The sequence below is a fragment of the Rufibacter roseus genome (genome assembly GCF_001647285.1).
Classification (GTDB): Bacteria; Bacteroidota; Bacteroidia; order Cytophagales; family Hymenobacteraceae; genus Nibribacter; species Nibribacter roseus.
Genome location: NZ_LRML01000001.1, coordinates 1 through 115,343, shown reverse-complemented (window position 1 = coordinate 115,343; position 115,343 = coordinate 1). Strand labels below are relative to the sequence as shown.

Below are 115,343 nucleotides of genomic sequence, written 5' to 3'. Positions count from 1 at the left end.
AAATCAAGAAAAATTTGCTTGCACTGGCTTACAATTTCTTCTATAGCAGGCGGTGACCCCAACTTATAAAACAAAATGGCATCTCCTTGTATTTCGCAGAGCTCCATGTTGAGGATGTTGGCTTCAATGATGATCTCCAACAAATCAGCGATCAGGTTACGACTGTACTGCACCCCGTTTTCATGCATGAAACGGGTAAAGCCGCTAATATCCGGAATAAACAGCAAGGCAGGCTGCGAATCATCAGCATTATGGGGCAGTAAAGAAGGATTAGTCACTGTTGACTCCATGAAACAAGATTATGCTATTTAAAGCTTACGGGCTAGTCACTACGTCAGTGATAAGCAACGCAGAGTTCACATGGGGTTTTATACGTGAACAATGGCCATTCCTTTGCTCACTTTGGGCAGATGTATAAAATAAATTTGAACTTCCTGCTTTTGCACCTCACATTGCTCCAGAAAGAGAAGCTGTTTCCATCTATTTGTGCTACAATAGCGGCTGAAGCCTGCTTCCTCCATGTAATTATCAACGCTTCAGTTGAATTTCAATTAATGATTAAGACGCACCACAAAAAAAGAGGGAGTGGCTTTTTTATAAAGCCACTCCCTCAAACCATTTATCAAATGCTATAATTATGAATTAGCTTCGGCATTTTTAGGCTTACGACCTCTTTTAGCACCTTTAGGCTTACCCATTGAATCTGGTATTTGATTTAAGGCCTCATTCATTTGGCTAAAAATGCCTAGCATTAATTGTACATCTTCAACGTTTTGGCAGTCACGGATTACTTCCATCTGCATTTTGTCAAGCTTACTTTTAAGTTGCTCTCTCATAGTATTGGGTTAGTTTAATTAATTCATTTATTAAAATGCTTATGCAAATATATAGACAATACGTTGTTTACCTAACATGAGACAAAATTTATCATTTTTTTATTTGGTTATAAATCGAATAAAAGCCATAAAACAGAAACAATTTATTATCTGCTTTATTTATAAAATAACATGAGTCTCTTTTAAATTATGCTTAAGCAGATTAGATCATTTATTAAACTGGGTATTAATAAAATCTTTACGCTACAACTTGCAACCACTAAAATTTAGTTAAGCAAATTTTAAATTCTATTTCGCTTTAGGCAACTCTCTCTATAGTAAAGTTCAGCTCTCGTTTATCTCATTAAAGTGGCAACAAAGATTAAAAACGCTATCCCGCAAATTATTCCATTAACCTTTTATCATCATAAATTTCTTTTAAGTTTAAAATTATTAACTAAACACTTATATAAATCGTAGCAGATAATACAGTAATACAACTACTTACTTAAAATAATACAACCTTTTACCATTTTGATTTTTGTACTTTTGAAGATTGACTTTTACTAAAGAATCAAAGTTTTGAGGAAAGATATAAATGCAGCAGTTTGGGGTAAGCTTGCGTATCATTCCTGTGATCTGCTCTGTACTTTTGACAAGGAAGGAAATTTCCAGCACGTTAATGATGCCAGCGAATCCGTTCTGGGGTATTCCAGCGGAGAGTTAATTGGGCACCACTACACCAAATTCCTTTATACAGACGACCTTAGCCTCACCCAAAAAGCCATCAGTGACATGGAGGCCGGCAAGAGACTAAGTAATTTTGAGAACCGCTTTTTCCGAAAAGACAACCAGATTGTCCATGTACAATGGTCTGCCTCACTATCAGCAGAAGACAGTTTAATTTACGCCATTGGCCGAGATGTTACTGGACTTAGACTTGGTTGGAGCAAATTGGAGGAAAGCGAGCAAAAATATAAGGCGCTGTTTGAACACAGCAAAGACGTGTTCTTTATGGAGAGCTCCGAAGGATTGATTACTGATGTTAACCAGAGCTTCTGTGATGCCTTCTTAGTTACAAGAGAAGAGGCGGTAAACTCCCGCGCCTCCTCTTTCTTTCCATCTTATTTGGCAAAAACCGCAGATATCACTCTGCGAAGTGTTTTGGAAGGCAGCATCATGAGAGGTGATGTGGAGATAGAAACCGAAACAGGGAAAATAAAGATATATGACACTATAAAATACCCAATCCACTCTAACGGCAAAATTATAGGCGTACAAACTGTGGCAAGGGACATCACTCCTATGGTGTGTGCCTACGAGGCTGCCCAGAAACAGGCTGAAAAACTCAACAACATACTTAATAGTATTACCGACGGGTTTGTAACCGTAGACAGAGATTGGCGAATTACTTACCTTAACAAAGAAGCGGAAAGGCTGCTGCCTCTAGACATAAAAAGACATATCGGGCTGAACATTTGGGACATTTTTCCTGAGGAGGTAGGCGGTGAATTTTATGCCTACTACCATCAAGCCTTTGAAACAAATAGTACCGTCAACTTTACAGCTTACCTAAAAAAACATAGCAAATGGCTAAAGGTCAAAGCATACTCATCTAAAGAAGGACTCTCAATTTATTTTGATGACGTTACGGCGCAGGTAGAGGCGCAGCGGGAAATAGAAAAGCTGTCATTAGTAGCAAGCAAAACTGCGCATGGCGTGGTCATTACCGATGCCGACGGAAGAACTGAATGGATAAACGAAAGCTTTACCCAACTAACTGGTTACACCCTTGCCGACTTGAAAGGAAGGAAGCCTGGATCGCTGCTACAGGGAGAGGAGACTGACTCAGGCACGTTAGAGTATATAAGGGAAATGCTGAATAAGCGAGTGCCTTTTAGCACTGAAATTATTAACTACCGGAAATCTGGGGAGAAGCTGTGGTTTGCCATGGACATCACCCCTGTATTTGATGAAAATGGTGAACTTAACAAGTTTATTGCCATTCAAAAAGACATAACTGAGAGTGTAAGAACACAGAGGGAAATAGAGAGACTGTCACTGGTAGCCAAAAACACCACTAATGGTGTAATCATTGCTGGCCAAGAGGGAAAGATTGAGTATGTTAATGAAGGTTTTACCGCGCTAACAGGCTACAGCTTTGACGAGGCTTTAGGCAAAACTCCTTACGAGTTACTTAGCAGTAAGCACACAGACCCTGAGATTAATAGACATATTCATGAACAGCTATTCCTCGGGAAACCTTCCACTTTTGAAATTCTCAACACCAGAAAAGATGGAAGTGACGTATGGTTCTCCGTACAATTGAACCCAATTTTTGGTGAGGGCGGCAAAGTAGAAAGATACATTGCCATACAGTCTGACATAACCGAGATGATTAGGGTACGGCAGGAGCTGGAGAAACTGTCTCTAGTTGCCAGTAAAACCAACAACGGAGTAATCATTGCCGACAGTAACTGGAAAATGGAATGGGTAAACGAAGGCTTTACTCGCCTCTTTGGTTATGAAATGGCAGAAGCAGTAGGCAAGGAACCATCAGAGCTACTTCACGGCCCTAAAACCGACAAGAGTAAGTTCCTGGCTCTGGAGGCTAAGCTTCTAAGTGGTGAGCCTATTTCATTTGACATTCAAAATTTAAAGAAAAACGGAGAAGAGATTTGGCTAAACGTAGAAATTTCCCCTGCATTTGACCAAGAAGGTACTCTAGTACGGTATATAGAGATTCAGACTGAGATAACCTCCCTGAAAACCTCAGAACTGGAACTGTCCAGGCTGGCCGATGACCTTTACCGCAAAAACAACGACCTGCAGCAATTTACTTATATTGTTTCTCATGTTCTGCGCCAGCACGGAGCCAATATCATGGGGCTGGTAGACATGATTATAGGTGCAGATAAAAATTCAGACGTCTATAACCGTTCACTCACTTACCTAAAGCAAAGCGCTTACAAACTAGATGAGGTGCTCCGAGACATGAACAACATTCTGAATATTAGAGAAAATAGAGGGAATGTAGAGGTAGAAAGAGTAGAGGTGGAACAAGTTTTAGATCAGGCGTTGTCTCCCTTTACTGAATGGCTTCAAAATCATGACACTATTGTCAGCATTGATCTTCCTAAGGGGCTAGCCGTGAAAGCAAACAGAGCTTATCTCTACAGCATTTTTCACCAGTTACTCTCTAATTCTTTCAAGTTCCGCTCATCTTCCCGCAGCTTGGAAATAAATGTGGCGTTTACGGGCAATACAGAGGCAGAATCTATTCTCACCTTCAGCGATAACGGAATTGGTTTCGACTCAGCCAAAGAAAGCAATAACCTTTTTAAGCTTTATAAACGTTTTCATACCCAGCAAGAGGGCCGCGGCATTGGCCTTTATCTTGCCAAGCAACAGGTAGAGGCAATGGGCGGCAGGCTTCAGATTACCAGCGAGGCCGACAAAGGCACAACAGTTCAAATTTATTTACCACAACAATGAAGGTATTTTTGGTTGATGATGACCATGTAAGCAATTTTTTACTGGGGAGTTTACTAAACAAGCTCGACAACAATCTCGACATCAGTACTTTTCTCTCTGCCCATGAAGTGTTAGAAAAAATAAACTCTCTCAGCGAAGCCGAATACCCTGATGTTTTGTTTGTAGACCTTTCTATGCCTATCATGGACGGTTGGGAGCTGTTAGATGAACTGGCTCAGCACCAGCCTGACTTTAGAAATAAATGCAGGGTATACATTCTTTCTTCTTCCATTCGCAAGGCAGATAAAGACAGAAGCAAAGCTTACCCACTGGTGGTTGACTTTTTACAGAAGCCAGCTAATCCCGACGAAATATTGAATGCCTTGCAAGGTGATTCATAAAGCACTTCCCATTCGCGCTGCGCATACCTGAGTAATAACTCTACTTTGTGTGTTGCTCCCTTTTAACATATATTTGCCCACTCAAATAGTGCAGCACCACATTGGGCATTTTGTAGAAACACCCAGGGCCTTGTAGTTCAACGGATAGAATAGAAGTTTCCTAAACTTTAGATGTGGGTTCGATTCCCGCCGAGGCCACTAAGCATTATCACCTTCCATCATCATTCTTTTACTCTTACCGGAGGCCTGCTGACTGAGCAATCAGTATTCAAATTCTCTAGGCAAAAGCACTAGCCTGTTTTTCATCTGTTTTTCTGAAAACAGATGAAAAACAGGAACAAGATGCCGTTTAACAAAAAAAGGCAAAACCTAAATAGGTTTTGCCTTTCTATAACTTCAACAGGTGAGTTTTCAGCGTAAAATCACCTTTCTTACCTCACTGTATGTTTGCGTTTCAAGCTTCACGTAGTACAAACCTTTGGTAAGCTTGTTCAGGTCTAAGGTTTTAGAGACGCGCCCGGCAGGATCCTGCAGAACTTCGCGGTACACCACATTGCCAATCACGTTCATGATACGCAGGTCTGTACGTTTGCCTTCAAAGCCTTCTAACGAAATGGTAATCACTCCGCTGGAGGGGTTGGGATATACCGTTACCGACCGGTCTTCCGTATCTTGTTTAGCCTCATTTCTTGGCTCTGCCGGCATTGGCGGAGTAGACCTGATCTGTGCAGACAAATCAAGTAAGGTGAGGCTAAGAAAAAATAATAGTATAGTTTTCTTCATATATTAATGGTTATAGAAAGAGGAACAATAAATTAGGTGCTACTGCACTTCATACCTTAGAATAACGCAGTACAATAAAAATTGGTTTTGTATTTTTTAATATAAAACAAAGGTTTTACCTTAAAAGTAAATAAATTTATTGCACAAAACAAATAAACCTATTGCAACATATAAAAAACCGCAAGGCTGTGATCATTGGTGGTGGTTTAGCAGGCCTGGTTACAGCTTTGCAATTATCAAGCCAAGACGTTGAGGTAACACTAGTGGAAAGGAAAAGTTATCCCTTCCACAAAGTGTGTGGTGAATATATTTCTAATGAGGTATTGCCTTTCTTAAAAAGTTTAGGCGTTGACATAGCCGCACTTGCTCCTGCCCAAATTGATCATTTCATGTTGTCATCCCCCAGCGGGCGAACTCTGATGGCACCGCTGGATCTGGGGGGCTTTGGCGTGAGCAGGTACCAACTTGACTATTATTTATACAAATTAGCCCTCACACGAAGAGTTATATTCAGGCAACAGGTTTCTGTCTCTAATGTAGAATTTGACAACGGCAGCTTTCAAGTCAACCTGTCAGATGGCCAGTGTATAGAAGCCCCTATAGTGGTTGGTGCGTATGGCAAACGAAGTACTTTAGACCGCCGGCTCAACCGTACTTTCTTTGAAGAGCGCTCTCCTTATCTGGGTGTGAAATATCACCTGCGCACCAAATTCCCCAAAAACGTCATTGCCCTCCATAATTTTGCTGACGGGTATGCGGGCATCTCGGCCATTGAGGAAGATAAATACTGCTTTTGCTATCTGACCACTCGCCAAAACCTGAAAAAGAGCGGAACCATTGCGGCAATGGAAGAAAAAATATTAAGCAAAAACCCCTTTCTAAAGGAAATATTGACTACTAGTGAACACTTGTATACACAGCCTGAGGTTATCAATGAAATTTCTTTTGCGTCCAAAACTTGTGTAGAAAACCATATTCTTATGTGCGGTGATGCGGCAGGCCTTATCACTCCCCTCTGCGGCAACGGCATGGCCATGGCCATTCACTCGGCCAAACTGCTGTCTGAACAAGTACTGCTGTTTTTGAACGGAGAGCAAACACGAAAAGAGCTAGAGGCTAATTACACCCACGCATGGAAATACCAGTTTGGAGCCAGGTTACGTACAGGCAGAGCGGTGCAGAAACTGTTCGGACACCCCGTTTTATCAGAACTGGCAGTGGCAGGTTTAGGTCAATTACCAGCGGCAGTACGTGCTATCATGCGGCGCACCCACGGGCAACCATTTTAGGCACTTCTATCATAGCAGTTACTTTTATTGTTTTGGCCTTAGCCTCAAACAGAAAGTGAATCGTTTTAGGGCTATTTTCTGGAAAACAGCCCTAAAGCGTCAGTATTAATGCCTGAACTGCTTTTCCACAGTCTTTCGGTAAACAGGTGCTATACTAAACCCGAGGCCGCTCAATGGAGTATGTACTCATCAGCACCTATCTTTTGCAGCAATCAAAACATCTTGCTACTATTTTGCTTATATTAAAATATGAAGAGTTACCTCTGCGCCATAGGCACGGCCAATCCACCGCATGCAATTCCGCAGCAAGAAATTGCCGACTTTATGGCGGGTGCTCTTCAACTTGACGCAGCTGAGGCGCGGAAATTAAAGGCATTGTACCGCGTGTCGGGCATTGAGCAGCGGCACACCGTTTTGCCAGATTATGGCCGTGAAAACGGAGAATTTGAGTTTTACCCGAATACCCCAGACCTGAGCCCCTTCCCTACTGTAGGAGACCGAATGGAGGCCTATCAAAAAATGGCGCTTCCGCTCTCAGAAGCAGCTGTTCAAGACTGCCTCAGCCAATTGCCTGACTTAAATCCAGCACATATCACGCACCTCATTACGGTTAGCTGCACCGGCATGTATGCCCCTGGGTTAGACATTGAACTGGTGAATGCACTACAGTTGTCTCCGCAAGTGCAGCGCACCTGCATCAATTTCATGGGCTGTTATGCTGCTTTCAATGCCTTGAAAGTGGCTGATCATATTTGCCGCTCAACGCCTAATGCGCGGGTGCTAATTGTCTGTACCGAACTGTGCACTTTACACTTTCAAAATAGGCCTGAGCATGACCACCTGGTCTCAAATGCTTTGTTCGCCGATGGTGCAGCCTCCGTAGTGGTGAGTTCTGAACCGCTGTCCGCTCTCTCCCTGCAGCTAGATGCATTTCATTGCGATTTAGCTCCCTCAGGTGAAAAAGAAATGGCCTGGCACATCAATGATTTCGGATTTGAGATGACCCTGTCTTCTTACGTGCCCTCGCTCATTAAGCAGGGTATTGGTCAGCTCACTACCACGCTTTTGCAGAAACTCAACCTGCAGTTATCTGAACTGAATCTTTTTGCCATACACCCCGGCGGACGCAAAATACTGGAGGTAATTGAACAGGCCTTAGGTATCTCTAAAGACAAGAACAGACATGCGTATGAAGTGCTCCGGCAATACGGGAACATGTCATCGGCTACGGTGCTGTTTGTGCTGAAGTCGCTTTGGAAAGAGGCAAAGGCCGAAAAGCACGGCGCGCCAGTACTGAGCTTTGCCTTTGGCCCCGGGCTCACCTTAGAATCTATGCTTTTATCAGTACACCATGTTTAATCAGCGGTCTACAGATCTTGAGTTAATGGATGATCTTTCGCTCACGGGTGAGGATCTTCGGCAAAACCTGAAGGAGCTGGAATTCATTAACCGGTGGCTGGGTGGGCATGAGGTAGTGAGGCAGGGGCTGAACCAGATCTTGGCTCACCCGTTTTCGGCCTCTTTTCAGAAAAACAGCCTAAAAATAGCTGACTTGGGCAGCGGCGGCGGCGATACTCTCAAAATGGTGGCGCAATGGGCCCGAAGCAAAAACATCAAAGTAGAGTTAACAGGTGTAGATGCCAATGCCTTCATGGTAACCTACGGCACCAAGTACTGTCAGGAATATCCGGAGATCTCTTTTCAGCAAGCAGATGTTTTCTCGCCTGAGTTTGCCGCCCAAAAGTATGACATTATTATCTGCAGCCTTTTTCTGCACCACTTTACCTCTGAAGCAATGGTGCGATTACTAAGCCAACTACGGCAGCAGGCACGAATAGCAGTTCTTGTAAACGATTTGCACCGGCACCCACTGGCGTATTATTCTATCAAAAGCCTGACTCGGGCTTTTTCAAAATCATACCTGGTTAAAAATGATGCACCGCTGTCGGTGTTGCGGGCATTCAGCAAAAAAGATTGGCAGGAAATTTTAAAACAGGCATCAGTTCAGCAGTACCGTTTGCACTGGAAATGGGCGTTTAGGTGGCTGCTCGTTTTTGGCCCGTTTTTAGAAAAGTAGCTCAAAAACACTTTTTCCTCTTAAAAATTTTCGTAACTTAAAGTATGCTTTTCTGCAATGAGACCAGAACCTTATTAGTTCTGAGAAAGAAAAGCAGCTTGTCCGCAAGAATATCTATTTAGCGGCAACGGACTTATTGTATTACCAATGTTACCCCCATGGGCCGAAGTTCCAGTAAAAGTACCGTTCAATTTTGGCTTCTTTTTGTAGCCTCCGTTTTATTATCTGCCATAGTCATCAGTCTTTTTCTGAAGGTGGTAAAAGTGATGATTTACCTCTTGCTGGTACTGCTGCTGGTTCCTATCATCTACCTATCTCTTAAGCGTGCTGTCCATTACTTCCGGACTCCCGGCACCAAACTCAAATCCCGCGACTGAAGTTTTACTTAACAGTCGGTGCAACACCTTAATTAAGCCTAAAAGAACAACTGCTGCACCAACCTGAAGGTGTTAGCATGCGCCTCTACAATATCTGCAATGCGTACTGAATAGCCGCCGCCCATGCTGGCGCACACAGGTACTCCGTTTCTACGGCACATATCCAGCACCACGTAATCCCTTTCGCGGCAACCGGCATGCGTGAGCGACAGTTTGCCTAACTTATCAGTGGCCAACACGTCTACCCCGCTCTGAAAAAACACAAAATCAGGCTGCACTTGATCCATAAGGCGGGGCAAATGCTGCTGCAACAACTTCAGATAACCGGCATCATCTATTCCATCTGGCAAGGGCACATCCAGGTCTGAGGTTTCTTTGTGTAAGGGATAGTTGTTGCCGCCGTGCATGCTGAAGGTAAACACCCGCGGCTCATGCTCAAAAATTTGGGCGGTACCGTTGCCCTGGTGTACGTCTAAATCTACCACCAGTACCTGCTTCACCTTTTGCAGGTCTAAAAGATGCTGGGCCCCCAGTGCAATATCATTGAGCAGGCAGAAACCCTCTCCCCTGTTGGTAAATGCATGATGGGTGCCGCCGGCAATATTCATGGCTGCCCCAAACTCCAGTGCAAACTCGGCTGCCTGCACGGTACCACCCATAATCATCACCTCCCGGTCTACCAGCTCCGCCGAGAGAGGGAAACCAGTTTTTCTTATTTCAGACGGCGTCAGCTCCAATGCCCGCAGCCGTCGCCAATATACCTGGTCATGCACCCGCACAATCTGGGCTGAAGTGAGTGGCTCGGGTTGAAAGAAATTCTCAGAAGTTACCGTGCCTTCATACAGCAGCTGCTCGGGCAGCAACTCGTATTTAAGCATAGGAAAACGGTGCCCTTCAGGTAAGGAATGAGCATATTCTTTAGACCAGGCTATTTTCAGCATGTCGTTCAAATCAGCAGAAAAAAAAGAGAAGTATACCAGCGCCATTTAAAACAGGCACTGCCCTACACTATACTTTGGCAAAGATACGCCCATCTGCCATTGCCATGCCCAAACCGCTGCAACATTCTGTACTACAGAAAGTATAATCACTTAGCCTCTGGCAATGAACCGCAGGCTTACTTTTTGATTACCTAATTTATTCCAGCTATGAAAAAATTGTGTTTACTAATTATATCTACGCTCATGTTCGGGGCCGCAACGGCTCAGGAACGCGTTTTTAACCGAGGAGTCATTAACCATAGTGAGAGCGGCGAAGATGGCCCCGTTGCCACCCGTGACAATAATGGGTTTGGTATTAAAGCAGGGGTTTTGTACAACAACTTACGTGGCGATGGCACCAATGCTTTCTCTGGTTTGAAATCAGCCACCAGTTGGCACGTGGGAGCCTATTCTCAGTTCAGCCTCGGTAACTTCTTTTCAGTACAGCCAGAAATTCTGTACTCCAGAAGACAGTCAAAAGCTGACCAAGGAGATATGAGATTCGATTATTTGGAGGTACCGGTATTGGCGGTCATGAACTTCACCGACAACGTAAGCTTTCATGTAGGGCCGCAGGTAGGCGTGATGATGTCTGCGAAGCAGGAAGGCAGGGAGATTGCCACTTCAGACTTCAACAGCTTTGACTACGGTGGGGCTGCGGGTCTGGAAGCCCGGCTAAGCATCTTCCGCTTAGGTGCTCGCTATTATTTGAGCTTAGCAGATCTTGGCAAGTTTGAATCTTCCGCCGATGCCACTAACCGCGCCTTTAATGATATCAAAACAGGAAACTTTCAGCTTTACATTGGCGTAGGGTTCTAAAGAAGAGTTTAATAAAGGGTTTAGGTTTTTGGGTGCTTCCGTTCAGGGGCACCCATTTTCTTTTACCACACTAACCTACCTTCCGACTTCGTTTGTTTTCAGGCTGTTTTTCAAAAAACAGCCTGAAAACAAACCGCCACTATGGATGCCACAAAAAAAGGCGGAGAATTATTCTCCGCCTTATCTAATTTGTCTTCTAAAGTCCAATTTTAATCCCGGTCATGCTTTCCTTCGGCAAACTCTTCAATCATTTTCTTATTGAAGGCCGGAATATCATCAGGGTTTCGGCTCGTGACAATGCCTTGGTCTGTTACTACCTCCTGGTCTACCCAATCGGCACCGGCGTTAGCCAAATCGGTTTTCAGCGACGGCCAGCTGGTCATCTTTCTGCCTTTCACGGCACCTGCTTCAATCAGGGTCCAAGGGCCGTGGCAAATGGCGGCAATTGGCTTTCCGCTTTCCACAAAGGAGCGCACAAAGGCAACAGCTTTCTCGTTTGCACGCAAATAGTCAGGGTTCATAACACCGCCTGGCAAGAGAAGCCCGTGGTAATCTGAGGCATTGGCCTGGTCTAGCTCTTTGTCAACAGTGAACTCTTTGCCCCAATCTTTCATGTCCCAAGCTTTCACAGAGCCTGACTGGGGCGAGATGATATGTGTTTCGGCTCCGGCTTCTTCCAGCGCCTGCTTTGGCTTCTCTAGTTCTACTTGCTCAAATCCTTTCTCAACTAAAATGGCAATCTTTTTGCCGCTCAATTTCTGTGACATCTTCTTGTTAATTAATGTTAAATATGTACTTAGTTGTACTTCGCCATCTAAAAAAACGTTACATTAGTGATGGTTAACGAACATCTGATTTCTGTGTGGCTGAAAGAGTAAAAACAGGTGCTGCGGTTGACTTCAGAACTTACTTCTTCCTTCCGCCCGTATGGAAATCCGCAGAAAAGTAGCTTCTATTTTATTGTTCTTCTGCTCTTTAGCAGCTGGCACCGCCTTGGCTCAAAACCAACAAGTTCCTGCCGTCAAGCTGGCCCACCTGCAGAAATACTTAAACTCCACCTCAGATACCACTTACATCATAAACTTTTGGGCCACCTGGTGCAAACCCTGCGTAGAGGAGCTACCCCATTTTGAGGCGCTTAATCAGCAATACGCCCAACAGCCCGTTAAAGTGGTTTTGGTAAGCATAGATTTTGTGAAAGATCTACAAAAGAAAGTAGAGCCTTTTGTGGCACGCAGAAAGCTGAAGAGCACTGTTTTTCTTTTAGATGAACCTGACCAAAACTACCTTGTCAACGCGGTGGACCCAGAGTGGAGCGGCGCAATACCTGCCACCATTTTTGTGAACGGCGCCCAGAAGCAGCGCTTTCTTGTAGAAAAACCCATGACCCCAGAAATGCTGCAAGAATATTTAGACCAGAAATTCAAATTAAATCAATAATTCTATGAGAAGACCGTTTTACCTTTTGTTTTTCTTGGGTGTTATTGCCCTGCTCAGCTCTGCTTTTGTCGCTAACGACAAAGGGTATGAAGTTGGTGACACCGCCGCTGATTTTAAGCTAAAGAACGTCAATGGCCAAATGGTGAGTTTAGGCAGTCTTAAAGCCGCTAAGGGTTTTATTGTCACTTTCACCTGCAACACGTGTCCGTATGCCAAACTGTACGAAGACCGCCTAGTACAACTGCATCAGAAATATGCCGCCAAAGGATATCCGGTGGTAGCCATTAACCCTAATGATGTAGACCTTTCACCAGGTGATTCTTTTCAGGAAATGCAGAAACGTGCCAAGCAGAAGAAGTTTCCGTTTGCCTACCTGCATGATGAAACGCAAGAGATAGCTAAACTTTACGGCGCCACTCGCACTCCGCACGTCTACCTATTGACCCGCACCCCGGGCAACGAACTGAAAGTGGCTTATATTGGCGCCATAGATGATAATTCAGGCGATCCGGAAAAAGTACAGAAGAAGTATGTAGAGGCTGCGCTTGATAATCTTATAGCTGGTCAGCCAGTGTCACAAAACTCTACTAAAGCCATTGGCTGTACTATCAAGTGGCGGGGGAATAGCTGATATTCTATGTTCTTACTTTAAAAGTCCGTTTTGAGCTGATTTCTGAAAAACAGCTCCAAAACGGACTTTAATTTTATGCAAGAGTGGGGTTAGCTATTTCAGGGAAGACATAGTTCCTCAAAACTTGTTGGCACTCACTTGATTCAAAAGATTATAGCATTCACTTCGCATTGCAGATAATCCCCCTTTGAAGGGGGCGAAGGGGGATGTTTACACCTGCCGGTCCACGCATTCCTGTTCTTTTTCTTTTGCGGTCATCCTGAGCGCTAGCCGAAGGATCTAAAGAAAACTATTACTCCTGCCAGAGATATTGCCTCCTCCATCGCTTTACCCTCTGCCGTTGTTGCGTGTTCTCACCAACAACTTAATGAGCATTTGCTCCCATTGCCTCTCTTGCTAAACCTCTAGCTTTCTTCTCTCCCTGCTTAGGTTTGTCACTTTTCTCCTTGATGAGAAAAGTAACCAAAAGAAACAAGAAGCCCCTGACTCGCTGCCGCTCAGACAGGAGGGGCTTCAGTAAATTTACCACCTGGCAGAGGTGCGAAGTTCCATAGTAACGGTGGCTACTGCTAACTAGAACCTGTGCCTCGTGCTCCCGCTAAGCGCCTGCGTGCCCTTGGCACTGCGTTGCCCGCTCCCGCAAGAAGCGCTAAGGAGGAATTGTGAGGAGAAAGTGAGAAAGTGGGTTTATATAGGTTACATTCCCCGTCATCCAATCTTTAGGAACGTAGAGACGCAACACTTTGCATCTCCAACGCATTGCACAAACTCCTTATGGCGTCATTTCAGAAAAGCAGGTCAAAAACAAGGACAATAGAGAAAAGAGGAAGCAATTGCTAAACCTCTTTCTGCTGATGAGGCTTAGCTTACTCATGAAAACTCTCTTTGGTTCCCGCCTGCCGGGCTTCCACTTCAAACTTGTTGTTGTAATAGCCTACTTTTATAGATTCAATTAAATACAGCCAAAGAAACTTAAGATAGCCATGTTCTTGAAACTGACGCACGTGACAGAGTTCATGCGCAACCCAAGGTTTATTTTTAAGGAAATTTTCTTTGGATACTCCGCTTAGGTGTATACTTTTGCCCAGCACCATGGCTACGTTTGTGCTCTTAAGTACCCAACGGGCTATGCGAGCAAAGGGAGAACGCTCAACTATTTTCAAGTTTTTCTCTAAGGGCTCCATCATTTTCTCTTTAGCTTTTATACGGCGCATGAGCCTGTATTGCTACTTCCTCATCTGATTTTTTATCCGTTCAAAGCCTAGCGCAAGAAAATGCGCCTTATACGAGTTTGTTTTTCAAAGGTTTACTATTTACCTTTGAAATAGCATTCATAGTTTACAAAAACTGTGGGATGCTGTAAAAAGGCTTTCTTCCTGTTTTATTGTTGCCCTTGGGCACTACAGTTGGAAGAGCCGCGGGCCGTCTGCTGCAGCCGGTACAGCCCGATGTTTCACCATTAAAACAGATGATGAAAGCTTACATCTTGTCTGCATTAGCCCTTGGGGCAGCATTTTTATCTTTCTTCTACGAAGCCCCGGCAGCATCCAACGCGCCTGAAGAGGCTACTCTGACCCAGGAAGAATTAATTCAAGAGTGGGCTCTTGAAAACAATGGGCTCAGCAACGGCCCCAACAACTCTACCTCTGTTGCAGCCAAAAAAGAACTTAGAGAAAACTCTGTCTCCTACAAAGACTCTCTTTTCTACAAATACTACTCCCAGACCCTTGGCCTTAAATTAGAATACCACGAAGACAAAGACCTTCTGGAAACCGTGGCCGATTGGATTGGTACTCCTTACCGTGCTGGCGGCAGTACTCAAAAAGGTACAGACTGTTCCGGCTTTGTGACTCGGGTGTATAAAGAGGTGTATGGTATTACTCTAAGCCGCAGTTCCCGCTCAATGTTTCATGATGTAAGCCGCGTGGCTAGAAACAAAATGGAAACCGGAGATTTGGTCTTCTTCCGCCGTGGCCCTGGTAAACCAATCTATCACGTGGGTATCTATTTGAAAGATGGCAAATTCATTCACTCAGCTACAAATGGTGGAGTCATGATCAACTCTCTGCACTCTCCTTATTATAAAAGAAATTTTTACGCAGCTGGTAGGGTTAACTAGTTCTGCACTGACCTATCAAAAAGCAAAAGCCTGCTCTTTTTTAAGAGCAGGCTTTTGCTTTTTTAGGCATCGCACCTTTTAGAGCCGTTTTTGATAAAACATATCAAAAACGCTATCTTTACAGCGCCTCTGTCAAACTATTTCAGGCAAAATAAGTATAGAAAGTATGCCAGCCTGGCTACTGCCACTCCTTTCAAAGAACAGACTTCTCAGCACAATAGATAGTCATTTGTTTGGCTGTCGCGGCACATAATTAGTACTACAACCTGCCCAACATTTAAAATTCGTCATGGAAAACCAGGAACAAAATAAGAAGCATGTATCTGAATCTTCTTTCTTTAAACGTTTTGTAAAGAGCGCCGAAGAGTATATAAAGCAACCCCTCCGCGTAAAACAACTACTAAACGATGCCTACAAGAAAGCCAGTGAACGGAAAGATTTCGGCACCATTGCCGGCGAGGCCCTTCATAGCCTGTCTATTTTATCTAGGCTTATAAAAGCAGCCATCTCTAAAGAATACACCGGCATACCTACCAGCACCCTGGTGATGGGCATAGCCGTGATTATCTATTTCCTATCGCCTATTGACTTAGTACCTGATTGGTTACCGGTCATTGGCCTTTTAGATGACGCGGCGTTGCTGGCTTGGTTTATGACCAGCATTAAGGAAGAGATGGACAAGTTTCAGGAATGGGAAGCAACGGCTCCTGCTGCTCGGCAAACTGCCGAGAGCGCTGAGCCAGCCAATACTGCGGCAGCGGTTGATATTTCTGGCCAAACACCGAAGTATGGAAACGAAGCAACCGGACAATACGGCACCGGCCATGAAACTGCTCCTTCAACCGGAGCAGTGGGCTCATCTGGTCCAGCCGGTTATGCCTCACCCGAGGCCGGTAATATGCAGATAGGTAATAACTCTTCCGGTGCCCAAGGATCAACCGGTGGTGTCATTCCTCCGCAGAATAGCAGTCAGGATGTGGCGCATTTTAATGGTGAAGTACCCCTGCAGGAGCAAGATCCTACTGCCACCCCAGACGCGCTTCCTAATCAAGACGGCATTGGCAGCGGTTATGGTGAGCCTAGCGTTCGTGCCTCTACCACTGACAGTACCCGCGTACCCAGCTCCAATAGCTTTGATACCAACCACGGCGGCAACGTACGGTAGCGTCAGACTGTAGACACATGTTGTAAAACACAGAATCACTTGCTATTAATCTTCTTCAAAAAAGGCACGTCTTAGGAGGTGCCTTTTTTTGTATCTCGTGCCACCTTATACCATACTTGAAAAGTGCGCCGAACGCGGTATCTTTACAGAACCAAGTAAAAAGTAGCTGGTACAGGATTATTCACCAATTAACCTCTTGTGCCATGCATCTTGCGTCTGATAAAATATGGAGCGGAAGAAAAGTGCCCGGCCAAACGGGATTTTAGAGAAGGAGATACAAGGCGTTGGAAAAGTTCGTTTTGTGCCTAGCGCCACAGCCAAATATGTAAGGATAAGCATAAGGCCGGAACAAGGCGTTAGAGTTACATTACCCAAACGAGCTACGCTAGAGCAGGCAGTTGCTTTTGTGCAAGAAAAAGCTTCCTGGATTCAGAAACACTTGACATCACAACAACAGGAACAGCATAAAAAAACATTATTTTCTCCAGAGCAGGAGTTCAGCACCCGCTATCACCAGTTACTGTTACAGCCTCACTCCCTCCGCTCCCTTAAAAGCAACTTAAAAGAAGGGAAGTTGACGGTATGGTATCCTGAAGATTTGGGCCATGCGCACCCAGAGGTACAGGCTTACGTCAGAGATGCCGTTGAACATACGCTCAGATTAGAGGCAAAGCGATATTTGCCGCAGCAGGTGTCCTTCTATGCTCAGAAGTTTGGTTTCAGGTTCAATAAAGTAGTCATCAAAAACGCCAAAACCCGCTGGGGAAGCTGTTCTGCTATTAATAACATCAATCTGAATCTGCACCTCATGCGACTTCCTGAGCATCTGTGCGATTATGTTATTTTACATGAGCTGGCGCATACCGTAGAGAAAAACCATGGACCTCGTTTCTGGGCCTTACTAGACAAAATAAGTGGCGATGCCCGTGGCTTGGATCGGCAGTTAAAGGCGTACCGCTTACAGGTATATTGACCAGAGGCGTTTTAAGCTCGTTTTCTTTAAAACAGACCAAAAACAGCTATGTTAATTTAAAGCTTTTAATCAGGAGCAAGCGCTTTACGGTAATGTGTTTTTTTTTGCTAGAGGGCGTGACACATATACGGTTATTTACCCTCAAGCTTAGCCAACAGATCTAGAAATTTTTCAGAAAGCTCATCAATTTTACTTAAGCCTTCATGCGCCTGTTCAATTTTGCCGCTTTGGTATCGGCTAATTAATAGGTTGGTGGTGGAATTCAACTCTTGATGTACCTGCAGAAGGCTCTGCATTTCAGGCAGGTCACGGTACTTTGATAAGCCAACAGAATTAAACCAAACATTGACTGGGCCATGGTTTGAGAAGAAATTAGCGTCATAGGTTCCCCCGTAAAGCACAGAACGCACTTTAGACTTAAACAGAATGTGTTTAATCCTTAACTGCTGAAAATCTATCTGCGCCTGGTTCATTCGTAATGAGCTACTGTTGTTCTTATCTTTATTAAAAGCCCCTACACTTTAGTTCCTTTTAGCTGTTCTAATTCCTGTCTTAGCTTCACCTTGTCGGTTACTTCGTACCCAAAGGCAATTATTCCAGTTACCTGTTTATTTTCAACAAGAGGCTGGTAAGTAGTAGTAAAGAAAGCTTCTGTCACTTGTCCGTTATTTTGCCAATCTAGCTTAATACCTATTTCATTTGCCACAAAAGGAACGCGTGTATTAAAAACATTGTCCAGAATCTGGATAAAACCTTGCTCAACTACTTCCGGCACCGCCTCCGCCACTGTTTTGCCTAGTAATTTTCTATTTGGGAAGAGCCGCTGGTAGTGTGGGTTCACCAGGTCAAATGTATGCTCTGGGCCTTTCAGAATGGCAAAGATTGCCGGTGCCTGCATGATAAGCCGCTCCAGTGTCAAGCGCTGTTCTTCTGCTCTCTGATAAGCCTGTTGCACCTGATCAGACAAAGCTGACATTTGCTCGTTAGACTCCAGCAGTTCCTGCACCATTTGCTTGGTACCGTGTATGTCATAAGCGCTACCTACCCGCATAACCACTTGCCCATTTTCATCTTTCATGGGCATGCTCCTAACTAAGTGCCAGCGGTAGTTTCCGTCTTTGTTTTTGAACCTAAGTTCCGCCTGAAACTCCTCATGTTCATAAATAGCCTCTTTCTGCCGCTCCACCACAGAGTGTATGTCATCTGGGTGCACTACCTTATGCCAGCCATTATCCAGGAATTCATTTAAAGTAAGTCCGGTGTAATCTAACCAACGCCGGTTTACATAGGTGCAGGCGCCGTTTGCCTCAGCGGTGTGAATAAGCTGAGGAACGGCATCGGTCAGAAATTTAAATTTCTCTTCACTGGCTCTTCTCGCTTTTCTGGCTAGCTCCCGCTCGGTCACGTCTTGAGTATTCTGTATGACATACTTTACGTTACCGGCATCATCCAACACCGGCGTGTGCGATGCTTCCCAGTAACGGGTATCATAGCCTCCTCCTTCTGCCGCTGGTTTTTCCAGATCATACCGCAGTACATCCAAATAATCTACCTGCTTTGATTCAATGGCTTTTTTTATGGACAGAATTACCGGATTTTCCTCAAAAGAGAATTGCGGATCTTGGTAGACTTCTTTTAAGAAGATTTTTCCAATTATTTCCTCCCGAGTTCGCATGGTGGTGGCAAGATACCTCTTGGTTGCTGCCAAAATTTTAAACTCCGGCGAAACGATAACAATGTTCTCCGGAACATTGTCAAAATAATCGAAGAATTCCATAGCTTTTGGTTAGGGTGCTTCTGAAGGAAATCTAAACTGGGCTAAACTATTATTTTATTGCCAATCTAGCAACCTCAGCTCACTGTATAACTTTACCCACTCAGGTGAAAGAGAAACAGGATAAGGAATAAAATGTTCTGGTTGGGTAGTTATTTAAAATCTACACTTATCTGCACCCTCTCCTCATCAGGGGCTGTTAGAGGAGTTACAGTTACCTTGTCACTTTCATTATAATACTTGGCAATACCCCTGATAATGCCCACAGCCACCGAAGCCATTTTGCGTTTAGAGTAATAATCTACTATGAGCTGCTTAGATCCTTTTCTGGTCACCAATAACACAGGCGGGTCAGAGCGGTTGTCTTCACGGCGCACAGCGCCATGCATGGCCGCCTCTGTATTTTCCAGCATTTCATAGGTACGCCAGGTGGGGTCTATGTATTTGCTGTAAATCATTAACAAGTCCGGCACCAGAAACTCCCCGTACTTTTCCATTAACTCATAGGCAGACACACCTGTTGCTTCGGAGGCCACATTAACAATAGCATAAATTTCTCTGGTGGGGTAGAAATCTCGCATCTGGTAAGCGTCATGCTCAATGCCAGCTGCTTCCAGTAACTTTACCCAAGTGCTATGGTCATAGTTATGCTCTACAAATCGTTTAAGTAAAACGAAAATAGAGCCATGCATTTTATCTTCTGTATCCGTCATCACACTATTATTTCACCTGTTAAAAGGAGTTAGCCCCTCTTTGCACCAAGAACTGGTAAAGACAGGGTACAGGCATTTACAAAGAGCATTTACTGTAAACCTGCGGGTAAGGTTTGTGAATTGGGTACTTTCTGCTAAACATTTCAATGGTTTCGCTCTTTTAGGCTTCTTTTTCAAAAAAAGAGGCTAAAACAGCTAAACAGCCCGCGCCAAATAAAAAGGCCAACAACCCACTGGCCAAAAACGAAAGAAAGGCAAGGGAAAAATTCCCTTGCCTTTCGAGGTCAAAAAAATGAGCAATTAAAAATGGTTTAGCTTGCCTGACGCATGGTGTGGGTAGACACATAGGTCACAAAATCACCCACGGTATTCAAAGGCACTTCATCTGGAATTACAATCTTGAAGCTTTTCTCTACTTCAAGAATGATATCCACTACATCCACTGTATCAAACCCAAACTCTTTGCTTAGGTTAGAAGAAACCCGGAGACGAGACGGCTTGATCTCCTTGGTCTTACTAATAATTTTTACAACCTCTTTGGTGATAGAGGGTACATGTGCGGTCATCATATACGTAATACTAAATAATTCTACTTCTCTCTCAGCCTACTAAAACAGGCTCTTTCTTTCTCTTTTTAGCAAATACCCGGCGTTTGATATTCTCATTGACCAGGTACATCATTGGTACTACTAACAGTGTCAGGAACGTGGCGAAGGCTAATCCGAAGATAATGGTCCAAGCCAGCGGCCCCCAGAAGGTCACGTTCTCACCGCCCAAAAAGAAGTGCGGGTCAAACTCGGTAAACAAGGTAAAGAAGTTAAAGTTCAAGCCAATGGCCAACGGAATCAAGCCCAGAATGGTGGCGGTGGCCGTGAGCATTACCGGACTTAAACGTGTCTTTCCGGCCAGCACAATTGCCTCTTTCAGCTCCATTCCCTGCTTCTCGTACAGCACATCGGTGAATTCAACTAACAAAATACCGTTCTTCACCACTATACCTGCCAGTGCAATGATCCCGATTCCGGTCATCACTATGGAGATATCCATATTAAAGACAGAGAAACCGAGCAATACCCCTATGACTGAGAAAATAACTTCTGATAAAATTATCAAAGTCTTAGAAACAGAGTTGAATTGTATTACTAAAATCAAGAAAATCAAACACATAGAAGCCAACCCTGCCAGCGATAAAAATTCCATACTTTCTTTCTGGTCTTCCTGCTCACCACCCATTCTGATCTCGTAGCCTTCTGCCGTAGGGAACCGATCAAGGGCCGTCTGGATGTTGCCCACCACTTCGTTGGCATTGAAACCTCCCAACACGTTAGACGAAAGCGTGATTACCCGCTTCAGGTTCTTGCGCCGGATACCGCCGTAGGTAGTGGAATACCTTACGTTAGCCACCGCCGACACCGGTACCTGCCGCACTTGGCCAGATGCATCTCTGAAGGTGAGCATCATGCCCATGAGCTGGTCAATGTTCTTACGGTACTGCTCGGCCAGCCTGATTTGGATAGGGTACTCTTCTTCGTCTACTTTGTACTTTGAAGCTTCTTTCCCGAAGATGGCCGTGCGTAGCTCCATTCCTATTTGAGCCGTACTTAATCCCTCACGGTTGGCCCGTACCCGGTCAATTTCAATAGTGATTTCAGGGTTTTTATCTTCTAAATCAGTGCGCAGGTCTTCTACCCCGGCAATCTGCAATGAGTCAAGATAATTCTCAACCTGCTTAGATAGTGTTATAAGGCCATTCCAGTCTTCACCGGCAATCTCTACCAGAATGGGCTTACCTACCGGCGGACCATTCTGCTCCTGCTCCACGGTGATCTCGGCCCCGGGTATGTTTTTCACCGCTTCCCTGACCTCGTCTAAGTACTTAGCAGTGCTAATGCCATCTTGCCGGTACTGGTACTCCACAAAAGCAACCGTTACCCGGCCTTTGTTCGACTCAGCCTGCCGGCTACCTGACCTTGGGTCACCTGCGCCTACAGCCACGTTGGCAATGACTGACTCTACGTTAGGGTTATCCTGACCGAGAACATTAAACACCCGTCGCTCCACAATCTTAGTCACGGAGTCGGTTACGGTTTGGTCGGTACCCACCGGCATGGTGATGTAAGTGTAGATGAAGTTAGGATCACCGTTCGGGAAGAACACTACTTTAGGCTGCCGTATACCCGTAACCGCCACCGATACAATCAACAGGAACACGATAAAGCCAATTACTCCAAACGGACGGTAACCAGCTAGCATCCAGCGGAGCAGGCGCTCATAGCGGTTCATGAAAGCCGGTAACACTCTATTCTGAAATGCATTGATCCAGCCGGTAAAAACGAACTTGTTCAGGGCCACAAACACCATGAGCACCAACACCAGGCTGCCTATACCAGTCCAGCCGATGGCAAAGCTTAACAAGGCCAGGCCGCCCATGATGACCATGGAAAGCCTGAAGTTCTTGCGCTCACCCTCTGGATTAGCCTCGCGGCGCATGAAGCTGGCAGCAAAAACCGGGTTAATGATAAAGGCCACCAGCAATGAGGCCATTAAGGTTAAGATGAGCGTGATAGGCAAGAAGAACATGAACTCACCTACAATGCCCGGCCAAAAAGCCAAAGGTAAGAACGGCGCCACCGTGGTAAGCGTACCTGCCAACACAGGTAAGAATACCTCCCCAGCCGCCACTTTCGCAGATTTAGTAATGCTCCAGTTGGTCTCATGAAAGATACGGTGCGTGTTTTCAATCACCACAATGGCGTCATCTACCACTATACCCAAAGCCAGCAGGAACGAGAACAACACAATCATGTTCAGCGAGAAGCCCATGATAGGCATAATCAAAAACGCGATGAACATAGATATAGGCACCGACAGCCCCACAAACAAGGCATTGGTGGTTCCCATAAAAAACATGAGGATCAGGGTTACCAGAATAAAACCAATGATAATGGTGTTGATCAGGTCATTAAGCGTGTGGCGGGTGCTGGTAGACTGGTCACCGGTAACGGTAATTTTAAGGCTTTCAGGCAGACTGGTGCCGTGAGCCTCCTCAATGAGTGCGTTAATTTTGTCTGAGGCATCAATCAGGTTTTCGCCACTTCGTTTTACCACGTTCAGAGTTATTACCGGCTGGTTGTCCAGGCGGGCAAAGCTCTCTCGCTCCTCAAAAGTGTCTATTACCTGAGCTACGTCGCGCAGGTAAATGTTGCCGCCGTTCAGTGACTTTACTACTATGTCTCCAATTTCAGCGGGGTTGTTGAATTCACCTACAATGCGCAGGGCGCGTTTCATGTTACCTACCGGCACAGTACCACCCGAAATGTTTACGTTCTCAGAGGCAATGGCCCGCTCTACATCGGCAAAGGTGACTCTGGCCACCTGCATTTTGTACATGTCCAGGTTTACCTGCACTTCCTGCTCCAGCGCACCTACAATATCAACGCGGGTAATCTCAGGCAGGGCCTCCATGCGGTCCTGTAAGTCTTCGGCAAATTGTTTCAGTTTCTCGGCACTGAAATTCCCCGACAGGTTCACGTACATGATAGGCATTTCAGAAAAGGCAATCTCCTGCACGTTAGGCGCCTGGTCCAGGTCAGTGGGTAGTTCAGGCTCGGCCTTGTCAACGGCGTCTTTCACCCGTTGCTTGGCCACTTCCACCTCCACATCGGTGTTGAACTCCACGGTTATAAGAGAGAAGTCCTGCATAGAGGTAGACTTTACCCGCTTCACCCCATTCAAAGATTTTATCTCTTTCTCAATTGGCCTGGTGACCAGATTCTCCATGTCTGAAGGAGAGGTACCCGGATGAATGGTGGTTACTACCATGGTAGGAATAACAATGTCCGGGAAGTTCTCTTTCTGTAGTTTATTATAAGCCAGTATACCCGCAATAGAAATAATGAGGGTGATGATGTAGATACTGGTTTTGTTATCAATCGACCAACTGGTCGGCTTGAATCCTTTGATTTTAAAGTTCTGTTCCATTACATGGCATTTTTAGAGTGGTCTGCCCTCTTGAAAAAGGAAGGCAGACCACTCAATAGAAATAGTATCATCTAGAAACTCACCGCCTGTCCAGGGTTCAGGTTTTGGGCACCAGCACTGATCACCTGGTCATTTGCATTCAAGCCGCTAAGTACTTCCACTTTGCCTCCGTAAGAAGTGCCAGTGGTAATGTTGCGTTTGGCGGCCACCCGTTGTCCGTCTTTCTGCTCTACCACGTACACAAAGCTGCCTTGCTCATCTTTCTGCACCAGATCTAGCGGCAGGGTAATGGCGTTTTCTTTCACGTAGTCTTGTATGCGCACCACGGCTACCATGTTAGGGCGTAAATTTATTTTCTGTTGCTCAGCTGCGCTTAAGCCAAACTCCACCATAAATGAGCGGTTAGATGGGTTAATCTGGCTGCTCACCACTTGCACCGTTGAGTTTACCTCTTGATTCAGATCTGGGAAGAAGATTTTAGCCTGGTCGCCCTTCTTGATCTGATTGGCATATGCCTCTGACACTTCGGCTACTACTTTGCCGCTGTTGGCATTCACAATTCTGATAATGCCTATGCCCGGAGAAACTGCCTCTCCTGCTTTAGGCACCACCTCGTCTACCTGACCGGTAATTGGAGCGGTAACGGTATATTGGGCGCGGTTTTCCTGCATGGTAGCTATCTGGCGTTCCAGGCTTTCCACGTTATTCTTGGCTTGCAGGTACTGTATTTCGGTGCCTATTTTCTGATCCCAGAGGTTCTTCTGCTTTTGGTAAACGGTGCGGGCCAAATCCAGATTAGGCCGAAGGGCTGCTATCTGCTGGTCCAGCACGCTGGCGTCAATAGTGGCCAGCACCTGGCCTTTGCGTACCTGGTCACCACGGTCTACGCGCACACTGGTCAGTACACCCGGCACCTTGGCACTCACATTTACGTTCTGATTGAAATCTGCGCGGCCTTGCACTTCCAGGTAATGGCGGAATGTTTCAGGCTGAACCGTTACTACTGATACAGGCACGGTGTTTACTTTAGGACCCTTGCCTTCTTTTTCCAGCTCAGCTTCCAGTTTGGCAATTTTGCCGGACAGCTCGGCTTGCTCTTTTTTCAGTTCGGCCAGTTGGGCTTGTTTATCTTTTTCGCCGCAGGCGGACAGTACAGCCATGATAACAAAGGCTGCAATTATTTGCTTTTTCATGTATTCAAAAATGATTTCTATTAGTATCTGTGAATTGATTTATTGGGTGACTAAAGTACCCTTGGCTAAGCGTAAGTCTACCTGTGAAATAATCAGGTCATAGAGCGCATTGGAGTAGTTGGTTTCAGCTTCTTTCAGCGCAGTTTCAGCATTCAACACTTCAATACTGGAGCCCACTCCTTCACGGTACTTAATTTTTGCCACCCGCAGCACTTCCAGGGCTAAAGCTCTGTTCCGCTGCTGGGCATCTAGTTGAATTCTGGCATTCTTCAGGTTGGTAACCGCCTGTGCCACCTGTAGATCAATAGCCTGCTCCAACTCCTTAAACCCAATGTCTACCTTCTGCAGGGCTAATTTGCTTTGCTGTATCTGGTATTTTTTGGCTAGCCCGTCAAACACAGGAATCTGCAGCCCAAGGCCAAATGAAGCGAACTGGTAGTAATCACTTCCTTTGAACAGGTCTCCGAACTCATTGCTGGCGGTGTTACCGCCGTAGCGGCCTGTTAATACCAACCTTGGCAGGTAGCCAGCACGTTTATTGCGCAGATCAAGGGTTGCCAGTTCTTTATTGGTTTGAAGAATAGAGTATTCTACCCGGTTGGCGTAGTTCATCTCTTCCAGTTCATCTTCCGTAGCGATAATGGCTTCTTGTATGGTGCTGGTGAGTACCAGAGGCTGCGCCTGTGGCATGCCCATTTGAAACTTGAGCAGGTTGTAACCTAGCTCCTGCAAGCTCTTTAGCTTGTCACGCTCAGACTGCAGGTTGTTTCTGGTTACCACCAACCGGTCTACATCTATTTTCTCTACAAAGCCATTCTCGTTCATGATGCGGGTTTCACGCAGCATAGAATCCAGCCTAACTAAGTTCTGGTCAACCAGCGCCGCACGCGCATCGGTGATTAAGATGGTATAATAGGCGCGGGTTACGGCATCAGCTACCTGTACTTTGGTTTGCTTTAGGCTTTTTTCAGATAGTTGGGTATACACCTGAGCAGCTTTTAAGCCCAGAAGATATGAACCGTCAAACAGCAGTTGGCTACCAGTCAAAGACAAAGTGTTAGTGTGCTTTGTACCGAATGGAGCCGCTATGACTGCACCAGGTGTTTGGTCACCTATAAACACGGCTGGTAAGAACACCCGCTGAATAGCCAGGTTATTGCTATAATCTACAGCGGCGTTCACCTGAGGGAGCCCAATGGAACGCACCTCCCCCACTCGGGCTTTGGCAGACTCCACATCTATTTTGGCATTTTGCACAGCCGCCTGGTTTTCCAGGGCATATTGTATGGCCTGCTCCAGCGACAATGCCTGCGCTTGCTGCGCCTGTACAGTTTGGGAATGCAAACTTACTCCCAGAAGCCAGCCGACCAGAAGCCAGCCCGCCTTCATGTTCTTTTTCATAATAATTGTTATTCTTCTTCTGTAATCTGTTTGTATTGATTTATTAGTTTATGGCCCTTGATGGTGGCAATGCCGAACAGAAAATGTTCCAGCAGGGCTATCTGCACCTGTTGCAAGTCAAATTGGGCAACCGGATACACTTCTGAATTAAAGCCTAACTCTACCTCAGCCAACCTTAAGCGGCTTACAATTTCCACGTCCACGTCTTGCCGAAACAGTTTCTCTTCTATGCCCCGCTGTATGTTCTCTTTGGTCTGTTGTAGGAAGAAACCATTTTTATGGTCTAGCCACAGCTGCCAGGCTTTAGCATGATATTTCTGTAGGTCATAGAAAATGCTGGGGTGCACCTCACGCATAAGCCCTCTCACCATTTCTAAAATCTGAAACAAGGCTTCCAGTGCATTATTAGCTCCTTCAATAGTACCGCAGCACGTCTGCTCCATGGCCTGCACATATTCTTGTATGCTCTCAAACACCAGCTCGTCTTTGTTCACAAACCACTTATAGATGGTTTTTTTAGACACGCCTAGGTGCGCCGCCACATCATCCATGGAAACCGCTTTCACCCCTCTTTTAAAGAAAAGTGTTAGGGCTTCTTTCATGATCCTCTCTTTTGTCTCCATGTTCATTAGCTAAATCGGGCGCAAACGCATGGAAACTTTTCATGTTTCCAAAGTTTCCGAGTAAATTTAACTCATTGATAATCTGTATACCGTAAAAGGATATATAGTAGCAAAGCTATATTTATGAAAGGAAAACTACCTGACTTAAGACAATACCAAATGTTAAATCTGACCAAACCGCTAAAAAGCCTTCTGAACTGGTAATTTCAGTGCCTGAATATTTTGTTTTGAGGCTGTTTTGGGAAAAACAGCCTCAAAACATTTAGCCATAGCTGCTGCACGAGTAGGTAGGTGTGCCGTATTTCGTTAATTGCTATCTTTGCCCTATGCTATTCGAGAATATTAAACGCCTGACCCAAGAGGTAGAGGCCTATACTATAGAGAACAAGGAGCAACTGGAGGCCTTCAAGAACACCTATGTAAGCCGGAAAGGCCAGATTGCCGCTTTGTTTGACGAGATGAAAACCGTGGCACCGGAGCAGCGCAAGCAGGTGGGCCAGGAACTAAACCAACTGAAGCAACTGGCACAGCAGAAGTTTGACGCTGCGCAGGAAGCCTTGGAGCAGAACGCCACGCCCGATGCTCTGTCTGGTTTAGATTTCACCTTGCCGCCCGTGCCTAACACCTTGGGCACCCGCCACCCGCTGGCCCGCGTGCGGGAGCAGATCATCCGTATTTTTGAGCGTATTGGTTTCAATGTGTCTGAGGGGCCGGAGATGGAAGACGACTGGCATAACTTCTCTGCGCTGAATTTCCCCGAGAACCACCCCGCCCGCGACATGCAGGACACCTTTTTCCTGAGCAAAAACCCAGACATGTTGCTACGCACCCACACCAGCAGCGTACAGGTGCGCGTGATGGAGCACCAGAAACCGCCTATTCGTACCTTGTCGCCGGGACGCGTATTCCGGAATGAGGCTATCTCGGCGCGTGCGCATTGCGTGTTCCATCAGGTAGAGGGTCTGTTTGTGGACCGGGGCGTAAGCTTCAAAGACTTGAAAGACACCTTATATTACTTCGTGAAGGAGCTGTTTGGCCCTGACACGCAGATCCGGTTCCGGCCGTCGTTCTTCCCCTTCACTGAGCCCAGCGCCGAGATTGACATCACCTGCCACATCTGCAAAGGCACGGGCTGCAACATCTGCAAGGGCAGCGGCTGGGTAGAGATTGGCGGTAGCGGTATGGTTGACCCACAGGTGCTGGAAAACTGCGGTATCGACTCTAAAGAGTTCTCCGGTTTCGCCTTCGGCATGGGCATTGAGCGCATTACCATGCTCAAATACCAGATCAAAGACCTTCGCCTATTCACCGAGAACGACGCCCGCTTTTTGCGTCAGTTTGAGGCGGTTTGACAATGTGCTAATTTCTTAATGTGCTAGTTTGTCTTTAATTCAGAAATTGGTACAATTTAGACGCTCTACACAAATTTGCTGTTTTCGGCCTGTTTTTCAAAAAGCAGGCCGAAAACGTTTATAGTCACATTACCGTTCTCGAGTTTAGGTAGTACCACAAGAAAACTAGGCCACAATATTGCCATTCTCAAATTTCCACATCTTCAAATTCCCAAATCAACTAGCACATCAGCACATTAATAAATGACTCTTCAAGACATTGAAACAATAGCAGTAATTGGAGCTGGCACCATGGGTCAGGGCATTGCCCAATTATGTGCCCAATCTGGTTTCACCACCATCTTGTATGACATCAATGCCACCGTGTTGGAGAAGGCGGAAACCACTACCATGGCTTCTTTGGCGAAGCTGGCGGACAAAGGAAAAATCTCTTCACAGGAGCAAGAGGAGATACTTGACAGAATTACTTTCACTAAAGATGTGCTGCAGCTACGGGCTGAGGTGGTGATTGAGGCCGTAGTGGAGCGGCTGGATGTGAAGCATAGCATCTTAAATGAGGTAGCGCAACAGAACAAGCCAAGCACAATTTTAGCCTCCAACACCTCCTCGCTGCCTATTACCCGCATTGCGGCCAAGGTGCAGGGCCCCGAGCGTGTGGTAGGACTTCACTTTTTCAACCCGGCTACCATCATGAAACTGGTGGAAGTAATTTCAGGAGCCGCCACCGCCCCAGAAGTAACGCAGCTCATGAAAGAACTGGCGCTGAGATTGGGCAAAACGCCGGTTATTGCCCAAGACGCCCCTGGCTTTATTGTGAACCGGGTGGCTCGTCATTTTTACGTAGAGAGCCTGAAACTGCTGGAAGAAAACGTAGCTAGCCATGAAAGCATTGACCGCCTGCTACAGGCCAGCGGATTTAAAATGGGTCCTTTCCAGCTCATGGATTTGATTGGCGTAGATACCAATTTCTCGGTGACCAGCGCCATGTTTGAGGCCTTTCACCAAGACCCTAAGTTCAGACCCAGCCGCTGGCAACAGCAAAAAGTGGATGCCGGGCACCACGGCCGCAAAACCGGACGCGGGTTTTATGAGTATCCTACTCAAAAGTAAAAAGCTGTTTTAGAGCTATTTTTTCGAAAAGAGGGCAAAAACGAAAAAATTTCTCCTTTCATTTTCAGCGTTTTACTAAAAAGACTAAAATTTTTCTTGAGGAACACTTGCGTAATCACAGGCAGCCCATTACTTTTGCATCACTATTCAACGCTACGGCAACGAATAACACTCCTCCTTAGCTCAGTCGGTTAGAGCACATGACTGTTAATCATGGGGTCCTTGGTTCGAGCCCAAGAGGGGGAGCAACAAGAAAAGCCACTTACGAGATAAAACTTGTAAGTGGCTTTTTGCTTGCATAAGCTTTGAGTCTTCGCCTTATAGGTGGCCTCCGGAATACAATCTTGATACCCTTATTTCGCAATGAATTGGGGTTCATAAGAGAAAACCAGCTTATTCTCTTATGCATTGTTCCTTCATTTAAGACTTATAGAGGTTATTTTAAAAATATAGTTTTATTCAATGCTGCAGATTGTTTGGCCGCCGTTAGTATTTCAACAACTGTAACATTAATAGGCAAGTTATATAAGTCGTTTTTACCTAGAGTTAATTTCCCACTTACCACAGAGGCAAATAAAGCAAAAGGATCAGTATAGGGATCAGGGCGAGGTGCTATCTTCATGGCTTCTTCAGGAGAATTTTCTGCCAGCCGTTGGTGTACGGTGGTTGCGTCAACCGCAATGGCGTAAGCTTTTGTTCCATATACTTCCATATCCTTCCTGGAGAATGGCCAGTTCCAAGAACCTTGGATAATACATTGGGCTTTGGGGTACTGCAATATGATAGATGCTTCATCGTCTACCTTTTTATAAATGCCTGGCTTATTCTGATGGATTACCGCGGTTACGGAAATAGGTCTTTCTCCCTTCATCAGCCACGTCATTAAATTAGCGCCGTAACAGCCGAAATCCATCAAGGCCCCGGCTCCGTTTTTCTCTGGATCTGTCAGTATCTCAAAAAACTCATCACTCACGTTGATTTCTTTAGGTCCTTGGTGCCCACTATTGACTACTACTTTGCGAATTTCCCCTAGCTTGCCCTCTTCCACCAGATTATTAACATACTGGTTACTAGCATACCAAGATGTCTCAAAGTTTGTCAACACATGAATGCCATTTGCCTGAGCCAGAGACTGTATTTCTTTTGCGTCTGCCAAGGTAGTAGCAAGCGGCTTTTCTACCATTACATGTATTTTTCTTGGAGCACACGCCCGTACAACAGCAATGTGCTCATTAGTAGCTCCAAAGGCAGAGACTGCATCTGGTTTTACTTTATCAAGCATTGTAGCAAGATCGGTAAAAAAAAGGCGTGGGTTAATTTTATATTTCTTAGCGTATTTCTCCGCTAATTCCTTATTTGGCTCATAGATCCCTACCAAAGTAATATCAGTTTTATCTGATCTGTTGAAGAACCAGTCTACGTGCCCGTGGCTAAGTCCTGCTATAGCAATTCTAACTTTCTGTTGAGCAAATGCCTGTGTGAAAAAGATAGCACAGAAGGCGGTGATTAGAATAGATTTCATAGCTAGAAAAAAAGTTTAATGTCGCTTTGCAGTTTAAGCAGTGGATGCTGGTTTTCCCGAGGTTATGAAGCCCAGAAAACTCCTCAACCATAAAAACCCTTTGTAATTTATACTAGTGCTAAGTTCTGCACCACAGGTGTAAGAGATCTGCACAAACCCTGACGGAGCCTTAGCTACCCGAAGCAGGTTTAAAAGCTCTTTTTCAGCACGTAGCTCATGGATATGGCAATGCCCCAGAGCATAAAAAGAGAGGTAACGAAAACGAATTCAACCACCTATACAATCCCTGTGAATGAGATCTTACTTTTCAGTAGCGGTTGCGGTAAGGCTGTTCGAGAGGTCTCTGTTATTTGCTTCATGGGGCATTGCCTTGATGAATCAAAATGGCAATAAGCCAGTCTATAAAGAAAGCTTATTGAACCGAGGATGCTTTACCTCCCGAAATCGTCTTGTACCCGTACAATATCATCTTCATCTGAGGGCATGTGAATGTCTGTGTGCTGCCATATCTCGGCCAGAACGCCCCAACCGCTTAAACCTACCAGCCGGTGGCGTTCACCTTGCTGTAACGTGATAAGGCTGCCCGGTTCCAGTTCTTTTACCTCACCTTCCTCGTCGGTGTCACTCACTACAACGCCAACCTTGCCGTCTACTACTTTCCAGATTTCTGCCCGGCGGTGGTGGTACTGCCAAGATAGTCTTTTCTCAGGGGCAACAACCAATATTTTAGGGCTAAGTTTGCCTGATATTTTTAAATCTTCAATGGCCATTCCATCGAAAAAGATATCGGCGAATTGCTGAGCCTGGTCTTCCTTTATCACAAAGAAACCGCCCCAGGGCCGGGTCATGTCTTTGTTAGAGATCTCAAAGCCCTGCTGCTGTAATTTCTTTTCAATGTCCTTAAAAAGTGTTTCTTTTTCAGTAGTAGTCATTTTGGTAATCTTGTTTTTGGTTAAAGCTTTATTGGGTTGTCTTAATTTTTGATGTCAGCCCTTGCCCCGTCAGGTTTGTTTTTGACCCCATTTTCTAAAAACAGGTCAAAAACAGAAACGCGAGTTAGCTGGCTAAGAGTGGTGATATAGCATTAAGGTTTTTAACCGATGCCGTCACAGAAGCTACTGGCACTTCAGTTTATAATTCCCTGATCCAGATATTGCGGTAACTTATTAAGTCACCATGGTCCTGTAAGCTAATGGGGGCCTTTCCATGAGCTTTGTACTGCGGCAGCCCAATGTATTCGGTGGGGCCTTTTATTTCAACATTGTTTTGTACTACCACTCCGTTGTGCAACACCGTAACACGGGCCGGTGAAAAAAGAGAGCCGTCTTCTTTGAAGCGGGGTGCCGTATAAATGATGTCATACACGTTCCACTCAGTAGGTTTGCGCATGGCGTTCACCAGCGGGGGATGCTGTTTGTAAACACTGGCGGCTTGGCCATTGGCGTAGGTGCGGTTTTGGTACGAATCTAGTATTTGCACCTCGTACCTATCCTGAAGGAAAATACCGCTGTTGCCGCGCCCCTGGCTGCTGCCTTTTACCTCGTCTGGAGCGCTCCATTCTATGTGCAACTGAAAATCACCGAATTCTTTTTTGGTGGTGATATCTCCTTTGCCCACGGTAAAGGCTCCATTTTTAAGTGTCCATTTAGCCTCTCCGCCGTCTGATTTGGCTTTCCATTCTGATAAATCTTTGCCGTTGAATAGCACAATTGCGTCTGAAGGGGCGGCATTGTTTACCCCGGGGGTTACTACGCGTGGCTCCGGTTCCCAAAATTCGGTCATCTCTGGGGTCATTTTAGCTGGCTTTGGCACCTCTTGGGCAAAGGCAGCTTCCTGGGTCAGAAACCCGGCAGCTACAAATGCCAAGGTCCAGGTAAAAGTTAGTTTTCTATTCATAAAGATTTTCTCGCTTTTAAGTGCGGCTGCATTCAGCAATGAATTATTTTAAGAGTCTGTATGAAGAGTTAGATATCTGGCCTACAAGAGGCAAATACACGGTAGTGCTTTCTGTTTTGGGGCTGTTTACAAAAAAACAGCCCAAAACAGAAAGCTTTTACCATGCGTTCAGCAAGTTGAAACGCCAACCAGAAGCCATTCAAAAAAATTTTCAGGCTTCTTACCTCAAGGTGTTAATCCAGGCGGCAATTTTAAGGGCTTCGCTTTGGGGAACCTGCGGCATAGGAGGCATAGGGGTATAACCTGGCCAGTTTTCTGGTTTAGGATTATGAATTAGTTCTACTATCTGCTGATTCGTGTACTTGCGTTTGGCAATGTCTTTAAAAGAAGGACCTACCATTTTCTTTTCAGTGTTGTGGCAAGCCAAACATGTGTTTCTGGTTAACAGGGGCTTTACATCATTGAAGGTAAACACAACATTGTCAGGCTTGGCTTTTGGTGCAGGAGCCTTAGCAGGAACATTGCTGTTAGCCTTAGCCTTCGCAGCTGGTGTTTTCGCTTTTGCCGCATTTGGCTTAGGTGCCGCCGCAGAATTTCTGGTGCTGGTCTCTTTCAAAGAAAGCTTGGCGCCGGCCGGAATATGGTTAAGCGTGTAGTAGGCATCTGGGTGCACCAGGGTATAAGCGTTTTCTTTAGCCCGCACTCCTTCCAGTTGAATATGGTGAATGTAGCCTTCGCGCAGTTCCTCTACCACTAACCGTAGGTTCATGCCATTTTCTGATACCTTCACGCCTTTTATCGGCAATTTCTTTCTGTTGACAATTGGGCTTCCGTACACCGGATGGTATTTGTAGCTGAAACTCTCTACCGCATAAGAGGCCAGATCTTCCGCTGATTTTTTGTCAATGGGGGTGGTAAAGGCTACCTCAAACCCGTCGGGCATGGCTTTTACGGTAGTCATCTCAAACGGAATCCTGTTATTCCAGACCAGGCGCTGCAATCCTTCGCTAGCCTCGCCGGCGGCTCCCCACCCGCGGGCGGTTTCACCTACAAACAGTGATTTATCTTGCGCCCAGGCCATGCGCAAAACTCCTGACTGAAAACCGCTCCGGAAGTCAAAGGCTACGCCCTGGTATTCTCCATTTACCTTCTCCAGTACTACACGCATGATCTTGCTTTGCCCCTGGTCTCCTACCAGATACTGCCCCTCAAACGGCCCGAAATGGTCTTTCGGTATTTCCAGAATCTCAGTGTTAGAAACCCCTAAAATTCCGTGCGGAAGCCACACGGCCGGCAATTGAATACCCGGAAGTTTCTTTTTCACGTCAGATAAGGTGACTACCGGTTCATTAGGGATATTCTCTGGTTTAACGTATTCTCCTTTCTCGTTCTTCTGGTCACGCGGATCAACAATGGAGTATACTTGTGATTGGGTGATTTTTACCGGTGAATTTGGCTGATCTGCCCACTTCAGGCCGGCGGGGTGCCCGGCAAAGGCTCCTTTTTTCAGGTGCCACAAACCACCAGAGCCTACCCAGTCTCCCTGGTTTTCAGTGTAGAAAAATTCACCGTCTATCATGCCCAAGCCGGCGGGAGAGCGCATGCCGGCTGCCCAAGGCTCCATTTTGCCGTCTTCAGTGATATGCAAAGTCCAGCCGCGCCAGGGCACTATGCTTCTGCCTTCCCACCAAGGAGTGGTGAAACCAATGTTGGTTGTCACAAAGAAAGAACCGTCCGGAGCTATTTTAGGGCCGAAGCTGTACTCATGGTAATTACCCGATAAAGGCCAGGCATATACGGTTTCATACATATCCGCTTTGCCGTCATTATTGGTATCGGTAAGTTTAGTGAGTTCGCCGCGTTGCGCGCAGTACAGAGATCCATTTTTATAAGCCAAGCCCAGAATCTCATGCAGCCCAGAGGCAAATTTTCTAAAGTGCGGTTTAGAACTGGTAGGGTTCTCCACAATGAAAACATCTCCGCGCCGAGTAGATATTCCTAAGTTTCCATTAGGCAATACCACCAAACCTCCTACTTCCAGCAGGGTGCCTTCTGGTGACGGAACACGCATGATCTTGAAAAAGTCTTCTTCTTTAGGCGACTCCTGCGCTTTTGCCTCTGTGCCCAATCCTGCAAACAAGGCTCCGGCTAAAAGCACCTGCTGCCATATTCTCTTTCCTATTTTTTGCATCGGTTGTTAGCTTTAGAAATCAATAAAGAATAGTATATGTCAATTTAGAACGCACCGGTACGATGAGCTCCTGACGGCCACTTACTGTTCTGATAATAGGTTTGGCTCCGGCCAGGTCATCCAGGCGCAGGTAATAGGCTTTATCATTTATCAGATACATGCCTTTGCCTGCGTCCTCAATTTTTTCTGCTTCTACTACACGTGCGTATAACCCAGAGGCCGGGTTTTGGATATTCAGTTCGCGCTGCAGGCCTTTTCCGTTTTCAATGACCCGGATGGCGTCTTGCACAGTAGCTCCGTAAATCTGGTACCTGAAGGTGGGTTCAGAATTCTGGTCTAGGCTATATCCCTTCGGAATAAAAGTGGTACCGGTAGTGTCGGTGGCCCAGGCTGCCTGATCACTGGCTAGAGTGGCCAAGGTAATGGTAGGCTTTCCAAAGCGTTGTACTGAGCCTAAAGGGCGGGAAGAACCGTCGCCGCGCTCGTGCCACATGGGCGTGGCGTCCAGGAAGTCGCCGCGCCAGAGCTGTATCAAGGTGCCGTGGTCTAAGTCATAGGTGTAATGCAATTGATTTGGACTACCCACCGATGCGGCGTGCGTGACCCTGTACTGGCCGGGCAGGTCCATAAAACTCCGCAACACCGGCCGCTCCTGGGCAGACACTATAATAGGATCGGCTTCCACATCGGGAGACAAGTCTCTTTCGCTGATCAGAAACTCCCGTACCCCCGGCCCGCTTACCCGCAGCGCCAAAACCGGACGTTCCCAATCCATGTATTTTGAATACAATAACTCAAACGGTACTTCACCGGCAGGTAAGGTAACAGTGCCTTTCCCCTCCCACGATCTGTAAGGCACTACGTCCTGACTATTTACTTTAATTGAACCAGAACCGCCGCGGGCAAGAATGTTGAACGTATACTCTCCTGGTTCTTTTACTACCAAGGTGCCGTTGTACCTGATCAGGTATTGCTTTGTACCTGCCTCTAAGTTGGAGGTCAGAATATTGGAGGTTCCTTGGGGACCTTCTGCCTCGGGCGGGATGCTATCATATTGCGGCTGCTTCTCATACCTTCCCTGATAGATTTTATAAGTCAGATTTTTAAGTTCCGGACGCGGCTTGCTGTACTGGTTTACTTTTATATTCCGAAAAGCCACTGCCCCGTGATCTCCCTGAAACCGAAGAGGTCCGGTAGCTTTCTCTTCATTGCTGATGCTTCCCCGGGTAGGCCCGAACAACTCTACATCTTCCTGAATGATTACTCCATTCAGTTCAATTCTCATTATTCTGGCATTCTCTGTCTTTTTGCCGCTGGCGTCAAACCGTGGAGCCTGAAAAGAAATTTTAAGATGCTGCCAGAGGCCTGGTGCGCGCCCTACGTTTTGCCGGGGAGCATAGCCTTGATATCCTTTCTGCCCTTCCGGCCGGCTTTCGTCCCAACGCTCGTAAATGCCCCCGAGACTAGCAGCCGAGCGGTGGGTAGAACCCCAGGCATCCAGCAATTGCACCTCGTACCGGCCTTGCAGGTAAATGCCGGAGTTAGAGCCCTTGGCCATCATAAAGTCAAGTTCAAGGTCTACATCGCCATGTTCGAAGGTTGTAAGCAAATCCTGCCCCTTGTTTCTTCTGCTTGGCATGTTCACCAGCACCCCGGTTCCCTTGCCCACATTAAACTCGTTCTCATCAGAAAGATCAGCAGAGACATTTCCTGCAATCTGCCATGATTTACCGGGGTTCTGGAACGAAGTCAGATCTTGAAGGGGAAGAACGGCAGTTTGACCATGAGCCATGGCAGACATAGCCATACAGGCGATTACCGCTACGGTTCGCTCCTTACATGTAAAGAGTATTCTTGCTATTTTTAACATTAGCCAGTAATAAGTTTAAGGTAGTGATGTTTAAAAGTCTTTTTAGATCAACTTGGGTTTATATAAAATTAGCAAAAGTTCTATTTGGCCTTAGCTTTAGGTAAAGGCTTCTCGTCTAGCTTATCTTTCAGCAGTTTCATAAAGTAGCCACCCACCACTGACCGTGCCTGGAAACCAGTCTTTTTGCCATCGGTAGTTTCGTGCCAGTCACTGAGAGGAACTCTGGAAGATGTTTCGTTCGCGTATTTCCAGACCGGCGAAACAATAGCTTTAAAGTCATTAGAGTTATCTGCCAGAGTGGCGGTCCAGATGATCCAGTCAGATTTTGTGTAGGTCTTGCGGCTATCTAGCGGAAGGCCATAAGATCCTTGCTTGGTAAGATAATACTTCATTTCTGTTTCCCGCACGGAGGCAGGGAAGAGATTCAGATCTAAAATAGTATCCCAGGCGAGGTTGTATTTCTGGCTCCAGGTTCCCTCCTTTTCAAAGGCAAGGGTATAGTGGTCTTTGTCTTTGGCTAGCTTCATCCATTGCTGCACCATCTCTTTGGCCACGGCCGTGTACTGTTTGGCAATGTCTGGTTTATCCAACATGTCCGCCAGCATGCCATAGGCACCTAAAGCTTCAATGGCCTTGATAGACAAATTAGCGTTTCTGGCCAAGTGGCCGGCAAAGTCATCGGTGGAAAGTTGGTTTTCAGGGTCAAACCCACTCTTCTTCAGGAATTCGGCCCAAGTGGTCAAGGTTTCCCAATGCTTTTTGGCGTACTCTGCGTTGCCTTCTACTTTAGCAATGGCTGCGGTAAGAATCAGCATATTGCCAGCTTCCTCTACTGGCATGTCCTCGCCGTAGGTTTGTCCGTTGGCAAAAGGATAGTTGCCTAAATCATGCGCAGGGTACGGTTTCTTCCACTTCCCGCTTTCACTGTAGTAGAAAATACCGTTTAGCATGCCTTTCACCAGCTCAGGGTTGTAAAGCAAAAATAGAGGCGCTGATGGATAGGTCACATCTACCGTTCCTATGAACCCACCGCTGAAGTTCTCTTTTGAGAGAAATAAGGTTTCACCGCTTGGGCTTTTCACCAGCGTATGGGCAGCTATGGCCTGGCGGTAGGCCAATTCACACAAATCTGCGTATTCCTTACCTCCGGCTTGCAGAGCGTCTTGGTACATTTTCTTGTCAAAGGCCTGGCACTGCTGAATGATTTTAGGATAATCTGCCGCTGCCTGTCCTAGTTGTTTTTCTATGGTGGCACCTGCACCGTTCTTCCACCAGGGCTTTAGGTTCTGGTTAAAATACTGCACCGAGTACAGTTCATCATACCCTAAAAGAAATACCTGCTCCTTAGCGCTCGCCCCAACTTTACCCAAGGGCACAATGGTGCTCAATACTAGGTTTTTCCCCTGCTTGGTGTTTTCAGGATTGCCCGCAGTGGTAGAGAGAAACGGGGCCAGTTCTTTGCCTGCTTCTGAAACGTACTGAGTGGCTTTGGCGGCAGCGGGCACGGCTACATAGAAATAGCCCCAGTCTATGCGCTCTTTCTCGCCCTTCTCCAGGAACATGGGCTGCGCCACAGTACCCATCTTCAGAATAGACAGCTTTTCTGCGGTGTATTCCTGGCTAGCCACTTCCTGTTCAGGTTTGTTTACGGCTAGTGTAGAAGAAGCGCCCAAGTATAGCTGCACGTCATGGGTAGCCTTATCATTTGATTTGGCTGCAACAGTCACATAGCTCACCGGGCGGGCCAATACATCAAGATTGTTCAATAGCAAGGGTGAGGTGAAGGTGGCGGTAACATCAACTTGTCCGCAAGTGAACTGGTAAATGGTTTGGGTGGCGTTCAACTGCACACTTTTCTGCACTGCTGGAGTTATCTTCTCGTAAGCCGTAGAGGTTACTTCGCGCGCCAGTCCGGCATCTAACGACTGGCCACCAGCAGTATTGGCTACATGTATGGCCAATACATTGCCTTCTTTTTTCAGTTTCTTGGCGATGGCAGCTGGGATGGGATGGTATTGAAAGGGATGGCTCCAGCCAGTATACCGATAGATTTCTTCTCCGTTCAGATATACTTCCACGTCGTCATCGTGGCTTAGCTTTAGATAAAGTTTTTCAGTATTGGCTTCATTAAACGAAAATGTTCTTCTTACCCACAGGTCTTTGCTGTTCCAGGCTGTTTTGGCGCGGGCTTTGTCATCTCCGAACGGAGCGGCCCCGGTTTTCCAGGATGCAGCATTGAACTGCGGGTTCATCCAACCGGTTGCTGGGGCTGTTTCAGTGTAGGCAACCGAGTAGGGTTGTTCATCAGAGGCTGCCAGAACTGTACGGAAGGTTTTTGCTTCTTTACCGAGGAAGCGATATACTTTCCCGTTTACCTTCACCAAACCAATTAAGGAAGCGTCTTGCCCTGACCAGTGAGTGGTGGGTACTTCAGCTAGTTTATCGCCGAAAGACCAGACATTGAAATAGGTGTTATGGGTGATTAATGGATAAGCGGGGGCTCTGAGTTCTTGCGCTTTGAGCACCAATTGAGGCAACCAAACTAAGAACAAAAACAAACTGATTCTTTTCATAATAGCAGAGAAGATGTAAGTTGAGTTTTATGGAGATGCATTTGAGCCAAGTGGTAAGGAGACCTGCCTCATTCATTTTAAAAAGCCGGCAGGAAGTCAGGTATTTCTGTTTTTGACCAGTTTTTCAGAAAATAAGCTTAAAACAGAAATATTTTCTTTCACTTCTTGCTGATACAACACCTACTTAAGGACCCGATCTTATACTTCTTCCTGTTCCTGGAGCAGGCTTTCTCGCCAAGAGCTTGCCGCGCCTATGAGGGCAGACTTCTCGCCCAACTCAGCTACACGAATAGCAATTGCCAAACCTGCTTTTTGCAACTGGTGCTCCAACTCCTTAGAAAAAAGTGGATAGGCTTTAGAGATATTGCCGCCAATCACTACAAAGTCGGCAGGCTTATGTGTTACTGCCTGTTCTATGAACTGCCCCAGGTTTTTCCCGAATTCTTGAAATACCTGTTGCGCCACTTCCTTCTGGGCGGCTAATTCCGCTATTTCCTTCGCGCCTTTGAGTTGCTCACCGGTAAGCTCATGAAAGCGGTTCACGAACCAGCGGGTAGCCAAATACTCCTCCGCAATACTCTCTTTAAAAGGTGAGTACCAGAGATCAGCATCTGTTACTTCTCCGTGGTGGTACCAGGCAGAGCCTAAACCAGTACCTAACGTTAACCCCAGCACTTGCCTTTGGCCTTGCGCAGCACCGCAGAATACCTCACCCATAAGGTAACATTTCGCGTCGTTCAGGAACCGGATATTCTCTACCGGCAATTGCAGCTTTTCTGCCAGTAACTCCTTTACATTTGAGTTATACAGGATGTCATATTTATTCTGGCCTTTCATGAGAGAAATACCCTTTTCGTAATCAAACGGACCGGGCATGGCAATGCCAATTTTACTTGAAGAGCTGCCATCATACCCTTGGGTTTGCTGAATGGCCTCGCACCAGTCATTAATAATTTGGGTAACGGTACTCTGGGCGTCTATATCTTTGCGCACGTAGCTTTCTGCCACTAAAGAGCTTGTTTCTATATTGACCAGGGCGGCAGAAATATGGGTTCCTCCTACATCAACGCCTACTACTGTTGATTGACTCATAAAGTATAAATTTCAAACTTGTTAAAGCAACGGGCAGGGCTTTACACCCACCCCCTTCTTTTATTTTTTACTGATGCGCGCAACCCACCCGCCGCCTTTGGCCAAATTGGCAGTGACAGATGAGCTTTTAGAGACTGTTACCTTTTCCATTTTAAAGTCCTCGGCATTGCGGTCGGCGTTTATTCCGTCTTTCCAGACCTGCATGGTATAGTTTCCCTCTCCTAAAAAAGATAAATCAAAGCTCAAATCACGTGGAGACCAATCGGTCATGCCACCTACATACCAATCTCCGCTTTTGGCTTTTCTGGCCATAAGCACATAGTCACCCACCCTGGCCTGCAACGGTATAGTTTGCTCCCATTCTGTTGGAACCTGGCTTAGGAACTCCATGGCTTCGGGCTCCCTGTAGTAATGCGTAGGGTTGTCTGACAGCATTTGCAGCGGGCTCTCATACACCACATACATAGCTAATTGATGCACCCTTGTTCCCAAGCTCATGGGTTTTGACCAGAACGGCTTCCACATATTTTTCTGGGCATTCAGCATAGCGCCCGGGGTGTAATCCATTGGTCCGGCCACCATTCTGATAAACGGGATGGTGACATTGTGCTCTGGGTCTACTTTATCGCTTCCTTTGTTCTGCTCCAGGCCTAAGACGCCCTCATAGGTGATCACATTGGGATAGGTGCGATAAAGGCCAGTAGGTTTATAGGCTCCATGAAAGTCTACCAGCATTTTTCTTTTGGCTGCAGCTTCTGATACCCTGGTGTAGTAATTCACCATTTCCTGATCATCGCGCTGCATGAAATCAACCTTTATTCCCTTAATGCCCCACTTGGCAAATTGGTCTAAAGTTGGCTCCATTTTATCTCCGTCCAGTGCCAACCAGTTAGCCCATAACACCAAATTTACATTCTTCTGGTGAGCATAGTCAGAGAGTTCCTGTATGTTAATACCAGGCATCTGCTTCAATAAATCTCTGGTGTCACTCCAGCCTTCATCCAGAATCACGTACTCTATCCCAAACTTGGCCGCAAAATCTATGTAGTACTTGTAGGTGTCGTTGTTTATTCCCGCTCTAAAATCTACTCCGGTAATGTTGTTGTCGTTCCACCAGTCCCACTGCACTTTTCCTGGCTTTACCCAACTGAAGTCTCCTTTTGAGGGGCTGGCCAACTGGTACACCAGTTGGTTGACCAGCAGTTCGGCATCATTGCGGGCAATCATGATGATTCGCCAGGGGAGCGATTGGATATTGGTCATTTTAGCGATGAAATCCTCACGTTCTGTTACCAGTACATTTCTATCACCGTTTAATTTGGTCTGCTTAGGGTAATTAGGAAAAACACCCTTCACTCCGCCAGAGCCATTTCCTCTTAACCACATGCCGGCATAATTCAGCAGGTCTGCTTCAGTTAGCAATACCCGCATGTTCTGCACACTGAAAAGAGCAGGTAGGCTAGCTAGTTGCTTGGCACTGATGCTGTCTGGGGCTAATTGGAGGTAGGCGCGTTCATTGTGGGAGAAGAAGCCATCTTCCTGCGGGTACCAAGCTTTTTCCGCTTGATTGAACTTGAAGGATGCTACCTCACTGGTTATTTTATAGGGGCCTTTCTTGTCAACAATCCACCGCCAGGCTACGCCATTGTCAAAGGCACGCCACTCTAGGGCCAGGTTGTTGGCAAAAGTCAGGCTCAGCTCATTAAAGGTATCTGGCACCTCTTTTCCTTTTTGCCACACTACTGGGTGCAACACCTGGTTGACAGACCGCTTGTTGGTTTTCTTTACCTTCCAGTTTACTTTTTGGTTGAAATCTGTGCCCAAGTGTATTGCCGATGCATTTACCAGCTTTTTGCCGTCTGTGCTAACCTCATAGTAAATGCTGTCTGAAACAGTCAGTCTGATTTCTGTTTTTTTATCTGGGGAAAGAAGGCTGTACTGCTGCGCCTGCACCGCCACAGACACCCATAAAAAGAAGATCGTAAAAAAACTGTGTCTTACCATCTTAGGTTGCTCCTCTACTTTCTGTTTGTATTTGTTTGAACTGTTTTTGACCTATTTTTTCAAAAAGAGGCCAAAGACTGATTCCTGATGCCTTTTACCGAAGTACTCATTCGCTGCCTAAAGCCTCTGTAAAATGAATTTCTGTTTTCAGGCTGTTTTTGTAAAAACAGCCTGAAAACAGAAAGGTATGCATCAAGTTTAGTTGCGATTTTCCTTTAAAATTAATTGCCTGTAACTACTGTTACGGCACCGCCATTCTTGAACAGGTCATGCGAGATGAAATAGCCTTTCTGGGCTTGGCCGTTGACTAAAATAGATTTCAATTCTCGGTCTTTTCCTGACTTTTTAATCACCAATTCTTTGCCGTTGTCCCTAGACCACCGCACTTCATCAAAAAGCGGGACGGTGACTAAATATTCAGGATCAGTTGCTGAAAACGTGTATAAACCTATGGCATTCAAGACATACCAAGCTGACATTTCTCCTGCATCATCCATGCCTGACAAAGCTAAACCATGCTCACCTATGCCGTACAGGTTTTGCATGATATGATCCAAGATCTTCTGTGATTTCTCTGGCTTGTTTATGAAGTAATAAGAGTATGGAGCTTCGTGGTCTGGCTGGTTCCCGTGACAATATTGACCAATGAAACTAGATATGTTTCTGGCAATATGATTGGGGTTCCAGGGCACGGTGAAAAGTGAATCTAGTTTTGACTCAAATCCTTTAGGTCCGCCGTACAACTCTATTAAACCGGCCATATCGTGCGGGGCGAAGAAAGAAACTTGCCAGGCATTGGCTTCCCGGTACATGTACTCGTAGTAAGGATACTGCGGATTAAATGGTTTTATCCACTGCCCATTGTCTAATCTGCCGCGCATGAACCGGGTAGAGGGATCAAACATATTTTTATAGTTCTTTGATCTCGCCATCAATATCCGGTAATTAGTGGTGTCGCCTAATTTTTTAGCCATCTGGGCAAGCGAGTAATCGTCATAGGCATATTCCAGGGTTTTTGACACGCCGGCCTTTGCCTTTGTTTCCACATGCGGATTGGGAATATCCGGGTCTGAGATATACCCTTTTTGGATGTATTCCGCACCGTATGGTCTTGCCTTATTTTCAGCATTCGCATTTTTCAGCAACAGCTGGTACGTAGCTTTGACATCAAAATCATCAATACCTCTTAAGTAGGCTCCAGCAATTGACGATGCGCCATGATCACCATGGAAGAAAGTTGGAATAGCGCCCGTTTTGTCTCCTACATCTTTCATGGACTTAATGACGTCTAGGGCAACCTGGGGTGAAACCAACCCTAACAGCACATCCTTATTTCGGTAGGTATCCCACAAAGAAGGCTCCGTATAATAGTTAAAATCAGCTTTAGCGGTGTTACCTCTGGCATCTGTATATTCGCCGTTGGTGTCGCTGCGTAAAGCCGGCCATAATAAAGACCGGTACAAGGAGGTATAAAGTAATTCCTTCTGCTTCTGTGTGCCGCCCTTTACCTGAATCTTGGAAAGCAAATTTTCCCAAGTGGTATTGGCTTGGCTTCTGATGGTGTTAAAGCTTTTATTCCCAATTTCGCTTTCCAGGTTCTGCCTTGCGTTTTCTACACTGACAAAAGAAAGGCCTATTTTCATTTCAACAGTTGGGCTTCCTCCATCTTTGAGGTGCAGGATAGCTACTCCTGTTCTTTTGCCTTCTTCTCTCTTTTCCAGGCTGCTTAATTCTGTAGTTAGCTGGGCATAGAAGTAGATTTTCTCCCCCACATCCTGGTGCCCTTGCACAGCTTGTGTGCCGACCTGCTCAATGCTCCAAACTCTTACCCTGTTGTTAGCTTTTGCCAAATCAAAGACAATGCTGCGCTCTTTGTTTGAGGGATAGATGTACTGGTGAAAGCCGCTTCTTAGAGTTGACGTAAGGTTAACTTGAATTTGGTAATCTTTCAGCATTACGCTGTAAAAACCAGGAGAGGCACTTTCCTGGTCATGGGAGAAGCCTGAGGAAAAGGCATCTTTGCCTTTGGTAGATCCTGTAACAGGCAATACAGGAATATTACACAGGTTCCAGTGCCCTTTGTTGGTATGGGTAAAGGCATGAATAAGCGTGTCTTCATACTCATATCCCGCTCCTGAGCCATATTCCGTCATGGGGCTTAGCTGTACCATGGCGTTAGGAAGCGAACTACCAGGGTAAACAAGCCCTGCCCAAACCCTCCAGTTTTTAGGGGGAGTATATCCGATCACTTTGGGGTCTAACAAAGGAGCCGTACCTATGAACGTATTCACATATTTGGTATGCCCACTCGTAGAAACCTCACTAGTGTTAGAAGCTTTTTCTGATTGGTTTATCGGTTTTGCACAAGAGAAAACCGACAATATTATCAGAGCAAGAAAGGTGGATTTAAAAAAATTCATTGATGCTTGAAAGGTTAAATAGTACTTGCTTTCACTAAAAAGAGGCAGCCGTGATAAAGCACGAATGACTGGTAGCCCGGAAGTCATTCAGTAGGCACAACAAGATTTTATAAAAGCAAATACTTTACTATTCCCTGCTTCACCTATTGAATGAAGCAGGGAATAGTAATCTGAAATTATAAGCACTAGCCAAGAGCAGCTGAAATGTTAGTAGCAAGTTCAGCATTCTTGAGATGGTGCGTCAATATTTGATCTTAGGCAAGAAGCTTAGGCTTCTCTTCATAGGTCTGCCAAAGCAACTCTCCGAATAAGGTATTCGCCCAGGCAAACCATGCACGGGTGAAATTCTTAGGATCATTTTTATGGAAAGTCTCGTGCATAAAGCCTGTTCCACCGTGGGTGTTCTTCAGCATGTTGATACAAGTCTTGATTTCCTGATCGCTGGTGCTGGTTAATGCGCGCATAATGATCGCCATTGGCCAAACCATATCTCTGCCTACGTGTGGCCCTCCAATTCCTTCTCCGGCTGTGCCTTTATAGAAGAATGGGTTGTTTTCAGATAAGATAAACTTTCTTGTATTTTGGTAGATAGGATCAGAAGTGCTTACTGCCCCTAGATATGGCAAAGACAAGAGACTCGGCACATTAGCGTCATCCATTAAATAATAGGAGCCAAACCCGTCTACTTCGTAGGCGTAAAGCTTCCCGTGCTTAGGATGATCAATAATTGCGTGCTCTTTAAGGGCGGCATCAACTTCAGAGGCCAGCGCTCGCATGTCTTTAGCGGTAGACGCATCTTTCGCTATTTTCTCTATCATTTCTGCACCTTCGCGTAAGCTGACAACTGCAAAGAAGTTAGAAGGAATTAAAAACGAATAGACGGTTGCATCGTCACTGGGTCTGAATGCCGAACAAATCAGCCCGACCGGTTTTACCGGATTTCCATAGCCTCCCATTGACAGAGTATCTGTGGCAAAAGGAGTAGTTCTCTGGAATTTGTATGGCCCCAGGTCCTCTTTGCGTTGCTGCTCTCTGAATGTCTTCAACGTCAGCTTTATGGCTTTCTGCCAATCCGCATCAAAAGGCTTTGTATCTCCGGTAGTTTTCCAGTACTGGTATGCCAACCTGATGGGATAGCATAAAGAATCTATTTCCCATTTGCGCTCGTGCACCCCAGGTTGCATGTCTGTGTGGTCAGATTTCCACTCCCCTACTTTAGATTCATCACCGTAAAATGCGTTGGCATAAGGGTCTTTTAAAATTGACTTCGTCTGCTGATTGATAACCCCGGCAATAAGTTGTTTTAACGGTTCGTCTTTATTTACGAACTTCAGGTACGGCCAAACCTGAGCCGAGCTATCCCGCAGCCACATGGCATCTATGTCACCTGTTATGACATAGGTGTAAGGCTCGCCATTTTCAGTTTTAAAAGTAACGGTAGTATCCAGAGTGCTTGGGAAACAATTTTCAAACAACCAGCCCAGCTCTTTATCTTTTACATTCTTCTGGAATTCATTGATGGCCTTGTCAATGGATTTGCTTTTAAAATTGCGCTTAGCGGCCGGAATGCGTACGGTTGGATAAGTATTTGGAGTGGAAGCTATTGATAAAGGGATTATAAGCATACCTGTGCCAACGAGCGCAGTGCTTTGCAGAAAAGTACGTCTGTTCATTTTGTTTGTACGTTTTAAAAAATTCAGGCAAGAAGAGGTAGGGCAATAGAGCCTATTTCATGCTCTATTGCTCCCTCATAAAGTGTGACTTATGGTTTAATCTAATAGGTTTAATGCATCTAACTTCGCTAGCGCTTCTATTAGCATTACACCAGATAGTTGGGTAGCTAAATCAGTAGACTCCCCAGGCATACTTCTCCAATCAGGGCTTATCATCAATGAAGGTCTCCGGATGCCTTTCGAGTATAGAGTTTGTCCGTTGTACTTCAGGAAATTGATAAATTTAGTTTTATCTGACTGTGACACGTTAGGCTCTAAAATTAAATTTGTCAGGTATCTCACGAGAATACCTTTGAATAACCCGCCGTCACCTTGGTTTTCACTTTTAAGAATACCACCCGGTGATAGATCAGGACTGTTAAGGACAACATTGGCCGTACGTACCGCATCAGTCAGGTAGGCCTGTTCGCTAGTAGCTTTGTATAATTCCTGGGCAGCCCCAATAAAAACGCCTTGATTGTAAGTAAATATCCAGCTCTTGTCAATTTGCCCGTTACCTGTTCTATTAATGCCGTCCCACACAATACCAGTTGCCGGATCAACCAACGTAGATTTAAGCCAAGTGTATAGACTTTTTGCTAAGTCTAAATCTTGCTGATTATTTCGCATCTGGTACAGCCTTGCTGCAAGTATGATAGCAGGGGCATTAGCTGGAGTGTTTTTATAATCTAGCTGTGACTTTCTCCAGGCAATACCTCCCCCCTGATTATCATTTAAGCCTGTTTTAATATCCTGCCAAAGAAGCAATGTGGCGTCTAAGAAAGCTTGATCCTGCGTTGCCTCATACGCCCTTAGGCTTGATAAGGCCAACCATTCCATATCATCATAGTATTCATTCTGCAAACGTCCGCCGTTCTTGTCTCTGATACCATTTAACAGAAACTTCATTCTTTGCACATACACTGGATCATTTGTACGGATATAAGCATCCACCATGATATCTAAGACATGAGCGTTCCACCAGTAGTTGAAGCTTGCATTGCCAGTATTATTCTGCACGAAATATTTTCCATCAGCAGAAAGAAAGGTACTGTTTGTTTTGTCTTGCAAAGAGTCTGCGGTTGCTGCCCAGTTGTAATCTACAACAGCAGACTGCCGGTCATATAACGGAAAGGGATCTTCTTCACAAGCGCTAAACGTGGCCATTAAGGCCACTAGGTTAAAATATAGAAATCCTCTTAAAACCAACTTTTTCATAAAATGAAAATTTAAAAGTGATGCTCACCTCCAGCTTCAAATCTTTTAATTGATTGAAGCTGGAGGTGAGCCAGTAACTATTTCACTGTAACTGAATGCGTATAGGGTGATGTCCCGCTAAAAATAACTTTGATATCAGCATTTTTGCGGTCTGCATCTGCGTTAAATTTGAAAGCGAAATCGTACCGTGAGTTATCTACCGGAACCATATACCAATAAGTTGGTTGGGTACTGGCAGTTGGTCGGCTATTGTCTCTATTTTGGCTGCCATACCATTCCATTGATTCTTGCCCAGCCTCATTAACCACTGTAAATCTGAATTTATAACGCTCATCACGACCCCAGCTCTCTTGGAAAAACTCTACCGGAGCGTTCTTGATTTCCCAAGTACCTTTTCCTGTATAAGGCAATTCATACCAAATCTTGTTCTCTGCAGAAAACCACAGACCCAAAGATTTAATCTCTGTGAATTCAGCAGTGGCATTATTTAAATTTAAGCGGATGCGGTAAACTTTCTGATCTCCGGTTACTGTAGTTGCGCCCCCCTCTACCATTTTGCCATCTTGAATAGAGAAAGTTAAAGGAGTACCAGTAGTGCTAGAAATGAATTTGTAAGTACCAGCCTTTAACGCGGTATAGATTTCGAACTCACCCGGCCTTGTCTGTTTAAAAGGAATAGCTTCACTTACCGTCTCCCCAGCTTCTGTAGCAGACCCTGTTAAGAATAGTGCAGATGGTATTTCGGAGAAACCTGCAGGCCGTTCCAACTCTAGCATATAGGAAATAGAAGGTTTTTTAACATTAATGCCTTTTGAGGAAAAAACTGTCCATTTCACTTTTCCTATTTCCTGAGAAGCAATACCTGCCATTTTAGCCACTTGGTTTAATGTGCCATAGCTCATGGTCAAGGAAGTGCTCATTCCATTGTTATCTGATTCTATGATGTAAAGAGGATCAGAAAAGTCTCCTGTCTCTTCGTCAAAAACCACCTCATAAAATACTAATCCATTGTCTTCGGCTTTGGCAGGAGCCCATTCGAATACAGCGCTGCCTGTAGCCGGCTCTAGTTTGATAAACTTATTGTTTTCAGGTGTATATAAGTTTGTCACCTCTGTCACCTGCGTGTGGTCAAGCTCTTTGTCATCTTCACAGCTTGCAAATAAGAACAGAGCCGCTACCCAGGTACATAACCGGAGAATATGTAAGTTTTTCATATGTAAATTGCTAGAAGGTTAAAGTTTAATATGTTACCAATTGGGGTTCTGAGATAAATTCGGATTTAAGGCTCTTTCAGTCCGAGGAATAGGCCACAGATAATGTTTGCTTGGGTCAAAAGTTCTTTGATTAACTCTGATGTACCCGTTATCAACGGCAGCAGGTCCGAACTGAGCGCCATGCGCCCAACCATTCAAAACATCCTCAGCAATTTCCCATCTTCTGATGTCGAAAATGCGTTTATTTTCAAGGGCTAATTCAATGCGGCGTTCATTTCTAATGAGACTTCTCATTTCCTGATCCCCTAGGGCTGGATAGTTTAACGCTGCCGGATCCGTGAAACCAGCACGGGCACGAATAGGTCTAATTGTTTGGTTCCAAACTGCTTCGTTCATTTGCCCAAGCTCATGTTTGGCTTCAGCGTACATTAATAAAACATCCGCATAACGAATCAGAATCAAATTCAACCCTGACAAAAAGTTAGGCCCCGATGCAGGATCATAATACTTTCTGAAGTAGTAACCAGTAGGTGAACTAACTCCTCCTGGTCTGTACTCATCCGGTTTGGCACTAGAAGGGTCCGTTCCTGGTTTGGTATAAATAGTAACTACCGAGCCATCTGGTTTAGTCCACCTATAATTATGATAAACAATAGTGGCCGCAAGCCTAGGATCACGATTAGTATAAGGATTACTTTCATCATAGCCTGATCCTGTTTCCCGTATTCTTTTACCATTTAATGTCAAGTAACTGTCAACTAATTCTTGGGTAGGAGCAAGATTATTTAACCTAGCACCAACAGCCAGAGGTGCTATATCAAAGAAATGATTATAAGCCCTAAACTGAGGAACAAACTGCAGGTCTAAAATAACTTCATTGTTGTTTTCATTCTGAGGCAGAAACAACCCGTTATAAGATGGGAACAAGCTATAAGTTCCGTTAGCGTTATTTAAGAGCAGCTCACAAGTATTTATCACATCCTGCCACCGCCCTTCATACAATAATGTTCTGGCTTTAAGAGCAATGGCTGCGCCTTTGGTGATTCTTCCTTTATCTGCGGCAGCATATGCCGTGTTGACCGGTAAGATATCCGCTATCTGGGTTAATTCATTTAACACAAAGTCAAGTACTAACGGACGCGGCGTTCTAGAAATTGTTTTTGCCTCTTCAACTGTAAGATCACGTTCGAAAAGTGGCACACTTCCATACCATGTCATTAAGTAGAAATAATGAAAAGCTCTGATGAATCTTGCCTCTGCTTTCATTCTTTCTTTCAAAGCAGGATCCATACTTGCTACTCTGTCAACATTTTCTAAAAAAATGTGACAAGTTTTAATACCGGCATAATGGTAACCCCACTCATCGCTTATTCGGCCAAGTGAAGGATCATATGAACCTGCTGCCAGAGAAGCTACTCCGTTTTGGTCTCCCCTTCCATTATAGGCATTATCAGACATGCCTTCATTATAGAAATAATAATCACTACGGTACATCTGAGAATAGGCAGTGTTAAGTACACTCAATGCCTTTTCAGTTGTAGTCCAATAGTTAGCATCTGTAAAACGACTTTCTGGATATAAATCTAAATCATTATTACATGCCGTGAGGGAGATTGACAGAACCCCCACTACGTAGATAGCTAATTTTGAAAACTTATTCATGTGTTTAATCAATTTAGAAAGTAACGTCAAGACCAAAGCCATAATACACTGGGGTAGGGTACGCTCTACCACTATTTGCTCCGCTGTTTCTAAGGTTATTATCAAACTCTGTGATCTCAGGATCTAAGAATTTCAACTTAGAGAGGGTATACAAGTTTTGACCAGAGAAATAGGCTCTCATTGACTTCAAACCTACTTTATTTATAAGAGTAGCAGGAAGAGTATAGCCTACTTGCAAGTTTTTCAGTCTTACATAGGAAGCATCATAGATATACATGTCAGAACCTCTTCTGAAATTATTTTCTACAGATTGGCTACCTGCAGCCGCCAGCCTTGGATACCTGGCATTCGGGTTCTGAGGAGTCCAGAAATCTAATTGGTGCTGATACATTACCTGAGAATAATTGAAATGGAATGGCTCTACCAATTCACCTCTTATGAATGTACTTCTCTTGCCAACTCCTTGGAAGAAAAGGGTCAGGTCAAATCCTTTCACTCTCAAGTTATAGGTAGCTCCAAATGTATAGCGTGGGAAAGGGTTGCCTAAAACAAACAAGTCATTATTATCAATGACATTATCACCGTTTGCATCAACATATCTGTTATCACCTGGAGATAAGTTTAAACCAGCTGGCTTAGGTCCTCTTTCAATTTCTTCAAGGTTCTGAAAGTAACCGTCCCGAAGAAACCCAACGTATGAATTATAAGGCAATCCGTCTCTGCGTATTCTTTGCATCTCATCTGCACGACCCAACACTTCCCCTCCTTCAATAAAGACTACTTTGTTTTTAGAGTCCCCAAGGTTAAATGAGAATGAATGGTCAAATATTGAGTGGGAGACGCGGTAGTTTAAGTTAATTTCCCAGCCTCTGTTATTAAACTTACCGGCATTATAGTCTTGCAGGCTGGCACCAAAAAGCGCAGGAATAATAGGCGGCACCAACATGTCACTGGTGGTCTTATCAAAATAGTCTAGAGATAGGGTTAAGGCATTATTTAAGAAGCTCGCATCTACCCCAAAGTTGAGTGTTGCTCCCTTTTCCCATCTGATATCTTGGTTGGCAAAGGTAAATCCTGTACCCCCAACCCCTACATTATTAAAGCCGTAAGCGTTTTGAAAGGTAAAATAGGTGCTCAGATATTGGTAGTCTCCTACAGCCTGGTTCCCAAGAATACCATAAGACCCTCTCAACTTAAGGTCTCCTATTCTATCTCTATACCCTGATAAAAAGTTTTCTTCACTAATGCGGTAACCTGCTGAAATTGATGGAAAGAAGCCCCATCTGTTGGTACTTCTGAATTTAGAAGATCCATCATATCTAAAATTAAACTCTCCAAAGTATTTGTCTCTGAAAGAATAAGACACTCTACCGAAGACAGAGTTCAAAGCACTTTCTACTAATCTTTCATGGGAGTTATAAGAACCAGTACCAATAACGGTTTCAGTTACTGGAGTACCTAACTCAGGATCAGTGTTAGTTCTAAATAAGCCAATACCCCGGCTGGTGTTAGATTCATTGGCAACACCCACTAAAACATTTGTAATATGATCTTGATTGAAAGTTTTGTTAAATTCTGCTAGTAACTGAGTGTTCAACGAGATGTGCCTGCTGCTCTCATCATTGGTATTACGGTTTGCTCCATAAGTACCACTAGGGAAATAATCAACCTGTATTGTTCTGGCAAAGTGATTGTTTGAGGTTACACTACCCCCAAAAACTCCCCTAACCTTTAAGAAGTCAGTTAATTCATACTCTGCATTGATGTTACCCAATATATTGTCATTGTCATATTTACGGTACCCCCCTTGTTCTAATACTCCTAACGGGTTATATTCAGATAGAACATCATTTGTCAAATACCGCCCTTGCTCATCTTTAAGCTGATAGTAAGTAGGTACTCTCCCTGCGTCAACAATCAGGAATTGGGTTGAATTAGAGTGGTCTTTGATTTGACTACGCGTGTAAGCAAGAATACTAGTTAGCTTAAACTTACCGTACTCGTTAGAAAGATTTAGCCGGTAATTATACCGTGTGTGTCCATAATCAGGGCCTACTAAATTACTTCTTTGATCTGCAACCCCGGCAGACACCAGGTAAGTAGAATTTTCACCCCCACCAGAAACTGAGACATTATGAGACTGCTGCAGCGCGTTTTGAAGGATGGTATTTAGAAACCATTCATTATCTCCCTGTTCTTGAATCCTTCTAATATCATCTGGGCCGTATATGGGAGGCAAGCCTGCGTTAACAGCGGCCTGGCTTCTAAGAAGGGCATTTTCATATCCCTTTACTGGTTTATATAATACCCTAGGCTCTTGTATACCTACTAAAGCATTATAAGTAACAGCAGGACGAGTATTTTTCTTACCTTTTTTGGTAGTAACCAAGATTACACCGTTGGCAGCCCTTGAGCCGTAAATAGCCGCACTTCCTGCATCTTTTAAAACAGAAACGCTTTCAATGTCATTAGGATTTAATAGGTTGATATCACCGCCAATAATTCCATCAATTACTATGAGAGGCCCATTCCCATTTATGGTACTGATACCTCTTATATTAATATTAGGAGACTGGCCTGGCTCGTAACTTCTTTGTTGGATAATAAGGTTTGGGGAAGCTCCCTGTAATGCCTGCGTTACATTCATTGCTGGCTTTCCTACTAACACCTCAGATGTTACCTGATCAACAGCTCCAACTACGCTAACTCGTCTTTGGGTACCATAGCCTACAACAACCACTTCGCTTAACGCTTGGCCATCTTCTTCTAAAGTGATGCTGATGGTAGATCTACTATTAACAGGAACTTCTTGTGTTTTATACCCGATGTAAGAAAATACTAGCGTTCCATTCTCCTGGCCACTAGGTAAGTTAATGGAGTACCTTCCATTAACATCAGTACTAGCTCCAACTCCTACTACCCCTTTCAAGACAACAGACACGCCAGGCAATCCAAATCCTTGCGCATCTTTCACTTCTCCGGTAACGGTAATATCTGCCTTTAGCTGATTTGTTTCTATGAGTGAAGATGTAGGGGCCGGTGCTTGTGGCCCAATCGGGATGATGACATACGTGTTCTTATCTACCTTTTCTGCTCTCAGGTTATAAGGTTTCAGTACGCGCTCTAAATCTTGGTTCACATTGCCACTGATAGGCTTTAGTACACTTGCCTCTGTCTTGATTTTAGAGAACAAGTCACTATCATAATTGAAATTGACCTTGTAATAGTCTCCAATCTCCTTTATTACTTTAGAAAGAGAAACTGTTTTTTGCTCTCTTATCACAAAGCTGCTTGGGGCTGCCCCACGGACAGAAGCCACTGGCTGAGCAGATACCTGCAAGCCTATGAATAGCAGCACAGGTATCAGCATATTTGGTTTGCTAAAGGATTTTACCATATTAAACTGAGTGTTTTGTAGTTAGTAAAGGTTGTATCATACAATTAATTAGTTGCTCTACATCAAGGCCTTTTTAATTTCCAGCTGATTACCTGCTTGAATAATTTCCAGATCAAACAACTTCTCTAATGCGATAAAAAGTACCTCCACTTTATCATGTGGAACAGAACCAGTGTATCGCCTTTTCATCAAATCATTGTTAGAAAAAGTCACCTCAAACCCGTACACATCTTCTAAAACCCGCGCCACCTCCATTAAAGAGGCATCAGCAAACATGAGTTTATTGTGCTGGAATGCTTCGAATACCTCAAGATGTGCTGGGGTTCTTTTTTCTATCTCGGCTTGGGAACCGCTTTGCCCGTTCCATGCGGCTAGTTCACCTGGTTTCAGGGTTTCCTGCTTTATTGTTTCCGTAAATAAACCGTGCAGAATATCATTGGTAATTGAGAAGTTCACTTTTCCCTCTTTCAACACTACTCTGCTGACATGCGATCTTTGCGTTGCAGTAAACTGAGTACCTAGTACTTCAATGCTGACGTTATCCTGTAGCTTTACTTTGAACTTTTGATTGTTTGCCTGACGGCTCACCTTAAAAAAGGCTTCCCCTTTTAGCTCTACCTCTCTTGTTGATTCTGAATTCCAAGGCTTTTTAAAGCTCAAAGTGGAATTAGCATTCAAGATTACTTCTGAGCCATCAGGAAGTAAAACCCTTTTCACTTGACCGTAAATGGTGGCATACTGTACCGTCTCACCCTGCTCCTTCACCACCATATAATATATGGCTACACTTAGCATTATAATGCCAACAAAGCTTGCAGCCAATCTTAAAGCCTTACTCCAAATAGGATTAATTTTTCTAACAAGAGCAGACGTCTCTATTTCAGAACTTTCTGAAGTACTAATTCTATGTTGGATCTCTCCCCATACCACTGCTTTCTCAGCAGGAAGCAATGTTTTGTTGTCTTGGCTAACCATGGCCAGCACCAAGGCTTTAGCCTGCTCTATTTGTTCAACTTTATCTGGATTTTCTGTTTTGTAGGCCTGCCAGTAAAGTGTGTCATCATCTTCTCGACCTAACACCCAATTGCAGAAGCTTGGGTCTAGCACAAAATCGTGCAAGGTCCGGTAGTGTCTTTCCATCAAAAATATAGGTAAGCTATTCTATTATAAGAAAGGAGAGATCAAACCAAAGTGACCCATGAGATTTGATTTATTTTTAATCTTTTTTCAAACCGCATGCATTACAAATTTCTTTTTTTAAAGAAAAGAGCTAAAAAGTAAGTCCCCATTGCTATTGTGGCAATACTGCCACAATAGCAATGGGGACTTACTTTACTGAAAATGAGCTGTTAAAGGAATATAATTGAGCTTCTACTCACTTGCCTGCTAAAGGAAGAACGTAGTCCCGCTTATGATAAATATGTGAAGCAATGCCCCAAGATGCAGCTCTTGATTGCCAAACTTGAAGTGCTCATTAAAACTCTGAAAAACAAAGGTAGAAGTTGTAGAGCTAACGGGAACACTGTGAAAGCTTTTCTGGAGGATATCAATCGCTCTATAGATAAGTTTATACACAGCCCTAGGTGTGATCTCTAACAAAGTAGCTATATCCGCAAACTCCATGTTTTGATAAAAACGGAGATAAATAGCTTCTTTTTGCCGCTCTGACAATTGCCCCACTGCCCGCTCTAAAAGAACATGTAAATGTTTTTCATCTTCAGCCTCAATTAATTTATGCTCTGAAGGAGTTTCCACTTTTGCCGAATCTGCAGATTCTTTATAAACAGAAACTCTTGTCGCTTCTTTTACTTTGACTGCTATATCTCTCCGTATGGCTCTAAATAGGTAAAACTTAATAGAAGTAGTAGGGCCCAACACATGGCGCCTGTTCCAAATAGTTACAAAAAGATCTTGCAGACAATCCTTTACTAATTCTTTGTCAGAATGTAATCGGCAACCGTAACTAAATAGAGTATCAGAAAAGACAGAAAAAATTTGTGCAAAAGCCTCTTCTTCACCCGCTCTGAATTTATCCCAAAGCTCAGCCTCCCCCTCCAACAATTGTGTTTTTTTCATTTTTAGAACTTTTGCACTGTAATTATATGAAATTATTTTAAATTTTCATCCATAAAATATTTTTTATTTAATTCGCCATTCTAAAATATGTGTGCTTTTAAGATGATTTAGCTGCGTTTTGAAATACAACTGGGTAAGTTAGCATGAAGCCTGAAATCTTTACTTCTGTCAGGTGGTGATATACAATGTATGATGGAATAAGAAATGGTGGATCTGAAGAGAAATTTATTCCATAAATGCCTTCTGAGTTAAACTGAGGCTGTTCATATTTGCTCTTAAAAAGATTTCCTATCTCTCCTTAGGCAATCATACATTGTATACCACAGTCAAAAATATTAGTTTACAGAGAGCCATCAGTATATAAGCGACGGTATAGGTGGAATATTTTAATCGTTTTGGTAGAAGGTATTCTTCTGTATGTTATAAAATTGAACATAATTAAACAGCTACTCCAGCCAAACCTGTTGCGTAAAGGCACCATTTGCCGCAATGTCCCACAACTCAAGCCTTACCCATTTCCGGTTTTTTAGATTAGCCGTAAATTTAAACTGCTTTTTCCCGAACGCCGTGGTGTTGTTCAATTGTATCCGCTCCCGGTAAACATTCTTGCCGTCACCAGAAACAATCTCCGCGAAATTTAAAGGGAAGGTCCAGTCCGCTGAAAGGACGATTTTTGTCTTACCAGAAGAAGAAAGTTTAGCCGTATCACCGGACTTTTTGCCATTTACGGTAAACACTGGTAACAAAACCTCTCCGGTTGAGACAAAGAACTTCCCTTGGCGCATCGCATCAAGCACCGGTTGCCAACCATCTTCAAAGTCAGGAAGTTTATCAAGTTGCAGATAATTGACATTTAAATGGGCGTACATTTCGTTTTGCTCCGTAATAGTAAAAATATCGCTCTCTGCTATCACATGCTTTTTTAATCCCCAGTTTGACATATCGTCAAGCAGGTTAAGGACACGCTTGCTTAAAGTAGGCAGAGAAAGATCTGCCGGAATAGCTTTCCAAGCTGCTCCCATATAGGTGTCGGATTTAAAAAAATCCTCTTCCTTATAGACATCAGGATACCCCGTAGAGGCCTTTGTTCTGGCATGTGCGGTCCAGGCCAGACCGTTTTCCAGTTCTAGTAATTTCAGCATTTCGTCTTTATTCCCAATCCGATATACTTTCCCATACTTGGGATGCTCTGAAACAAAAGGCATATCTGGCTTTCTTGACATAATCCAATTAACTGGTTTTGGAAAAAAACTTACCCAGTGGCCGCCATAAAAGTTGTTGGGCTCCTCCCCCGGCAGTAAAAGGAAATTACTGTCAGAAAGTCGGGCACACTGTTCGTGAAGTGCGTGCAGCTCTCTCAATCGTTCTTCATCCGGCCCCTTAGGATGTCCCGGTCCGTGAAACTCACCCAGATGAACAATATTCACTCCGGCCTTTTCAAATACCTCTTTAAATTCAGGCTTCTCTGGCACAGGCAAACCCTTTAGTACCACATCCATAATAAATTCATTGTGGAAGTGGCTGGCCATGGTTTTATATCCCGGAAGCGGGAGATAGGAGTCGCCGTGGGTAAATTTCTTCACTTCCTCTAAGATTCCTGCAGGACTGCCAGTATCCAGCAAGCAGAAAAAATTCAGGCGCTGATTTGTGTTAGGGGGGGCGTTGAACCAGGGAACAAACCGCCTGTCCCCCAAGGGATCTTGGCGAATACCTATTCCAAAGCCAGGCATCCTGCCCCCATACTTCTGGCCCCACCAGGTGAATTTTAGATTAAAAGCCTCGTCCAGGGGGTAGAAATATTGGTGCGGCGGAGGAAATAAGGCAAGGCTCCCGCCATTACTTTGCCCGATGATGGTGCGGTACTTTACCTCCTGGTCTATCGCAGGAGTTTCGTGCACAACCTTAGTAGTTTGAAGCACATTCTTTACGTTGGACCAGGAGATATTTTGCCAAACCTGTTTTTCGCTTACCAGACCGGCGTCATACAGAATAGCGGTAGAATCAACTTCTGTAGCCATAACAGCCGCTACATTAAATAAGGGGCTGCCATTGTATAAGGTTATTTCAAGCGCCCCCTTAAATGAGTTCGCCTGCATATCCGAAATACGGATAATGGTGTGAGCGCCGGAAGTAGTTACGCTTGCAGAACGCTTGTCAAAAGCTACCAATTGAGTTTTAAAAGGCTTCTGAGGAACTCTATCAAAAAACACATCCCATCCTCCGCTTTTTGGGTCCAGGGTCCTTTTACCTACCGTAAGAATGAATGCAGGATCTAGTCCAGCGGCAATTTCTTTAAAATCAGCATTTAATTCCAGCCCCATGGTTTTAAACAAGGGTTTGCTCTTTTCCAGATTAAGTACTAACCTTCCCTTTCTATCCTTACCAGCAGGCCATTTAACTTCTATCAGCTTACCTTCTACCAGCACCTTAACCCCGTTACGTTTATTGAAGTGGGAGATATCTACGAGTTGCTGCGCTTGTAGACGTAAAGTACACATGAGGAATAGAAGCAAACCGCAAAATATTTGCGCTTTCATAAACACCTGTTTGGTTTGGTAAGGAATCATTTAATAGAAATTAGTTAGAAAATGAAAATTGCAAATCTTAATTCTTCAGGTCAGGTAAGCGAACTGGTATGTACTTCTAAATTTGGGTTATCAGCCAATAAGCGGTTGCCATTTCCCAATTTTAACTTAGTGGTGAAAAGACTGCCGTGGTTTTTGTTTGGTAAGGTGCGACCCACGTTGCTTATATAGATGAAGACTCCCCTTCTATCCAAATCTTTCAGTATTTCCAGCATTTTGTGGTGCTCCCGCCCAAGCAAACCGTTTCGTGCAGTTTAGGTACCAATTCTTTACCATATCTAATTTTATGACTTCTGTAATCAATCTCCACTCAGTTCTTCAATTCTATGATACCTTATGGTTGGATTTTTACCTCTGTTGACATTAAGAAAACATTGTATGGATCCCATAATGACATAGTGAAATAAAGCTTATCTCCATGATTCTTTAAGGGATGAAAATAAGGAGAATATAACCCAGGATAGTCCTTTTCTGAGGCAAGGATTTTTAGGTCACTCCAGTTACCGTTTAATTCCTTTGCATCCCGATAAACCACTGCATGCATCTTCTTTCCTATTTTAGGATCATAGGCAGCGTCATAACTATAGGCAATTATCCACCTTTCGTACTTTTCATGATAAATCAAGGAAGCTTCTCCAACCGGGCCTGGGATGACAGCCGTTGCAGCGTGCTCCTTATTCCTTACCCATTGTTTTGAGTCGCCATTCCAGTATTCATATTTTCCGATTTCCTCTATATCCTTCTCCTTAAACCGGGCTAAAAAGGCCGCACTCCCCCTTCCTGCTTGTGTACCGATCATGTAAACAATCCCATCCCTTTTCGCATAGCAGACTTGTGAGAATTTACTTTCCGGCTTGAAGGTAATTTGCTCTTTTCTCTCCCAAGTTTTCCCTTGATCATAAGAAGCATATAGAGAGGAAAAGTTAGTGAGCCATTTTCCATTACCTCCGGCCCATTCATAAATATTCATGTAATGCACATAATCTACACCTGCAGCCCTTATAGCGGCTGTTGGAATTGAGGTATTATACTTCCCAGGGTTATTTTTTGCACCTGCACATATTTCTCTTGCCTTACCATTAGTATCAAGTGCCATACTTGAAATGGTTAATCCATCCTCCAAATCAACATCATTGGAAAAAGCAAGAACATTAGAACGCCAATTGCTTCCATTCCCTCCTCCTTTTCCGGCTATGAAGTCTCTTCCGTTTGTATCTCCAAAAAAGATTCCCACACGTGAGCTGTCCATTGTCCAAAAGATGCCCAAATCCGTTCCTCCTACGTCGTAATCTTTAGCCGTGCTATTTGGGCTAGGAAATGTTTCCCCGTTTAACGGGCTCCCCGTAAGTCTGGCAACTTGTTTCACATTTGTTAGTGTTATTTCCCTTTGTTTTGTCGCTGTATTTTTTTGCCTAGATTTTACTTGTGCTAGTACCATAGCTGGCAATGAAAAAATAAGTAACAGCAGGAACAACGAGAGAAGTGTTCTGTTAGTCATAAATTCTAATTTCTTGGCAAGCTTCACTCACAGTTTTACAATGATTTGGGTAGTCATCATTAAAAGCCTCCCAGTGGTAAACACCCAAAATTCCTCCCCACTAGAACATTGAATCATGGGGCAGGCAAAGCCTTTGTCTCATAAGCCATCTTCTGCCAGGTCTGGGAAAGCTCCTGCACTTTCTGGGGGTATCTCTCAGATAGATTCTGCAACTCTGTCCTGTCTACTGCCAGGTTGTAAAGCTTCCAGGTATCATTGGCATCCAGCCTGACCAGCTTCCAATCTCCCTGCCTGAGAGCACCAGCCCCAAAATGCTCCCAGAAAATAACTGAATGGCCTTTTTGTTTATTTCCTGCCACTGTAGGTAAGAAGCTTTTGCCCTGCATGGGCGTGATGGGCCTACCGGCAAAAGTGGAAGGATAAACTGCGCCCGAAGCTTCCAGACAAGTGGCCATGATATCCATCACGTGCCCTGGGTAATTGGTGATATCTCCTCCACTTTTAATTTTCAGGGGCCAATGCACAATCAGGGGAGTGGCAATTCCTCCTTCGTAAACTCGGGCTTTATAATATCTGAAAGGTGTGTTGGCCACATGCGCCCACTCAGGACCAATGCCTGCATGCACGGTTTGTGGACCGGGCAAATGCTTTTTCTTTACCGGAAACAAAACCTCCCTTCCATCGCGGGTGCTTCCCGCTCTGTCAAAGCCGGGACCATACTCAGAAGGGCGCTCACTGCTTGCCCCATTGTCAGATAGGAAAAGGAGGAGGGTATTCTCTAGTTTTCCCTTTTCTTCCAGCTTTTCAATAAGTTTTCCTATCGTTTGGTCCATACGGTCCACCATGGCCGCATGGACAGCCATGGCTCTGGCATCAAATCCCTTATCAGGATTATTATCCCAATTTTTCTCTGGAAACATGAAGGGCGACAAGACAGTATTCTCCTTCTGGAAAAGCCCCAGCTCTAACAGCCTTTCATATCGGCTTTTCCTAATGGCCTCCCACCCTGCTTTATAGGTGTTTTTATACTTTTTGATATCCTCTGGCAGAGCTTGCAGCGGCCAATGGGGTGCTGTGTGAGCAACGTACAGGAAGAATGGTTTATCTTGCTTTGAGAAATCTTCTATGTAAGCCACGGCGGTATCTCCAATGGCAACGGTATGGTAATAGTCCTTAGGAACTGATTTTACCGGCCTGGTACCGTTCACCAAACTAAAGGGGTCAAAGTAGTCTACCACCCCCCAAATATTGCCGTAGAATTTATCAAATCCCCTATTTGCCGGGTATTGGCCTAGCGGGGAGAAGGCAGGATATTGAGTTTGGTGTGCCAACCATTTCAGCTGCTCATCTTTTTTCAGTTCCTCAGTCTGGGAAACATGCCACTTGCCTACCATACCCGTGTTATATCCTGCGCTTTTCAGCACCTCGGCCAAAGTCACCGTGTTTTCAGTAAGATAGCCCCGGTAACCCGGCAGCCTGTTATCAAATGTCATGGCACCTACGCCCGCCTCATGCGGGTAAAGCCCAGTCAGGAGAGAGGCTCTGGAAGGGCAGCAGCGGGAGGTATTGTAGAACTGCGTAAATCTCACGCCGTTTTTAGCTAGTTTGTCCAGAGCAGGCGTTTGAATTTCGCCCCCATAGCAACCCAGATCAGAATAGCCCAGGTCATCTGCCATAATGACCACAATGTTTGGGCGGTTGTCTTTTTTTTGACCTAACCCTGCTGTGCCTCCCACTGTGGCCATGAGCACCATTATTGCTGAAAGTAAATAGTATTTCATAATATCTAAATTCTATGATTTTAAATCTAATCGAAGAGGCAAATACCAGATGCTTCACGCCAGAACGGGTATTCTTTCTTATAGTCTCTAGTGTGGTGGTTGACCTTCTTTCACGCACCTGAACCCTAAATTGCTGGAGGCACTGGATACTTCTCCTTTGCCCCTGCTGCCAGCCCTGTACCGGGTACAATACTGGTCACTGCACAGAAAAGAGCCTCCGCGCTGCACCCGTTTCACGGCGGTAGGCTCTTCCGGATCAAAACTGTTTTCTGGCCCTTTGGGATTGTCCTGAGGGCTGTTCAGATAGTAATCCGGTTGGTAAAAATCTGAGCACCATTCCCAAACATTCCCCTCCATATCATATAACCCAAAAGGGTTGGCAGGGAAGGTTTTTACAGGAGCTGCCCCCAGAAAGCCATCATCAGCGGTATTGGCATGAGGAAACTGGCCCTGAAAAATGTTGGCAGGCCATTTTCCATTTGGTTTCAGTTCGCTTCCCCAGTAGTACATCTGATTCCCTTTACCGCCCTGCGCCGCAAATTCCCATTCCGCTTCGGTAGGCAAGCGCTTTCCTGCCCAATTAGCGTAAGCTGTTGCATCTTCATAGCTTACATGCACAACCGGCATCGTTTCCCTTCCTTTTATGGAACTGCTAGCTCCTTCCGGGTGCTGCCAACTTGCTCCGGGTACAAATTGCCACCATTGAAGCGGATTATGGAAGGACACCTCCTGCGAAGGAGGCATAAACACGGCAGAACCTGCTCTTAGGTTCTCAGCAGGTACTCCAGGAAAATCTGCTGGGTCCAGCGGCCGCTCAGCCACGGTTTTGTACCCTGTAGCCGCTACAAACCTGGCAAATTCAGCATTGGTCACCTCATGCTCGTCCATCCAAAAACCATTTAACCTTACTTCATGAATGGGTTGCGCATCAACAGCCGAAGGGTCACGTGAGCCCATCTGAAAAGAACCGCCCTGTATCCAAACCATTTCAGATGGATCCGATGCCAGGGAAGCTGCTTCTTTCACTACTTCTGAATTGGTTGAAGTAGCAACCGGAAAGGTGTTCTCCTTCCCTTCTGTCCGGCAACCCAGAAAAATACTAGAACTGCACCAGATTAGCCATACCACCACTTTCTTTTCCAATGGCTTCAATATTAATTAAAACTTGAGCGATTAATTCAGGTTCCAGGCACATGAGGTTACCGGAAATTCTGGCTTCTGCAATGGCCTGTAATCTGAAAATTAAATTTACCTGGACCCTAACTTGACTTCCTTCTCTTCCATCTTGTTTTCCAGCACTTTCATGAAGTAACCACCTACTACAGAGCGGGCCCGGAAGTTAGGAACGTCAGCATTGGTGGTCTCGTGCCAGTCACTGATTGGGATTCTGAAGGAAGTTTCGTTTGCGTACTTCCATACTGGTGCGATAATAGCTTTGAAATCCTGGGCGTTATCTGCTAAGGTGGCGGTCCAGACAATCCAGTCAGATTTTGTGTAAGTTTTGCGGCTATCCAACGGAAGCCCGTACTTGCCTTGCTTCTTGAGGTAATAACTCACTTCTTTTTTCCGGACGCTTTCCGGAAAAATGTTCAAATCCAGGATGGTGTCCCAGGCAAGGTTGTATTTCTGGCTCCAGGTTCCTGGTTTCTCAAACGCCAGGGTATAATGGTCGCCGTCATCGGCGAGTTTCATCCAATTCTGCGCCATCTCTTTGGCAACTTCTTTGTACTGTTTTGCTACATCGGCTTCGCCCAGCATACCTGCCATCATACCGTAAGCCGCAAGGGCTTCAATAGCTTTTACTGAAAGGTTTGCATTGCGGGCCAGGTGTCCGGCAAAGTCATCCGTGGAGAGTTGATTTTCTGGGTCGAAACCGCTTTTCTTCAGGAATTCAGCCCAAGTGGTCAGGGTTTTCCAGTGTTTCTTGGCGTATTCGGCGTTGCCTTCTGCCTTCGCGATAGCCGCGGTAAGGATGAGCATATTGCCCGCTTCTTCCACGGGCATGTCCTCGCCGTATGTCTGGCCGTTGGCAATGGGGTACGTTCCCAAGTCATGTGCCGGGAAAGGCTTTTTCCACTGACCACTTTCGCTGTAATAGAAAATTCCGTTTAACATGCCTTTGAGCAAGTCTGGGTTGTAAACTAGAAACAATGGCGCAGAAGGATAGGTTACGTCCACCGTCCCGATGGAACCATTGCTAAAGTTTTCCTTAGACAAAAACAAGATTTCCCCCTGTGGGCTCTTCACCAGTGTATGAGCCGAAATGGCCTGCCGATATGCTAACTCACACAAATCTGCGTATTGTTTTCCGCCCGCTTTTTCGGCATCCTGGTACATCTGCTTGTCAAACGACTGGCATTGCTGCATGATTTTGCTGTAGTCGGCAGAAGCCTGCGCCAGTTCTTTTTCAATGGTAGCGGAGGCATTGTTTTTCCACCATGGCTTAAGGTTCTGTTTGAAGTACTGCACGGAATACAATTCATCATAACCCAGCAGAAAGACCTGCTCTTTGGCTGTGGCTCCTACCTTGCCTAACGGCACGATGCTACTCAACACCAGGCTTCTTCCTTCCTGTGTGTTCTGCGGATTACCGGCCGAGGCCGAAATAAACGGCGTTATTTCTCTGCCCACTGGAGACACATATTGAATGGCTTTGGCACTAGCCGGAACGGCTACATACAGGTACCCCCAGTCAATGCGTATATTATCTCCCTTCTTCTGGAGCATGGGTTGCTCTTTGGTACCGGTTTTAAGAATAGATAGTTTTTCTGCCGTGTATTCATCGCTTATAACTTCTTGGTCTGGCGTATTAACAGCCAGGTCTGAGGAGACGCCCAAGTACAACTGCACATCATGCGTTGCTTTATCATTCGATTTCGTTTTGACGGCAACATAGGTTACCGGGCGCGCCAGCACATCCAGGTTGTTCAGCAAGAGCGGAGAGGTGAAAGTAGCCGTCACATCTACTTTTCCGCAGGTAAATTGGTAGATGGTTTGGGTGGCGTTGAGTTGCACGCTTTTCTGCACAGCCGGAGTTACTTTGGCGTAGGCTTTGGAGTTTTCTTCCCGCACCAGGCCCGCATCTAACCAGCGCCCCCCAGCGGAATTGGCTACGTGAATGGCCAATACGTTACCATCTTTTTTCAATTTTTTAGCGACGTTGGCAGGGATGGGAATATAGTCATATTTATGGGTCCAGCCAGAATGGCGGTAGATTTCCTCACCGTTAAGGTAAACCTCTATGTTGTCGTCGTGGCGTAGCTTTAAGTATAAGTTTTCCTTATCGGCGTCCTCCAGCGAGAAAGTTCTCCGCACCCATAAATTGCCGCTCTCCCACATGGTTTTGACCTGGCCTTTATCATCGCCAAAAGGGGCGGGACCGGTCTTCCAGGCAACTGTTTCAAACTGGGGATTCATCCAACCGGCATCGGGTACGCTTTCTGTATACGTGAAGGAATATGGCTTTTCATCGGCGGCAGCCACCACTGTCTGGTATGCCTTTGACTCCTTGCCTAAGAAACGGTATACTTGCCCGTCTACCTTCACCATTCCGGTAAGGGCTGCCTCCTGGCCAGTCCAATGCCTGGTTGGTGCTTTTGCCAATTCATCACCAAACGACCAAACACTGAAGTAGGTGTTATGGGTGATCAAAGGATACGCAGGGGCTCTCAGGTTTTGAGCGTTCAGCATTACCTGGGGCAACCATACCAGGAATAATAACAGACTAAATTTTTTCATAAAGCAGCTATAACGTTAGATTAAATATCAATTGAGTCTTCTTTAACAGGTTTACTTACCAATTCACCTGTACCCTGATGCCTTTGCTGTCATTTTCAAACTGTACCAGATAGGTCTTAGTCTCCTTGTGCCAATCGGTTTTTATATCTGATAATTCCTGGCCATTGGCATCTGTCAAGGTGATGTTCTTTGGTTCTGCCGGAAGCACCATCCTCATAGCGTTTCTGGTATTAGAAGGACTTTTTGTCAGAAAGGAGTAAGACCTCTTTCCTTTTTTCTCTTCGTACACCCTTGAGGCTGCACAAAGCACGGCGGGTTCTTTTCTGCTTTTCAGGCGGGTAAGGTTGTACAGGTAAGCTTGCTGCCCCGGCTTCACAATTTTTTCTGAAAGCACAGGCAACTCCGGATTAAACAGGTCAACCACCGGCCCGGGTATCCTTAAGGGAGCATCACCTACGCTTTCGTCTAAAACCGCAGCAATGTCATAGGGTCCCCGTTGAAGGTAAAAATGGTTTTTAAGAGTTACTTTTCCGGCCTTCGCATCCGTTTCGTAGGCGTTTTGCACCAGTGAGAGAAATTCAGAATCCTGACCAGGCTGCAACACCAACTCTTTTGGATCACGACGGACAATATACACTTTGCCTTTTCCCACAGGGTAGCTTTGTTTGCCCGGGGCCTCCGAAATGCCCAGTTGCTCAAAGAGGTGCTCTGATGGCGCTTTGTAGGTTTTGCCGTCTGTGTTCCACCATTCTTTCACGGTTTGAAAAGGGTCCTGGTCACGACCCACATACACCAACACTCCCCCATTTTTAACCCATTTAGCTAAATTCTCATGTGATACTGGTGACATGGGTTTCATGTTGGCGTAGCTCATGATCAGTACTTTGGTATTTTTTAGGGTTTGGTCTAGCCCCAGGTTTTCCATGTGAACCGTACCTACCGGAATGCCTTTTTTCAGGAGCGGCATTACCATGCCGTAGAAGTTAGAAAGCTGCGGATCCTCATAGCCTTTATGCGTAGGGAACCGCTGAAACATCATGGAATTAGCCAGCAGGATATCAATTCCTTTTGTTCCACTCACCTCGTTTGAAGACAGGGGCATGTTATTTAGGGAATTCACCATGACCTGCATTTGGGTGGCGTAGGTTCTGGGGATGGGTATCGCAGCATCGCTGTTCTCCATCTTGAACTTACCCAGATAGATTCTTTTAGGCCAAGGCATTACCTCATAAGACGCCACCGTGGGGTACAGCAGCTGCGCCGTGAAAGTCGCCTCATAATTTCGCTTGTAGTCGTCCCAGGTTTTTCGCCGGTCTTCAATAGGATCAGTGAGGAAGAACATCTTCCGGCCGGTAGGTGCCGTCATGGACACCATGGATCCATACTCCAGAAAAGCATTCTCAAAAACGCGCTCCTTTAAGACACCATTAAAGTGGATGGGCTCCCGGGATGTGCCGGTCCAAACTTGGGCAATGTAACCGTCCATTCCCTCCAGATTTGCCAGACTGGCTTCCGGACTTACAATCGCCCAGGAGGAATAGTTGATGAGTGAGTGGGTGGGAACATAACACTTGACGGTGACTCCTTTGCTTTGGCTGTATGACCGCACATAGGCAAATACTTCTTTCAATGCATTGAAATAGAGCTGATATTTAAGCTTTGAAGACAGATAAGTAGCCTCAGGTGATTCGTCCTGCGCCATCCAGGGGAAACCGTACTGTTTTTCCCATTCCTTTTTGAAAGAAGGGCCATAGCCGGCGCGGGCCCAGAACTCCGGCTCTTCTAAGTGCACGGCGGATACGCCGGCATCAATTGCTCTTTTCACCAGCCCCTTCATATAAGTGAGATAAGTAGCCGAGGGAACCACGTACGGCACGTCTTTGCCGTGCCAAATGGTTTCGCCGTTTTTCATGACCTGGCCATCTTCCCAGTGGGTTTTTCCGTCATAGTTCCCGGTAAAGTAGTCCTGGTATTCGCCCCAGGCAATGCCCGTCATAAAATGTACTTTGTAGCCTTTGTCACGCCAGCTTTTCACGCGGCCCTCAAAATCACCGCCCGCATCATGAATACCATAAACAATGGCCACGTCAGAGCGCACGTCATAGTCGGCTGCCCAAGCATCTGCTATCTGGAAAGCGGTTTTTTCACCATCAGGCTTGGGGCCTTTTTGCTGGCCATAGCTACTCCACCCCAGTAACAGGATACCACTCAGAAATAAAGCTACTCTTGTTTTCAGGACCATAAGCATTGCGTTAAATGAGCGTTGAAAATAAGGCTGTTAAACCCTTGGGATTTGATTGGCAGACACTTTTACCACTGCCTTCCGCATTTTTTACTTCCTGTTTTTGGCCTGTTTTTAGAAAAACAGCAAAAACAGGAAGTAAAAACCAAAGAAAATTTGTCAAAGCCGCCTTTGCAGAAAACCTAAAGAAGCTTAAGCTATTTGGTTGGCGGGGTTACCTGCATCATGCCTACTACACTGCTGGCCTCATAAGACTGAATGGTGCCGGCAGGGGCTGGAACCCGATAATCTCTAAAAGTGAGATCCCGCGTTTTATCGCGGTTTTTCCAAGCCAGCGCGATGTTGTCCTGAATCCAGGGTAAGTATTGGGTCTGACCTGCGTCTTTGATGAGCATCATGATATAGCGCCCAAAGATGGCTTTCAGAACACCCTGCTCATTCCAGTCACCCTCTGCGGGAAGAATACCTTTGGCGTCACTCATCTTCTGCCTGGTATAGTCAGCAGCCATCTTGGCATCGTTCAGGTAAGACTCAGTGCCGGTGGCTTTGTACAGCATCACGGCCGCGCCGATGGCGGTGCCCTGGTTGTAGGTATAATCACTCCAGCCAACGTTGCCCCGGGCTACGTTGATGTTGTCTGCTATGCGGCCGTTGCTGAAAAGATTGGCTCTTGACCAGGCGTAAATGTTCTTTGCTTTGTCTAGGTACTGCTCATCTTTGGTGATGTTGTACAGCTCCATGGCGGCAATAACTGTGGGGTAATTGATACAGGCGTTCTTACCGTCTTTGGCAAAATTCCAGAACATGCCCCCGTTTACTGGATCATAGGATCTGCTCCAAACGTTTTCAAACCCTTCTTTGGACTTATCAAGATAAACCTGGTTGCCGGTAATGCCATGGGCTCTGGCCAACGAGATAATCCACCACATCATGTCATCATAGATAAACCATTCACGGGTGTTGTTCCAATTGTAGCCGTCGTACTCCTGAAACCCGCCCTGGTACATATCATTGACCATGGTCAACTGACTGGCTTCTTTGGTGCGGTTGTAGGCATCCATGGCAATATCCCAATAAATAGCCTGGGTCCAGATGGCTCCCAATCCCGTCTTGGCAGTGGTACTGTAGTACAGCTTTGCCTCTGGATTATAAAAATGGGTGTTAAACGCATCATAAGCGGTATCAACATCGGCCGCTGTAAAAGAGGCCGCTTCCACGGGTTTAGTAGGGGTTACCTCCTCCTCTTCTTTATCGCTTCCGCAACCTAGAAATAGCAGCACCACTACTGACAATGAGAAATAATTTAACTTTTTCATGTGGTTGACTTTACATTTTAAATACCTGATACTGCCAGACAAGTGTTTCTTTCCGCCGTTTCAATTTTTCCTGTTTTCGCCTGCTTTTAGAAAATCAGGCCGAAAACAGGAAACCTGAATCTGGTTCCACATCTCAGTTTACTTTCCGCCCAATCCTGTTTCCTTATTTCCGCCTGCGGCGGATAAAGAGAAAGGTTTGTTTTCCTCTTTGATGCCTCTATTCAAAGCTGGCTTGTCTCCCATTACAAAGCTTAGAGTTCCGCCGGCTACAATGTCTGCGTGCTGGATATAGTTGTGCTCATATGGTTTGCCGTTAAGCGTAGCCGATTGGATATACACATTCTGCTTGCTGTTATTCTTGGCCTCCACGGTGAACTTCTTGCCGTTCTCCAGGGTGACGGTGGCTTTTTGAAAAACCGGGCTCCCAATCACATATTGGTCGGTGCCTGGGCAAACGCTGTAGATTCCTAAAGCGCTTAGCACGTACCAGGAGGATGTCTGGCCTTGATCTTCATCACCTGGATAGCCGTTCTCAGTTGAGTTGTATAGCCGGTCCATGACCATGCGCACTTTCTGCTGAGATTTCCAAGGCTCGCCGCCGTAGTTGTAGAGATACGGCATGTGTTGTATGGGTTGGTTGCCGTGGGCGTACTGCCCCATATTGGCCATCACCATCTCAGTCATTTCATGGATCATCCTTCCATAAGTCCCTACTTTCACAGTATTAGGCACACTAAACACAGAATCTAGTTTGGCGGTAAACCGTTTCTCGCCACCCATTAGGTTAATCAAGCCCTGCACATCCTGAAAAACCGACCATTGCCAATGCCACGCGTTGCCTTCCGTATAAGGACCTCCCCATTCAACCGGGTCAAAATTTGGCAACCATTCGCCGTTCGCCAGTCTGCCGCGCATGAAACCGGTAGTGGAGTCATACACGTTTTTGTAATTGTACATTTGCTTGGCAAAAACCCGCTCATAGAAAGGTTGGTCCGTTAGTTTGGCTAATTGGTAGCCGCAAAAATCATCATAGGCATATTCCAGCGTTTTGGCCGTCGCTTCGCCATGCCGCGGCATGGAAACATACCCCAGCGTGTAGTAGTCTTTCCAGCCTTCTCGGCCGTTGGCGGGGCCCCAAGGACCTTTGTTGGTGGCTTCATGATGGTACGCTTCCAGGGCTCTTTTGGGATCGAAGGTGCGAATCCCTTTAACCCAGGCATCGGTCAGCAGGGAGATGGCGTGATTCCCGATCATACTGCCGGCCTCCCCAGGAAAAGACCAGGAAGGAAGCCACCCACACTGATCCTTTGCATCCAACAAGGCTACCATGTACTGTCCGTGCATGGTAGGGTGCAGGATGGAATTAAGCGGAAACTGCGCCCGGAACGTATCCCAGAAGCCAGTATCAGTGTACATATAGCCGTCATGAACCTTCCCGTCATATGGGCTAAAGTAGTAAGGCTGTCCGTTTTTGCCGTATTCAAAGAACTTGCGTGAAAACAGGCTGGCCCGGAAAAAGCAGGAATAGAAAGTGGCTTTCTCTTCCTCCGTACCGCCCTCTACCATCACTCTGCTCAGGTGCTTATTCCAAACTTCCCCAGCGGCGGCTTTGGTCTCTTCCAACTTTTTGAATTTGCCAAGTTCCCTGGCTAAGGTCAGCTCAGCCTGCTCAGGGCTAATGTAAGAAGAGGCAACTTTCGCCTGCACTGTCTCGCCGTCTTTGAACTGCACATACGCTCCAATTCCTTTTCCTTCTCCCATCAAGGCACCTTCAGAGATTTTGTCTTCCTTATTTTCCCATGTACCCTGGCTAATGAAGGGTTTGTCAAAGACAATCACAAAGTAACTTTTGAAGTTATCCTTCAAGCCTCGTCCGTTATGCACATATCCAATAATCTTTCGCTCTTTGGGGATGATCTTCACCATGCTTGCGCCAGTATACCCATCTAAAACGATATAGGATCCCTTAGAGCGAGGAAAAGAAAAGCGGGCGTGCACTCCGCGCTCGGTAGGAGACATCTCTGTAGTAATATTATTATCTAATTTAACTTTGTAGTAGTGGGGTTTTCCTACCTCGTTGGCATGGCTGAACTTGGTAGCTCTCTTGTCTTCATTTACTACTAACGTACCCGTCACTGGCATTAGGGAAAACACCGCATAGTCATTGGACCAGGAGCTGCACTGGTGAGCCTGCTGGAATCCTCTGATCGTGTTCTTTGCATATTGGTACTTCCAGCCATCGCCATTCTTCCCGGTTTGAGGAGTCCAGGTATGCATCGCAAACGGCAATGCAGTGGTGGGATAAGTGTTTCCGCGGGTTAGTTCGAAGGATGAATTGGTGCCCTGCAATGTATTCACATATTGCACCAAGTCAGGGGTACCGGCAAAGAGCGATGAGCAGCAAAGCCAAAGCGAGAAAATGAGAAGGGGTCTAAATTTCATCTGTTTTTATGGTAAAGTAAAATAAGCATATGCGAATTCAGGTTGAAAGAAGCCGCCCCTTGAAGTTTGCAGCCTCATATTTGAAAACTTCTGGTGAACCAGCGCTTTTATCGTAACTTAAAGGACGGACTGCGCTACCTGGGAGCCCGTGCCAATCAGTTTCATTCTATTTATCTATCGTGGACACCCATCTGTTTTCCACTCCCCATGTTTTTTCAGGGGTTTCCGAGGCCACTATTCTCAGGTTTCCGCCCCTGGCAATCTCCTCGTGGGTAAGCCAGTTACGGCTTAGTTTCTTTCCGTTCAGAAATGCCTCTTTTACATAACAGGAGTTTGCCGTATGGCCTTGGACTTCAATGGAAAAGTTCTTCCCATCTGGCCATTTAAACTCCACTGATTCAAACAAAGGAACATGCAGGTAATATACAGGCCAACCAATGGCGGCAGGATAAATGCCAGTCGCCGCGAAAACAAACCAGGAGGACATGGCACCGGCATCGTCATCCATGGTCCTGAGATAAGCAGCTGGCTGGTTTTTGAAGATGGGCCCAATGTAAGAACCTATTCCTCTGCTGTTGTCGTTGAAATAATGCTGCACTACAGTGTCTACTGCTAGTTTATGCATCCACCCCTGGGCTTTCCAAGGTTCCTTTGAGGCATTGTACATGGATGGCACGTGCAAATCCGGCTCATTAGCTCGGTTGAACAAATCCCTCCCGAAGAATTCATCTAATTGCTGCACAAAAGCCTCGTCTCCCCCTGTTAAATGGATAAGGCCTTTTACATCAAAAGGAACTGACCATCTATATTGCCAAACAGTTCCCTGATACATGCCCCGGACGGACATGCGGTCCACATCATGGCGCGTCAGGTCTTTAAAGTCTTTTATCCAATAGTTTTTGTATTCCATTGCTTTTGCCAGGTATTTCTGACTTAGGTCCTTATGATTGATTTCAGCCAAAATCTGGGACAATGCCCACGTATCATAAGATGATTCCAAAGCTTTGTCCGGGCGCCCAAAGTCCAGCTTGTCTACCTCCTGCACCAGAGAGTCTCTGATGCCTTCAAAGTCTAAGGTGTATCCTTTCCGGTAAGCATCAAGGAGCGCTACACCGGCATGTTCTGTCCGCACAGTATTGGAAGGCTCGTGTGCGGTGGCGTAATCTTTCTTGCCGTACCGGTACAGATTGGCAATGGACGTGGCAATGTTTTGAAATTGATCAGGATACGCCAGTGACAGCAAGGGAAGCTGTGTCTTGTAGTTATCCCAAATAGACCAACCGTTGTACACCGCTGCCGCGGAGGACTGAAGCGAGCCATCGGTTGCCCGGAAGGTACCGTCCTTCTCTGATACAACATAAGGCGATTGTAAAGTACGGTACAGCAAAGAATAAAACAGCTTCTCCCTTTCCGGAGCACCTTTCACTTGAATCTGCCCCAGCATCTTATTCCAGTCCTGAGCACTTTTATTTTTAATCTCTTCAAAAGAGCCGGTTTCCAGTGAGGCCTTAGCATAGGGAACATCCACCGATGAAAACCCAATTTCAACCTCAGCAACCTTTTGGTCCGCAGGCAGGATGGCTATCAACTTATGCTTTTCTTTATGTGACCAATGTACTGGTTGCCTAAACCTGAGGTAGTAGTACAGACGATATGTTCCTGCACCACAGGTAGTCTTTGATTCAACCCACCCATTCACGGAGGAGCCTTCCAGTACATGTTCCTCCGCCACGAACCTGTTCACAAAGGCATGGCTCAGGTCCAGGTAAACACCCTTCTCCCCCTCCGGAAAATAGAACCGTTGCAAACCAGCTTTTTTGTAGACAGCAACCTCTGCTGTGATTCTATTAGAGAAACCTACCCGGTAAAATCCTGGACTTGCGTCTTCGGAGATTTTAGTGAGCGTTGTTTCATGTGGAGACTTCCCCAAAAAAGGTTTTATGAGAATATTTCCTCCGCTTCCCTCACATCCAACCCCCTCAAAACGGTTCATAGTGAAACCTAAAAACGTTTTAGCAAGATACTCATACCCCATATGAGTAGTGGGATAAGTCTGTGGACCAATGCTCATCATGCTGAATGGATAGGAGGCCGCCGGAGATAATTGCCCATGATCTCCGGAGGATCCCAGAAAAACATTTACCAGTTCTGCTTTTGGTGAATCCCCAGTATTGGACCCAGAAAACCGAACGACCTTCTCCATCTTTTGAACAGAGCAGGAGCAGAAGAGGAAAACAGAAAGACAAAAAGTTAAAAGCCTCATTCTAAATTTTTGGGGTTGAAAAGGAAATTGTTTTCAACAGCAGCACAACCATCAATATTTTCAAGCTACTTACAAATCCTGCCGCTTTCTAAACCTCCTATTTTAGGGTTTAGTCTCTGGCTACAGCGCCGGGTTCATGGCGTATTGCTGCCATAGTTCATCTACTGTGTTACCAGTCAATTTCATCCAAATCTCAGGGGAATATTTCTGGTTTCGCAAAGCTGCATCTAAGCTGTCAACTATGGTTGGATTTCTGTTTTTTTCCAACCACACTAGAAAACGGCCGGTAATGCGGTAACTGTTGGTATAGTGGTGCTCTGGCTTAAAAGGAGTTAATGACCAACCTCCGCCAGCATTATCCACCCCGTATGTGTAGCGGACATAATCGGTAATGCCTTCGGTAAGCCACCCTGGCCCGGCCCCATTTCTGTAAGCCTGCACCAAATGGAAGGCCTCATGCGTGACCACATCAATATCTCCTGGGTTCTGAAGCATCCAAAGCGGACTATACCTAATGATACCATCACTTGCCGCTGCAACGCCTTTGTAAGCAGGATCAATAACAAAGATAACTTTTCTGGTTGCCTCAGGGTTGAACCGGGCTGCTTCTTTCGGGTACACCTCAAAAAACGTATCAATCATCCGGTTTTTGATCTGGTCTCCTTGCTGGGCGAAGGCTTTGTCCCGGTTGTAGAAAATGAGCGTGTAAGGACCTCTGGTGATTGAATCTTTACTTAAATATTTTCCAATGTAAGACCAATCATCAATGCGGTCTATGTTTTTCTCCTGGCTAAATCTGGAGGCACATCCAGCGGAAAATAAGCTAATAGCTAGCAAGGAACCTATCAGGAAACGTTTCATATAACAGTAGGGGGATTGTAAGTACAACATTGTTTGAAGCTATGTCACTTTATTTTACTCATAACATTAGGCTTCCACTTTTTCAAACAAGCTTCCTTTCCAGGAACTAGCCGCCCCAATCAATGCCGACTCCTCACCCAGCTCGGCTACCCGAATAGAGATGGACAAAGCAGCGGCGTTCAAACACTTCTCCAACTCCTTGGAAAACAAGTGATACGCTTTGGAAATATTACCACCTATTACCACCATAACTGTATCAAGAGGCTGTACCACTGTCTGAATGAATCCGGCTAAATTGCGGCCAAATTCATCAAAAACGGCTTGGGCTGTTTGGCTTTGTAGCGCAAGGTGCGACAGTTCTTTAACTCCGTTTACCTTGTGGCCAGTGAGTTCAAAAAACCTGTTCACAAACCAACGCGTAGACAAGTAATCCTCAGCGATTCCTTCCTTAAATGGTGAATCCCATAAATCCGCATCCTCTACTATTCCATGGCGGCTCCAGGCGGAACCCAAACCGGTTCCTAAGGTCAGCCCAAGGACATGTTCCACTCCTTGCGCGGCACCGCAGAATACCTCGCCTTGCAGGAAGCATTCCGCATCGTTCAGGAACCTTATGTCCTCTGCTTTTATCAGGAGTTTCTCCGCCAACAATTCCTTTATATTCAGTTTGTAGAGAATGTCGTATTTATTCTGGCCTTTGATAAGGGAAATTCCGTTTTGATAGTCAAATGGCCCAGGCATGGCAATCCCTATTTTACCAGAAGAAGCACCGTCAAACTTCTGAGCCTGTTGTATGACTTCACACCAGTTCTCGATGATTTCGGCAACGGTACCTTGGGTATTAATTTCCTTTCGGACATGGCTCCCTAAAACAAGGACACTCTTTTCCATATCCACAAGGGCAGCAGAGATATGCGAACCTCCTACATCTATGCCCACTACTTTTGAATGATTCATGAATGATAAATTTTACCTCGTAAAAGCCACAAACACGGCATTAATACGCTTTCCCGACTTACCCATATTTCCTTCTGCAATACTTAATAGTTATCAAATCTCTCCCGAAGAGAGCTGCCCCAACCATTCTCATGAAAGGTTTAAGGAAGGATCAACAAGAAACAAATTAATCCTACCTATCCTTTCCCGCCCTGAGTGACAGATTATGGTTTAGAGAAAGAATAGGGGTAAGCACTTTGCTCTACACCTCTTTGTCTATTCGGCTCTGATCCCATCTGGAACTTCAGTTTCGCGCCTTTCATCAAGTCGAAATGGTCCAGCCAGTTTCGCTCATAGGTTTTGCCGTTGAGCTTGAGCGACTGCACATAGCGGTTCTTGTCGCTGTTGTTGGGCGCCTCTATCACCACCTTCTCCCCATTCTCCAGCTCCAGAGTCATTTTGGGGAAGAGCGGAGCGCCCAGCACGTACTGGGTGGTGCCGGGCGTGACGGGGTAGAAGCCCATGGCTGAGAATACGTACCAAGCCGAGGTTTGCCCGTTGTCCTCGTCGCCGATGTAGCCGTCCGGGGTAGGCTTGTACATACGGTCCATGGTCTCGCGTATCCAGTACTGTGCCTTCCAGGGCGCGCCGGCGTAGTTGTAGAGGTAGATCATGTGCTGGATGGGCTGGTTGCCGTGCGCGTATTGGCCCATGTCGGCGATCTGCATCTCCCTGATCTCGTGAATTACGCTGCCGTAGTAGCTCTCGTCATAGATTGGAGGCAGCGAGAACACCGAGTCCAGCTTCTTGACGAAGTTCTCTTTGCCGCCCATTAAATTCACCAGCCCCTGCACGTCATGGAAGACGGACCAGCTGTAGTGCCAGCTGTTGCCCTCGGTGAAGGCGTCCCCCCACTTGAAGGGGTTGAACGGGGCCTGGAAGGTGCCGTCCTGGTTCTTCCCGCGCATCAGGCCTGTAGAGGGATCGAACAAGTTACGGTAGTTCTGACTGCGTTTGGCGTACAGGTCAATCTCAGCCTGAGGCTTGTTCAGCGCCTTGGCCAGTTGGTAAATAGTGAAGTCGTCGTAGGCGTACTCCAGGGTGCGGGCGGCGTTCTCGTTGATTTTTACGTCGTAGGGCACGTACCCCAGCCTGTTGTAGTACTCCGCGCCCTTGCGCCCAATGGCGGTGATGGGCCCTTCATTGTTGGCGCCGTGCAACAGGGCCTCGTAGAGCTTCTCAATATCATACCCGCGTAATCCTTTGATGTAGGCGTCCGCCACCACCGAGGCTGAGTTGTTGCCCACCATGATATCGGCGTAGCCGGGGCTGGACCACTCTGGGAGCCAGCCTCCCTCTAGGTAATCATTGACCAAGCCGGCCTGCATCTCGCGGTTGATGCTAGGGTACATCAGGTTCAGGAAGGGGTACAGTGCCCGGAACGTGTCCCAAAAGCCAGTACCGGCGAAGCGGTAGCCGTCGTGCACCTTGCCGGTGTGGGGGCTGTAGTGCACTACTTTGTTCTGGGCGTTTACCTCGTACATCTTGTGGGGGAAGAACAGCGTTCGGTACAGGCAGGAGTAGAACGTGCGCAGCTGCTCGTCCGTGCCGCCTTCCACTTTTATCTTGCCCAAAGTAGTGTTCCACAGACGGCGTGCTTTTTCTTTGGTGGCTTCAAAATCATCCTGCGCCAGTTCGCGTTTCAGGTTTAGCTCTGCTTGCTCTAGGCTGATGAAGGACGAGGCGACTTTCAGGTTTACCTTCTCCCCCTTGGTCGTCTTGAAGCCGATCACCGCGCCCGAGTGGTCAGAGGTTAATTCCAATGTTCCTTTCTCTGCCAAGTTTTTACCTCTGAAAGTCCTGGCTAGGGCGATGGGCTTGTCCACGTAAATGACGAAGTGGTTTTTGAACTCCTTCAGCGGCCCCCGGGCGTGCTTGGTGGTGTAGCCAATGATCTTCCCTTCCGCGGGCAGTACCTTTACATAAGAGCCGTTGTCCAGCGCATCGATTATGATGAAGGAACTGTCGGACTTGGGGTAGGTGAACCGGAACTGGGCGGCGCGCTCCGTGGGGGTAAGCTCCGCCGTCACGTCATGGTCGGCTAGGTAGACGCCGTAGTAGTAGGGCTTGGCGGTCTCTGACTTATGGGAGAACCAGCTGGCCCGGGCGTCTTGGTCGAAGCGCATTTTGCCCGTCACGGGCATGATTACGAACTGGCCGTAGTCATTCATCCAGGGAGAGGGCTGGTGGGTCTGCTTAAAGCCCCTGATCCTGTCAGCGTCGTAGGTGTAGGCCCAGCCGTGGCCCATGGTGCCGGTCTGCGGCGTCCACAGGTTCATGCCCCAGGGAACGGCCACCGCCGGGTAGGTGTTGCCGGTGGAGAGCTCAGGCTTAGAGTCCGTGCCCATGAGCGGGTTGACCAACTCTGCAGGTTCAAACGTGGAATTGTTCTTCTTTTGGCCAGTTACAAAAAGAGGTAGGCTTACTAAAATGCAGATAAAGATTTTTTTCATTAAAATTAAGCTTTGCTGTAGCCCAATGGCTTATTTGGAATATTAGGTATGATCCCACTAGAGTCCCCAATACACGGTCTAAAGAACCGAGTATTGGGGACAATTATTTTTCGGGACTAATTAGATTTAGATGTAAAATAACAGGAAACTATTGCGCGCTCCAGAGTGACACCCTGAGGCCGAGTTCAAAACTACCCTTCACCCCCTCAAGGCTATTCATAGCCGAAGAGCCGGTGGTATACATTCCGGTGAGGGCTAATTTCCTTTTAACGTCCGCACCAAAACCGAAGGTAACATTCTTAGAGCTGTGGTACATACCAAACAAATTGAATTGATTATCAACAAAGGTCAGGTTAGCACCTGCATCAATGAGGTCATCAAACCCTTTCACTCCCCGATAGACGACTTTAGGCTCTACCCCAACACCCGATCCGAGGGTTATTCTATAACTGGCAGCAGCAAAGTAGGTAGAACGGTTGATGGTATTACTCTCATTTAGGCTCTTATCTAGGAAAGCTCTGATATTGGGAAATGAACCTTGAACCGTGAGTTTATCATCCGTATAGGCAACTCCTACTTCACCCTCAAAATAAGGTTTCTGGTCGTTGAATCGCGTCACAGTGTTATCATCCGCATCGCCTACCACTTCATCCATATCGATCTGCTCATTCACTATCCCTGCTGACAATCCGAAATGCAATTTACGGTTTCCTTCGTTTAGAGGAAGGTGATAAGAGTAGGTCGCCATGGCTCTAGATCTCTTCATTACTCCTTCTCTGGTTTGCCCTAGATTGAGGCCAAGCCCTACTGTACTATTAAGGCTATAATCAGCCGTTATAGCCTCTGTGGCAGGAGCCTCAGGAATACTCCCCCACTGGTTGCGGTAATGCAAGTTTAACCTAAGCCCCTCTTTTAAACCCGCCATTGCCGGATTTGCCAGATATTGATTCTGAAAATAAATTGCCTTCAAAGGGTTAATTTGGGCGACACCCTGCCTTACCAGAGACACGCAGCAGAAGAGAAGGAGAAAGAAAGGCAGACCTTTTTTCATGTTATATATCTTTTTCATAACGCTTAAAGTTTTAATCGCGGATAATAGTTAAGGCTCCCTTTGCCGGAGGAATACCAGAACCTAAGTCAATCACATAGTAATAAACTCCGTGAGCTAACGAGGACCCTTGGTAGGTACCATTCCAGTCATTGGCATAATTCTCTGCTTCAAACACCACTCTTCCAGCAGTATCAAAAACTTTAATCTTATTTCCGGGGAAGGTATTGATGTTCCAGATTACCCACACATCGTTTTTACCATCTCCATTAGGCGTTAGAATGTTATTGGCCTCTAACCCAACGCCACCCTCTACTAGCACCGTAAACTCAACTTCTCTCGTACAACCTTCGGCTGTGCTGCCGGTTACTTTATAGACATACCCCTGGGTTGGTTTGACAGTCAATACATTACTATTTTGGCCACTGACAATACCGGGCCCATCTGCCCAAGTGTAGGTATATCCTGGCTCACTTTCCACCGTTAATTGGATAGTCTCGCCTCTTGGCACTTTCCCGTTGCGGTCTGCGGAAATGCTCATATTCAGTTCATAGGAAGTGATCTTGAAAGTCCTGGCAAAAGTATCAGTGCCATTATTTAAAGTGCCGCCATCATCCTTCACGGTCACTGTCACAGTGGCTTCACCGGGTTGACCATCCACCAGTTTGTAGGTTAAAGTTGCTTTTCCGTTCTCAACAGCACTTACTGACAATTCACTGAAGAGTGCACTTCTGTTGGTGGAAACAGAAAGCGTTAAATTCTGACCTGGCTCTGAAACTAAACCCTCTAAAGGAATTGTGTAGGCGTCTACCACATTACAGCTTCTCTGATCAGCTATTTCAGCCATAGCAGGTGCTTGGTTGGAGCCATTGGTAATGGCTTCAGCCACAGGAGAATATGGCGCACTGATTCCTGATGATTGGCTGTACTCATTAATAGGCCTTACTCTGTAATAATATCGAGTGGCTAGTTTAAGTCCTTCGTCTGTATAAGTGGCTACATCAGCGTCTACGGTTTGGATTAATGCATATGAGGTCCCGTTGGTAGACCGCTCAATCTGAAACCCGGTTTCGTTTTCAGCACGATCTGTCCAGTCTAATTTCACCTGGTTTTCTGACAAGGAAGTGGCCACTAGATTCTCTGCTGGCAAAGGCAATCTCTCATCATACAAAGTAGTTCCGGTGACAGTGGGTGAGAAAATAGAATTACCAGAAGCACTCATTGCCCTTACCCGGTAATGGTAAGTGGCTAGTACACCCAGATTGGTATCTGTAAAAGTGGTGGTACCGGCAGCAACTGCATTCAACCTGGTGAAAGCAGTGCCGTCTGTTGAACGCCAGATCTCATACCCTGTCTCGCTGGCCACATCGTTCCAATTAAGGGTAAGTGTACTTTCTGTTGGGTTGGTAAGCCTTAAATTGCCGGGTACGGCTGGGGCATTCTGAGGAATTCCCCAGATTTGGAGTTCAGAAATCTGGACGGCATCACCTGAGCCATTGTTGGCCGTTATATCTAACTTGTAATATTTGAATGGCCTATTGTTGGAGAAGGAAAAAGACCTTTCAAAGTTACGACCGGCAAAAATTTGGTTTACCCGCGTATCAAGGACTGTCCAATCTGTTCCGTTAACCGACCCTTGAAATGTCCAGTTTTTAGCATCTCTCTCAGGGGCGTCATTTCCTGAAACTATGGTATATTTAGTAACAATATCTGATGACGTAGAAGATTCATACTGCACCCATAATTTTACCGGCGATGGAATACCCCCGGCCAAAAACTTGGTTTGAAAACTATTGTCAATCAGTTTTGTGGAGTTTTCATTTAACTGGTTTGTATTTTCTTTAGAAACTGTCAGTTTGCCTCCGTTGTCTGTCAAATCAACCAAAGCACCACTATAATTTAGTGTTCTGGTACTACTCATAACAGAATAGCTTGAATTCATCTCGGCTCCAATAGTCCTGACCCGGTAGTAATAGTTTGTATTCTGGGTTAGGCCTCTATCAAAATAAATATTTGTATTAGCCGCTACTGTGGCTATTGGTGTGAAATTTGTGCCATCCACAGAGCGCTCCACTTCAAATCCAGTTTCATTTGCACTTAAGTCAGTCCATGACAAATAAACTTCATCACCAGCGGAAGCTAATGCGTTCAACGCTGTTGGCGCTACAATTGCATCACCTTCAAAGAGTCGCCACTCTCCCAGCTGGAAAGTGCCGCTCCCATTCAGAGCTGAGATATTGAGGCGGTAGTACGCATAAGGAGTTGTATTCGTGATGGCGTAGCTCTTTGCTTGAATCCGCTGAGAGAAAGTCTCTCCCGTGCGCGTATCAAGCACAGTCCAGTCATTACCATTGTTTGATCCCTCCAGTGTCCAGTTTTTGGGGTCCCTCTCCGGAGCATCGTTACCTGAAACCAGCGTATAGGTTCCCACTATAGCAGGTGCGTTCAACTGAAGACGCAGCCACTGTGAACCTGGCCAGTGCGAAAGAAACTTTGAGCCTGGGTTATTATCAATTACCTTCGGCGATCCCTCCCCGGCTCCTCGCCCTCCATCATTTTCCTGTAATACGGTCAAAGTACCACCTCTAGCGGTAATATCAGGATTTTTGACTGCCTCAAAGAGCCGCCATTCAGCCATTTGGAAAGTGCCCGCACCATTTAAAGCTGAGATATTGAAGCGATAGTATGCGTAGGGCGTTGTATTACTTATATGGTATGTTTTTGTTTGGAAACGCTCTGTAAACAGCTCTTCTGTGCGTGAGTCAAGTTCTACCCAAGTGGTCCCATTGTTTGACCCTTCCAGTTTCCAATCCTTAGGATCACGTTCTGGCGCATCATCTGCTGAAGTAAGGGAATAGGCTCCAACTGCAGCTGGTTCGGTTAATTGGAACTGTAACCACTGCGCATCTGGCCAGTGCGACAAAAACTTTGTACTGGCATCATTATCAATAACTTTAGATGAACCTTCTCTGGAAGTTTGCCCACCGTCATTTTCTTGTAATACGGTCAAAACTCCTCCATTTGCCGTGAGATCATCCTGCGCAGTGGCTTTATGTAATACGCTAATAAATAGCATTGTACAGAAAACCATCCTTACGAATTGTAATTTTTGTTTCATATATGATTATTTAAGAACACATGAAAAATCTGAGGATAATTGTAGAATTTTAAGACGTTAATGATGGCTAAGTTCAGAAATTCATTACTTCCTGAACTTAGCCTTCCAGTTACCAGCCGGTGTTTTGCACCAGTTGCTGATTTATGTTCATCTCACTTTGAGGAATGGGCCACAGATAGTGCCTTTTGTTAAAAACCCGAGTCTCAAATGCTACTTTGTCATAGAAATTATTAATGTCGTTGGCCCGAATATTAAGTCCATAAGTAGGACCGTCGAAAGCCGTTTCGGCAATTTTCCATCTCCGTGCATCGAAATACCGCACGTTTTCAAAAGCAAGTTCTACTCTGCGCTCTTTCCAGATGGCTTCTCTTACAGCGGCCTGACCACTAGGTGCCTCCAGGTCAGCAGAACCATATTCTGGAATACCAGCTCGGCTTCTGATGAGGTTGACATATTTAAGAATATCAGGATGACCGGGGTTATATTCATTCAAGGCTTCTGCATAATTTAAATAGATCTCTGCCAAACGGAGCATTACATAAGACCTACCATTATTGCGCCAGTCGCCAGTGGCCATGTTTTTCCTTACAATATAACCAGTAGGGGTATAATCATTCCCCCCTCCAGAATTCACACCGGAATTGCCATTAAACCATGTTCTGGTTACAATATTTCCGGTATTTCTATTCAACCAGAGGCTGTTATCATAAGTGATACCTACATAAAACCGTGGCTCTCTATTAACCCACTGATTGTACACTTGTCTGGCTTCTGTATCATTAGGAGCCCTGAAGTTTGAAAAACCAGATGATTTGTACCCAGACAGTGGATCATCAATTGACCTTCCGTTGGCAGTGAAATAAGCATCTACAATATGTTGGGTTGCGCCTAAGCCACCAGAACCTTTTGCTTCTGCCTGTGATCCTGCATGAAAAGGGGTCATTTCATATTGCCTAGGGTTGACACCCGCGTCTACTCTAGCATAGATAATTTCCTTGTTCCACTCATCAAGAAACACATCACGGGTGGAGAGGTAAGGATCAAACTGACCTTGGGCGTTATTTTTTCTATACAAATCATAAGTGCCCGGTACGTAAACATCAATAAAGGCTTTGGCCGCATCAGCAGCTAATTTCCATTTATTGACGTCATATTGCTGGTTGATCAACTGCTTTCCATCTGGCCCAACTAATGAGGCATAATCTGTGTTACCATTGAATAACGGACTGGCAGCCAACAATAACACCTGAGACTTTATAGCTTCTGCATAAGACTTAGTCATGCGACCATAATTTTGCTCTGAAGCTACGGCAGGGAGATCTGCCGCTGCCGCGTTAAGTTCAGCCACCACGTATGCCACACACTCATCAAAGGTATTTCTTGGCTTCTTTAATTCGTCAGTAGGGGCATCTACCGGAATAGACTCATTTCCGACTAACACTACCGGACCGTATAGCCGCATGAGGTAGTAGTAATACAAGCCTCTTAACGCTCTGGCTTCAGCTTTATATCGTTTTACAATTTCTCCATCAGCTCCACAGTCAGTGCATTGATCTGCGTTTTCTATAAACACATTAGCTCTTCTGATGCCTCTGTAGAAATTAGACCAAATGGAATTGACAAAGCCAGAAGTTGGATCCCAAGCACCAATGTTAACCGAGTTACTCCCTACAAAGCCCCATACATATTCTGCTTCATCAGAAGCGGCCAACCAAGGACCCACGTTTCCATCGCCACCCAAATTTCTTTGACTAAAATCATCTGGAATCTGAGAATACACGTTGGCCAAGTATTGCTCTACTGTATTCCTGTTCTTAAAAGTAGATTCTAGTGTTAAGCGGTCATCTGGGACCTGATCCAGGAAATCATCGTTGCAAGAGAAGTTCAGACTTGTAAGCAAGCCTACAAGTATTATTGATTTTATCTTTTTCATTTTCTGAGAATTAGAATTGGAGGTTAAAGCCTAAGGAATAGACTGAAATATTAGGGTATCTTGCTCCATTTCTGGTAAGCAACTCAGGATCCCACAATTTGAAATTGCTGAAGGTTAACAGGTTCACTCCTCTTAGATAAACACGGGCATTCCCAATTCCTATTTTTCCAGAAACTTCGCTTGGAATAGTGTACCCAATTTCAGCAGTTTTCAATCTTAGGAAATCAATCTCTTTCACCCACCAACTACTAAATTGGTTGTTGTTGCTGCTGCCGTTAGCACCAGAGCCGTAGGACAATCTTGGATAAAAAGCATCAGGATTGGGGTTCTCTTCGGTCCAGCGGTCTAAGGCTATGGCATATAAGTTTTCACCGCCGCCATCACCGCTAAATGCTCTGATGCTTCGTCCTTCCAGTACTATATCTGCCTCGGCTTGCCCTTGGAAAAACATACTGATATCTAATCCTTTATAGCCTAAGCTTGTCCCAAAACCATAGGTAAGAGCAGGCACATCGCCTTGGCCTATTTGGGAAATATCATTGGCATCAATGCGGCCATCTCCATTCAAATCTTTGAATTTGATATCGCCAGGTTGAACTCTGCCAAACTGAACCGGATATTGGTCCCCATCATCTGGCGTAATGAATCCATCACCGTTCACATCGTCCTCATAACTGTATAGTCCTTCAGCGGTATAGCCCCAACTTGCTAATAGAGGCGCCCCTCTTCTTTCTAACCAAGGATAAAGTTGTGGTGCCTGGTCATTTTCTATGATTTTATTTCTGTTATAAGAGAATGTACCTCTAAAGCCCATGGAGAAATCGCCTATGTTTTTATCATAGATGATTGTACCGTCAAACCCCTTGTTCTCTACAATCCCTAGGTTTCCAGAAGGAATTGACGTTAATCCTACATAAGCAGGCACATCTCCTCTTGTAACAAAAGCTCCTTCTCTGCGGTCTTTGAAAACGTCAAAAATAATTCCTAAGCTGCTGTTGAAGGCATTTATTTCAATGCCAACGTCTTGCTTACGTGCTTCTACCCAGGTAACAGCTACGCCATATGTTAGCTCAACTATGCCACCTATGCCCCCTCTGTTTCTGCCAAACGTGTAGCCACGGCCACCGTCCACATTACTCATGTAAGCAAATCTACCGGCGCCGGAATCAGAACCCACTTTACCATCCGAGTATCTTAACTTTAAGAAATTGATAGTATTGGCCAAGGGCTCAAAGAACTTTTCATTTGATACAACCCAACCTACCCCAAAGGCTGGAAAGAAGCCGTACCTTTTATTTGGATCAAAGTTTTCAGAGCCATTGTACCCAATATTTACTTCGGCAAAATACCTGTCATCAAATGAATACGTACCACGGCCGGCAATACCTTCAGTCCGGAAAGGGATGGATTCTTGAAAGTTGTTTGCAAAGGCATTAGAATAATCTGACCGGTTACCCAACACTAATCCACTGATTCTGTGTTTGCCAAAAGATCTATCATAATTTAAGGCGCCCTCCATGTAAAATCTTCTGTTTCCTCCGTTTTCACGGCCATAGGCCAAAAAGTTCTGTCCTGAAAAAGTGGGAGCAGTGCCTAGATTCAGCGTTCCGTCAGGGTTTCTTGGGTTGGCTGGGTCTACAATCCAAGTATCTTCCCGCTTGCTTCTTCTGATATAATGTTGGTTGAAAGCATCAAAGGCAAACATAGCGGTTGCTGAAAGACCTTCCGTAACAACACCTAGTTCCTGAGTCAACCTAAGATTGGAGAAAAGTTGGTTTTTATTTTCATTCTGGTACCCTCTCAGAGCGGCATCTGCATAAGGATTCCGCTGCCCTCCGTTTGAACTTCTACCTGGCACTAGCCCTCCGGGGTACATAACAGGATATTCTATAGGACTTATTTCCAGAGCTGCACTATAGATTGTTGCTGCGTTCTCAGCAGGATAATTCCCGGTAGCTATATAGCCTTGAATTCCCAAGTCAACTTTGGTTGATTTAGTCAAGTCTAGCACCACATTTGAGGTCACATTATATCTGGTAAACCGTGTAGTGGCATTGTATTGCGCGATGGCATCTGTATTGAACAAACCCGTCTCATCATAATACCCCAAAGAGACATAATATCTTGCCTGCGGAGAGCCGCCGCTAACATTTAAGTTAGCATTGCGGTTTTGACCATAGTCTTCAAATACCTCATCTAACCAATTTACATCTGGGTAGACAAAGGGATCTTCTCCGCTTGCGGTTCTATCAATTATTTCTTGGCTATATCTGGGAACAGGAACATCTTCCCCGGGAATACGTCTAGTATAGATTGCTTCATTTGCAAGATTCATATAATCTACACCACCTATCAATTTAGGAACCTTGGTAAACTCTGTAATGCCCTGGTTGTAATCAAAGGTTACCCGTGGTTTGCCTTCCTCCCCTCTTTTTGTCATGATAAGGATTACCCCGTTAGCTCCCCTAACACCATATACGGCTGTGGCAGAGGCATCTTTTAAGATAGTAAAAGATTCAACATCTTGAGGATCAATGTTATTCATAGACCGTTCCACCCCGTCTACCAAAACTAGCGGAGCACTAGAACCGCTTAATGAGGCAATACCTCTAATCCAGATGTCAGCTCCGTCATAACCAGGTTGGCCAGAACGCTGAACACCTGTTACACCGGCCACACGACCAGCTAACATAGTACTGATATTAGCTACCGGCTGGTCTAACTCTTTTACGGAGACCGATGACTGGGCACCCACATTACTTATTTTACGTTGAGTACCATAGGCAACCACCACGACCTCGTCCACTTTTGTCTGGTCTTCGGCTAAAGTCACGTTAATATTAGCTTTCCCATTGATAGAAATTTCCTGTGTAAGGTACCCTAAGTAGGAGATCACTAGAATACTATTCTCATCGGGGGCATTTAAGGTATAATTACCTTCAGAATCGGTCGTAGTTCCCAGAGAAGTTCCCTTTATGCTTATGGAGGCGCCTATCAAGGCTTCGCCTTTGCTATCAATCACCCTGCCTTTTACCTGAAACACATAGACAGAATGAGTTTCATTGGCTCGTTTTGGATTTATGCGCAGGCTAGTAGACTTTACTTTGGCCTTTTCTCCATCTGCCAGAACGGGACCTCCTGTAATTACAAAGCAGAACCCTGCTAGAAAAACCTTTAGCCAAAGCTCACGGTTCTTCTTGGTGTAATTACTGAAAAGGAACTTAAGTGGTAAATCTCGTTTCATATAGTCTATTTTATTTGAGTATTTCTTTTGTCCTTTTTTCAAAATGGGATGGCATAAAGGCTTCTAGTCCTCTACACATGCTTTTTAGCCATCTTTTTTATTCATTTGACCAACTAGTTCTTATGATAAAAGTTTGTTAAAACGTTTTAGCTTAAAAACAAAGTATCCTTTATTGCCGCACAGTATCCTTTATTGCCGCACAACTAACTTGTTTATTTCATGGAAATATTGCGAACAATGAATTTGCACAGTAATTATTTATCACTTTAACCTTTGGCTCATCAGCTTATCGTTAGCTTAGAACCCTTTTAAACAACAGAAAATGGCAAAATTGCAATGCATTCCCTCCAATTAGAAAAAACGATTTAGCAAATTTTTATTCTAGTACTATTCGTGGTTAAAGAATAAAAAAAATAAAGCTTTATATAGAAAAACCACTGCTTTGATAAAGCAATGAGGAAAGCGGAAAATAAAGCACAGAACCTTTGAAAAGCACTTAAATGGTTTTTTATACCTTTCAGTAATCTCCAAAAGCCTCCGTCAATAAGATATTTTTAAAAAGCTTAAAACTGCTTCTACAAAAAAGGCTTGGAAATAATGGCAATAGAAAGCTTAGCAATCCTTATCCCATTAATAATATCATAAAAGAACATAGGTTTTTTTTAAAAAACAAGAACTTCTAAAAAATATTTTCTTTTTTAACAAAAAGACAACCTTACCGTAGAGGCAAAGCTTGGCAGAGCCAAGAATGAAGGCGGAGAATATTCTCTTGCTGTTTTTTTAGGTTATTAAGTGCTATGGATGCTGAAAGATCTATGAATATGAAATTTCAAATCAAGATACTGAGAAAGGCATTTTTATTATTAAACCATTATTCAAGGAAGTAACCAGGACAACTTTGTCTCTCTTCCACTACTCTCGGTGGTATTATAGATGATTGGGTAGTAAACAATCCACTTTAAATAATATGAATATTCTCAACTACTATAAATTTTTCATCTCTCTAAAAAAACAGCGTAAACATTTTTATATTAGTTTTAGCCTTATTTAAGTCCCCCTGCAGACGCCTCAAAAGAGAATCCCTCTTTACAGGCAAACTATCATAGCACCTCTTCTTTTCATGGCCCTTTTAAGAGGTTTACGCTTAGAAAAAGTGTTTATTTTAATTAACCTAGAGAATGAAAAAGAGGCTTTCCATCAAAGACATTGCTCAACAACTCAATATTTCCATCACTACCGTCTCTTTTATCCTCAATGGAAAAGCAAAGGAGAAGCGCATAAGCAACCTGGTAACTGACCGTGTTCTGAGGCTTGTGGAGGAGCTTGATTATAAGCCAAATCAGATTGCCCGAAGCCTCAGGACCGGAAAGTCAAAAATTATCTGCTTGATGGTGGAGGACATATCCAATGCCTTCTTCTCTAGTATTGCCCGGCAAATTGAAGAAAACGCATTTGACCAAGGGTACAAAATCATCTATTGCAGTACAGAGAATAAGCCCGAGAAAACCCGAGAACTTATAAAGATGTTCCGAGAAAGGAATATTGACGGGTATATCATTTCCCCCCCAGAAGGCATCAAAGAAGACATACAATCTCTCTTGGATGACAAAATACCTGTGGTACTTTTTGACCGTTTAATTCCGGGGCTACTTACAAATTATGTAATGATTGATAATTTTGATGCTACTGTAAATGGGGTTAAACATCTAATAGATCAAGGATACCTAAACATTGCCTTCATAACGCTGGATTCCCAACAAACGCAAATGAAGGATAGACTTGATGGGTATAATCAAGTTATAAAAGAGCATAATCTTAATTCATATGTGCATAAAGTAAACTATGCATCTCCTTATAATCAACACGTAAGCAGTATTGCCTCCTATATAAATGAACATCCTATTATAGATGCAGTTCTGTTTTCGACAAATTACCTAGCCACCAGGGGAATTGATGCCATCAACACCATCAACCTAAAAATTCCTGCGGACATAAGTGCTGTCGCATTTGATGATTTGGACTTCTTTAAATTATATCAGCCAACAATAACCGCTATCTCCCAACCCGTGGAAGAAATCTCTAAGAAATTAATAGATATTATCTTAAAAAAGCTTGAAAGCAACCTTGAAGAAAATGATCCTTCAGAAGTGATTCTTCCCACTCAATTGATTGTACGAAATTCGTCTTGCCGGAACTGATAGTAAGCAGGGAGCACATTAACGGCTCGTTAAAGCAATTCTCACTGAACTCCTATTTATATCGCTGAAAACAGACCCTAGTAGCAAAATTAAATAGGGACAACAAACTTTGGTTTGAAGAAGGTTTAATGACCTTCATCGGAGATAAACAGGTGCAATCTCTGAAAACTCCTGAAAATGGAACCCACGGGGCTGGCTTTTAGAAAAGTTATCAGCCTCTTTCCAACCTAATTTCCTTCTTTAGCAATTGCGATTTTCCCATCAGTTAATCGTTTTGCTTCTAATTATGTGAAATTTTTACATAAAATTATTGTTTTTACTTTTAATTCTTAAAAATAAAAACTTTCTTTACGCATTATAAAATCTACTTGTACCTAGAGTCTCCCAATATTAAATAAGATTAAGTGGGAATACTCTCTGCCTAAAATTGACTAACAAATTTCAAACCTTCAAAATTATTTATTGAGGGAAGTAGTTTAGCATAATTAAGATTTACCGTTTTTTTAAAATACATAAATTATTTTGTTTTTATGTATAAACATATTTATACATTTAGCTAACAAACTATTTGCGTATTTCAATTTTAGTAAATTCAGTTTTTTATAAACTATTTGTTTATGCTCAATATGAGATTTTCGCTTTAATTAGCTAAAAGGTTTTAGCCATTTTAAATTATGATTCTTGAATTGATTAATTCTTGATAAGTTTTGTGTAAAAGCTGATTCTATTGAAAAGCATTGCTCATCTCAAAGTTCAATTACAATTTTCTACAATCCTTAAAAACAAATTTTTTATGAAGAAAAACTTTACTTTACTTCTCTTGAGCGCAATTTTAACTTTTGCTTCACTGGCAAATCTACAAGCTCAGCCTACTAATCGAACTGTTTTAGCATTTGATGCCGGTAACGCTAATAGTTATGTTAGCATTCCTACCTCGCCTGCCCTCTCGCCTCAAAATTTCACCGTTGAATTTTGGGTAAATATGAGTAATATCGGCACCATTCTTTCCAATGCCGAAGCTACAGACAATAATACACCACCTGAAAGTGGGTATACCCTTCGTTTAGAAGGAGATAGAACCATGCAATTTGTTATTGGTGATGGTGAAAGTTGGCAAACCCTTAATTCAACTAACACTGTAGCTGCTGATACATGGACCCATGTGGCTGCTGTCTACACTGGCACGCAGATGAGGTTATATTTGAATGGAGTACCAAATGGAGAAAAGACTATTACAACTCCAATGATGGCTTCTCCACAGGAGCTCTATTTTGGAGATGATGCTACGTGGCCAGGCCGGAGAATTTCAGGCAAAATGAGTGATGTACGACTTTGGAATGTGGCCCGCACCCAAGAAGAAATCGAGGCCAATATAAATAATTTCTTAACCAGTACACCAACAGGCCTGGTGGCTAATTGGAAATTGGATGAAGGAGAAGGAACGGTGATCAATGATGTTGTAAGTACCCATGATGGAACAAGAGGAACTGGAACAACTTGGATACCTAGCACCACGACATCAAGCAAAGAAGAATTAGACCAACGTGTTACTGTGTGGCCAAATCCTTCGCAGGGCATAGTTCAAATTAAGATGCAATCAGGTAGCACTGGCCACTATAAACTGTATTCAAGCACAGGAAGCTTAGTTCTAGCTGGTGAATTGTCAAATTCCACAGCTCTTGATTTGTCAAAAGTTGAGAAAGGATTGTACATACTGAGAGTATCTGATGCAGGGCAAGAACTGCAAAAGAGACTTATTCTTCTATAGAATGAATATACATTGCTTTGTAACTGAATAGACTTTTACAGTTATATAACTTATTTGAAGCAGGGTTGATCATTGTATCAACCCTGCTTTTTTCTTGAAGTCGAATTGGGTTTTCTTTAATGCCTTAGGCCTACGCATCTTTCTGCAGTAGCTTTTCAGGAAAGGGAGCTAACGTTTTGAAGCTGTTTTAAGAAAAACAGCTTCAAAACGTTAGCTTAACCGGAGAAATGACTCCAGACAAGTACCTCCTACACTGGAAAACAAGAAGCTCTAAACAGCCTCAGTGTCATTATATATAAGAATGGCTTTTGTATATTTGTTTTGAAGACACCTCAAATGAGGCGGTTCCTTTACCTTGAAGATTTCCAGTATTAGCACATTTATTACTGTACTTCCTCAAGCTTATTTTATTTAATTGCTATGAATCTTACTCTTGATAGAAGAAATCCTATTCCGTTGCACATACAGGTAGAATACTTGCTCCGCGAGCTTATAGAGGATCCGATCTACAAAAACGGGAAATTGTTGCCTAATGAAATAGAGTTGTCAAAGCACTTAGCTATATCAAGAACCACACTGCGGCAAGCAATTAATAAACTTGTATATGAGGGACTTCTCATAAGAAAGAAGGGTGTCGGCACAAGAGTGGCTACGCCTTCCGTCAGCTCAAAATCTCAAAACTGGCTGAGCTTTTCACAAGAAATGAAAGCCAGGGGAATTCCTATCAGAAACTTTGAGCTCCATGTAAGCTGGGTTCTTCCAGATGAAAATATTGCCAACTTTTTTGAAATAACTGCCGAGCGAAAAGTATTGAAACTCGAAAGGCTTAGGGGAAGAGAGGAAGGCCCATTCGTTTATTTCGTCTCTTATTTTCACCCTAGAGTTGGTTTAACAGGAGAAGAAGACTTCAAGCGCCCTTTATATGAAATATTGGAAAGTGACTATTCTATTATAGCCCAATTGTCTAAGGAAGAAATCACTGCTAAAGGTGCAGATAGTTTCATTGCCAAGAAATTAGAAATGAAAATAGGAGAGCCTGTCTTGTTCAGAAAGCGTTTTGTATATGACCAAGGTGAACGCCCCCTTGAATACAACTTAGGCTTTTACAAAGCTGACAGTTTTGTTTATACTGTTGAGAGTAGAAGAACGCAAGTATAAGCTTTATTCAGGTTTGAATCTGTGAGGTAATCCTAAATAAAACAGGCTGTACTTGTTCATAAACCTAAGCCGCGCGATGTGGTGACCACTTAGTGAAACTAAGGCCTAATCTATTACTCCCCAATAAAAAAGAATTCCTGTTTTAGGCCTGTTTTCTGAGAAACAAGCCTAAAACAGGAATTCTTTTTTAAGCTGGCACTTTAGATGAGCCTTCTGTTTATTTTAGAAAATTCTGCATCTAGGTTGCCTATTCTCTTTTGAAATCGGAAATTAGAGCATATATTTCCACCATGCAGGTTTGGTTAATCAACCACGCTTCTCTGCCTCTTGTCTTACCAGACCAGTCCTCCAAAAAGAATCCTGCACTGTTTCTAGCTGATTTCCAGGCGTAGTCTACATTCATAATAAGAGTATTTATATATTCCGGATTTTTATCCACCTCATATAAATCTAGATACCCCCTCAGCAAATGCATGGTGAAATACGGGTCATGTGACGGAAAGAACTTGCCTACACCTGGCACGTCATGCGTGAAATGATTATAAGAAGCCCGGGCCACTGACTTTGCTTCATTCAAATGCTCCACATTACCCGTTATTTCATAGAGCAGTACTGCATTTGAGATCATGGCACCGCTATTATATGCCCATTTCATTTTGTTTATAACACCGGTTACCGCGTGCACATCATTCCAGTAGTTCTTATCTGCCGGATCTTGCAACTTGTTTTTGTTCCAAGTATAGATCCTTTGCGCAAACTCAAGGTATTGAGGTTTGTTTGTAATCTTATATAGCTTTAGAGCCAGTAATGCAGACAAGGCAGTAGCATTAGCAGCCTTAACCGTATTAGGGTTTCCTGGGTTATTTAACCTAAGCTGCTCACTCCAGAATATTCCGCCGCCTTGATCCATAGATTCCCCTGACATATCAAAGGCCAAGGCATCTTCAGCCCTTCTTAAAAAGCTGGGCTGGTTCGTGACTTCATAGGCTAGAACATCATCAAGGCCTGCTATGGCGTTGTCATCATAAAAGCGGTCCCCTCCGCCAAACTCATTCGGGTAAGACTGAAAGGCAAAAGGGGTTCTGTTAACATCCCAATACTCATCTAGGCCATTAATGACTTTTTGAATGGATGGGTCATTATAACCTAATGCCAACTGCCAAATTGCTCCGGTGAAAAGAGTGGAATGTGACCAAAAATAAGCCACAGGTCTATCTCCTCCCTGCTTAGGATAATTTTCTAAAAAATAGTTGGTCCCGTTTACGGAATAGTGCTTAATTATATGGTCAAAGACTGCTTTTGATTTCTCTTTGTAAGTTTTGGCGTCATACAAAGGGTTACCGCCACCGCCATTTCCAGAGCCGTCAGGACTAGGATCTACAAAATCTCCTCCTACTTTTTCTGTACAACAAGCAAACAGAAATACCATGATAATTGACAAACCCCACTTATTCAAATTCTTCATCATAATGTTGTTACTTTATGTGTGTAGTTTCCATTTGCTTTGAAAGAAACCTCCACATTTACTTTATTATTATCTGCCGCCGGATTGAATTTATAAGTATTATCCCATTGCGCCGAAGTGACAGGGATTAAGTAAAAATAAGAAGCAGGTGCACCCACAGGAGTTACGTTGTTCACATTCTGGCTGCCCCAATATTCTACACCTTCTGAGGTAGTTATTTTAAACTTATACCGCTCGTCTCTTCCCCATGAAAACGGATAAAACACAACAGGTACCTGACTGGCAGTCCAGGTACTGTTACCTGCATATTGAAGACTGCCTATAGTGGTGTTGTAGGCAGACATATAAATCTCCATGGCTTTGATTTCAACAGCAGTACTTGTGGCGCTATTGAAATCAAAGGTGAGCCGGTAGACTTTCTCTGAGCCAGTAACATCCGTGCCCTGATCTCCTTCTTTGATGATGTTGTTTTCAATGAAGAATTTAGTAGCACTCGCATCTTTTTTATTTATCAACTGATAGCTTCCAGGCTTAAGGGAGGTATATATCTCAAATACTCCTTCTTCTATCATTTTTAACGGAAGGCTGTTGCTAATCTCTGTGCCTCCTTCTGTTGCAGTACCAGTTAAGTAAACTTCAGTTGGTATTTCAGCAAACCCCATAGGGCGTTCTAAACTCAGGGTTCTGAACATAGTTGTTTTTGCCACATTAGCGCCTTTGCTAGCAGCCACCGTCCATTTAACTTTCCCAGTAGTTAACGCCTGAATACCTGCCGCATTCGCAATCTTGTTTAAATTCTTATGCGATAAAGTAAGCTGAGGAGAAACGCCTTTGTTATCAGACAGAAACGTTAGAACTGGCTGAGAGAAGTCACCTCCTTCTTCATCAAATATTACTTCGTATAAAACAAGTCCGCCATCTTTGGCCTTACCTGGCTCCCAAGACAAATTTAATGAGGCACTACTGGAAGGCTCAATTTTAACAAAGTAATTGTCAACAGGCCCATTTAAAGTAGTTGGGGCAGATAACTCATCTGTAAACACATACTCCTTTTCACAGCTCAAAAGGCAAAAGAAAGCCAGAGCCATTGACAGGAAATACTTTATTTTATTTATTCTCATGACTATCTATCAGTAAAATGATTGTTTTGAAATTACCAATTCGGATTCTGCTCTAGATTATTGGTTCTATCTCTCTCACTTTGTGGTATTGGCCACAGATAATGTTTAGCCGGATCAAATCTGCGTAAATCCACCCGTTCGTATCCGTTATCCTCACTAGAGTTATTGGTTTTCATTCCGTGTAACCATCCGTTCAACACTTCATCAGCTATCTGCCAGCGCTTAATATCATAATAGCGCAATCCCTCAAATGCCAACTCCACTCTTCTTTCCCTTCTAATAATATCTCGCAAGCCAGCTTGACCTAAATTACTAGGAAACATCAAGGCATTAGGATCAGTGAAGCCTGCTCTTTCTCTCAGTCTTCTGATGGTCTTATTCCATACATCCTGGTTGAATTGACCTAATTCATTCTTTGCCTCTGCGTGCATTAACAGAACATCTGCATACCTGATCAGTATTAAGTTAAGGCCTGAATTCACCAGATTTTGAGCAGTAGGATCAAAATACTTTGCTACATAATAGCCAGTGGGAGTTGTGTTAGAAGAGTACCCAATGCTGTTGGCGCCGCTACCGGGTCTGGTATTGATGGTAGTGGTGGTTCCATCTGCTCTTACCCAAGGGTAACCATCATAAACAATAGTTGCTCTTAATCTGGGGTCACGGTTCTGATACGGGGTATTCTCATTCCAGCCCGAGCCATTTTCAGAAATGACCCTACCGTTGATAGTGAGGTAGCTATCCACTAACTCCTGGGAGGGTGAAATGGCGGCATAGCCCCCTTCCGTTGGCGGAATCAGGAAATATTGAATTCTGTGGGTTCTCCTGATGGGCATGAACTGCACATCAAAAATCACCTCCTGATTGTTTTCATTACTCATTTTAAACAAGCCCGCATAACTTGGGAACAAAGAATAAGTACCCGCTGCCGTTCCGTTCATCAAAATTTCTGTGGTCTCTACCACTTTAGGCCAGTTACTATCATACAAATACATTCTGGCTTTCAGGGCCAATGCCGCCCCTTTGGTGGCACGGCCAATGTCAGTTTCGGCATAGGCCGTGTTTACCGGCAAATTTTGATATGCCAGATCAAGTTCCTGATGAATAAAATTAACGATGGTCTCACGGGATGCCCTTACCACATTCCTGGATTCATCTATGGTGATCACATTTTCAATTAAGGGAACGCCGCCAAAATGGTTCACTAAAACAAAGTAGTGGAACGCACGGAGAAACCGAGCTTCGGCCCGTAACCGCTCTTTTAGGCTTGGGTCTAATTCTGCTACTCGGTCTATGTTCGCTAAAACCTGATTACACCTCCTTATGCCGGCATACCGGTTAGCCCATACCTGTTGCAACAAAGGATTGGAAGCGTCATAGTTTCCATTTGCGATATCTCTTACCAGGTTGCCGTTATTTGACTTTGTATAGGCATTATCTGACAATGACTCATTAAAAATATAGGTTTCTGCGTTGTAGAGGTCCCCATAGCAGGCAGTTACTGCATTTACCGCGTCTTCTTTCGTCTGCCAAAAAGTTAGATCAGATGGCCGGTCCCAAGGGGCAAGGTCCAGTTCCTTACAAGATTGACTTATCAGGCCAATGAACAGCAGCACTATTATCTTTCTTAACATATCTTTCACGTTTCTTATCTAAAGTTCAGGTACTAAAAAGTTAAGTTCAATCCCAAGGCATTCACCTTTGCTACAGGGTACACTCTGCCACTTTGGGAATTTCCATTGAATACTTCTGGGTCGTAACCAGATCTGAGTTTACTGAAGGTCAAGAGGTTTTGGCTCGTAAAAAAGAACCGGCATTTAGCAACCCCTATTCTCTGAGTGATGGTAGCGGGCAGGGTGTAGCCCACTTGCAGGTTCTTTAGCCTCAGGTAAGCAGCATCCTCAATCCAGAAGTCAGATTTTGCCGCGTTGTTTACTGATTCTGACCCTACCGTCAGGCGTGGATATGTAGCGTTTGGATTGCTAGGAGTCCATCTGTCAAGGTGGAAATTCATAACAGGACCTTCGTTGTTGTTATGGAAAGCTTCTGTGGCTTCGCCTCTAATCCAGGCACTCCTTTTTCCTACCCCTTGAAAGAAAACGTTTACATCAAACCCTTTGAACTGTGCTGCATAGGTGAAAGAGTAGGTATAGCGGGGGAAAGGATCACCTAATATTACCCGATCTGCTTCATCTATAAGGCCATCACCGTTTTGGTCTTTGTACCTGATGTCTCCTGGTTTAACCTGGGCCGAGAAAGTAGGCTTGGGACCATTGTCAATCTCCCCCTGGTTTTGGAAGAAGCCATCCCACTTGTAACCATAGTATGACCGGATAGATTCTCCTTCTCTGTCAATAGTATTGACATCAAATCCATAAATATTTTCCTGCCCTTTGAAATCTGTCACTTCATTTTTACTATCCGATAGAAAAGCATTGAAGCTGTGCGAGAAGGACGAGATAGTCTGGTTCCAGCCAAGTGCTATTTCATAGCCTCTGTTTCTTACGTGGCCGGCATTTTGATAAGTCCAATTACCCCCATACGCATCAGGTATTGGCAGAAGCAATAGAATGTCTCTAGTTCTTTTGTCAAAATAATCAAGCCCGAAGGTAAGCTTACCGTTAAACAGAGCACCATCTACACCAACATTAAACATAGCCGCTGTTTCCCATCTAACGTTTCTATTCGCTTCAGTGAAATAAGCCCCGGTAGCGGCTTGGTTCCCAAAAGAATAAGCTGGAGTAACGCTGCCAACTGTACTTAAATATGGATAAATGCCAATCTCCTGATTTCCTAGCTCACCATAGGAAGCCCTGATTTTAAGATCACTTACTGCCTCTAGCATACCCTCCATAAAAGGCTCCTGCATAATGCGCCAACCGGCAGAAACAGAAGGAAAGAATCCCCATCTGTTTTCAGGTGCGAAACGCGAAGAACCGTCATACCTGAAGTTGGCCTCAAATAAATATTTATCTTCAAAAGAGTAATTCAATCTACCGAAATAAGAAGTCAATGACCACTCATTACCGTTCCCGAAAGTGCCATTATCATCTGTAGTGGCTCCATTGCTGATCACCCCAAAATCGTTCCCTGGCACATCCAATCTTCTCACTCCAGTTCCTCTGTAGGTGTTGTTTTCCTGTGAAAAGCCTAACAATGCTTTGAGGTAATGCTTATCGAAACTTTTCTCATAGTCAGCCATCAACTGTGAATTCAACAACAGGGTTCTACTGAAGTTACTGGCTACAGAATTCTGAATGTCTCCCCCCCCAGCGTATGGCGCATAGTCAATGGATTTCCTAAACTCATCACCCATGTTCGTTTTTAGGTCGCCGCCAAAAATGCCCCGTAATTTCAGCCCATCTACAATTTTCAGCTCGCCGTTTAAATTCCCCGTTAAGGCGTCATTTGAAAAGTTACGTTCCCCGCCTTTCTCAAGCCTTGCCAATGAATTTGAATTACTTCCACTCACTAGGGTATAGTTACCGTTCGCATCAACAGGGCTGTAAATAGTGGGCATTCGAGTGGCAGGTTCAATTAACCACTCTGTCCAGTAAGCATGTTCCTTCGTATCTGTCCGGCTAAAAGCAATGACTCCACCAACCCTGATCCTGTCATTTACATCCGTAGTTATATTTAACCTGGTGTTGTATCTCTTCAAACCAAAATCCGGACCTTTGAATTGACTCTCCTGCTGCACGTAACCCGCAGAAAGAAAATAAGAAGTGGATTTATTACCGCCAGTTATACCTAAACTGTGGTTTTGCTGAAGCGCATTTTCCCTGAAAATTTCTTTTAACCAATTCGTGTTTGGACCGTTCTCTTTAAAATTGCGGATCTGTTCTGGGGTAAATTGAGGCTGTAACCCCGAATTAACCAGCGCTTCGTTTCTAAGTTCTGCATATTCCCAAGAGTTCACAGGCTTTGATAAGATGGTAGGGCTCTGATTTCCTATTATACTGGTGAATTCTATTTTGGGCTTGGCATCTCTTTCGCCTCTTTTAGTAGTCACCAAAATAACCCCGCTGGCAGCCCTTGAACCGTAAATTGCTGCTGAAGCCGCGTCTTTTAGCACAGATATGCTTTCAATGTCATTAGGGTTGATATTGTCAATAGAACTCGGGATGCCATCCACAATAATCAGCGGACCTGTGCTTCCTATAGTTCCCATTCCTCTAATGTTTATACTTAAACCAGAACCGGGCTCACTGGAGTTTTGCTGAATGATTAAACCTGGTGCGGTGCCTTGCAAAGCCTCCACAGCGTTTACCACAGGCCTGTTTTCAAGCACTTCTGAATTGACGGTACTTACCGCACCCGTCAGGTTTACTTTCTTTTGCGTACCGTACCCTACTACCACCACTTCTTCAAGCGCTTGATTATCTGTGGCAAGCGTTAGGTTAACCACCGATCTTCCATTAATGGCTACTTCCTGTGTTTGGTAGCCTATGTAAGAGAACACTAAAGTTTTGCCGCTGGCAAAAGACAGTGAGTAATTACCCTCAACGTCCGTAGAGGCGCCTATGCTGGTACCTTTCAGAACAACGGCCACCCCCGGCAATGCCTCGCCTTTATCATCAGTCACTTTTCCGGTTACCGTTACCACTTGCGCAGTTTGCCTAGAGCCTATTGAAACCTCGGCTTTGGGGGGCCGCGGCATATCTACCGAATTTTCATTGCTGGTAGTGATCTCGTTTGCCTGTGCAGGATTGCAAACCCCTACCAACATGAGACTTGAGACAAGTAGAGATATCTTATGTAATGGTTTTAACATATAGATTGATGTGGTTTGTTTTGGTAAAGAATCCTTATAAATCTTAGCACTGGCTCAAAATAACTTTGCCAGACAATGCTTATTATTAGCAGCAACTGTAACTCAATTGTATCTAGGGGTTAGGTCATTTGAGCTGTTTGTAAGCATCAATACAGAATCAAATGCTGTTTTAAAGAAGTGTAGTCTAAACCCTGCCACTCCCTCATCTATGCCAGCCTTAAGAACACCCGCTGGTGTTTAGGTTGATATCTTTCTATTTCAGTATGTACAAACATATGTACATTTATTTAAAAATGGAAATTTTAGGCTTTAATTTTATTTATGAAAATCTCAATACTTATAAGAGCTCAATTTTTGAGAAAATGATAGTAATCACTTAAAGCCTTACATAAGGAGGCTTGGGGATTGCCCTTAACTCAAAAGACCTGTTTTAGGCCTGTTTTTCAGAAAACAGCCCTAAAACAGGTCTTTTGAGTTAAGGATTATATTATGAAAGCCCAGGAACTAGACTAGGTGACAAACTTATCTATTCAAGCTCTCCCTATTATTTTCAGCAAATAAATGTTGCGGCAAAGGAGCTTTAATACTTTGTACTCATCTAATGAGCCGCTAAAATAGAAGCACCTCAGGAAGCATGTACTACCAAGAGCAAAGATTTCATTTCAGAGAATCTAAGCATGTAGCCTAGTAAAACACGCACCAAAGCTTACAATATTACAATAGCCACACAATAGCACTCTACCGACATTTATCTGTTTTTGGTCTGTTTTAGCTAAAACAGGCCAAAAACAGATAAGAGAGGCTTCAAGTCGAATAGTATTGTTCAACACATCAGTTAGTATTCCCATTCAAAATGGAAATTTATAAGACTTCCTTATGTGTGCTGTCTCGCTAATTTGCGGCAGTAGGCGGAACCGCAACTCCCCAAGCTTTATTTGGCTGGTTCCCCATCACAAATTCAAGCTTACCACCTTTCATCAACTCATCTAAATACAGCCAGCAATTGTTCAACGGTTTGCCATTGAAAGAAGCAGATTGTATGTACACGTTATCAGCCGAGTTGTTTTGTGTCTCAATAACCAGCTTCTTTTTGTTACCTAACGTGATAGTGGCTTTGTCAAACAAAGGGCTGCCTATTTGAATGATTGGTCTTTCATCAGTGAAGCCTTTTACATCAAACAGACCCAGTGACGCCATTACGTACCAAGATCCTAACTGACCCTGGTCCTCATCTTGTCCGTAGCCGTAGCCATGCACACCCTCTGTACCATAGAACTCATTGCAGATGGCTCTCGTCCATTTTTGGGTGAGCCAAGGTTTACCAGAAAAGTTAAATAACCAGCTGATATGCAGGTTAGGCTGGTTTCCTTGGTTGTAAAGGGCATTTATACCCGCAAAAGCATCAATGGTTTTACCGCCCCCGAAGGCGTTTTTCTGAGACTCTGTAAAGATATTATCCAGCCTGGTATTGAACTCTTCTTTGCCAACGGCAGAAATCAAGGCTTCTGGGTTATGAGGCACAAAAAAAGTATATTGGATGGCATTCCCTTCCTGAAACCCTCTCCAGGCTTGATACGGGTCAAATGGCGTTATAAAATTGCCATTGATGTTTTTTGGATGAATAAGTTTTGTTTCCGGATTGAACAGATTTTTCCAGCCGTCTGCATACTTCATTAACTTTTGGTAGTCCTCTGTTTTACCCATCGATTTTGCCATTTGGGCTGCCGCGTAGGCACTAAAGGCATATTCCATGGTATGGGAAGCTGAAAAAGTGGACCCGGTAGAATCAGTGATGAATACGTTGCCGCCGCCAATAAACGGGCTGTAGCCACGCTCTACAAATGCTTTGGTATCCATTTTACCAGAGCCTTCTTTCCTGTTTTTATAGCCCATTTCATTTTCATACACTGCTTTATAGGCAAGCTCTGTGTCATAATCTCTGATACCGGCATTGTACGCTGCCGCTACGGCTAAACCTACCATATTGGTGCCTACGCCAGATACGAAATTGCTATTGGCTATCCCGTCACCAAACCATCCTCTTTCTTTGTACACCTGCAATTGGGTATGCACAAAATCATTGTAATGCTGCGGGTATGCTAAAGTCCACAATTGCGTAATGTTCCAGTAGCCACCCCAGATAGCATCAGTGTTCATGAAGTTATAGCTGAAGTTTCCTTTCGCGTCGCGGGGCAATTGGCCAATGGTGCCGTCATGCCGAGGGAAAGAGCCATTCACATCGCTGGCCACGCCGCGGCCTAATAATGCATGGTATAAACCGGTATAAAACTTGATTTTATCCTTTTCATTAGGGCCTTCTACCTGCAACTTGCTTAACTCTTGGCGCCAGTCTTTTTGAGCCAGTTCTTTGGCTTTATCAAATGACAACTTTTCAGCCTCAGTGGTCAAGTTTAGTTTGGCATTTTGTGTAGACGTATATGATAGACCTACTTTTATTTCAATGGCTTCTTGATCTTTGGTGTTGTATTCCAAGAATAAACCGGCTCCTTTGCCCTGGGCTGCTCTTGAAGAAGCCTCTATTCCTTTTTCTGTGAACGAACCTACCCGCAGAGGTTTCTTGCTGACTTCGCCGTAGAAATACATAAATACCTTTCCTTCGGGGTCGTATTTTTTGACATATTTCGGATACGTCTCCACAAAGCCCTCAAAATGAGTGTCATCAATCATTTTAACGGAAGCATCTGTAATCCAACCGCTTTCACCTTGCACGTTTCCTATGTCCAGAATAATTCTTGACTGCTCGTTTTGCGGGAAAGTATACCGGTGAAACCCAACTCGTTTGGTAGCGGTCAGCTCAGCTGTAATGTTATGCTCATCCAACAAAACTTTGTAGTAGCCTGGTTGCGCCACTTCGTTTTTTCGGTCAAACTCAGACCGGTAGCCGCTAGCGCTGCTTTCCAGTTGGCCGGGTTTTACTTTTAGCTCTCCGGCCGTTGGCATAAAACTTATTCCGCCCACCTGCCACTCATGGAAATGCACAAATCCCTCAATTGAAGTATGGCGGGTATCATAGCCTACGGCTTCCCAGCCATCGTTATTTCCGTAAGATCCATTGGTAGAAGGAGCTAATTTGGCCATACCGTAAGGCACCGCCGCCGGGGTATAGAAAAACCAGCGACTATGAGCAGTACCTATATTGGGATCAACGTAACTAAGGACATCTTTTTGGCTAGTTGCATCACTGTCATTCTTAGTTGTGGCACAGGAGCCTAAACCAAGGAGTGTAACAAACAAAGCTGATTTTAAAATGGAGTTTCGTATGTTCATGAGATCGGATAATTGGTATTTACTTATATTTTAAAAGAAGCGCCTGCCCCTTTGTCTTCATGCCTGGCTCACGCTCAAAATTTGGTCAAGCTGTTTGCACCATACATGCGTACAAGAAGGTTTTCAGCACTTTAATCTAGGTTTCTGTAGCACTATCTTAAACCACTGGTTCAGTTCCTTTAAAAAGAAACTAGAAAGGGGCAAAGCGTTAGACTGATGTAGTGTAGGAGTACCTAATTCCTTGCCCACATTCCCTGTATTTCCTCTAAAGATTTTCCTTTTGTTTCTGGCACCATTTTCAAGACAACCCAAAAGGCACAAATACAAAATGCTGCAAAAAACCAGAAGGTAACAGCGGCACCTGCAGAAGCTAAAAGAATTGGGGTAATCTGACCCACTATGGTATCGGCTACCCACATGGCCATGATACTTAGCGCCATGGCTCTTCCCCTTATTTTATTCGGAAATATTTCTGCCGCAATTACAAACTTCAGAGGGCCAATTGAGAAAGCAAAACAGGCCAGAAATACTATGATGGATAGCAGCAGGAAGAAACCGGTGCTCCCGGTATAAAAACTAAAGCCGGTGAATATTAAACTTAAAGCCGCACCAATTGAACCCACCAGGTAAAGGGGCCGGCGGCCTAATTTATCTACCTTCCAAATAGCAATTAACGTGAAAACTAGATTGGCTAAACCAAAAACGATTTGCCCTAGTAACGCATTGCTCAAATCAATGCCGGCATCATTTAGAATTCTTGGCCCATAATATATAACCGCATTTATACCACTGAACTGTGAGAAGATAGGCAGTAGCAGACCAATCATCAAAGGCTTCCTCAGTCTCTTTGAAAAGAGTTCTTTATAAGAGCCAGTTTCTTGGTTTGAGGTCTTTATGATATTTGAAACGTCTTCCTGCGCCTCGGCCTGGCTGCTAATTTTGGCAAGAACCTGTGTTCCTTCCTCAATTCTATTTTTCTGAATTAACCACCGTGGGCTTTCGGGCACGAACAGCAAGCCTAACAAGAACAATATGGCCGGAATAGCCTCCAATCCGAACATACCGCGCCAGACCTCTTCCAGCACTACATAGTCTATTAGGTTTCCCAACCCCGTTGCTCCGTATGCCAGAGAAACATTCAATAAACCGGCATTGGTAAGGTAAGCTGCTAAAATACCTACCGTTATAGCTAACTGATAGAAGGTCACTAACCTACCTCTTACGGCAGCAGGTGCAATCTCTGAAATATACAAAGGCGCCACATTTGACGCCACCCCAACCCCTATTCCGCCTAGCATTCGGGCAAGTATTAAAAAGGTAAAAGAGGAGGCTCCGGCTGTCCCAATGGCGGACAACAAGAATAGTATTGCCGAAATCACCAGCATTACCTTACGCCCCAGCCTATCGCTTAATTCCCCAGAAAATGCTACTCCTATAATACAACCCACCAAGGCAGAAGAGACAAACCAACCTTCTTCTGCTGCTGACAGTGAAAATTGGTCTTTCACAAAAGGTAATACTCCTGAGATAACCGCCATATCAAAACCAAACAACAGCCCCCCCATGGTGGCTACTATGGTAATGGCGAACAAATAGAATGATTTTGTTTGAAACATAGTTGGTGTAGTGGGAGCAAAGAGTTAGAACGAAAGCTTTAAGGCAGCACTTGGCATAAGCGCACCTATAAGGCTATCTCCTGAAATAGACTAAAATATCTACCCAAGAGATAGCCTATTGTATCAACAGCTTTCATCTTTCACAAAGGCCTTCACTACTTTAGCCTTAGATTGCCCCTTGTTTATTAATGTGTAGGCCTTTGCAGCGGCAGGAATTACAAATGTTTCCGCATAGCTTACTTGCTGCTCTACGTCACCTGTCTTAACTATAATGCTGCTTCCCTCCACTAAGCTCAAGATATGGCACTGGCCTTCTGTTTTAGCGTGCACTTCTGTTTCGAACTCGAAGCGGTGAACAGCATAAAAATGCTCTGGGTGCGTAGAAAGATTAATTAATTGCCAGTCAGCCCCAGCCTCCATTATGGTTTGCTTGGAGATGAGTTCCTCCGTCACTTTATCACCCTTCAGGTCAAAGTTCAGGTTCTCAAAAGCTCTATCAATGTTCAGGGGGCGTGGGTTCCCGTCTAAGTCTAACCTAACCCAATCATACATTTTAAAGGTATAGATGTATGGCGTGCTGCTTATTTCCAGCACCATGTTGTCTATGCCAGAGCAGTGTACTGTTCCGTTCGGAATCAGGAACAGGTCGTGTTTTTTGGCGGAAAATACCTGCACAAAATCTTCTACCTCAATAGGCTGCTTTTCTGCCGCGCTTTTCTCCAGCACAGTTTTAAAGTTCTCTTTATCTATATTCTCCTGAAAGCCCAGGTATACTTTAGCATCTGGCTCAGCATCTAAGATGTAATAGGTCTCATCCTGCGTAAAGTTCTCCCCAAAGTTCTCTTTAATGTACTCATTGGTGGGGTGGCACTGTACCGAAAGATTCCCTCCACTATATGTATCTAAAAAGTCAAACCTGATAGGGAATTCATCTTTAAAGCGCTCTGCCGCCTTGCCTAGTATGGCTTTGTTGTCATAGTGCATTAGGTTGGCAAAGCTTACTTCAAGAAGCTTTTTGTCACTTTCAAACACAATGCCGTTTTCTGGGGTAATAAGCTCAAAAGACCAGGCATAATTTGGCACATCTGGCGTGACACCTTGAATATGGTCTTTAATCCAATCTCCTCCCCATGCTCCAGCCTCAAACCATGGCCGGGCCCGGAAGACATTTTCAGAGGCCACTTTTAAAGCGTTTCGTAGATCCTCGCCTAATATCCAAGTGATATCTGCTCCCCTTTGCTCGTCTACTACCACAGAAACCTTGGGCAACCATTCTTTTTTGTGCTTGTTCATGATAACCCAGTCTACAAAGTAGAATCGTTTGTATTGCTGCTTGGGAGAGGCTGGTTTTAACTCACCTATATTACGCACTACTCCTGCTCTGGAACGATACTGCACTTCGTTTTTCGGCACTTCTAAAAATACAACCGGACTGCCCCAGTTCACCAAGGCAGCACCCGTACCATAAAGAATAGTCAATCCCTCTTGTGCTGGTTGAATTGCGTCAAGTTTTTCCTTGTCGAAAAAGTCTACCAGGCTTCCTTCAAACACTTTTCCAAAGATTGGGTCATCCCCTCCCAGATATGGAGAGATCATTCCATTCACTTGCTCCTCCGGTTTTAAGGCAGTCTCAATATTGATTAGCTCAACCTGAACATTCTTGTTTTTCAGCACTTGGGCCAGACGTTTAGTAAAATCGTTCCAGCAAACTCCAGGATCGCCATCTAGGATCACCTGCTTGTGGTTACTCAGCCAATCTGCCAAGGATTCAAAGCCAGAGGCTATTTTTCCATCTTCAATTTTGAAAGAAGGAAATACATCATACCCGTTAACATCCCCACCTTTCTCCAGCGGCAACATATACTGAGTAGATTTCCGGAAATCTGTATAAGAAGAGATAGAAGTTTTAGCTGAACTATCTTCTAGAATTGCTGCCGTTTCTGTCATAGTGTTCTGCAGTGAGTTTCCCTTTTCAGTGTTATAATCCATGAGAATAAGAATTAGTAAATATCCCCACAGATGTAGTGGGCCCCAAATACTCTGTTAAAAAACACACACCAAACCGATATGTATATACATACCTACAAATTTAGGATTAATATTTATTTAGACAAGGATTTCCAGATCTTATTTAACTCTCAAATAGTAAAGTAAGTCTGTAAATAGAGCAAGAGCACAGCTAATACACTATATTTTGATAAGGAAGAGAATTGCCACATGTTTAGAATAGACCTATTCTAAACCCCTAAATACAGCCTCAACTCATGAACAACAAAATCATGCTTTCGATCAGAGGTTACAAACTGATTTACGTTTACTACGAATGTATTTAGAGCTTGTCATGTTCATACTCAGGAAGCGTTCATTCAGAGCAATCAGTTGTTTTATCGTTTTTGAGCTACTTTTTGAAAAACAGCTCAAAAACAGAAACTGCCTTTTACAAAAAAGCTTAGAACCACCAAGATTGAATAGTTCCAATGTTGGCGGTTCTAAGCTTTTCAAAAGACTAGAAGTTAAAGGAGTAAACAACCTCACTATAAAAGCTACTCCTTTTAACCTTCTTGGATTGGTTTGCGACTACTACTTCCCCTTCTGCACCATTAAGCGAGAATGAAGCGCCAAACCTTTATTATGGAGAGTGAGCGAATATATACCAGGCGCCAGGCCAGAAACGTTAATCTTGCTTTGGCGCACTTCTCCGGTAAATACCCGTTTGCCTACCATGTCATAAATCAGCACTTGGCCACCTTCAATGTCCTTGCCTGATGACAACATCACCTCTCCTACTGCTGGGTTTGGATATAACTTCAAGTTAGAGCCTTGCTCCAAGTTTGTGCCTGTTCCTAAAGGGTTAGATACAATGCTGAGGGTGTTCAAGCTTTGTGCCAGGTTAACCAAAGAATCAGAAACGCTTACCAAATCTCCGTCCAAAGGAGCATATAACTCTAAGCTGGATTTCAGCACACTATCTGCCACTAGGCGGTACACTTCCTCTTGGGTCATGCCTGCACGGTGGAATGACCAGTTTCTGAACATGGCTTGCTGACGCTCATCAATGCTACCGAGGCTCAACTGGGTAGGTACTAATTTCTCAGCCACGCTGCCTGCTTTCACACTGTCAACGTAAAGAATGGTCTCACCGCGGGCATAATAATGAGTAAGGGTGATCTTATGCCATTTGCCATCATTTACATTAGTAGTACTAACCACGCTGCCAGTTTTTGGAGAGGTATAGGTTACCTTGCCATTGGCATCGGTAGAAATTAGACCAGTGCCGCCGCCGGCCTCCTTTACTTGCACCAACGTCTGGGCGCCTGAGGCCTTAAACCCTACAGTGGTGGTAAAGGAATGCACTACGTTTTCAGGCGTAAATACTACAGACTTGCTCCCTGCCGCAGAAGTAGAAGCTAGCGAAATGTAAGAACCGTCTACTTTCTTGGGCTGGGGCTTGTTTGCAGCCAGGGCATCAAAGAGTGAAGGAACCAATGTGTATGCCATTTCAGCATGCCCCGCATCATTAGGGTGCAGCGCATCGCTCCAGTATCCGGTGGCCCAACGGCCTGCACCGTCATCTATCGCTCCCAGCAAGTTCACACTAGGCACATCCCAGGAATGAATCAGGTTGTTCATCTGCTGAATGAAAGCATAGTCGGTTGCATTATAGTCGTTACGGGTGTAATTATTAGTAACTACTGGCACCATACCGCTGTCACGGGCTTGCTGAATAAGCTTCTGCATATTGGTTTTGAACTGGTCAAAGCGCGGCTGCCCAAATTCATGTATACCTTCGTTGCCCAAAGCCAGCGCATACACTACGTATTTAGCTTTCTGAGGAACCAGATCAGATTCCCACCGATTCAACACCTTTACGGTATTATCACCTGGCACTGAAATGTTGGCTGTTTGCCAATTAAGACCCACTTGCTGCGTGCTCCGTTCGCGGAGAATATTAGAATAGAGGCTGGTGTAACCTACATTGTTGGTAGCGCCAGTTCCATTAGGGACTGAAGAACCAAAATAAACAATCTTCAGGTCATTCAGCGGCTCGTACACTTTCAGAGTTAGATTATCAAAGAAAACCTCACCTCCCGCTGCGTCTGCAGTATTGCTCCAAATAACGCTTCCCTTAATGAAAGCTGTATTGGCCGGTACCGCACCGGCAACCTCTAATTTAGCCCAAGCACCGGCTGTTGAAGAGGCTGTAAACAATGGAGAGGTTGTTTCATCAAGCAACTGTCCACCTTTGTCATAGTACCCCAACTTAAGGGAAGCCGACTGTCCAGCTTGCAGGGGTTGCTCTTCAGCCTGATAAAAGTAGCCGCTCAGTTTGAAATGCTGCCCGTCTAGATAATTAACCTGCTGCTCTAGTGCTACACTACTGCCTGTAAGTTTGGCTGCGTAGGTTCCTGCATGGCTGCGGGTAGAAACAACGGTTATAGAGGTAGAGTTTTGTAGAGTTGTGGTCCATGAAGACAAGTCGCCGCGCTCAAAGCCTGTATTCTCCAGAACATATCTTTTAGTTGGGTCAGCGTTAAGCACCTCCACCTTCATTAGACCGAGATAGGCGAAAGAACCTACTGTTTTGATAATGTCTAATGTAATGGTGCCGGAAGCATCAACGTGCAGGGTATCAGAGACGGCAATTTTGTTATTGTTACCTGGGTAGTTGTTAGCTCCAACTCCATTACCAGAGGTCTGCAACGTCACAACGCTTTTGTTTAAACCAGTGAGGGTGTATTGGGTAACGCGGTTTTCAGAGGTTTGGCGACTTCCGAACAGGTGGAAAGCATAACGCTTGGCAGGGTCAAGTCCGGTTAGGCGTAGTTTCCCAGTCACCCCATTGCCTTCCACATAAAAATAATCTTGAGTAGCCGTGGCAATAGCGTATTCGGCACCTAATAAAGAAGCTTCTGGCGCCGTCAGTCCTCCGTGGTGAATCCCATTCGTCAGGAAACCACCTACTACATGAAGTTTCAGCTGCGTAGGTACATTTTCTTTATCATACAGTGTTAAAGCATTGGCAGTGTTGTTAACAGCATTGTTCCAGTAATGTCCGTTGGCATCTGGGCTGGGAGTATGGTTACCATTATTCTGGTCATTAGGCCCAAAATCTATATAAATAGGTGCCATAGACACAGGTTGATACGTCTCTAGAGCCAGGTCATCAAAATATACGCTGCCGGTAGTACCGGCAGTGGGGTTGCGCCATACGACAGCACCCTTCAGGAAGGCGGTACCCGCCGGCACAGGAGCCATAACTTCTTTTTTCAGCCAATTACCGGTAGAGGATGACACTATCAGCGAATCTGACTTAGAGCTGCCCAGAAGTTGCATCTCCTGGTTGTAGTAAGATATTTCCAGATAGGCCGATTGGTTGCCTTGAAGTGCATCTGCCGCAGCATGGTAAAAGTAACCGCTAAGTTTATACCCATTGCCGCTCTGGTAGTCTAGTGTTTGCGCCAATGAGACTGTGCCGCCTGTAAGTTTTGCTGCGTGGTTTCCTGCATGCGCCGGACTTCCCACTACTGTGGCACCAGCACTAGAGGCTGTCCAGGAGGTGAGATCTCCCATCTCAAAGCCGGAATTCTCTAGTGTGTACTTGGGCTGAACCAGCAAGTTAAACTCCTCTATTTTCATCAGACCGAGGTACCCAAAGTTTCCTGTGGTTCTGGTAAGTTCAAAGTGGATGACTCCGTTGGCATCTGCCTGCAGAGTATCTGATTTTGCAATGGCATTGTTGTTACCGTTGTAGTTATTCCCGTTCACGGGGGTACCAATGGCGGTACCAGAGGTCTGAAGTGAAGATGTACTGACAGTTTTCCCTGTGAGTTTGTATTGACTCACGCGGGCATCAGTAGCATCCCGAGTTCCGAAGAAGTGGAATACGTAACGCTTGTTCGCGTCAAAACCGCTCATTCTAAGCCGGCCCAAGCCGCTGGCATTCTCCACGAAAAAGTAATCTTGAGTAGCAGTAGCTACGGCATATTCCCCTAGCAGTGTGGCCGAAGGAGACAGTAGCCCACCGTTCCGGATGCCGTTGGTCAGGAAACCAGACACTACTTTCACAGAAATACCGGTTGACTGGTTCTGCTTGTCCACCAGGTTAAAAATGTCCGATTCTCCGGTAACGTTTAGAATGTTGTTCCAATAATTTCCATTGCCATCTGGGCTGGCCGTAATATTGCCGTTAGTGCCGTCATTCGGACCAAAATCCAAGAACATGGTTCGAAGCGCCTGGCTCTGGGCAGTCATGCTTGACAGCAACATCAGAAACAGCAGGAGTAATTTTCCTCTCATAAGCTTGTATGTTAGACGTGATAGATTGGTTGTTTAATTAAAAAATGCCCTTTGGTGGAAGCAGCTGACATATTGGCCAACTCCTTTGAACTTACTATATGATTTTTTAGGTGAGCCTAGGGGGTTTGGCTTAACCTTTTTCATTCTTAAAGAAAGTGGCCTAATTATTTAGACATTTTTGCAGGTCAAGATTTCCTGACTCTTGAAGCTCAAAGGAAACCAAACACCTGTATTTACTACGCTACCCTCTGACATGAATGACATTTTCTTAACTGTTGGAGGGGGTTATTAAAACCCTCCTTTCCTTGCATTTCTAGCAGTAAGCAACAGCCGGCAAATTGGGCATCATGCCAAATTTGAAAGCGGTACACCATCTCTCGTCGCTGCCTTTTGCTCCCACTCTCTACTCTGTCTTTTCAGGTTTGGCATTAGGTAGGTTTCCCAGTAAACAAGGCATTCCCATTCAAGGCTAAAGCCCAACTGCAGTAGCTTGGCCTTTTATCCATAGAGTATTGAGACAGCATTGTTTTATCATACAAAATGCTAAATAAGTCTACTTAAATAGAGAAAGGAGAAATGAAACCAGAATGACCCACGGTCAGAATTTTATTTTTTATAAAAAAATACACCCACCTCCAAAGACCTAGCAAAACACAACCTGCAAAACACTCACAAATTGCTATTGTGGCAAAACCACGGCATTAATATTCAGCTCAAGACTCTACTAGAGAAGCCTGTAAACATGGTTTAATGGTTCTATATTTAGCCTACCTTATCAAAGTAAGACCTTCGCCTCAGCGATACAAATAGGCACTACACTTCAGTACTTTACCCTTTCCAAGCCGCTGTTATTGCCTGAGCCTTCCACATACTGTTTGTTAAACCAATATTTAGAGGCTAATCCCTGCAGGGGCAGACTTGGTACTAAATGCAGATGATCTTAATTAGTTTTTTATTACGCTCCTGCCATTTACGCTCCTCTTACCTCTTGCTGAGGAAGCCATAATTTGCCAAACCCAATGATGATGGCTTAGCTTGTTGTAATCTTACAAGCAATTTACAGACTCTACTTCTTCTAATAAATGAAGAGCAACGGTACAAAAATTTGCCCTTCATATCTGTTTTAGCATTAAAAGAGATATGAAAATAGTTATTTTAGTCTTTTTTGTTTGTTACTAAACTCCAAAGCGAATACATAAACCTATTCAACCAATGAAGACACACGAAATAAAATTACAATGAACTAATAATTTTATTTTGAGCTGTTAATTCATCCTTACAACTTAAGTCAAACAATTTGAACTAGAATTTCAAATTAAATATTTATGTATATACTTATAAATTATATACATTAAATCATATTAATTAGAAAATTTATATACATATACAAAATTGTTCTAGTTAAGATTTTATACAGAGTTTCCTTTCCGTCAGTAACCGACCCATCTACATTTGGATATAACCTATAGATATTTGTTACACAGCTATTCAAAGGTGCACGAACACAAATAAAAGTTTATTAAATGTGCTAGAGCACACCAAAGGCTATCTTTAACAATTTGTTTAGGTTGTAAATATTAATATTCAATGATTACTAATCTTAATAAAAACTAGGAAGGCGTGTTTATTCCTGCGTCTCTTTAAACTATAAACATTATTAAATATGAAGCTAACTATGTTTAAAGCAGACAACACAACCTTGCTAGTAATAAAGATTTTACTACCTAATTTTTTCCTTCACATATCGAGATTCCGCAAAGGAGAACCAAAAAAAGCCACTCCTCCTTTCCCTAAAGCTGCGTCTTTGAAGAATTTACTGAGCTACCAGTTGAGGTGCACATAGAAAGTTCTATCAATTATACTTCAAGCAATACAAATCAAATAGATAACTACCTTCTTTCTATAGGCCATTTGCAACACGGTCTTAGGGCAAGAGCAGCGGAAACAGGGTAAAGCGCTCCCTGGGGTATGCCATTGGCAATGGTGGCATATCTGTAGCACATAAAAGCATTGCCGGAGATTAGCCCCCAGGGTACTTTTTTAGTGAAACGCAGAGCGGTGCAAAACGGCACCGGCAACTCTGCTATTACTTTTTTGGCCTTCTAATTTTCCACCAAACAATACCTACTATGAATTTAAAGACTACCCTATGCTGTTTAACCGGACTGACCTTTCTGACAGGCAGTGTGAGTCCGCCAGCCCAGAAGCCGGTTCTGCAAAATATCCGGGAGATAACTACCGGCGAAAATGAATACAGTAGCCCGGTATGGTCACCAGATGGCCAGAAACTTCTGTTTACAGACCATCATAATGATGCACTTTACATTAAAGAAGTTGCAGGGAAAAGCAATGTGCAAAAAATAAAATCCGGGCAGGGAATCGGGTACAAGGCCAGGTGGACCCCAGACGGCAAGGGCGTGATCTTCTACGAAAAAAAAGCTGCTCTCACCGGCCCTGGAACACTCTTTGAAAAAAGCATTAATATAAAAGGCGGCAGAGAACGCATATTAACAGAAACCACTTCTACAAAAGCTAATCGCACCTTCACTTCAAAGAAAAACCCTTCATTAAAAGTATATATCAATCCTGAAACACTCAAACTAGAGGCCCGAGAAGGAGAAGGCGAGCCTTGGATCATCACCCCAGAAGATGGTCAATTTTACAGCCCCTTAGTTTCGCCGGACGGGAAAAATGTGATTGTAAACGAGGGCGCCAACATGTATCTGTATTCCATACACGGAAACGCAAAACGAAAAAAACTAGGAATTGGCTTGCCTACTAGCTGGCTCCCAGATGGCAGCGGAATACTCACTTTTGAAGATGAAACCAAGGACGGCCATACCATATCTGGCTCTGAGCTTTATCATGTAGCCATACAAACAAATGCTAAAACTAAGCTTACCAACACTCCTGATAAAATAGAAATGTGGGCTGATGTATCACCTGATGGAAAGAGAATCACTTTCTCTGATGAGAAATCAGGCAAAATCTATGTAGCGGATTTAAAATTTAACAGGTAACATCATGACTACACATATACAGAACATACTTTTGAAAACAGCATTGTCTGTTTGCTTAATTCTTTTCACAATCAATGTTTTTGGGCAGGTAATAGTAATAGATCCAGGACACGGGTACGCTTCAGATGGCAGTAACCCTGATGGACGTACCGAAACTGAGATAGCGACAGCCCTTGCAGTTGGACTAAAACTTAGAGACCAACTAAACAGCCAGTGCACAGGCTGGACGGTAAGAATGACAAGAACCACCCGGAACGGTTGGATTTCACTATCTCAGCGCAGAGACATGTCAAACAGCTGGGGGGCAGACCGGTTCATAAGCATCCATTGTAATGCAGGAGGAGGAAGCGGGACCGAAACCTTTTGGTGTGACAGGAGCACTTCAAGCTCAACCGCCAACAGCAAGTTTTCAAGAGAAGTACAGGACCGGATGGCTGCAGGGGGCAGCTGGATAAACCGTCGCTCTGTAGAAGACGCCTCCTATATATTTCATTTAGGGGTTTTGGCTAGTAATAATGCCGTTGGCGTACTAAACGAAATTGGCTTCGTTGATTCACCAGATGCGACAAAGCTTCTGGACGATACCTGGAGAAATAAGTTTGCCGGCGCTTACGTGACTGCGCTTAAAAACAGCCTTGGCACAACAACTTGTTCACCTCCCCCCCCGTCCCCAACTACACACAAACACATAGAGGCGGAGAGCTACAACGGCGAGAGCGGCACGGGCACGGAGGCCTGCACCGACGCCGGCGGAGGGCAGAACCTGAGCCAGATGCACGCGGG

Annotated in this window: 74 protein-coding genes and 2 tRNA genes (1 of these 76 running past the window's edge); 21 read left to right on the top strand and 55 right to left on the bottom strand. The window is 44.6% G+C overall.

Annotation, left to right across the window (positions count from 1 at the left end; all coding sequences use genetic code 11):
* Both A8O23_RS00385 and A8O23_RS00375 read right to left on the bottom strand, forming a co-directional pair.
* Positions 1–290, bottom strand: partial view of a DUF2652 domain-containing protein gene (locus tag A8O23_RS00385; RefSeq protein ID WP_066615244.1) — the beginning only. The gene continues 850 nt to the left of window position 1, outside the view; 290 of the gene's 1,140 nt are visible here — the first part of the coding sequence; it begins with the start codon at positions 288–290; the stop codon falls past the left edge of the window.
* A gap of 345 nt (positions 291–635) precedes the next feature.
* Positions 636–836, bottom strand: a complete 201-nt coding sequence (locus A8O23_RS00375; RefSeq protein WP_066615240.1) for a hypothetical protein — start codon at positions 834–836, stop codon at positions 636–638.
* A 561-nt stretch (positions 837–1,397) separates the two neighbouring features.
* Here A8O23_RS00375 and A8O23_RS00370 point away from each other — a divergent pair.
* The 3 genes from A8O23_RS00370 (at position 1,398) to A8O23_RS00360 (ending at position 4,888) form a co-directional block, all read left to right on the top strand.
* Positions 1,398–4,310: a PAS domain-containing sensor histidine kinase gene (locus A8O23_RS00370; protein ID WP_066615238.1), complete on the top strand. Its 2,913-nt coding sequence runs from the start codon at positions 1,398–1,400 to the stop codon at positions 4,308–4,310.
* Positions 4,307–4,690: a response regulator gene (locus tag A8O23_RS00365; protein ID WP_066615237.1), complete on the top strand. Its 384-nt coding sequence runs from the start codon at positions 4,307–4,309 to the stop codon at positions 4,688–4,690. Before A8O23_RS00370 ends, A8O23_RS00365 begins: the two co-directional genes overlap by 4 nt.
* Before the next feature lie 126 nt (positions 4,691–4,816).
* Positions 4,817–4,888: transfer RNA gene (locus A8O23_RS00360), tRNA-Arg, on the top strand.
* A gap of 213 nt (positions 4,889–5,101) precedes the next feature.
* Here A8O23_RS00360 and A8O23_RS00355 read toward each other — a convergent pair.
* On the bottom strand, positions 5,102–5,473 hold the full coding sequence (locus A8O23_RS00355) for a T9SS type A sorting domain-containing protein (protein ID WP_066615233.1): 372 nt from the start codon (positions 5,471–5,473) through the stop codon (positions 5,102–5,104).
* Positions 5,474–5,634: 161 nt separating this feature from the next.
* Here A8O23_RS00355 and A8O23_RS00350 point away from each other — a divergent pair, with 161 nt between their 5' ends.
* The 4 genes from A8O23_RS00350 to A8O23_RS00335 all read left to right on the top strand — a co-directional run bounded on the left by A8O23_RS00350 (position 5,635) and on the right by A8O23_RS00335 (position 9,216).
* Complete coding sequence (locus A8O23_RS00350; RefSeq protein WP_239693290.1) at positions 5,635–6,762, top strand: NAD(P)/FAD-dependent oxidoreductase; 1,128 nt, start codon at positions 5,635–5,637, stop codon at positions 6,760–6,762.
* Between the two features lie 249 nt (positions 6,763–7,011).
* A complete protein-coding gene (locus A8O23_RS00345) occupies positions 7,012–8,121 on the top strand; it encodes a type III polyketide synthase (RefSeq protein ID WP_066615229.1) in 1,110 nt (369 codons plus the stop codon).
* The gene (locus tag A8O23_RS00340; RefSeq protein WP_066615226.1) at positions 8,114–8,839 is read left to right on the top strand and encodes a methyltransferase domain-containing protein; all 726 of its coding nucleotides are present in this window, start codon (positions 8,114–8,116) and stop codon (positions 8,837–8,839) included. The genes A8O23_RS00345 and A8O23_RS00340 overlap by 8 nt, the downstream gene beginning before the upstream one ends.
* 158 nt (positions 8,840–8,997) lie before the next feature.
* The gene (locus A8O23_RS00335; RefSeq protein ID WP_066615224.1) at positions 8,998–9,216 is read left to right on the top strand and encodes a hypothetical protein; all 219 of its coding nucleotides are present in this window, start codon (positions 8,998–9,000) and stop codon (positions 9,214–9,216) included.
* 38 nt (positions 9,217–9,254) lie between these two features.
* On the opposite strand, the gene A8O23_RS00330 is transcribed toward A8O23_RS00335, so the two are convergent.
* The gene (locus tag A8O23_RS00330; protein ID WP_066615825.1) at positions 9,255–10,157 is read right to left on the bottom strand and encodes a histone deacetylase family protein; all 903 of its coding nucleotides are present in this window, start codon (positions 10,155–10,157) and stop codon (positions 9,255–9,257) included.
* 207 nt (positions 10,158–10,364) lie between these two features.
* Between A8O23_RS00330 and A8O23_RS00325 the strand changes: the two genes are divergently transcribed.
* On the top strand, positions 10,365–11,015 hold the full coding sequence (locus A8O23_RS00325; protein WP_066615222.1) for a porin family protein: 651 nt from the start codon (positions 10,365–10,367) through the stop codon (positions 11,013–11,015).
* A 209-nt stretch (positions 11,016–11,224) separates the two neighbouring features.
* Here A8O23_RS00325 and A8O23_RS00320 read toward each other — a convergent pair whose 3' ends face one another.
* Positions 11,225–11,782 (bottom strand): type 1 glutamine amidotransferase domain-containing protein, encoded by a 558-nt coding sequence (locus A8O23_RS00320; protein WP_066615220.1) that lies wholly within the window; start codon positions 11,780–11,782, stop codon positions 11,225–11,227.
* 160 nt (positions 11,783–11,942) lie between these two features.
* On the opposite strand from A8O23_RS00320, the gene A8O23_RS00315 reads away from it, so the two are divergent.
* Positions 11,943–12,455 carry a TlpA family protein disulfide reductase gene (locus A8O23_RS00315; RefSeq protein ID WP_082882815.1) on the top strand — a complete coding sequence of 171 codons (513 nt, stop codon included), beginning with the start codon at positions 11,943–11,945 and terminating at the stop codon, positions 12,453–12,455.
* 4 nt (positions 12,456–12,459) lie between these two features.
* On the top strand, positions 12,460–13,086 hold the full coding sequence (locus A8O23_RS00310; protein ID WP_066615214.1) for a thioredoxin family protein: 627 nt from the start codon (positions 12,460–12,462) through the stop codon (positions 13,084–13,086).
* A gap of 866 nt (positions 13,087–13,952) precedes the next feature.
* Here A8O23_RS00310 and A8O23_RS00305 read toward each other — a convergent pair.
* On the bottom strand, positions 13,953–14,300 hold the full coding sequence (locus A8O23_RS00305; protein WP_239693289.1) for a hypothetical protein: 348 nt from the start codon (positions 14,298–14,300) through the stop codon (positions 13,953–13,955).
* Between the two features lie 179 nt (positions 14,301–14,479).
* On the opposite strand from A8O23_RS00305, the gene A8O23_RS00300 reads away from it, so the two are divergent.
* The 3 genes from A8O23_RS00300 to A8O23_RS00290 all read left to right on the top strand — a co-directional run bounded on the left by A8O23_RS00300 (position 14,480) and on the right by A8O23_RS00290 (position 17,343).
* Positions 14,480–15,205, top strand: a complete 726-nt coding sequence (locus A8O23_RS00300; protein WP_239693288.1) for a C40 family peptidase — start codon at positions 14,480–14,482, stop codon at positions 15,203–15,205.
* Between the two features lie 289 nt (positions 15,206–15,494).
* Complete coding sequence (locus A8O23_RS00295) at positions 15,495–16,370, top strand: YkvA family protein (protein ID WP_066615212.1); 876 nt, start codon at positions 15,495–15,497, stop codon at positions 16,368–16,370.
* Between the two features lie 226 nt (positions 16,371–16,596).
* Positions 16,597–17,343 (top strand): M48 family metallopeptidase, encoded by a 747-nt coding sequence (locus A8O23_RS00290; protein WP_066615210.1) that lies wholly within the window; start codon positions 16,597–16,599, stop codon positions 17,341–17,343.
* A gap of 131 nt (positions 17,344–17,474) precedes the next feature.
* Here the strand turns inward: A8O23_RS00290 and A8O23_RS00285 are convergent, their stop codons facing one another.
* The 8 genes from A8O23_RS00285 to A8O23_RS00250 form a co-directional block, all read right to left on the bottom strand.
* A complete protein-coding gene (locus A8O23_RS00285) occupies positions 17,475–17,816 on the bottom strand; it encodes a CZB domain-containing protein (RefSeq protein WP_066615209.1) in 342 nt (113 codons plus the stop codon).
* A 41-nt stretch (positions 17,817–17,857) separates the two neighbouring features.
* Positions 17,858–19,120, bottom strand: a complete 1,263-nt coding sequence (locus A8O23_RS00280) for a PAS domain-containing protein (RefSeq protein ID WP_066615202.1) — start codon at positions 19,118–19,120, stop codon at positions 17,858–17,860.
* 149 nt (positions 19,121–19,269) lie between these two features.
* The gene (locus A8O23_RS00275) at positions 19,270–19,830 is read right to left on the bottom strand and encodes a heme NO-binding domain-containing protein (protein WP_066615200.1); all 561 of its coding nucleotides are present in this window, start codon (positions 19,828–19,830) and stop codon (positions 19,270–19,272) included.
* Positions 19,831–20,141: 311 nt separating this feature from the next.
* Complete coding sequence (locus A8O23_RS00270; protein WP_066615195.1) at positions 20,142–20,399, bottom strand: acyl carrier protein; 258 nt, start codon at positions 20,397–20,399, stop codon at positions 20,142–20,144.
* Between the two features lie 31 nt (positions 20,400–20,430).
* Positions 20,431–23,811, bottom strand: coding sequence for an efflux RND transporter permease subunit (locus A8O23_RS00265; RefSeq protein WP_066615193.1), 3,381 nt, complete (start codon positions 23,809–23,811; stop codon positions 20,431–20,433).
* A 71-nt stretch (positions 23,812–23,882) separates the two neighbouring features.
* A complete protein-coding gene (locus A8O23_RS00260) occupies positions 23,883–25,004 on the bottom strand; it encodes an efflux RND transporter periplasmic adaptor subunit (RefSeq protein ID WP_066615191.1) in 1,122 nt (373 codons plus the stop codon).
* A gap of 39 nt (positions 25,005–25,043) precedes the next feature.
* Entirely contained in the window at positions 25,044–26,405 is a 1,362-nt protein-coding gene (locus A8O23_RS00255; protein WP_082882814.1) for a TolC family protein, read from the bottom strand.
* Between the two features lie 8 nt (positions 26,406–26,413).
* The gene (locus A8O23_RS00250; protein ID WP_066615817.1) at positions 26,414–27,028 is read right to left on the bottom strand and encodes a TetR/AcrR family transcriptional regulator; all 615 of its coding nucleotides are present in this window, start codon (positions 27,026–27,028) and stop codon (positions 26,414–26,416) included.
* Positions 27,029–27,354: 326 nt separating this feature from the next.
* On the opposite strand from A8O23_RS00250, the gene pheS reads away from it, so the two are divergent.
* The 3 genes from pheS (at position 27,355) to A8O23_RS00235 (ending at position 29,736) form a co-directional block, all read left to right on the top strand.
* Positions 27,355–28,380, top strand: coding sequence for a phenylalanine--tRNA ligase subunit alpha (gene pheS, locus A8O23_RS00245; RefSeq protein ID WP_066615189.1), 1,026 nt, complete (start codon positions 27,355–27,357; stop codon positions 28,378–28,380).
* A gap of 243 nt (positions 28,381–28,623) precedes the next feature.
* Positions 28,624–29,490, top strand: a complete 867-nt coding sequence (locus A8O23_RS00240) for a 3-hydroxyacyl-CoA dehydrogenase family protein (protein WP_066615187.1) — start codon at positions 28,624–28,626, stop codon at positions 29,488–29,490.
* Between the two features lie 172 nt (positions 29,491–29,662).
* Positions 29,663–29,736, top strand: a tRNA-Asn gene (locus A8O23_RS00235).
* 190 nt (positions 29,737–29,926) lie between these two features.
* Here A8O23_RS00235 and A8O23_RS00230 read toward each other — a convergent pair.
* From A8O23_RS00230 to A8O23_RS00070, 33 genes are all read right to left on the bottom strand, one after another.
* Positions 29,927–31,012 carry a Gfo/Idh/MocA family protein gene (locus tag A8O23_RS00230; protein ID WP_066615183.1) on the bottom strand — a complete coding sequence of 362 codons (1,086 nt, stop codon included), beginning with the start codon at positions 31,010–31,012 and terminating at the stop codon, positions 29,927–29,929.
* A gap of 431 nt (positions 31,013–31,443) precedes the next feature.
* Positions 31,444–31,944, bottom strand: coding sequence for a cupin domain-containing protein (locus A8O23_RS00225; RefSeq protein WP_066615180.1), 501 nt, complete (start codon positions 31,942–31,944; stop codon positions 31,444–31,446).
* A gap of 199 nt (positions 31,945–32,143) precedes the next feature.
* Positions 32,144–32,908: a 3-keto-disaccharide hydrolase gene (locus tag A8O23_RS00220; RefSeq protein WP_066615815.1), complete on the bottom strand. Its 765-nt coding sequence runs from the start codon at positions 32,906–32,908 to the stop codon at positions 32,144–32,146.
* Between the two features lie 220 nt (positions 32,909–33,128).
* Positions 33,129–35,099 carry a hypothetical protein gene (locus A8O23_RS00215; RefSeq protein WP_066615179.1) on the bottom strand — a complete coding sequence of 657 codons (1,971 nt, stop codon included), beginning with the start codon at positions 35,097–35,099 and terminating at the stop codon, positions 33,129–33,131.
* A gap of 19 nt (positions 35,100–35,118) precedes the next feature.
* Positions 35,119–36,969, bottom strand: a complete 1,851-nt coding sequence (locus A8O23_RS00210) for a family 16 glycoside hydrolase (RefSeq protein WP_066615178.1) — start codon at positions 36,967–36,969, stop codon at positions 35,119–35,121.
* 80 nt (positions 36,970–37,049) lie between these two features.
* A complete protein-coding gene (locus A8O23_RS00205; RefSeq protein ID WP_066615177.1) occupies positions 37,050–39,542 on the bottom strand; it encodes a glutaminase family protein in 2,493 nt (830 codons plus the stop codon).
* 198 nt (positions 39,543–39,740) lie between these two features.
* A complete protein-coding gene (locus A8O23_RS00200) occupies positions 39,741–40,634 on the bottom strand; it encodes an ROK family protein (protein WP_066615170.1) in 894 nt (297 codons plus the stop codon).
* A 60-nt stretch (positions 40,635–40,694) separates the two neighbouring features.
* A complete protein-coding gene (locus A8O23_RS00195) occupies positions 40,695–42,638 on the bottom strand; it encodes a glycoside hydrolase family 97 protein (RefSeq protein ID WP_066615168.1) in 1,944 nt (647 codons plus the stop codon).
* A 221-nt stretch (positions 42,639–42,859) separates the two neighbouring features.
* Positions 42,860–45,058 carry a GH92 family glycosyl hydrolase gene (locus A8O23_RS00190; protein ID WP_082882812.1) on the bottom strand — a complete coding sequence of 733 codons (2,199 nt, stop codon included), beginning with the start codon at positions 45,056–45,058 and terminating at the stop codon, positions 42,860–42,862.
* Positions 45,059–45,312: 254 nt separating this feature from the next.
* A complete protein-coding gene (locus A8O23_RS00185; protein ID WP_066615166.1) occupies positions 45,313–46,731 on the bottom strand; it encodes a glycoside hydrolase family 125 protein in 1,419 nt (472 codons plus the stop codon).
* Between the two features lie 96 nt (positions 46,732–46,827).
* Positions 46,828–47,988: a glycoside hydrolase family 76 protein gene (locus A8O23_RS00180; protein WP_082882811.1), complete on the bottom strand. Its 1,161-nt coding sequence runs from the start codon at positions 47,986–47,988 to the stop codon at positions 46,828–46,830.
* A 77-nt stretch (positions 47,989–48,065) separates the two neighbouring features.
* Positions 48,066–49,202 (bottom strand): SusE domain-containing protein, encoded by a 1,137-nt coding sequence (locus A8O23_RS00175; RefSeq protein ID WP_066615165.1) that lies wholly within the window; start codon positions 49,200–49,202, stop codon positions 48,066–48,068.
* A gap of 33 nt (positions 49,203–49,235) precedes the next feature.
* Positions 49,236–50,864, bottom strand: coding sequence for a RagB/SusD family nutrient uptake outer membrane protein (locus A8O23_RS00170; protein ID WP_066615164.1), 1,629 nt, complete (start codon positions 50,862–50,864; stop codon positions 49,236–49,238).
* A 13-nt stretch (positions 50,865–50,877) separates the two neighbouring features.
* Entirely contained in the window at positions 50,878–54,234 is a 3,357-nt protein-coding gene (locus A8O23_RS00165; protein ID WP_082882844.1) for a SusC/RagA family TonB-linked outer membrane protein, read from the bottom strand.
* Positions 54,235–54,318: 84 nt separating this feature from the next.
* A complete protein-coding gene (locus A8O23_RS00160) occupies positions 54,319–55,245 on the bottom strand; it encodes a FecR family protein (protein WP_239693305.1) in 927 nt (308 codons plus the stop codon).
* A gap of 402 nt (positions 55,246–55,647) precedes the next feature.
* A complete protein-coding gene (locus tag A8O23_RS00155) occupies positions 55,648–56,337 on the bottom strand; it encodes an RNA polymerase sigma factor (RefSeq protein WP_066615162.1) in 690 nt (229 codons plus the stop codon).
* A 446-nt stretch (positions 56,338–56,783) separates the two neighbouring features.
* Positions 56,784–58,874, bottom strand: coding sequence for a CehA/McbA family metallohydrolase domain-containing protein (locus A8O23_RS00150; RefSeq protein WP_066615806.1), 2,091 nt, complete (start codon positions 58,872–58,874; stop codon positions 56,784–56,786).
* 80 nt (positions 58,875–58,954) lie between these two features.
* Positions 58,955–59,137, bottom strand: a complete 183-nt coding sequence (locus A8O23_RS00145; RefSeq protein WP_066615160.1) for a hypothetical protein — start codon at positions 59,135–59,137, stop codon at positions 58,955–58,957.
* Positions 59,138–59,256: 119 nt separating this feature from the next.
* Positions 59,257–60,447: a DUF4185 domain-containing protein gene (locus tag A8O23_RS00140; RefSeq protein WP_204377658.1), complete on the bottom strand. Its 1,191-nt coding sequence runs from the start codon at positions 60,445–60,447 to the stop codon at positions 59,257–59,259.
* Positions 60,448–60,533: 86 nt separating this feature from the next.
* On the bottom strand, positions 60,534–62,201 hold the full coding sequence (locus A8O23_RS00135; protein ID WP_066615158.1) for an arylsulfatase: 1,668 nt from the start codon (positions 62,199–62,201) through the stop codon (positions 60,534–60,536).
* 87 nt (positions 62,202–62,288) lie between these two features.
* On the bottom strand, positions 62,289–63,344 hold the full coding sequence (locus tag A8O23_RS00130; RefSeq protein ID WP_239693286.1) for a formylglycine-generating enzyme family protein: 1,056 nt from the start codon (positions 63,342–63,344) through the stop codon (positions 62,289–62,291).
* Positions 63,345–63,449: 105 nt separating this feature from the next.
* Positions 63,450–65,939 (bottom strand): glutaminase family protein, encoded by a 2,490-nt coding sequence (locus A8O23_RS00125; protein ID WP_066615156.1) that lies wholly within the window; start codon positions 65,937–65,939, stop codon positions 63,450–63,452.
* A gap of 55 nt (positions 65,940–65,994) precedes the next feature.
* Positions 65,995–68,181 (bottom strand): hypothetical protein, encoded by a 2,187-nt coding sequence (locus tag A8O23_RS00120; protein ID WP_066615802.1) that lies wholly within the window; start codon positions 68,179–68,181, stop codon positions 65,995–65,997.
* 197 nt (positions 68,182–68,378) lie between these two features.
* Positions 68,379–69,497 (bottom strand): glycoside hydrolase family 76 protein, encoded by a 1,119-nt coding sequence (locus tag A8O23_RS00115; RefSeq protein ID WP_066615154.1) that lies wholly within the window; start codon positions 69,495–69,497, stop codon positions 68,379–68,381.
* Positions 69,498–69,635: 138 nt separating this feature from the next.
* Entirely contained in the window at positions 69,636–71,939 is a 2,304-nt protein-coding gene (locus tag A8O23_RS00110; RefSeq protein ID WP_066615152.1) for a GH92 family glycosyl hydrolase, read from the bottom strand.
* A 166-nt stretch (positions 71,940–72,105) separates the two neighbouring features.
* The gene (locus A8O23_RS00105; RefSeq protein ID WP_066615150.1) at positions 72,106–74,142 is read right to left on the bottom strand and encodes a glycoside hydrolase domain-containing protein; all 2,037 of its coding nucleotides are present in this window, start codon (positions 74,140–74,142) and stop codon (positions 72,106–72,108) included.
* A 180-nt stretch (positions 74,143–74,322) separates the two neighbouring features.
* Positions 74,323–75,063, bottom strand: a complete 741-nt coding sequence (locus tag A8O23_RS00100; protein WP_082882810.1) for a basic secretory protein-like protein — start codon at positions 75,061–75,063, stop codon at positions 74,323–74,325.
* A 66-nt stretch (positions 75,064–75,129) separates the two neighbouring features.
* Positions 75,130–76,020 carry an ROK family protein gene (locus A8O23_RS00095; protein WP_066615149.1) on the bottom strand — a complete coding sequence of 297 codons (891 nt, stop codon included), beginning with the start codon at positions 76,018–76,020 and terminating at the stop codon, positions 75,130–75,132.
* A gap of 203 nt (positions 76,021–76,223) precedes the next feature.
* Complete coding sequence (locus tag A8O23_RS00090) at positions 76,224–78,512, bottom strand: GH92 family glycosyl hydrolase (RefSeq protein WP_066615148.1); 2,289 nt, start codon at positions 78,510–78,512, stop codon at positions 76,224–76,226.
* A gap of 148 nt (positions 78,513–78,660) precedes the next feature.
* Complete coding sequence (locus A8O23_RS00085) at positions 78,661–79,581, bottom strand: PorP/SprF family type IX secretion system membrane protein (RefSeq protein ID WP_082882809.1); 921 nt, start codon at positions 79,579–79,581, stop codon at positions 78,661–78,663.
* A 13-nt stretch (positions 79,582–79,594) separates the two neighbouring features.
* Positions 79,595–82,636 (bottom strand): T9SS type B sorting domain-containing protein, encoded by a 3,042-nt coding sequence (locus A8O23_RS00080; RefSeq protein WP_066615146.1) that lies wholly within the window; start codon positions 82,634–82,636, stop codon positions 79,595–79,597.
* A 151-nt stretch (positions 82,637–82,787) separates the two neighbouring features.
* Positions 82,788–84,611 (bottom strand): RagB/SusD family nutrient uptake outer membrane protein, encoded by a 1,824-nt coding sequence (locus tag A8O23_RS00075; protein WP_066615144.1) that lies wholly within the window; start codon positions 84,609–84,611, stop codon positions 82,788–82,790.
* A gap of 10 nt (positions 84,612–84,621) precedes the next feature.
* The gene (locus A8O23_RS00070; protein WP_082882842.1) at positions 84,622–87,855 is read right to left on the bottom strand and encodes a SusC/RagA family TonB-linked outer membrane protein; all 3,234 of its coding nucleotides are present in this window, start codon (positions 87,853–87,855) and stop codon (positions 84,622–84,624) included.
* A 1,178-nt stretch (positions 87,856–89,033) separates the two neighbouring features.
* On the opposite strand from A8O23_RS00070, the gene A8O23_RS00065 reads away from it, so the two are divergent.
* The 3 genes from A8O23_RS00065 to A8O23_RS00055 all read left to right on the top strand — a co-directional run bounded on the left by A8O23_RS00065 (position 89,034) and on the right by A8O23_RS00055 (position 92,979).
* Positions 89,034–90,053, top strand: a complete 1,020-nt coding sequence (locus tag A8O23_RS00065) for a LacI family DNA-binding transcriptional regulator (RefSeq protein WP_066615141.1) — start codon at positions 89,034–89,036, stop codon at positions 90,051–90,053.
* Between the two features lie 727 nt (positions 90,054–90,780).
* The gene (locus A8O23_RS00060; RefSeq protein ID WP_066615139.1) at positions 90,781–91,821 is read left to right on the top strand and encodes a LamG-like jellyroll fold domain-containing protein; all 1,041 of its coding nucleotides are present in this window, start codon (positions 90,781–90,783) and stop codon (positions 91,819–91,821) included.
* A gap of 420 nt (positions 91,822–92,241) precedes the next feature.
* Positions 92,242–92,979, top strand: a complete 738-nt coding sequence (locus A8O23_RS00055; protein WP_066615137.1) for a GntR family transcriptional regulator — start codon at positions 92,242–92,244, stop codon at positions 92,977–92,979.
* A 247-nt stretch (positions 92,980–93,226) separates the two neighbouring features.
* Here the strand turns inward: A8O23_RS00055 and A8O23_RS00050 are convergent, their stop codons facing one another.
* The 8 genes from A8O23_RS00050 to A8O23_RS00015 all read right to left on the bottom strand — a co-directional run bounded on the left by A8O23_RS00050 (position 93,227) and on the right by A8O23_RS00015 (position 111,540).
* Positions 93,227–94,447 (bottom strand): glycoside hydrolase family 76 protein, encoded by a 1,221-nt coding sequence (locus tag A8O23_RS00050; protein ID WP_082882807.1) that lies wholly within the window; start codon positions 94,445–94,447, stop codon positions 93,227–93,229.
* Positions 94,444–95,565, bottom strand: coding sequence for a SusE domain-containing protein (locus A8O23_RS00045; protein WP_066615134.1), 1,122 nt, complete (start codon positions 95,563–95,565; stop codon positions 94,444–94,446). Before A8O23_RS00045 ends, A8O23_RS00050 begins: the two co-directional genes overlap by 4 nt.
* Positions 95,566–95,597: 32 nt before the next feature.
* Positions 95,598–97,199 carry a RagB/SusD family nutrient uptake outer membrane protein gene (locus A8O23_RS00040; RefSeq protein WP_082882806.1) on the bottom strand — a complete coding sequence of 534 codons (1,602 nt, stop codon included), beginning with the start codon at positions 97,197–97,199 and terminating at the stop codon, positions 95,598–95,600.
* 32 nt (positions 97,200–97,231) lie between these two features.
* Positions 97,232–100,339: a SusC/RagA family TonB-linked outer membrane protein gene (locus A8O23_RS00035; RefSeq protein ID WP_204377657.1), complete on the bottom strand. Its 3,108-nt coding sequence runs from the start codon at positions 100,337–100,339 to the stop codon at positions 97,232–97,234.
* 891 nt (positions 100,340–101,230) lie between these two features.
* Positions 101,231–103,627, bottom strand: coding sequence for a GH92 family glycosyl hydrolase (locus A8O23_RS00030; RefSeq protein WP_066615131.1), 2,397 nt, complete (start codon positions 103,625–103,627; stop codon positions 101,231–101,233).
* A gap of 233 nt (positions 103,628–103,860) precedes the next feature.
* Positions 103,861–105,243, bottom strand: a complete 1,383-nt coding sequence (locus A8O23_RS00025) for a sugar porter family MFS transporter (protein WP_066615129.1) — start codon at positions 105,241–105,243, stop codon at positions 103,861–103,863.
* Positions 105,244–105,366: 123 nt separating this feature from the next.
* On the bottom strand, positions 105,367–107,232 hold the full coding sequence (locus A8O23_RS00020; protein ID WP_204377656.1) for a class I mannose-6-phosphate isomerase: 1,866 nt from the start codon (positions 107,230–107,232) through the stop codon (positions 105,367–105,369).
* Positions 107,233–107,823: 591 nt separating this feature from the next.
* On the bottom strand, positions 107,824–111,540 hold the full coding sequence (locus A8O23_RS00015) for a GDSL-type esterase/lipase family protein (RefSeq protein ID WP_082882805.1): 3,717 nt from the start codon (positions 111,538–111,540) through the stop codon (positions 107,824–107,826).
* Positions 111,541–113,669: 2,129 nt separating this feature from the next.
* Between A8O23_RS00015 and A8O23_RS00010 the strand changes: the two genes are divergently transcribed.
* Together A8O23_RS00010 and A8O23_RS00005 are read left to right on the top strand one after the other, a co-directional pair.
* A complete protein-coding gene (locus A8O23_RS00010) occupies positions 113,670–114,560 on the top strand; it encodes a TolB family protein (protein WP_066615126.1) in 891 nt (296 codons plus the stop codon).
* Between the two features lie 4 nt (positions 114,561–114,564).
* Positions 114,565–115,343: N-acetylmuramoyl-L-alanine amidase (locus A8O23_RS00005; RefSeq protein WP_192849026.1), on the top strand; the 779-nt coding region annotated here is incomplete at its 3' end.

Bases quoted from the DNA above. Each gene is read 5' to 3' on its own strand.
- A8O23_RS00145 (WP_066615160.1), bottom strand. From the start codon at position 59,137: ATGCTGGAAATACTGAAAGATTTGGATAGAAGGGGAGTCTTCATCTAT.
- A8O23_RS00045 (WP_066615134.1), bottom strand. From the start codon at position 95,565: ATGAGAATAAATAAAATAAAGTATTTCCTGTCAATGGCTCTGGCTTTC.
- A8O23_RS00190 (WP_082882812.1), bottom strand. From the start codon at position 45,058: ATGAATTTTTTTAAATCCACCTTTCTTGCTCTGATAATATTGTCGGTT.
- A8O23_RS00080 (WP_066615146.1), bottom strand. From the start codon at position 82,636: ATGCTATTTATTAGCGTATTACATAAAGCCACTGCGCAGGATGATCTC.
- A8O23_RS00135 (WP_066615158.1), bottom strand. From the start codon at position 62,201: ATGAAATACTATTTACTTTCAGCAATAATGGTGCTCATGGCCACAGTG.
- A8O23_RS00340 (WP_066615226.1), top strand. From the start codon at position 8,114: ATGTTTAATCAGCGGTCTACAGATCTTGAGTTAATGGATGATCTTTCG.
- A8O23_RS00230 (WP_066615183.1), bottom strand. From the start codon at position 31,012: ATGAAATCTATTCTAATCACCGCCTTCTGTGCTATCTTTTTCACACAG.
- A8O23_RS00110 (WP_066615152.1), bottom strand. From the start codon at position 71,939: ATGAAATTTAGACCCCTTCTCATTTTCTCGCTTTGGCTTTGCTGCTCA.
- A8O23_RS00185 (WP_066615166.1), bottom strand. From the start codon at position 46,731: ATGAACAGACGTACTTTTCTGCAAAGCACTGCGCTCGTTGGCACAGGT.
- A8O23_RS00295 (WP_066615212.1), top strand. From the start codon at position 15,495: ATGGAAAACCAGGAACAAAATAAGAAGCATGTATCTGAATCTTCTTTC.
- A8O23_RS00010 (WP_066615126.1), top strand. From the start codon at position 113,670: ATGAATTTAAAGACTACCCTATGCTGTTTAACCGGACTGACCTTTCTG.
- A8O23_RS00170 (WP_066615164.1), bottom strand. From the start codon at position 50,864: ATGAATAAGTTTTCAAAATTAGCTATCTACGTAGTGGGGGTTCTGTCA.
- A8O23_RS00165 (WP_082882844.1), bottom strand. From the start codon at position 54,234: ATGCTGATACCTGTGCTGCTATTCATAGGCTTGCAGGTATCTGCTCAG.
- A8O23_RS00215 (WP_066615179.1), bottom strand. From the start codon at position 35,099: ATGCAAAAAATAGGAAAGAGAATATGGCAGCAGGTGCTTTTAGCCGGA.
- A8O23_RS00265 (WP_066615193.1), bottom strand. From the start codon at position 23,811: ATGGAACAGAACTTTAAAATCAAAGGATTCAAGCCGACCAGTTGGTCG.
- A8O23_RS00210 (WP_066615178.1), bottom strand. From the start codon at position 36,969: ATGTTAAAAATAGCAAGAATACTCTTTACATGTAAGGAGCGAACCGTA.
- pheS (WP_066615189.1), top strand. From the start codon at position 27,355: ATGCTATTCGAGAATATTAAACGCCTGACCCAAGAGGTAGAGGCCTAT.
- A8O23_RS00280 (WP_066615202.1), bottom strand. From the start codon at position 19,120: ATGGAATTCTTCGATTATTTTGACAATGTTCCGGAGAACATTGTTATC.
- A8O23_RS00105 (WP_066615150.1), bottom strand. From the start codon at position 74,142: ATGGAGAAGGTCGTTCGGTTTTCTGGGTCCAATACTGGGGATTCACCA.
- A8O23_RS00330 (WP_066615825.1), bottom strand. From the start codon at position 10,157: ATGCTGAAAATAGCCTGGTCTAAAGAATATGCTCATTCCTTACCTGAA.
- A8O23_RS00095 (WP_066615149.1), bottom strand. From the start codon at position 76,020: ATGAATCATTCAAAAGTAGTGGGCATAGATGTAGGAGGTTCGCATATC.
- A8O23_RS00335 (WP_066615224.1), top strand. From the start codon at position 8,998: ATGGGCCGAAGTTCCAGTAAAAGTACCGTTCAATTTTGGCTTCTTTTT.
- A8O23_RS00275 (WP_066615200.1), bottom strand. From the start codon at position 19,830: ATGACGGATACAGAAGATAAAATGCATGGCTCTATTTTCGTTTTACTT.
- A8O23_RS00310 (WP_066615214.1), top strand. From the start codon at position 12,460: ATGAGAAGACCGTTTTACCTTTTGTTTTTCTTGGGTGTTATTGCCCTG.
- A8O23_RS00180 (WP_082882811.1), bottom strand. From the start codon at position 47,988: ATGAAAAAGTTGGTTTTAAGAGGATTTCTATATTTTAACCTAGTGGCC.
- A8O23_RS00150 (WP_066615806.1), bottom strand. From the start codon at position 58,874: ATGAAAGCGCAAATATTTTGCGGTTTGCTTCTATTCCTCATGTGTACT.
- A8O23_RS00085 (WP_082882809.1), bottom strand. From the start codon at position 79,581: ATGAAAAAGATATATAACATGAAAAAAGGTCTGCCTTTCTTTCTCCTT.
- A8O23_RS00375 (WP_066615240.1), bottom strand. From the start codon at position 836: ATGAGAGAGCAACTTAAAAGTAAGCTTGACAAAATGCAGATGGAAGTA.
- A8O23_RS00270 (WP_066615195.1), bottom strand. From the start codon at position 20,399: ATGATGACCGCACATGTACCCTCTATCACCAAAGAGGTTGTAAAAATT.
- A8O23_RS00355 (WP_066615233.1), bottom strand. From the start codon at position 5,473: ATGAAGAAAACTATACTATTATTTTTTCTTAGCCTCACCTTACTTGAT.
- A8O23_RS00055 (WP_066615137.1), top strand. From the start codon at position 92,242: ATGAATCTTACTCTTGATAGAAGAAATCCTATTCCGTTGCACATACAG.
- A8O23_RS00255 (WP_082882814.1), bottom strand. From the start codon at position 26,405: ATGAAAAAGAACATGAAGGCGGGCTGGCTTCTGGTCGGCTGGCTTCTG.
- A8O23_RS00240 (WP_066615187.1), top strand. From the start codon at position 28,624: ATGACTCTTCAAGACATTGAAACAATAGCAGTAATTGGAGCTGGCACC.
- A8O23_RS00315 (WP_082882815.1), top strand. From the start codon at position 11,943: ATGGAAATCCGCAGAAAAGTAGCTTCTATTTTATTGTTCTTCTGCTCT.
- A8O23_RS00120 (WP_066615802.1), bottom strand. From the start codon at position 68,181: ATGGTCCTGAAAACAAGAGTAGCTTTATTTCTGAGTGGTATCCTGTTA.
- A8O23_RS00125 (WP_066615156.1), bottom strand. From the start codon at position 65,939: ATGAAAAAATTTAGTCTGTTATTATTCCTGGTATGGTTGCCCCAGGTA.
- A8O23_RS00070 (WP_082882842.1), bottom strand. From the start codon at position 87,855: ATGAAACGAGATTTACCACTTAAGTTCCTTTTCAGTAATTACACCAAG.
- A8O23_RS00220 (WP_066615815.1), bottom strand. From the start codon at position 32,908: ATGAATAGAAAACTAACTTTTACCTGGACCTTGGCATTTGTAGCTGCC.
- A8O23_RS00175 (WP_066615165.1), bottom strand. From the start codon at position 49,202: ATGAAAAACTTACATATTCTCCGGTTATGTACCTGGGTAGCGGCTCTG.
- A8O23_RS00225 (WP_066615180.1), bottom strand. From the start codon at position 31,944: ATGACTACTACTGAAAAAGAAACACTTTTTAAGGACATTGAAAAGAAA.
- A8O23_RS00075 (WP_066615144.1), bottom strand. From the start codon at position 84,611: ATGAAAAAGATAAAATCAATAATACTTGTAGGCTTGCTTACAAGTCTG.
- A8O23_RS00345 (WP_066615229.1), top strand. From the start codon at position 7,012: ATGAAGAGTTACCTCTGCGCCATAGGCACGGCCAATCCACCGCATGCA.
- A8O23_RS00290 (WP_066615210.1), top strand. From the start codon at position 16,597: ATGGAGCGGAAGAAAAGTGCCCGGCCAAACGGGATTTTAGAGAAGGAG.
- A8O23_RS00015 (WP_082882805.1), bottom strand. From the start codon at position 111,540: ATGAGAGGAAAATTACTCCTGCTGTTTCTGATGTTGCTGTCAAGCATG.
- A8O23_RS00285 (WP_066615209.1), bottom strand. From the start codon at position 17,816: ATGAACCAGGCGCAGATAGATTTTCAGCAGTTAAGGATTAAACACATT.
- A8O23_RS00205 (WP_066615177.1), bottom strand. From the start codon at position 39,542: ATGAAAAGAATCAGTTTGTTTTTGTTCTTAGTTTGGTTGCCTCAATTG.
- A8O23_RS00030 (WP_066615131.1), bottom strand. From the start codon at position 103,627: ATGAACATACGAAACTCCATTTTAAAATCAGCTTTGTTTGTTACACTC.
- A8O23_RS00365 (WP_066615237.1), top strand. From the start codon at position 4,307: ATGAAGGTATTTTTGGTTGATGATGACCATGTAAGCAATTTTTTACTG.
- A8O23_RS00155 (WP_066615162.1), bottom strand. From the start codon at position 56,337: ATGAAAAAAACACAATTGTTGGAGGGGGAGGCTGAGCTTTGGGATAAA.
- A8O23_RS00250 (WP_066615817.1), bottom strand. From the start codon at position 27,028: ATGGAGACAAAAGAGAGGATCATGAAAGAAGCCCTAACACTTTTCTTT.
- A8O23_RS00195 (WP_066615168.1), bottom strand. From the start codon at position 42,638: ATGGTAAGACACAGTTTTTTTACGATCTTCTTTTTATGGGTGTCTGTG.
- A8O23_RS00035 (WP_204377657.1), bottom strand. From the start codon at position 100,339: ATGTTAAAACCATTACATAAGATATCTCTACTTGTCTCAAGTCTCATG.
- A8O23_RS00115 (WP_066615154.1), bottom strand. From the start codon at position 69,497: ATGAAAAAGTTAAATTATTTCTCATTGTCAGTAGTGGTGCTGCTATTT.
- A8O23_RS00020 (WP_204377656.1), bottom strand. From the start codon at position 107,232: ATGGATTATAACACTGAAAAGGGAAACTCACTGCAGAACACTATGACA.
- A8O23_RS00065 (WP_066615141.1), top strand. From the start codon at position 89,034: ATGAAAAAGAGGCTTTCCATCAAAGACATTGCTCAACAACTCAATATT.
- A8O23_RS00260 (WP_066615191.1), bottom strand. From the start codon at position 25,004: ATGAAAAAGCAAATAATTGCAGCCTTTGTTATCATGGCTGTACTGTCC.
- A8O23_RS00305 (WP_239693289.1), bottom strand. From the start codon at position 14,300: ATGCGCCGTATAAAAGCTAAAGAGAAAATGATGGAGCCCTTAGAGAAA.
- A8O23_RS00025 (WP_066615129.1), bottom strand. From the start codon at position 105,243: ATGTTTCAAACAAAATCATTCTATTTGTTCGCCATTACCATAGTAGCC.
- A8O23_RS00200 (WP_066615170.1), bottom strand. From the start codon at position 40,634: ATGAGTCAATCAACAGTAGTAGGCGTTGATGTAGGAGGAACCCATATT.
- A8O23_RS00325 (WP_066615222.1), top strand. From the start codon at position 10,365: ATGAAAAAATTGTGTTTACTAATTATATCTACGCTCATGTTCGGGGCC.
- A8O23_RS00090 (WP_066615148.1), bottom strand. From the start codon at position 78,512: ATGAAAAAAATCTTTATCTGCATTTTAGTAAGCCTACCTCTTTTTGTA.
- A8O23_RS00050 (WP_082882807.1), bottom strand. From the start codon at position 94,447: ATGATGAAGAATTTGAATAAGTGGGGTTTGTCAATTATCATGGTATTT.
- A8O23_RS00320 (WP_066615220.1), bottom strand. From the start codon at position 11,782: ATGTCACAGAAATTGAGCGGCAAAAAGATTGCCATTTTAGTTGAGAAA.
- A8O23_RS00100 (WP_082882810.1), bottom strand. From the start codon at position 75,063: ATGAAACGTTTCCTGATAGGTTCCTTGCTAGCTATTAGCTTATTTTCC.
- A8O23_RS00040 (WP_082882806.1), bottom strand. From the start codon at position 97,199: ATGTTAAGAAAGATAATAGTGCTGCTGTTCATTGGCCTGATAAGTCAA.